Origin of the sequence: Mesorhizobium sp. B3-1-8 (genome assembly GCF_006439495.1) — a bacterium.
GTDB lineage: Bacteria > Pseudomonadota > Alphaproteobacteria > Rhizobiales > Rhizobiaceae > Mesorhizobium.
This window is the reverse complement of sequence record NZ_VFTK01000007.1, coordinates 1-114223: the sequence shown is the minus strand read 5'-3', so window position 1 is coordinate 114223 and position 114223 is coordinate 1. Positions and strand designations below refer to the sequence as shown.

Genomic DNA, 114223 nt, shown 5'->3' with positions numbered 1-114223 from the left:
TCTGGCACTGGACCAGCCTGGTCGTGCTGCTTTGCTATGCCGGCCTGGTCTCGATTCCCGATGCCTTCTACCAGGCGGCCAAGATCGACGGCGCATCGCGCTGGGCGGTGTTCCGCTACATCCAGCTGCCCAAGATGCAGCGTGTGCTGCTGATCGCCGTGCTGTTGCGCTTCATGGATAGCTTCATGATCTATACCGAGCCCTTCGTCGTCACCGGCGGCGGCCCCGGCAATTCGACCACTTTCCTGTCGATCGACCTCGTCAAGACTGCCCTCGGCCAGTTCGACCTCGGTCCGGCGGCGGCAATGTCGCTGGTCTACTTCCTGATCATCCTGTTGTTGTCGTGGGTGTTCTACACCGTGATGACCAATTACGACGCGGAGCGCTGAGATGGCGGGCGCCAACGAGACGACGCGCGTGAGCGAGACGGCGGTCACCGAGGTGGGCAGCGCGCTGTCGCAGGACGAGGTGGCGAGGCTGATGCGCCGCCGCGGCGAGGAATCGCGCTGGTGGTGGATCGTGCCGACGGTCTACATCATCGTTATCCTGCTGCCGATCTACTGGCTCATCAATATGAGCTTCAAGACCAACGCGGAGATCGTGTCGTCGCTGACGCTGTTCCCGCATAATCCGACACTGGCGAACTATCGCACCATCTTCACCGACCCGTCCTGGTATTCGGGCTACATCAACTCGATCACCTATGTGGTGATGAACATGGTGATATCGGTGGCGGTGGCGCTGCCGGCGGCCTACGCCTTCTCGCGCTACCGCTTCCTTGGCGACAAGCATTTGTTCTTCTGGCTTTTGACCAACCGTATGGCGCCGCCGGCGGTGTTCGCGCTGCCGTTCTTCCAGCTCTATTCGGCGTTCGGCCTGATCGACACCCATATCGCCGTGGCGCTGGCGCACTGCCTGTTCAACGTGCCGCTGGCGGTGTGGATCCTCGAAGGCTTCATGTCCGGCGTGCCGAAGGAGATCGACGAAACCGCCTATATCGACGGCTATTCCTTCCCGCGCTTTTTCGTGAAGATCTTCATGCCGCTGATCGCGAGCGGCATCGGCGTCGCCTGCTTCTTCTGCTTCATGTTCTCGTGGGTGGAGCTCCTGATCGCGCGCACGCTGACCACGACCGACGCCAAGCCCATCGCCGCCACCATGACCCGCACCGTCTCTGCCGCCGGCATGGATTGGGGCCTGCTCGCCGCCGCCGGCGTGCTGACGCTGATCCCCGGCGCTTTGGTCATCTGGTTCGTGCGAAACTATATCGCCAAGGGCTTTGCCCTGGGGAGGGTCTAAGCCATGAACCTCGACTTCTCCTGGATGGCGTGGACGTGGCCGACGGCCGCTTTCTTCATCGTCATCGCGCTGATGCTCTGCGGCATGGGCGTTTGGGAATATGTCTCGCCCGGCGGCAATCCGCGCGTCGGCGTGCTGCGCTTCGAGACGACGCGCGGCGATCGTTTGTTCCTGTCGCTGCTTGGCAGCGCCTTCATCCATCTCGCTTGGCTGGGTCTGGTAGGACCCAACCTGTGGTGGGCTCTCGCTCTCTCCGTGGTCTACGCCGTTGGCGTGTTCCGATACGTATAGAGGGGGAATAGCCGGAGCGGCCGCGTGCTGGCGGCCGCCCCGGAACGCACTCGAAACCTAAGACTGGAGGAGACACATGCGACGGCAATTTCTAACATCGACGACCGCCCTAGCCCTATTGCTCAGCGTGGGCAACGCCTACGCCGGTATGGACGAGGCAAAAGCCTTTCTCGACAAGGAGATAGGCGACCTTTCGACGCTTTCGCGCGCCGATCAGGAAAAGGAAATGCAATGGTTCATCGACGCAGCCAAGCCGTTCGCCGGCATGGACATCAAGGTCGTTTCGGAAACCATCGCCACGCACCAATACGAGTCACAGGTGCTGGCGCCGGCCTTCTCCGCCATCACCGGCATCAAGGTCACGCATGACGTCATCCAGGAAGGCGACGTCGTCGAAAAGATCCAGACCCAGATGCAGACGGGACAGAACCTCTATGACGGCTGGGTCAACGATTCCGACCTGATCGGCACGCACTGGCGCTACCAGCAGGTGCGCAACCTGACCGACTGGATGGCGAATGAAGGCAAGGACGTCACCAATCCGAACCTCGACCTGAAGGACTTCATCGGCACCTCGTTCACGACGGCGCCCGACAAGAAGCTCTATCAGCTCCCCGACCAGCAGTTCGCGAACCTCTACTGGTTCCGCTACGACTGGTTCAACGACGAGAAGAACAAGGCCGACTTCAAGGCCAAGTATGGCTACGACCTAGGCGTTCCCGTCAACTGGTCGGCTTATGAGGACATCGCCGAATTCTTCACCGGCCGCGAGATCGACGGCAAGAAGGTCTACGGCCACATGGACTACGGCAAGAAGGACCCGTCGCTCGGCTGGCGGTTCACCGACGCCTGGCTGTCCATGGCCGGCAATGGCGACAAGGGCATTCCGAACGGCCTGCCCGTCGACGAATGGGGCATCAAGGTCGACGAGAATTCGCGCCCTGTCGGCTCCTGCACGGCGCGTGGCGGCGACACCAACGGCCCAGCGGCGGTCTACTCGATCCAGAAATATCTCGACTGGCTGAAGGCCTACGCTCCGGCGGAAGCCCAGGGCATGACCTTCTCCGAATCCGGCCCGGTGCCGGCGCAGGGCGCGGTCGCGCAGCAGATCTTCTGGTACACCGCCTTCACCGCTTCGATGGTCGACGCCGGCGCCAAGGCGGTGCTGAACGACGACGGCACGCCGAAATGGCGCATGGCGCCGTCGCCGCACGGCGTCTACTGGAAGGACGGCATGAAGCTCGGCTATCAGGACGTGGGTTCCTGGACGCTGATGAAATCGACGCCCGACGATCGCGCCAAGGCCGCCTGGCTCTACGCGCAGTTCGTCACCTCGAAGACGGTCGACGTGAAGAAGAGCCATGTCGGCCTGACCTTCATCCGCGAGAGCACGATCCACGACAAGAGCTTCACCGAGCGCGCTCCGAAGCTCGGCGGCCTGATCGAGTTCTATCGTTCGCCGGCCCGCGTCCAGTGGTCGCCGACGGGTACCAACGTGCCTGACTATCCGAAGCTGGCCCAGCTCTGGTGGCAGGCGATCGGCGATGCCTCGTCCGGCGCCAAGTCGGCTCAGGAAGCGATGGACTCGCTCTGCGCCGAGCAGGAAAAGGTCATGAGCCGCATCGAGAAGTCGGGCGTCCAGGGCGATATCGGCCCGAAGATGGCCGAAGAGCATGACCTCGCCTATTGGAACGCCGACGCGGTCAAGAAAGGCAATCTCGCTCCTCAGTTGAAGATCGAGAACGAGAAGGAAAAGCCGATCACCATCAACTACGACGAACTGGTGAAGAGCTGGCAGCAGCAGTAACTGCATGACGCGGGCGTGCTTGCCCTTGTAGGAAGTGCGGGGGAGGCGGCTTTGCCGTCTCCCCTGTTGCATGAGAAGTGGGAGGATGCGGAATGAGCGGTTTTGTGCTGGCCATCGATCAGGGGACGACGTCGACCCGGGCCATCCTGTTCGACGACAAGATGAAGGTCGCCGGCGCCGGCCAGCAGGAATTCACGCAGCATTATCCGGCTTCCGGCTGGGTCGAACATGACCCGGAAGACATCTGGGCGAGTGTTCTCGCCACGGTGAAATCGGCGTTGAAGGCCGCCGGCCGCACGGCATCGGATGTCGCCGCGATCGGCATCACCAACCAGCGTGAGACCGTCGTCATCTGGGACAAGGGGACCGGCAAGCCGATCCATAATGCGATCGTCTGGCAGGACAGGCGCACCGCGCCGCTCTGTCAGAAGCTGAAGAAGCAGGGATTGGAGAAGACATTCACGAAGAAGACCGGCCTGCTGCTCGATCCCTATTTCTCCGGCACCAAGATCGCCTGGATGCTGGACAAGGTGAAGGGCGCCAGGAAGCGCGCCGAGAAGGGCGAACTGCTCGCCGGCACCATCGACAGTTTCCTGATCTGGCGGCTGACCGGCGGCCAGGTGCACGCCACCGATGCCACCAACGCCTCGCGCACTTTGGTCTACAACATCGAGAAGAATGTCTGGGACGACGAGCTGCTTTCGATCCTGAAGATCCCGGCCGCGATCCTGCCGCGGGTGAAGGATTGCGCCGACGATTTCGGCGTCACCGAGAAGAGCCTCTTTGGCGCCGAGATGCGAATTCTCGGCGTGGCCGGCGACCAGCATGCGGCGACGATCGGCCAGGCCTGCTTCGAACCCGGCATGATGAAATCCACCTACGGCACCGGCTGCTTCGCGCTGCTCAACACGGGCGCCGACCTGGTGCGCTCGAGGAACCGGCTTTTGACCACTATCGCCTATCGGCTCAACGGCAAGACAACCTACGCGCTGGAAGGCTCGATCTTCATCGCGGGCGCCGCCGTGCAGTGGCTGCGCGACGGCATCAAGGTGATCGGCAAGGCCGAGCAAAGCGGCGCCTTGGCGGCGGCCGCGGATCCGGCGCAACAAGTCTATCTAGTGCCGGCCTTCGTCGGCCTCGGCGCGCCGCATTGGGACGCGGACGCGCGCGGCGCTATCTTCGGCCTGACGCGCAACTCCGGCCCGGCCGAGTTCGCGCGCGCCGCACTTGAATCGGTCGCCTTCCAGACCCGCGACCTGCTCGACGCCATGCGCAAGGACTGGAAAGGCGCCTCGGCCAAGACGGTGCTTCGCGTCGACGGGGGCATGGTGGCGTCCGACTGGACCATGCAGCGGCTCGCCGACATTCTCGACGCGCCGGTCGACCGTCCGACGATCCTGGAGACGACGGCGCTTGGCGCCGCCTGGCTCGCCGGTTCGAAGGCCGGTGTATGGCCGAAGGCAAGGGAATTTGCTAAGAGCTGGGCGCTTGAACGGCGCTTCATGCCGCAGATGGATGCGGCCGCGCGCGGGGCGAAGCTGGCCGGATGGCGCGATGCGGTGCGCAGGACGTTGAGTGGGCAATAAGGAGCTGTCAGTCAGCGTGCAGGGTGAGGGGAATGGACCCAGACTGGTATGCTGCCTGGCGTGAGGAGGCTTTCGAACAACTTCGAGCGAAAAATAGGCGCTTGCAGGATGACTTCCGCCTTGGCAGTTGGTCTCGCTATAATTACGACCTGAAGGCTGGAAAGCTCCTTTTCTCAGAACAAGGCGTCGTCACGGTCGTCTCGGAGATCCAAATTGCTGGGTCAACGAGCGTTGAAGCTGGCAATTGGCTCTGGGCTTGGGCCAATTCGAATTGGCCCTCGGAATTCATAACTGACGCCCAGTCAGCCCGATCTTTCGGTAAGAAGCACGGCATCGGCGATTTAACTCGAGACTATGTGACGGGCGAAGATCTTGATGCACTCGGCTGGAAACTGACCTCAGCAGTGACTCGGATTTGCAACGCTTGCGGAGCCTATCGCTCTCCTCCAGATGACGGCGTAGGTCTTTATCTGATTCTCAAAAGCATTAGCTGGGCAAGCTGACCTGTGGGCGCGCTCAACTGTTGAAATCCGGCTGAACAACGACGAGAGAGCCCGTGCCTCTCGAGGCACGGGCTCAGTCAACGACCCTGGGTACTGACTGGAGGCCGTCAGTAGGGCGAAACGCACTGCTGACGCGGGCCGTTGTAGGGTTGGAAGGTGTTGTCCGAAGCGCGATACGAACGATAACGGTCGTAGCACCACTGTACGTGCGAGTTGCCGCGATAGACGCGGTTGTTCTCGCTGTTGACGATGGCGCCGGTGATCAGCGCGCCGGTGGCGAAAGCGGCAAGCGGGAACCAGTAGTCGCCATGACGGCGATAGCCGCGGCGATATTCACGATAGCCGCGATGGCCGTTCCAGTACATGCCGTCATTGCGCGAGAAACGCTGGCCGCCGCGCCAATGGCCGCCATGCCTCCATCGGAAATCGCGTTCTGCGACCGTCTGGACGTCGGACGAAGCCGGCGAAGCCTGCGGGACGAACACCTGGGCGGCGTTGGCCGGCACCGCCGCCGCGGCGGCGAACGAAACCGACAAGGTGGCGGCAAGCAAGCCCGATACGATCTTTTTCATGGGTCTTCTCCTGGGAAGGGTGGTTGACGTCCCTGTGCCGAAGGAACGGAAAATGACCTCAATGGTTCCCCTTTGAATCTCAAACCATTGTTATTTCAGGAGCTTCTGAGATAGCGAGGGAGATCGAAGCGGGCATCGCACTCGGCACCACGGATGCTTGATCGCCAGTCGCCAAAATTCGCCAGACCCGTTGATAACTCCGGCTGGCGGCCGTCTTTTTCCGGTTGACCGGCCGCGGCACTCTCCCTATGTTCCGCGCAATTTCGAGGGCGGCGTTTCGAGCCCGCGGGAGCGCGTAGCTCAGCCGGTAGAGCAACTGACTTTTAATCAGTAGGTCATGGGTTCGAATCCCATCGCGCTCACCAAAATTAATGATCCAAAACCGTCCGTGGTCCCGGCAATCGGAACAAAAACTCATGCGCGGCTGTTTCCCTCCCGAAGGGACCGCAATTCGGGATGCGGATGCAGTGGACGTAATGAACTTGGAACTGGCCAGGGCCAGGCAGCGCGTCAAGCGCGCAGAGATTTCGCTCAATCACGCAAAAGAACTGCTAGACGAGGAATGCGGCGTCGGGATCAATCTTGCCCTATGCGACCGCATAAGGTCGGAACAGCAGCGGGTCGCGGAGGCCAGAAAGCGGCTAACGAATATCGCTTCGATCGCCTCAGCCTGATGGGGTGACTTCCCCAAGACAAGGGTGATCCTGCCGCGTTACCTTGTCCCTGGATAAGGTCGTGGTTAAACTCGGCGCCTCCGAAGGAGGCTCCAGGATGACACTCGACCTTTCGGTAGACGCTGAGGCCCCCAAGGCGACGACACCGCCTGGCAAATATCTTTTTGGTCCGGTCGCCGACTTTCTCATGCTGGGCGGCAGCGCGTTTCTGATCCTGCCGGTGCTGTTCTTCGTGCCGCGCGCATATGAAGGCCCGCTGGCCGCGACGATGGTCGTCGTGGCCTATCTGGTGAACTATCCGCACTTCGCCCACTCCTACCAGATTTTCTACCGCAATTTCGGCCGCAAGGCGCGCGGCGACGGCTACGACAGGAGCCTGCAGCTTCGCTATATTTTCGCCGGCGTCATCGTTCCGGCGATCATGGCGCTGTTCTTTGCCTATGGCGCGGCGACGTCGAACACGCGGCTGCTGGGCTTCGCGGCCAACGCGATGTTCTTCTTCGTCGGCTGGCACTACGTCAAGCAAGGCTACGGCATGCTGATGGTCGACGCCGTCCTGAAACGCAAATTCTTCGATGACCGGGACAAGAAGGTGCTGCTCGTCAACAGCTACGCGGTGTGGATCCTGGCCTGGCTGCAGACGAATACGGCTGTGACGCAGGGGCAGTATTACGGCCTTCAATATTACACCTTCGCGGCGCCGTCATGGATCACCGACATTGCCGTGCTGGCGGCCGTCGGGTCGACGGCAGCCACGCTTTTGATGCTGGTCAACCGCTGGCGACGGAATGGCGGCGGACTGCCTTACAACGGCATCGTGGCCTATGTCGCGTCACTCTATCTCTGGATCCTGATCGCCAGGATCAACCCGCTCTGGTTGCTCGTGGTGCCGGCGCTTCACTCGCTGCAATATCTGGCCGTGGTGTGGCGCTATCAGACCAATGTCGAGCGTGACGTCTCGGACGCCGTGCGGGATCCGGAGCCGAAGATACTATCCGTGCTTGGGCCCCGCTACCGGTTGCGGGTGCTGGGGTTCATCATCGGCGGTGGCGCTCTCGGCTATCTCGGCTTCTGGCTGATCCCGTTCGTGCTGACCGCCCTGGTCCCCTACGACAGCCAGGTCCTCGGTTCCTCGCTGTTCTTCTTCATCGTGCTGATCTTCATCAACGTGCACCACTACTTCCTCGACAACGTGATGTGGCGCCGCGGCAATCCGGAAGTGTCTAAATACCTATTCCGGTAAAGTTGCGGCAGTCCGCGGATCACGCGATCAGCGACACATTTCCGCCGGCGTGGCGCTCGAGCCGTCCCGCCAGGTCGAGTTCAAGAAGCACCATCGCAATCTGCGCGGCGCTTAATCCCGTGTGGCGGATGATCTCGTCTATGCCTGTCGGCGTGGGCCCAAGCGCTTCCAGCACATCGGCGCGGTCGCTTTCGCCGGGCGGCGGCATGGCGGATATGTCGGGCGCCTCGGCAATTGGAGCGGTTCTTGGAGCCCGGGTGCCGGCAAGCGGCGCCAGCGCGCCGAGCACATCGGCGGCCTCGGTGACGAGCGTGACGCCGTCCTTGAGCAGAGCGTTGCAGCCGGCGGCGCGCGGATCGAGCGGCGAGCCCGGCACGGCGAAGACCAGCCGGCCCATTTCATTGGCGAGGCGGGCGCTGATCAGCGAGCCGGAGCGCTGTGCGGCCTCGACCACCACAAGTCCAAGCGCCATGCCGGCGACCAGGCGGTTGCGGCGCGGGAAATCCTGGGAGCGCGGCTGCCAGGCGAAGGGCATTTCCGAAACGATGGCGCCGCCACGATCGGCGATCTCATCGCACAGGCCGGCATTCTCGGACGGGTAGGGGACATCGAGCCCGCCGGCCAGCACGCCGATGGTGCCGGTCGAAACGCTGCCCTTGTGCGCGGCCGTGTCGATGCCGCGCGCCAGACCGGAAACGATGACGTAGCCTTCGCGGCCGAGATCGGCTGCCAGCATGCGCGCCATCTTGATGCCGGCCAGCGAGGCATTTCGGGCGCCGACAATCGCCACCGCCGGCAGGCGGAAGACCGCGCCTTCGCCCTTCACCGCCAGCAGCGGCGGCGGATTGTCGAGGGTCTTCAGCAAGGGCGGATAATCGGCCTCGCCAATGCCGACGAAGCGGGCGCCGGCGCGCCGGGCGGCGTCCAGCTCGGCTTCGGCCTCGGCGACGGAAGGGATGCGGACGATACGATTGGCGCCGCCGGAGATCATCAGTTCGGGCAGCATTTCAAGCGCGGCTTCGGCCGAGCCGAAGCGGTTGATCAACTCGCGAAACGAGGCCGGGCCGACATTGGGCGTGCGGATCAGGCGAAGCCAGGCAAGCCGCTGCCGGTCGCTGAGGCGCGGGCCGGCGGCCGGCGCGCTCATCCCTTCGCCCCGATCTTGCCTTCGGTGCCGGCCAGCAGCCTCGAGATGTTGGCATGATGCTTGACGATGACGATCAGGCTCATCACGGCGAACAGGCCGGCGATCTGCGGCGTGCTTATGAAATAGAGCGCGATCGGCACAATGACCGCCGCCGCCAGCGCCGCCAGCGAGGAATAGCGGAACAGGAAGGCCATTGCGAGCCAGACGACGGCGAAGACCAGCATGCCTTGCCAGGCAAGGCCGAGCAGCACGCCCAGATAGGTGGCGACGCCCTTGCCGCCCTTGAAGCCGAGCCAGACCGGGAAGAGATGTCCGAGGAAAGCGCCGAAGCCGGCCAACAGGCCGAAGTCCGGCGAAAAATGCCCGGCGACCAGCACCGCGGCCGTGCCTTTCAGCGCATCGAGCAGCAGCGTGGCGGCAGCGAGCCCTTTATTGCCCGTCCTCAGCACATTGGTCGCGCCGATATTGCCGGAGCCGATCTTGCGAACGTCGCCGAGCCCGGCCGCGCGGGTGATCAGGAGCCCGAACGGGATCGAGCCGAGCAGATAGCCGAAGACGAGCGCGACCGCGTAACCCATTGTTTCCCCCTTATTTCCTGTGCTCCGGCTGCTCGCTCTAGGATTGAGATACTGTGCGTTATGCAACCATGGTTTGCAAGAGCTAGCTCTGCTCAGGCATCAGTTGGTCATAATGGTAGAGTCGGGAGGGTTCGCCAAGCAACTCTGTGCAGGGGCAGGCCAGACAGGGCTCAAAGCGGTGGGTGGTCTATGCGGAAAACACCGTGCGTCCCGCAACCATCGTCTGCAAGACCTTGCCCTGCAGGCGCGCGCCTTCGAAACAGGTGTTCTTCGAGCGCGATCGCAGACCGCTTTCGCTGACGATCCACGGCTCGTCGACGTCGACAAGTACGAGATCGGCCGGCGCGCCCGGCTTCAGCGTGCCGCCCGGCAGGCCGAACAGTCTTGCCGGCGCCGTGGACAGCGTCTCGATCAGCCTCAGCAACGGCACGTCGGCATTGTGGTAGAGCCGAAGTGCTGCGCCAAGCAGCGTCTCCAGCCCGATAGCGCCGGCGGCGGCATCGGCAAAGGGCAGGCGCTTGGTGTCGACGTCCTGAGGGTCGTGCGAGGAGACGATGATGTCGATCGTGCCGTCCTTGATCGCCTCGATCATCGCCAGCCGGTCGTCCTCGGCGCGCAAGGGCGGGGTCAGCCGGAAGAAGGTGCGGTATTCGCCGACGTCATTCTCGTTGAGCGACAGGTTGTGGATGGCGACGCCGGCCGTGACATTGGCGCCGTCGGTCTTGGCCCTGTTCACCGCGCCGGCCGCCATCGCCGACGAGATCTTGGCGGCGTGGTAGGCGCCACCGGTCAACCGGGCCAGTGCCAGGTCGCGTTCAAGAGGAATGAGCTCGGCCTCGCGCGGGACGCCAGAGAGGCCAAGCCAGCTTGCGTAGAGCCCCTCGTTCATCACACCGGACGAGGCGAGGTCGGCATCCTGGGTTTCATGCGCGATCACACCGCCGAAATCGCGGGCGTAGGTGAGCGCGCGGCGCATCACCAGCGCATTGGCGATCGTGTGGCGGCCGTCGGTGTAGGCAACGGCGCCGGCTGCGCGCAGCAGGCCGAATTCGGTCATTTCGCGGCCTTCGAGGCCCTTGGTGATCGCGGCCGCCGGAAAGATGTTGACGCTTGCGGTGTCGCGTGCCGTGCGCAGCACGAATTCGACCAGCGCCACATTGTCGATCACCGGATCGGTGTCCGGCATCATGACGACGGAGGTGACGCCGCCCGCCGCCGCCGCCACGCTTGCCGAGGCGATGGTTTCGCGATGTTCGCCGCCTGGTTCGCCGATGAAGACGCGCGCGTCGACAAGGCCCGGAATGATCGTCTTGCCGGCGCAGTCGACGACGGCGGCGCCTTCCGGCACGCCCTGGTTCAATGCCGCCTTTCCGGCCGCGACGATTCTGCGGCCGTCGACGATGACGCTGCCGATCTCGTCGACGCCGCGCGACGGGTCGACAATGTGCGCCTTGCTGAAGACGGTCACGCTCATGCGCCGCGCCCCTCATGGTTGCGGCGCGGGTCGAGCAGAGCTTCCATGACCGCCATGCGTACGGCGACCCCCATCTCCACCTGTTCCTGGATGACGCTTTGCGGCCCATCGGCGATTTCGGAGGCGATTTCCACGCCACGATTCATCGGACCGGGATGCATGACCAGCGCATCGTCCTTGGCGGCCTTCAGCTTTTCGGCATCCAGGCCGAAATAGTGGAAATATTCGCGGATCGACGGCACGAACGCGCCTTCCATGCGCTCGCGCTGCAGGCGCAGCATCATGACGACGTCGGCATCCTTCAGGCCCTCGGCCATCGAGCGCGCGACGATCACGCCCATCCTGTCGATGCCGGACGGCAGCAATGTCGAGGGCGCGACGACGCGCACCTGCGCGCCAAGCGCGTTCAAAAGCATGATGTTGGAGCGGGCGACGCGCGAATGCAGGATGTCGCCGCAGATCGCCACGATCAGCTTCGACAGCGGCCCCTTGGCGCGGCGGATGGTCAGCGCATCGAGCAGCGCCTGCGTCGGGTGCTCGTGCGCGCCGTCGCCGGCATTGACCACCGAGCAGCCGACCTTCTGTGCCAGGAGCGCCGCCGCGCCGGCCGACTGGTGGCGGATGATGAGGATGTCCGGGCGCATGGCGTTGAGCGTCATTGCGGTATCGATCAGCGTCTCGCCCTTCTTCACCGAAGAGCTTGCCACCGACATGTTCATGACGTCGGCGCCAAGCCTTTTCCCGGCCAGTTCGAAGGACGACTGCGTGCGGGTCGACGCCTCATAGAACAGGTTGATCTGGGTTCGGCCGCGCAGCGTCGAGGTCTTCTTTTCCGATTGCCGCGAGATCGCCACGGCCTGGTCCGCCCGATCGAGCAGCAGCTCGATATCGGCGGGGGAAAGATCGCGGATGCCTAGAAGATGGCGGTGGGGAAAGAGCGGCAGGGACGAAGCGTCGGTCATCTCAAGGCGCTGCTATAGGGTGCGGTCCGGCCTGCCGCAAGCGCCAGCTTTGGATTGCGAGCGTTCTCCCCGGTATTTTCGTCGCGCGCCTTGCATGGCTTGGGCTATAAGGCCCAGTGGCTTCGGATTCGCGACCGCGGCCTAAAATGATAGGACCTCCCTACCAGACGAAGGATTGGGCTTGACCGACGAGGTGATCAACCAGCCGCCGCCGTTGACGGGCGGCAACGCATGGCGGGGCGATCCGTTGCTCATCCAGCTTGCCGAGCGTTTTTCCGACCCCGTGCGCAAGGATCTCGACGGGCTTGGCCGTTTCGTCATGACGCAGGAGGCGCAGGAGCTCGCCCGCCTCGCCAACACCGACACGCCGAAATTGCGGACGCATGACCGCCAGGGCCGCCGCCTCGACCTGGTCGAATACCATCCGGCCTATCACGCCTTGATGCGCCGCTCGGTCGCCGGTGGGCTGCATTCTTCCGTGTGGGAAAACGGCGATGCCGAGATCGGCCGTCGCCATCAGGTGAGGGCGGCGCGCTTTTATCTGACCGCCGAGCTCGAGACCGGGCATCTTTGTCCCATCACCATGACCAGCGCCTCGCTGGCGGCCTTGATGGCAAGTCCGAAGCTTTTCCGCGAATGGGCGCCGCGCGTAACGACGCGCAAATATGACCAGACACAGAAGCCTCCGGTGCAAAAGACCGGACTGACGCTCGGCATGGGCATGACCGAGAAGCAGGGCGGCACCGATGTGCGCGCCAACACCACCAGGGCGGAGCGCACGGGAAGCGGGTTCTACCGGTTGACCGGCCACAAATGGTTCATGTCGGCGCCGATGTCGGATGCCTTCCTGGTGCTCGGTCAGGCGCCAGAGGGACTGTCCTGCTTCCTCGTGCCGCGCATCCTGGGCGACGGCTCCGGCAACGGCTTCCGCTTCCAGCGTCTGAAGGACAAGCTCGGCAACCGCTCGAACGCCTCGTCGGAGGTGGAGTTCGTCAACGCGATCGGCGAGATGGTCGGCGACCCAGGCGCCGGCGTGAAGACGATCATGGACATGGTGACGCTGACCAGGCTCGACTGCGCTGTCGCTTCGTCGGCGCTGATGCGGGCGGGCCTCGCCGAGGCCGTCCATCACACGCGTCATCGCCAGGTGTTCGGCTCCAGCCTGATCGACCAGCCGCTGATGCAGCGGGTTCTGGCCGACATGGCGCTCGATGTCGCCGCGGCCACGGCGCTGTCGTTCCGGCTGGCGCGCTCTTTCGACGAGGCGGCAAGCGATCGCGGCGAGGCGGCCTTTGCCCGCGCCATGACGCCTGTCGTCAAATACTGGGTCTGCAAGATCGCGCCGCAGCTGCTTTACGAGGCGATGGAATGCCTTGGCGGCAACGGCTATGTCGAGGAAGCGCCGCTTGCCCGCTACTACCGGGAGGCGCCGGTCAACGCGATCTGGGAGGGCTCGGGCAATGTCATGGCGCTCGACGTGCTGCGCGTGCTTGGCCGCGCGCCCGGCCTGTTCGAGGAGGTGCTAACCGGCATCGACCGCGATCTCGGCACCGGCGGGCGCGGCACCATCGGCGTGCTGAAAGCCGCCATGCAGGTCGCCGCGACCGACCAGGGCTCGGCGCGGCTGCTCACCGAACAGCTGGCGCTTTCGGCCGCCGCGGCGGAGCTTCGCAGGTTGGGGGCAGGGCGGATCGCCGACGCCTTCGTCGAAACCCGGCTCGGCGGCCAGTGGCGCACCACCTACGGCATGCTCGATTCGCGCCACGACGCGCGCATGATCATCGACACGCTCTATCCGCCGGTGACCTGATCCTTTTCGGCATCATGCCCCCAAAGGCGGATTGCCGATCTGTGGATAGCTGTTAACCTTAACAAATGGTTTCCGTTGCGGCGAACCGTTGCAAAGCCCAATCTCCGCTTGCTGGAGTAGGGAACGGTTAACCATGACCCCCCGAGCTCCGCCAGCGGGAAGCGTATGCGGCACGTGTTGAGCTCAGTTCTGGCCTTGCATTGGGCGGTGGTTTTCGCCCTGCTTGCCTATATCTGCATAGACGGAAGCCGCGGCATAGCGGCGGCGCTTGGCGTGCTCGGCCTCTCAGTCCAGGGGAACCGGTTTCCGCAGTTTGAAAATGCCGCCGTGGTCGCGCCGCTTTCGGTCGCGCTTTTGACCGTCGCGGTGCTGTTCTGCTGGACCTTCGTCGAAACGCTGCTGAACGCGGCGGCAAGGCCGGACGCGGGCGAGAGCGTGGCGCGGATCGCCTTCATCTCGGCATCTTTCCTGCTTTCGCTGATCCTCATCGGCGGCGTGGCGCAAGGCGTCGACGGCCTGTTCATGATCGTCGCCATACAGATGACGGCGCTGCTTGCTTCCTACGTCGCCGTGCTGGCCGAACGGCGCTCCACCTTCGCCGCAATGAATTTGCCGGAGGGCGATGTTCGCGCCGCCTCGCGCATGGCGATGGGCGCCGCGCACAGCTCGCTCCTTTCCCGCATATCCGGCCGCCCGGAACGCAAGCCAGGAGGCAGCCGCTGATGCGCACGCTGTTCGCACTGTGGGCCGCTCCGATGGCCATCTTCTGGGGATGGTTCTTCCTGTCGCTCAACGACATGAATTTCGGCTATGTGATGCTGAGCCGCCAGCTGCATGATTTCGTCTTCGAGCTCTATGGCCAGATGCTGGGCATCGATCCGGCCATTATCCCCGGCATGGTGGCGCGGACCTGCATTTTCGACTTTTTCCTGCTGATGGGGCTTTGGGTCTTCCGCCGCCGGCGCAACATCGCCGAATGGATCAGACAGCGCCGGCAGGGCGATATCAGCTCCGGTCGGTTCGGCCGAGCGACTGAAGCCGGTCCAACGCTCCCTGCAGAATAAAGGCGGCGGCCGCCGAATCGATCTTGCCGGCGCGCTTCTTGCGCGAGAAATCCATCTCGATCAGTGTGCGTTCAGCAGCGACCGTCGACAGCCGCTCGTCCCACAGCACGAAGGGCAGGTCCGACAGCGGCGCCATGTTGCGGACGAAGGCGCGCGATTTCTGGGCCCGCGGTCCTTCCGAGCCGTCCATGTTGACCGGCAGGCCGAGCACGACGGCGCCGACATTGTCCTTCTCGAACTGAGCGAGCAACTGGGCGGCATCGAGCGAAAACTTCTTGCGCAGGATGACCGGGCGCGGATGGGCGAAGGACAGCACGCGATCGGAAACCGCCACGCCGATCGTCTTGTCGCCGAGATCGAGCCCGGCGAGCGTCCTGCCGCCGGCAAGCCGTTCCGGCAGTTCCTCGATTGAAATAATGCCCAACGGCTTTTTCCTGACATCCGGGCGTCACACATTCTTTTGACGGTGAGAAGCGCCGCGCTACTTTCAATTTGCCGGGAGCGTTCTATCTTCCGGCAACGGAAAAATCGAGGAAGCATTCATGAAACTGACCTGGTACGGACATTCGGCATTCCGCGTCGAGACCAAGGACGCCACCATTCTCATCGACCCCTATCTGGTCGGCAACCCGTCCTGGACGGACGGCTGGGAAGGGCCGGCTGAGGGCGTGACCCATGTGCTCCTGACCCACGGCCACAACGACCATGTCAGCGGCGCGGTCGAGGTGTTGAAGAAAAGCGGCGCCATGCTGGTCGCCAATTTCGAGATCTGCATGTATCTCGTCGGCCAGGGGGTCAGCGGCGACAAGATCAATCCGGGCAATCTCGGCGGCACGGTCGATTGCGGGCCGTTCACCACCACTTTCGTGCAGGCGTTGCATTCGTCCTCCTTCGGCGGTGAGGGCGGCACGAACACCTATCTCGGCAATCCGGGCGGGCTTGTCCTGCACTTTCCCGAGGACAAGACGCTCTACCACATGGGCGACACCGACATCTTCTCCGACATGGGGCTGATCAACGAGCTGCACGAGCCGAAGATCGGCATCGTGCCGATCGGTGACCGCTTTACCATGGGCGGTGCGGTGGCGGCGCTTGCCTGCCGCCGCTTCTTCGGCTTCGACACAGTCGTTCCCTGCCATTTCGGCACTTTCTCGATGATCGATCAGACCGCCGACAAGTTCGTCACCGGCATGGAAGGGTCGGGCGTCAAGGTAGCGTTGCCGGAAATAGGCAAGGCGGTCACGATCTAGGTTTCTCCGTCAGGAATCTGGAATAAAATCATAGCCTTGAGACAGACTCTTTGCGTTTCGATGCTGGTCGCGGCAACGCCGGCGCCGGCGGCTGACGATTTCATCGAGGGCGTCTACCTGCAATCCGAGGATCTCTGCGACAAGGCCAAGAACGAGACGCTGCAGACCGTGATCGACGCCGGCAACATCGTGCTGACGGCTAAGGGATTGCAAGGGGTCGAGTACTATTGCGAGTTCCTCCAGGTCAGCAAGGCACGCAGCGCGCCGAGCTGGGCCGTGACCGCGATCTGCCGGGAACCCGACCATGTGTTTCCGGACGTGCTTTCGGTCACCCCGGTAAACGCAAAACAGATCGACCTTGTCTCGGTCCGGCCGGTCGACGATGAGGGTGCGCGGTCCGGCAACGGCGGCAGCTACTATCATTGCGAAGGCGTGGCGCTGCCTCAGTAGCCGAGCGGGTGGCCGCGTGCCGACCGCTCCGGCATCATCCATGTTGCGCGCTGAGCGCGGCGCCGCTATAGCCCGCACTGGCTTTCCCGAGGCGAAAAGAACATGTCCGTTGATCTCCAGACCGTGAAGCGCGTCGCGCACCTTGCCCGTATCGCGGTGAGCGAGCAGGACGCCGAGCGCATGACCGGCGAATTGAACGCCATCCTCGGCTTCGTCGAGCAATTGAACGAGGTCGATGTCTCGGGCGTCGAGCCGATGACCTCGGTCACGCCGATGGAGATGAAGAAGCGCCAGGATGCCGTGACCGACGGCAACAAGGCCGCCGACATCGTCGCCAACGCGCCGGCGACGGAAGAGAACTTCTTCCTCGTTCCGAAGGTGGTGGAGTAGGCTGTGGCTGTCGAGATCGCCATCGAGACGCCTTTGCAGGACGACGTGCGTGCGCTGATCGCCGAACTCAACGCCGCGCTGCTCGAGCTGACGCCGCCCGAGCATTGCTATCATCTCACCGTCGAGCAGATGGCGGACATGGATACGACGGTGTTCATCGCCCGCGACCACGGCCTTGCCGTCGGCTGCGGCGCGCTCAAGCGCCATGACGATGCCACCGGCGAGGTCAAGCGCATGTATACGCGGCCTTCGCACCGCGGCCGCAAGATCGGCGCCGAGATCGTCGGACGTGTCGAGGCGCTTGCCCGGAAGGAAGGGCTGAAGCGTCTGGTTCTCGAAACCGGCGATCGGCACCCTGCCGCCTGGACCGTTTATGAGCGCGCCGGATTCTCGCGTTGCGGACCGGTGCTGGATTATCCCGACTCCGAATGGTCGGTGTTTTACGAAAAGAGCCTTGCCTGATGAGCGATCTCACACATCTCACCATTTCCGAGGCCCGCTCCAAGCTGCGCGGCAAGGAGATCACCGCGGCCGAGATCACCGAGGCCTATCTCGCGGCGATCGATCGCGCCAATCCCGTGCTCAACGCCTATGTGGCTGTCACCGCCGACAAGGCGCGCGACATGGCCAAGGCTTCCGATGCCAGGCTCGCCACGGGCGAGGGCGGCGCGCTGGAAGGCATTCCGCTCGGCATCAAGGACCTGTTCGCTACCCAAGGCATCCACACCCAGGCCTGCAGCCATGTGCTGGACGGCTTCAAGCCGCGCTACGAATCGACCGTGACCAGCAACCTGTGGGCCGACGGCGCGGTGATGCTCGGCAAGCTCAACATGGACGAGTTCGCCATGGGCTCGTCGAACGAGACCTCCTATTACGGCCCGGTGATCAATCCGTGGCGGCGTTCGCGCCTCGACACGGTCGTCATGCCGACGACGCATCAGGGCGACGGTGGCTTTGTTTCCGCCGGCGGCACGAAGACGGCGCGGACCTTGGACAATGCCCAGTTGGTGCCGGGCGGCTCGTCCGGCGGCTCGGCATCGTCCGTGGCCGCCTTCCTCTGCGCGGGCGCCACCGCCACCGACACCGGCGGCTCGATCCGCCAGCCAGCCGCCTTCACGGCCACGGTCGGCATCAAGCCGACTTACGGGCGCTGCTCGCGCTGGGGCGTCGTCGCCTTCGCTTCCTCGCTAGACCAGGCGGGGCCGATCGCGCGCGACGTGCGCGACGCCGCCATCCTGTTGAAGTCGATGGCTTCCGTCGATCCGAAGGACACGACCTCGGTCGACCGCCCGGTGCCGGACTATGAAGCGGCGATCGGCAAGCCGGTCAGGGGCATGAAGGTCGGCATTCCGAAGGAGTACCGCGTCGACGGCATGCCGGAAGACATCGAGGCGCTCTGGCAGAAGGGCATCGCCTGGCTGAAGGATGCCGGCGCCGAGATCGTCGATATCTCCCTGCCGCACACCAAATATGCCTTGCCCGCCTACTATATCGTGGCACCCGCCGAGGCGTCGTCGAACCTCGCCCGCTATGACGGCGTGCGCTACGGCCTGCGCGTGCCCGGCAAGGACATCATCGACATGTATGAGAAGACGCGTGCCGCCGGCTTCGGTCGCGAGGTCAAGCGTCGCATCATGATCGGCACCTATGTGCTGTCGGCCGGCTACTACGACGCCTACTATCTGCAAGCGCAAAAGGTGCGCACGCTGATCAAGCGCGACTTCGAGAACGTCTTTGCCGCCGGCGTCGACGTCATCCTGACGCCTGCGACACCGTCGGCCGCCTTCGGCGTCGCCGACGAGGACATGGCTTCCGATCCGGTCAAGATGTACCTCAACGACATCTTCACCGTGACCGTGAACATGGCGGGTCTTCCGGGCATTTCGGTGCCGGCCGGCCTCGACGGCAAGGGCCTGCCGCTCGGCCTGCAGCTGATCGGTCGCCCGTTCGACGAGGAAACGCTGTTCCAGACAGCGCATGTGATCGAAAAGGCCGCGGGCAGATTCCAGCCGGAGAAATGGTGGTAGGATGTCGGCCCCGTCTCGCATATCCATTGTCGAGACGGCGGGCGAACTGATCATCGGCAACCCGCCGCGGCGTTCGGCCATAAGGACAGGCTTTGTCCTGCTCTCTGTCGGGATTGTCGCCGTCACCGCGTATTGGGGGTTCTTCGACAGGTCGCCGGCGACGATCGCGATGGGCCTCGTTGGTCTTGTTTCATTCCTGGCTGTCGTCGGGTTGTTCGCCTATTTCCTCGGCAAGGAATTGCTGTGGCTGGCTTGCGCCGGGGAAGAGCTGCGCGTCACCAAAACCACCGTGCTCCGCGAAACCAGGGGCAGCCCGCTTCCCGATCGCGCCTCCCTGACCTTCAGTGGGCCGCTCTCGGTCGAAATCCTGAACCATCCCTATCCGACCGACGAGGCCGGCCTGAAGGAAGTTGTCCGTTTGACCGGCGCAACAGGTTCAATCTCCTTTGGCCGGGAACTGAGCCGGCCCGAAGCTGAAGCGGTGGCGGAAGCCGTTAGGCGATTTACCGCCATCAACCATTCCTATGCGCGGTAGTGCCAAGCGTGTTCTACTATCTTTCCAAGATTCTCTGGTTCTTCATCCAGCCGATCAATCTGGCCATCTTCCTGCTGCTCGCCGGCCTGCTTGCGGCGCTGTTCGGGCGCCGGCGGCTGGCTGCAACCGGCAGCGTGCTGGCTTTTCTGATCCTGATGCTTTCGGCCTGGACGTCGGTTGGCGCGATGATGTTGACCCCGCTCGAAGAACGCTTCCCCAAGCCGCCACTACCGGAAAAGGTCGATGGCATCGTCGTGCTTGGCGGCGGCTTCGAGGGCGCCATCAACCTGGCGCGCGGCGGCTATGAGCTGAACAGCAGCGGCGACCGCATGGTCGAGACCGCGATCCTGGCGAGGCACTTTCCCCAAGCGAAGGTCGTCGTGTCCGGCGGCAACGGTTCGCTTTTCCTCGACGGCGAGGGCGACGCCGACACGGCACCGCGGCTGCTCGGGGCGCTCGGCGTTTCGGCCGATCGCATGATCCTCGAGGACAAATCCCGCAACACTTACGAGAATGCTGTCTTCTCGCGGAATCTCGTCGAGCCGAAACCGGGCGAGACCTGGCTGCTGGTCACCTCGGCTTTCCACATGCCGCGCGCCAAGGCGCTGTTCGACAAGGCGGGTTTTGCCACCATTCCGTGGCCGGTCGATTATCGCACCTCGGGCAGGGAAGGCGTCGGCTTCTACCGCGACAATCCGGTCGACTCGGTGCAGGCGACCACCATTGCGGTGCGCGAGTGGATTGGGCTTTTCGCCTACAGGCTGTCCGGCAGGATCGATCAGTTCTTCCCCGGGCCGGGCGGCTGACCGAGCACCGCCTACCGCGCCGCGGAGAAGAACTGACGGCGCACCAGCACGGCAAACAGCACCAGCGTCGACACCACGAACACCACCGGATCGACGAACCAGCCGAGATAGCCGATCGAGAAGAAGACGGCGCGCAGGCCCGAGTTGAAGTGATGTCGCTGGCGGAGCAAACAAGGTCGGCAGCCGCCGCGCCGCAGCATGCAAAACAGCGGAAACATCCCGGGAATTCCTATATGTAGGTTTCAAGCGACCCTCAGGAGACAACGCCCCCGTGTTCCTTTCGGTTTTCGACCTGTTCAAGATCGGCATCGGCCCGTCGAGCTCGCACACGATGGGGCCGATGACGGCCGCGCGCCGGTTCCTCGACGAGATCCTGGCCGGTGACTGGCCTCGTCCCGCCGGCGTCAAGGTCGACCGCATCGGCGCCAGCCTGCATGGCTCGCTCGCCTATACCGGCATCGGCCACGGCTCGGATCGGGCCGTGGTCCTCGGCCTGGCAGGCCAGACGCCGCAGACGGTCGATCCGGACGAGGCGGATGGCATCGTCGCCCGCATCGGCGCGGAGAAGCGCATTTCGCCGCCCGGGCACCCGGCATACCGCTTCGATCCCGCCAAGGACCTCGTGCTCGACCGCAAGACGCCGCTGACCGGTCATGCCAACGGCATGGCTTTCTATGCCTATGACGCATTCGACCGGCTGCTGCTCAAGCGCATCTATTATTCGATCGGCGGCGGTTTCGTCGTTTCGGAGGAAGAGCTGCAACGCATGAAGGCAAAGGGCTCGGTGACGACCGAGGGCAAAAACGTGCCGTACCCCTTCAAGAATGCCGTCGAAATGCTGGCGATGGCGGCCAAGAGCGGGCTTTCGATCGCCGAGATGAAGCGTGCCAACGAGGAAAAGCATATGTCGCGCGAGGAGCTCGACGAAGGCCTCGACGCGATCTGGGGCGCAATGAAGGGCTGCATCGATCGCGGCTTGTCGCAGGACGGCATCATGCCGGGCGGGCTGAAGGTGCGCCGCCGCGCGCGGCAGCTGCACGACAAGCTGCAGGAACAGTGGCAGCAGAACCGGCCCAATCCCTTGCTCGCCAATGACTGGCTGTCGATTTATGCGATGGCGGTCAACGAGGAAAACGCCGCCGGCGGGCGCGTGGTGACCGCGCCGACCAATGGCGCCGCCGGCACGTTGCCGGCAGTGCTGCGCTACTGGCTCCATTTCCATCCTGAAGCCGACCAGCCGAGCATCCGCGACTTCCTGCTGACGGCCGCCGCCGTCGGCGGCATCATCAAGTCCAACGCCTCGATCTCGGGCGCCGAGGTCGGCTGCCAGGGCGAGGTGGGTTCGGCTTCGGCGATGGCCGCCGCCGGCCTGTGCGCCGTCATGGGCGGCACGCCGGAGCAGGTGGAGAACGCCGCCGAGATCGCGCTCGAGCATCATCTCGGCATGACGTGCGATCCCGTCGGCGGCCTGGTGCAGGTGCCCTGCATCGAACGCAACGCGCTGGGCGCGGTGAAGGCGGTGACGGCCGCTTCCTTGGCCATCAAGGGCGACGGCACGCATTTTGTGCCGCTCGATGCCGCGATCGAAACCATGCGCCAGACCGGCCTCGACATGAACGAGAAGTACAAGGAAACCAGCCTCGGCGGCTTGGCGGTCAACGTCGTCGAGTGCTGAGGTCTCATCGAGAGTCCAGGCTGGCCCTGTGGAGAAGTCGCTCAAGGCGTTGACGCGTCGACCCTTGCGGCTAAATCTTGGGACATGTCACTTAATCTCCTAAAACTGTGCGTCGGCTGCGACAGCGTCGAGGACCTCGAAGAGTGGATTGCGTTCCGCCTCGACGAGCGGCGCCGTGCTGGCGAGCCGGCCGAGCACTGGCACACCACCCGCATGGTGCCGACGCGCGGCGGGGAGATCACCGATGGCGGCTCGCTCTATTGGGTGATCAAGGGCAATGTGCAGTGCCGGCAGCTGATCACCGAGATCCGGCCCTTTACCGACCGCGAGGGCATCGGCCGCTGCCATCTTATGCTCGATCCGAATGTGGTGCGCACCGACTGGCAGCCGCGCCGCGCCTTCCAGGGCTGGCGCTATCTGAAGCCCGCCGATGCGCCGGCCGATCTTGGCAAGGGCAGGACGGCGCTCGCCGAAATGCCGCCCAAGCTGAGGCTCGAACTCGCCGAACTCGGTCTGCTCTAGCGCGGCTTTGTTTACCGCCCGCGGCGCTGGCCCTTCGGCTCGTCCGATGTGGGACTTGCAAGCGCCGGACCTTGGTCCCATCCTATTTCTTATGCTCGGTCATCCGTATGGCGGTGCTAATCGATGGGCGTGATCCTTGCTTTGGCAGCGGTGCTCGTGGTGCTTTTCGGCGCCGCGATGCTCTTTGTGCGCGCGGATGCGGCAAGGATGGCCGACGGTCTGAGATCGCTTGGGCCGGCCTTCCTGGGGCTGGTTGGCGCGCCCATGCTGATCTTCGGCCGCAGCCTTATCGGCGGACTGCTTTTGCTCGCGGCGCTGGCCTGGGTCGGATGGATACGCACAAGGCGGCCTCCGGCGCGGGCGGCCGCCTCCAAGCATTCGACAGTGCGCACCGCCGCGCTCGAAATGGACCTCGACCACGACAGCGGCAGGCTCGAGGGGCTTGTCTTGGCCGGGCGTTATGAAGGCAAGATGCTGGGGGCCATGGGACTGACGGACCTGCGCCAACTTCATGGCGAGCTCAGTCCCGATCCAGAGAGCCGCCAGCTCCTAGAGACGTATCTTGACGGCCGTTTTCCCGTCTGGCGCAAGGACGCGCAGCCTCACGGTGGCGAAGGGCTGGGTGTTGCGCCAGGTGCGGGCGCCATGACTAAGGAGGAGGCCTACAAGGTCCTTGGTCTTGAAGCGGGGGCTGCCGCGGCGGATATCCGCAAGGCGCACCGCCGCCTGATGCAGCGCTTGAACGCCGATGTCGGCGGCACGTCTGTCCTGGCGGCGCGGATCAATGAAGCCAAGGACGTCTTGCTCTCCAATCACGATTAGTCTCCTTCGACGCCGGTACCTTCCGGGAGATTCAACAGCCGCCTATTGCTCGACGGCGTAGCACGATATTTTCTTGCGCTTCAGGGCATCGCAGGCCTTCCAGGCGGCGCCCTTCGAGCCGAAGCCGCCGAAGCGGGCGCGGTAGTAGGTTGTGCCGTCCTTGTCGAATGCGACGGTGAAGCCCGATGCGTCGGCCAGAATCCTCGGCGCCTGCTTGGCGGTCTGATCGAGCAGCGCCTGGGCTCCCGTTTTCGTCGGCGAGGAGGCAACCTGAACCACCCAGCCGGACGGCACCGACGACGTCCTGACCGGATCGATCGCGGGCGCGACCGGCGCGGGTTCGGCATAGGCGGTGACGACCTGGGGCGAAGTCTCCTGGGATTCAGGGGCAGGTGCCATGGCGGCGACGGCAACCGTCTTCACCTTCTTGACCTTGATGACGGGCTTCGTCTGCTCGGCGACCTGCTGGGCGTCGTCGTCCTGGACGTCATCGTCGGCTGAGGCAACGACAGTGTCATCCGTTGCCGGCTTGGCGTCCGGAGTGGGCGCGTCATGCTTGGGCAAGAAGACCTTGGCCAAGGTCTTGATCGGATTGTCGCCGCCCTTGGCGATGAGATCGCCACCGCCGCGCGTCGAAGCGCGCGGCAGATAGGTGTTGATCAGCGCGGCCATCTGGTTGTCGCGGCTGCGCCCGGAAGCGCCGCCCATCACCACCGCGACGAGGCGGCGATCGCCATCGGCCACGGAGGAGACGAGGTTGTAACCCGAGGCGCGGGTGTAGCCGGTCTTGATGCCGTCGACGCCCTTGATGCGGCCAAGCAGGCGGTTGTGGCCGTTGATGCGCTGGCGGCCATACAGGAACGAGCGCTGCGAGAAATAGCCGTAATATTGCGGGTAGTGCTCACGCAGTGCGATGCCAAGCATGGCCATGTCGTGCGCCGTGGTGAACTGGCCGGGATCGGGCAAGCCGTTGGCGTTGCGGAAAACGGTGCCATTCATGCCGAGCTGGCGCGCCTTGGCCGTCATCATGCGGGCGAAATTGTCTTCGCTGCCGCCGAGCATTTCGCCGAGCGCGGTTGCCGAGTCATTTGCCGACTTCGTTACGATCGACAGAATAGCTGTTTCGACCGGAACCGAGCCGCCGGGCCGAACGCCGAGCTTGGTCGGTGCCTCGGCGGAGGCATGCGCGGAAAACGGAACCGGCGTGTTCTTGCTGATCCTGCCTTTCGCCAACGCCTCGAAGGTCAAATAGAGCGTCATCATCTTGGTGAGCGAAGCCGGATAGCGCCGGCCATTGGCATCGGCCGAATAAAGCACCTTGCCGGTCTTGGCGTCGACGACGATGGCCGCGGACCTTGCCGCAAGAGCCGAAGCGACATCGGCGGCGACAATCGTCACCGCGAGCGCGGCAACCATGATTGCCTTGAAGGAGAGAGAAGATTTGGAGACGAAGCCCGACAACGCCTGACGCACCGTTACTTACCCTGAATTTTCGTTGCCCCGGAGGCGGCAAAGGGAGGCCTGCCTCGCTTCCGGCCAAGCTATCGCGCCCAGCGTTACCAATCCGTTTATGGTAACCGCAGCGTTCACCATTTTTCGGCAAATCGAGCTTCTCTTTAATCGAATTTTACCGGCCGCCGGCGCTGGGCCCCTGCTTACCCAAGGGATTCTTGACTTTTGTGCATCGCACAATATATTGAGGTGCATTGCACAAGGGCGCCCGGGGCCAAAAAGGGCGTTTCAACCAAAGGGAAGCATGAAATGACCCAGACCTATGAGGACTTCACGAAATACGGCAAGGAATTTGCCGACACCGGGCTGAAGAGCTTTGCCTCGCTCAGCAAGGGCGCGCAGGCGATCGCCACCGAAGCCGGCGAATACACCAAGAAGAGCTTCGAAGCCGGCAGCGCCGCCTTCGAGAAGCTGTTCGCGGCCAAGTCGATCGAGAAGGCCGTCGAGATCCAGACCGATTACGCCAAGCAGAGCTATGAGAGCTTCGTGGCCGAGGCCAGCAAGATCGGCAATCTCTATGCCGAACTCGCCAAGGAAGCTTACAAGCCCTTCGAATCGGTGGTCGCCAAGGCGAAGTAATTTCGCCCAATCACACCCGACAAGGCCAGCCGGCCAGTCGGAAAGGCCCGGTCGCGGAAACGCGGCCGGGTTTTTTCATGCGCGAGCGCAACTCGATGCACATTAACCGCATTCACGATTGAGAAATTCGCAGAGGTTTGCCCACCTAGCCATATTGTCAGCTAAACAGAAGGGCTTAAAATCGTTCATCGAGAACCTACATGTTGAACTCGCATGAGGATTCGAAAAGGCTGGACTACGTGACGATCGGTTTGACTGCCACGGCAGGCGTGGTGCGAATGCAAGGTGACGGAGACCGCAACGATCCCGGTCGCGGCACCGCTGTCATCACGCGCACCAAAACCAAGACCAAGAAGCCCAGTCTCTACCGGGTCCTCATTCTGAACGACGACTACACGCCGATGGAGTTCGTCGTTCACGTCCTGGAGCGGTTTTTCCAAAAGGACCGCGAGGCCGCCACACGCATCATGCTTCATGTTCACAATCATGGAGTGGGCGAGTGCGGTGTCTACACATTCGAGGTGGCCGAGACCAAAGTGTCCCAGGTCATGGATTTCGCCCGACAGAATCAGCATCCGCTGCAATGCGTGATGGAGAAGAAGTGAGGTAACATGCCGGCTTTCTCCCAAGGCCTGGAAAAGGCGCTACATCAGGCGCTGACATTCGCCAACGAGCGGCATCATGAGTATGCGACGCTCGAACATTTGCTGCTCGCCCTGATCGACGACACCGAGGCGGCCGCCGTCATGCGTGCCTGCAACGTTGATCTCGACGAGCTCAAGCATACGGTTCTCACCTATATCGACACCGAGCTCGACAACCTCGTCACCGGTTACGACGAGGATTCGAAGCCGACGGCAGGTTTCCAGCGCGTCATCCAGCGCGCCGTGATCCATGTGCAGTCGTCCGGCCGCGAGGAAGTGTCCGGCGCCAACGTGCTCGTCGCCATCTTCGCCGAGCGCGAGAGCCACGCCGCCTATTTCCTGCAGGAACAGCAGATGACCCGCTACGACGCGGTCAATTACATCTCGCATGGCATCGCCAAGCGCCCGGGCGCTTCGGAGTCGCGCACGCCGCGCGGCGCCGAGGACGAGCAGGGCGGCCAGAATGGCGCCGAGCCGCAGGAAGAGGGCGGCAAGAAGAAGCAGCAGGACGCGCTGACGGCCTACTGCGTCAATCTCAACAACAAGGCGCGGGCCGGCAAGATCGACCCGCTGATCGGCCGTGACAGCGAGATCAACCGCACCATCCAGGTGCTGTGCCGCCGTTCCAAGAACAACCCGCTCTATGTCGGCGACCCCGGCGTCGGCAAGACGGCGATCGCCGAAGGCCTCGCCAAGCGCATCGTCGAAGGCGACGTGCCTGAAGTGCTGCAGGACGCCACCATTTTCGCGCTCGACATGGGCACGCTCTTGGCCGGCACCCGCTATCGCGGCGACTTCGAGGAGCGGCTGAAGCAGGTCGTCAAGGAGCTCGAGGATTATCCGGGCGCTGTGCTGTTCATCGACGAGATCCACACGGTGATCGGGGCGGGCGCCACTTCGGGCGGCGCCATGGATGCATCGAACCTTCTGAAGCCGGCGCTATCGTCCGGCGCCATCCGCTGCATCGGCTCGACCACCTACAAGGAGTTCCGCCAGTTCTTCGAGAAGGACCGCGCGCTGGTGCGGCGTTTCCAGAAGATCGACGTCAACGAGCCGACCATCGAGGACGCCATCGAGATCATGAAGGGCCTGAAGCCCTATTTCGAGGAGTTCCACAAGGTCCGCTACACGAGCGAAGCCATCAAGGCCTCGGTCGAGCTGTCGGCGCGCTACATCAACGACCGCAAGCTGCCGGACAAGGCGATCGACGTGATCGACGAGACCGGCGCCTCGCAGATGCTGGTGCCGGAAGCCAAGCGCAAGAAGACGATCGGCATCAGGGAGATCGAGGCGACGATCGCCACCATGGCGCGCATCCCGCCGAAGACCGTCTCGGCCGATGACGAGAAGGTGCTGCAGGGCCTCGATATCGAGCTGAAGCGCGTCGTCTACGGCCAGGATACGGCCATCACCGCGCTGACCTCGGCGATCAAGCTGGCGCGCGCCGGCCTGCGCGAACCGGAGAAGCCGATCGGCTCCTACCTGTTCTCAGGGCCAACCGGCGTCGGCAAGACGGAAGTGGCCAAGCAGCTTGCCGCCTCGCTTGGCGTCGAGCTGATCCGCTTCGACATGTCGGAATATATGGAACGCCACACCGTCTCGCGGCTGATCGGCGCGCCTCCCGGCTATGTCGGCTTCGACCAGGGCGGCTTGCTGACCGACGGCGTCGACCAGCATCCGCACTGCGTGCTGCTGCTCGACGAAGTCGAGAAGGCGCATCCGGACCTGTTCAACATCCTGCTGCAGGTGATGGACCACGGCAAGCTGACCGACCACAACGGCAAGCAGATCGACTTCCGCAATGTGATCCTGATCATGACCACCAATGCGGGCGCGTCGGATGCGCAGCGCGCGGCGATCGGCTTCGGCTCGACCAAGCGCGAAGGCGACGACGTCGAGGCGATCAACCGGCTGTTCACGCCGGAGTTCCGCAACCGTCTGGACGCTATCATCCCGTTCGGCTCGTTGCCGGTGCCGGTCATCCATCAGGTGGTGCAGAAGTTCGTCATGCAACTCGAGGCGCAGCTGTCCGAGCGTGGCGTTACGTTCGACCTGTCGCCGGACGCGATCGCCTGGCTGGCCGACAAGGGTTACGACGAGCGCATGGGCGCGCGTCCGCTCGGCCGCGTCATCCAGGAGCACATCAAGAAGCCCCTGGCCGACGAGGTGCTGTTCGGCAAGCTCAAGAAGGGCGGCACGGTGCGCGTCACCGTCGAGAAGAAGGAAACCGGCGAGTCCGGCCTGAAGCTCGAATCGCTCGCCGACGAGTCGCCGGTGCAGCCGAAGAAGGAAGAGCCGGAAGACGCGCCGAAGCCGAAAAAGGCGGTCGCCAAGAAGCCTGCGCCCAAGAAGGCGGTGGCGCAGAAGCCGGAGCCGAAAGGCAAGGACGGCAACAAGCGCAGCCTTGTGCCGCAACTGCCGCGCAAGGGCTGACAAGCCCTCGCTTGAAATACAGAAGGCCCCGGAAACGGGGCCTTTTTTCGTTGAACAGGAGCACCGCTTGGAAGCCGGACAGATCATCATCCTCAACGGCGCGCCGCGCTCGGGAAAATCGAGCATCGCCGCGGCGATCCAGGAGACATTCGAGGGTGTGTGGATCAATCTCGGCGTCGACGCCTGCGCCCAAGCCACGCCGCCGCGGCTGCGCCCGGGTATCGGCCTGCGTCCCGGCGGCGAACGCCCCGACATCGAGGCTTTCGTGCCGCTGCTTTACGCCGCGCTTTACGATTCGATCGCGGCCCACAGCCGGCTGGGGCTCAATGTCGTCGTCGATATCGGTCATCACGACGCCTATTCCAGATCGCTGAACATCCTTCCCCATTGTGCGCGACGCCTAGCCGGCCTGCCGGTGCTGCTCGTCGGCGTCCGCTGCCCGATCGACGAGGTGTTGCGAAGGCGCGCAGCAGGTGGGGAAGGTACGCCATACGTCATTGGAACGGACGACGATCCCATGCCGCTGCCCGTCCGCCGCTGGCAGGAAGAGGTGCACAAGCCCGGCCTCTACGACCTGGAAGTCGATACGTCGTTGCTCAGCCCACGGGCATGCGCGGGGTCGATCCGTGAGAGGCTCATCGCGGGACCGGCGCCAATGGCTTTCCACACATTGGCGAATTTGCCGACCACCTGAGCGCCGGTCCGTTCAGCTTCCCAGCGCTGCCCGGATCTTGCCGGCGTTCTCGGCCAACACCTCCGGCTTCTCCATCTGGCCCGAATGCGGCTTCAACGGTATGCCCTCGAAGCGCGGGACGACATGGACATGGAGATGATAGACGGTCTGCCCGGAGGCCGGCTCGTTGAACTGCATCAGAGTGACGCCGTCGGCGTTGAAGGCCTTTTTCACCGCGACCGCAACTTTCTGCGCCACGCCGAACAATGGGCCGAGCGTTGCCGGATCGGCGTCGAGCATGTTGCGCGACGGCGCCTTGGGCACCACCAGCGTGTGGCCCATGCCTTGCGGCATCACATCCATGAAGGCGACGACCGCGTCGTCCTCGTAGACGCGGTGCGAGGGAATCTCGCCGCGCAGGATTTTCGCGAAGATGTTGCCGGGATCATAGGCTTCGGCCATGGGGTGACACTCCCAATTGCATTCGCCGTCCGGTGTAGCGAAGCTGCCGATGGGCGGCAAGGCGCTCAGGCGAGATCGACCATGCCCGCTTCGACAAGAGCCCGGTGGAAGCGCTTCTTGCGCACGGACTCGCTTGCGAAATAGCGAGCGGCACAGTCAGCCAGAAGGGCCGTCCTGGTCGCGAATACCGGATCGAGCGGCAGACGCGCGGCGGACATGGTCAATGTCGACAGGAATGCCGCGTCGAGCATGGCGGGAGCGGCCAGATCGGCGGGCAAAGCGCTGTTGATCGCCTCGATCGCGTAGAAGGTCTTGTGCAAGGCTCTGTCGGAAGGCGGCAGGCCGGTGAGGGCGGCCGTGAATGACGGCTGGTGATCGCCATAACGCACGACGATGGCTGGCCGGCCATTCAGCGCGGTTTCGAGTTGTCCGCGAAACGCGGCATAGGCCTCGACGCTTTCTGCCAGCCGCACGGCGTATTCGCCGTAATTCTCATTGCCGGTCAGCGCGACGGCTTCACGGCGGATATCGGCCTGAAGCTCGGGCGGGAAGATGCGGCGACGGTGATCGCCGTGGTTCATCAGCGTCATTATCGAGAGGAAACAGGGCCTCTCGCTTCCCAAGCGGTCCGCAATCCGGTTCAGAGCATGGCTGTAAAGCTGTTCGTCATGGCGCTCGCGACGCCAGCGCTCCAGATCGAAGGGCGGCGGCAAGGTCGCGGCATAGGCGACCTCCTCGAACCCGATCGATTTATAGAAGCGATCGCAATTGACGAAGTTGGGACGATCGCAGCTCACATGCGACACATGGTACCCCATGCCTGAAAGCACCGAGGGCAATGAGTGGCGCACCCGCCCAGCCAGCAGATGAAAGACGAAGCGGCTGTCGTTGCCGAAGGAAAGCGAGGACAGGCCGGTCAGCACCGAGAATTCGGTCTGCAGCGTGCTGCCGCCGAAAACATCGACATGCAAAGCCCCAGACAGACCGTTTGCGGGCGAGAAGAATTGCTCGAAAGCACGGTTGATCGGCACGCCATGGTGCCTCGGATCAAATGTCGATTCATGCAGGACCATGAAGATGTGCGGCCGAGCCTCGCCGTTCTCCCGCTTAGCCGGCACAGGCGGCAGAAACGGCAGCGGATCGTGAGCGATGTCAACGAAGCCCGGCCGTTGCGAAGGTCCCGCGCCGAGCCACGACGCCACGAAGGCGGAGAGATGCGCGCGATCCCTGGTGAGCAGGTCGAAGCGGAAACGAGGCGCTCCGCCGCTCAACCGATAGACTGCCACGTAGATCAGCACGGCTACGGCGAAAATCGCGAGGCGCAGCGAGAGCGACGTCGCCTGTTCCACCAGAGTTATGTCGACAAGCATGGCGACCGCAGCGATCGCCGCTCCGGCGAAGAGGGCCGGGATCGCCATTCGGGCATTGTCGACAAAGACGCTGCGCCAACTGCTCGCGGCCAGATGATAGAGATCTCCGGCCAGAAGATTGAAGCCGAGATAGCGGTATTTCAGCTTCGAGGCGATGCCGATGATGGCCGTCAGCATGAGCGTCATCCAGAGCGCGACGATCGCGCCTGGAAAAAACAGGTGCAGGAAAGCAAAGAGAAGGAAGAAGGTGGAAAAGCCGAGAGGCCAGGTTCCCGGCTTGCCTTCGAGCCGGACGGTCAACGGCAGCGCGGCCGCAAGCCCCGCCACACCGAGCCATTGCCCGACGTCCCAAGATGCCCAAAACAGCATGCCAACCCCAAGGTGCTCGCGCACCAATGCCCCTGGCGATGACTTAGCGGATTCCACCAATCCGGTAAACAGCAGGCGTTGAGCCGGCTTCGTTGCTTGGCCAATATTATAGGCAGCTGTCGACGGCAGGCTCTGCTATTGCTTGAGAACCGACATTTGTCGTCTGATGCGGCAATCTAGGACGGAGCAATCATGAAGTGGATCGTCGCCGGTTGGCTGCTGTTCATCGTGTCGGCGCTGTTTTTCATCGCCGCGGCATGGCGCGCGGGCGATTTGCTGGCGCTTGCCGGCGCGGTGCTGTTCCTGGTCGCCTGCTTTTCGTTCCTGGTTCCGATCGCCGCCCGAAAGCCGCACTGACCGCTAGACCTTATTCTGCGAGGTCCTTGCGGAAGGGCGTGTGCTCTTCGAGATACTCGCCCATGCGCTCGACTTCGCGCCGCTCCCGCCTAAGATAGTCGGCGACGGCATTGCGCAGACCGGGATGCGAAATGTAGTGCGCCGAATGCATGGTCACGGGCCGGTAGCCGCGCGCCAGCTTGTGTTCGCCCTGCGCGCCGGCCTCCACTACCTTGAGCTTGCGCTCGATGGCGAAGTCGATTGCCTGATGATAGCAGACCTCGAAATGCAGGAAGGCGTGGTCCTCGATGCAGCCCCAGTTGCGCCCATAAAGCGCGTCGGAACCGATGAAGTTGATGGCGCCGGCAATGTAGCGGCCGTTGCGCTTGGCCATCACCAGAAGAATGTCATCGGCCATGCGCTCGCCGATCAGGGAGAAGAACTGCCGGTTGAGATAGGGCCGGCCCCATTTCCTGCCGCCGGTATCCGTGTAGAAGGCGAAGAAATCGTCCCAGGCGCTTTCGGTGATGTCCTTGCCGATCAACCAGTCGATCGAGATGCCGTCGGCAAGCGCCTCGCGACGCTCCTTCTTCATCGCCTTGCGCTTGCGCGAGGCAAGCGTGGCGAGGAAGTCATCATAGTTCGAAAAATCTTCGTTGAAGAAATGGAACTGCTGGTCGGTGCGATGCAGGAAGCCTGCCGCTTCCAGCGTCGCGACATCAGGCTCGTTGGCGAAGGTGACATGCGCGGAAGAGACGCCGAGCTTGTCGGTCACGAGTTTCAGGCCTTCCGCCAGTCCGGCTCTCACGGCACTTACATTCTCGCCTTTGCCGACCAGAAGGCGAGGGCCGGTGACCGGCGTGAACGGCACCGAGCATTGCAGTTTGGGATAGTAGCGGCCACCGGCGCGCTCGAAGGCGTCCGACCAGCCATGGTCGAAGACATATTCGCCCTGGCTGTGCGATTTGAGATAACAGGGGACGGCGCCGAGAAGCCTGCCTTGCGCGGTTTCCAGCCGCAGGTGATGGCCCTGCCAGCCGGTGCGCCGGACGGCGCATCCAGAATCTTCCAATGCGCTTAGAAAAGCGAATGAAACCAGCGGATTGTAGCCATTTTCTTTGTCGCCGCGCGTGGTTCCGGCAAAGCCGTCCCACTCCACGCAGGTGAAGGCGCCGATACCCGCCGCGACGCGGATCGCGTAATCCGCGTTCGCTGCCCGTCCATCGTCGTCGTCGCCCTGATCCATGGGGCTTATTTAAGCGTCCTCAGGGCTGCTACAAGTCACGTTTCGGGCATTCCCGAGAGCATGATGCCGAAAAGTGTCAAGCGGTTTTCGGACGACATCATGCTCTCTCTTTAGATTGATTAGAGGCGGATCGGATTTCAGGTCGTTTGACCTGAAATCATCCGGCTCTAGGCGACCTTGACCAGATCGGGTTCGAAACCCTCGAAGGTCATTTGATCGGCATATTTGAAGGTGAGGTCGACCGCCGGCTGGTCGTGCACGGTCCAGCTGATGACCGGCATTTTCAGCTTTTTGCGCACGAAGCTGACGAAGGGGTTGGGCAGGTCGCCAGCGGCGTAAGAGGTGAAGGCGAGGCCGTGCGCGAGCATGGCGAAATGCGCCTCGATCAACTGGTTGTCCCTGCCATAGGCGGTCAGCCCGCCGGGGATACCCGGCGCGTCCTTGGCGAAGTCGCGGATCAGCCAGTGATCGAACGACATGATCGCCACCTTGCCCTTGTAGCGCTTGAGCAGCTGACCGACGCTCGCCACCAGCCCGGCATCATGGCCAGGAACGCCTTTCAGCTCGACCACCAGCGACACGCGGCCGTCGATCAGGTCGAGCGCTTCCTTGAGCGTCGGCACGTGGTCCTTGGTGCCGCCGATCTTGAGCGTCGCCAGTTCGGCCGCGGTGCGCTGCCAGACGAAGCCGTCCTGGCCGGTCAGGCGTTTCAGATCGCCGTCATGGATGATGACCGGGACGCCATCCGACGAGATATGCACGTCGCATTCGATGGCATAGCCGCGCTCGGCCGCCGCGGCGAAGGCCGACAGCGTGTTTTCCCAGCGCGTCTTGTTCATGTCGTGGAAGCCGCGATGCGCGACAGGCTGCGCGATCAGCCAGGAAAGATCGGTCATCTTGAACCTCACTCGACTTCGAAGATCGCTTCGATCTCGACCGCGGCGTTGAGCGGCAGCGAGGCGGTGCCGACGGCGGAACGGGCGTGCTTGCCGCGCTCGCCGAGTACCGCGACCAGGAAGTCGGAGGCGCCGTTGGCGACAAGATGCTGTTCGACGAAATCCGGCGCGGAGGCGACGAAGACGGTGATCTTGACCAGGCGGCTAATTTTTTCGAGGTCGCCGAGTGCTGCCTTGGCCTGCGCCAGGATGTTGATGGCGCAGAATTTCGCGCCTTCCTTGCCGGCGGCCGTGTCGATGTCGCGGCCGAGCAACCCGCTTGCCTGCAACTTGCCGTCCTTCAGCGGCAGCTGGCCGGCGGTGAACAGCGTGTTGCCGGTGCGGCAATAGGGCACGTAGTTGGCGGCGGGCGCGGCGGCGGCCGGAAGGGTGACGCCAAGATCGCTTAGCCGCTTTTCGATTGTTTCGCTCATTGGTTTTCCCTATTGCTGGAAGACGCCGCGTTGGCGGGGCCGAAATTGCTATTTTTGCCTCGCTTCCGCCACGACTTTTTTTAAGCTGGACCATCTTTCCCTGCGGCCTGCCCCCCGGCTGCGACGATCGGAGTAACGCATGCGCGCAACGCGCCTTTTCCTCGCCGCCGCCTGTTTTTCGGCGGCGCTTCCGATGGCGCCGGCCTTTGCGGTGCCCGCGCTGCAGGCGCATCGCGCCGTCTACGATCTCACGCTCAGCAAGGCCTCCGACCGTTCAGGCATTACCGGCATCACCGGCCGCATGGTCTACGAGTTCAACGGCTCGGCCTGCGAAGGTTATACGGTCAAGTTCCGCTTCGTCACGCAGATCGTCACCAACGACAACACCAGGCTGACCGACCAGCAGACGACGACTTTCGAGGACGCCGAAGGCAAGACCTTTTCCTTCGTGACGAAATCCTTTGTCGACCAGAACCTCGACAAGGAAGTCAAGGGCACGGCGACCAGGGAAGCGAAGGGCCTGAAGGTCGATATCGACAAGCCGGAGAAGAGCAGCCTCGATCTCGCGGCGACGCAGTTTCCGACCCAGCATCTGGTCGAGCTGATCGGCAAGGCCGAGAAGGGCGAGAATTTCTACCAGACCAATCTGTTCGACGGTTCAGAGGATGCCAACAAGGTGATGACCACCACCGTCATCGTTGGCAAGAAGACGGACGCAGAAAAGACGGATCCGGAAGCGCCGGCGCTGGCCAAGCTCGCCTCCGACAAATACTGGCCGGTCGACATTGCCTATTTCGACGATACCGACAAAAGCGGCGAGGAGGTGCCGGAGTACCGGATCAGCTTCAAGCTGCACGAGAACGGCATCACTCGCGACCTCGTCATGGATTATGGCGACTTCTCGATGACCGGCAAGCTGGTGAACTTGTCGTTGTTCGACCAGACCAAGCCTTGCCCGGCGTCGAAATAGCAGCGCTTCGACAGTAGCCGCCCTAGCTTGCAGGCCTGGCTTGCGAACGCCATGTGTGAGGCTCACCAAATGCGGCGAGCCTGATGGCGGTCTATGTCGATGCGGCGATCTGGAAATGGGCCGGCCACCGCTGGTGCCATCTCCTTGCCGACGACACGGACGAGCTGCACCGCTTCGCCACCGAACTCGGCCTCAAGCTTTCCTCCTATCAAGGGCCGCCCAAGACGTCGGCGCCGCATTACGACATCACCGGCTTCGAGCGCGATCGCGCGGTTCGGCTTGGCGCCATCGAATGCAGCCGCGAGGAAATCGTCGCGATCTTTCGCCGCGTCAGGGTGCCGAACGGCAAGGTAAAACGCTGAGATTTGGGCGGATCGCCGCAGGTAAGGGCGTTTTCCCGGCTTGCGTTTATGAGACTTCCCCTCTATATGCGCGCTCATTCCACACACGGACTTTGGTGTCTGCCCGGGAGAAATCCGGCTGAAACCTCCGGTGGCATCAGGACATATGTCCGAAATGCCTGTGTCCGTGGAGGCCAACCGGAAAGGAACTAGAGAATGGCTCTGCCAGATTTCAGCATGCGCCAGCTTTTGGAAGCTGGTGTTCACTTCGGCCACCAGACCCACCGCTGGAACCCGAAGATGGCGCCTTACATCTATGGCGCCCGCAACAACATTCACATCATCGACCTGTCGCAGACGGTGCCGCTGCTGCACCAGGCTCTGAAGCAGGTGTCCGACACTGTCGCCAAGGGCGGCCGCGTGCTGTTCGTCGGCACCAAGCGCCAGGCGTCCGACATCGTTGCCGACGCCGCGCAGCGTTCGGCCCAGTACTATGTCAACTCGCGTTGGCTGGGCGGCATGCTCACCAACTGGAAGACGATCTCGAATTCGATCCAGCGCCTGCGCAAGCTCGACGAGACGCTCGCCGGCGAGGCCCAGGGCCTCACCAAGAAGGAGCGCCTGAACCTCGATCGCGAGCGCGAGAAGCTCAACAAGGCTCTCGGCGGCATCAAGGACATGGGCTCGACGCCGGACCTGATGTTCGTCATCGACACCAACAAGGAAGCGATCGCGATCCTCGAGGCCAAGCGCCTGGGCATCCCGGTCGTGGCCATCATCGATTCGAACTGCGACCCGGACAAGATCGACTTCCCGATCCCCGGCAATGATGACGCGGCCCGCGCCATCCAGTTCTATTGCGACCTGATCGCCAAGGCCGCCATCGACGGCATCGCCCGCCAGCAGGGCGCGCTCGGGGTCGACATCGGCGCTTCGGCCGAGGCTCCGGTCGAGCCCGCGCTCGACACTCCGGCTGCCGAAGCTCCGGAAGCTTGATAAGGAAGGCCGGGTCCCGGCCTTCATCTTTCCAATAAATTGGCGCGCTAAAGCGCTTTTGCCGAGCGCATCATCGAGTCCCGATGGTGCGTCGGCGCATTTGAAACAAAGAGGCGACAATGACGATTTCGGCTGCACAGGTCAAAGAACTCCGCGACTTGACCGGCGCGGGCATGATGGACTGCAAGGCGGCGTTGAACGAAACCAACGGCGACATGGAAGCGGCCGTCGACTGGCTGCGCAAGAAGGGTATCTCGAAGGCCGACAAGAAGGCCGGGCGCACCGCCGCCGAGGGCCTAATCGGCGTCGATGCCGGCGTGCGTGAGGCCGCGGTTGTCGAAGTCAATTCCGAGACCGATTTCGTCGCCCGCAACGAGCAGTTCCAGGAACTGGTCCGCAATGTCGCGAAGGTCGCGCTCGCCTATGGTGCGACCGAGGCGGTTGCTGCGGCCAAGTATCCGGGCTCCGACAAGACTGTCACCGAGACCGTCAAGGACGCGGTCGGCACCATCGGCGAGAACATCAATTTCCGCCGCTCGGCGAAGCTCACCGTGCCGCATGGCGCGGTGGCGACCTATGTGCACAACGCGGTTGCCGATGGGCTGGGCAAGCTCGGCGTGCTGGTCGCGATCGAGACCACCGGCAACGAGCATGCGGCCAACGCCTTCGCCCGCCAGGTGGCGATGCATGTCGCCGCCAGCAACCCGGTCGCGCTGAGCGCCGAGGAAGTCGACCCGGCGCTGGTCGAGCGCGAGAAGGCGATCTTCTCCGATCAGGCGCGCCAGTCGGGCAAGCCGGAAGCGATCATCGAGAAGATGGTCGAGGGCCGCTTGCGCAAGTTCTATGAAGAGGTTGTGCTTTTGAAGCAGGCCTTCGTGCTCAATCCCGACATCACCGTCGAGAAGGCGTTGAAGGATGCCGAGAAGGAGATCGGCGCTCCGGCGAAGATCACCGCCTATCTGCGTTACGCGCTGGGCGAAGGCATCGAGAAGGAAATGACCGATTTCGCGGCGGAAGTCGCGGCGGCGGTCAAGAAATAGCTCCGATCCGAGGGGAGCGCCCGGCGTTTCCCTTAAGGTGAAGAGCTCACGAGCTCAGGCAACTCGGCCGGGTGTCCGCATGGATGCTCGGCCGATTTCTTGTGCGGTGTCGATAAAGGCCCTGAGCTTCGGTGCCATCGATGCGCGACGCGGAAAGTAAAGGAAAAGACCGGGCTCCTCGATCGCCGTCCGCGGCAGCAACTGGACGAGACGGCCGGCCGCCAAGTCGGCGCGCACCAGCGGCTCGAAGACGTAGGCGAGCCCGAGGCCGGCCAGCGCCAGATCGATGGCGCCAAGCGAATCCGTGACGACGGCCGTGCCGCGCGTTTCGACGACGACATCCTTGCCGCTGTCGTTCAAATCCCAGCGGTAAAGCGCGCCCGATCGGACCAGCCGGTAGCCGACGCAGTTGTGATTGGCGAGATCGGCCACGTCGCGTGGACGGCCGTGCTTGCCGACATAGGCGGGAGAGGCGACGATCACGGCCTTGAACGGGGGCGTCATCCTGACGGTGACCATGTCCTGCGCGATCATCTCGCCCAACCGGATGCCGGCGTCGAAACCTTCGCCGACGATATCGATAAGTCCCTGGTCGGCAACGATCTCGACCGTCACGTCGGGATAGCGTTCGGCCATGGCCGCGACCACCGGCGTCACCGCCAGGGGGATCGCTATGTTGGAGGCGTTGATCCTGAGCAGGCCGGCCGGCCTTCCCTTCACGCCGCGGATGCGGTCCATCCGCTCGGCGATGTCCTGCAGGGCGGGGGCCGCCGTCTCCACCAGCGCCTTGCCTGCCTCGGTCAGCGAGACGCTGCGTGTCGTGCGCGCAAACAGCGGTTGGCCGATGCGCTCTTCCACCAGCCGCACCGCGTGGCTCACCGCCGAAGCGCTCATGCCGAGCTCGGCCGCGGCAAGCGCAAAGCCGCCGCGTCGCGCGACAGCGACGATGACCGGAAGATGGCTAAGCAGGTCGCGATCCATTCATGAACGATATCGCATGGTCCATGCGAACAATGCAATCTTATCGTTGCTGGCGCGCCGGTCCACATTGTCGCCAGATGTCGGCGGCGGGCTGATGCACAAGGGAGAAAAAAGATGAATGCGTTGAGGCACATCACTTTCGCGGCAGGCATGGCGCTGGCCCCGATCGACGCCGGCGGGGCAGAACCGTCCGACTGGCGGGCGCTCGCCGATGAGCGCGCCGTCATCCGCATTGCCGATGCCATCGACCGTGCCGTCGACGCGCAGGACTGGACGCTTGCCCGCAGCTACTTTGCGGATCGAGTGACCGCAGACTTCAGCACTCTGTCTGGACAGCCTGCGGCCAACATCGCCTCGGACGACCTGATCGGCGCCTGGGCGGGCAACCTCAAAGGCAGCAAGACCAGCCTGCATCTGCGCACCAACCATCAGGTGTCCTTCGACGCCGGTGCGGCGACGGTCCGCTCCAACGGTTATGCCTGGAACCGGATGGAAGGCAATGGCGACCCGCTCTGGGAAGTCTGGGGCACCTACGAGCACCACCTGACGCGTTCCGGCACCGGCTGGAAGGTCGACGGTTTCACGTTCCGGATGACGCATGAGCGCGGCAATCCTTGGGTCAAGGCGACCCCCGGCTCCTAACGCGCCGTCAATCGGACCCGAATTGGAGAGACGTCCATGACAATGACCTATTACACGCTCGGCAACAGCGGCCTGAGAGTGAGCCGGCTGGCGCTGGGCACGATGACCTTCGGCACCGAATTGGGCTGGGGCGCTGACAAGGATACTGCCCGCGCCATGTTCGACGCCTATGTCGAGGCGGGCGGCAATTTCTTCGATACGGCCGACCTCTATACAGGCGGCACCGCCGAGACCTGGCTCGGCGAGTTCGTCGCCGAGCGCGGCCTGCGCGACAAGGCCGTGATTGCCACCAAATTCACCATGAATTCGGATCCCGGCAATCCGAATGCAGGTGGCAATGGCCGCAAGAACATCTTGCGCGCCGTGGACGCCTCGCTGAAACGGCTCGGGACCGCGTATATCGACCTTTATCTCCTGCATGTGTGGGACAGGCTGACGCCGGCCGAGGAAGTCCTGCGCACGCTGGACGACCTGGTGCGTGCGGGCAAGGTGCGCCACATCGGCCTGTCAAACGTGCCGGGCTGGTATGCCGGTCGGGCGCAGGCCATCGCCGAACTGCGCGGCTATGAGCCGATCTGCGCCCTGCAGCTCGAATATTCGCTCGCGCAACGCGACATCGAACGCGAATTCGTGCCCTTCGCCATGCATCACGGCGCCGGCATCATGGAGCCCAATGGCGAGCGGGCTGCTCAGCGGCAAATACCGTCCGACACAAGCGGGCAATGCCGGACGGCTTGACGGTTTTCGCAACACCACCCATCCGAGTTTCCAGAAATTCAGCGAACGCAACTGGGCGATCGTGGCCGAACTCGAAACGGTGGCCGCCGAGCTCGGCCGCAGCATGGCTCAAGTCGCGCTCAACTGGGCGGCGACGCAGCCGGGCATCGCTTCCGTCATCCTCGGAGCGACGAAGCTTGCGCAGCTCGAGGATAATCTCGGCGCGCTCGACTTTTCGATTCCTGCAGAACTTCGCGCGCGGCTGGAAAAGGTCAGCGCCACGCCCGCGCCGTTCCCGCATTCCTATTTCGGCTCGGAAATCCAGGTCCGAGTGACCGGCGGGGCCGTGACTGGCGACAAGCCGGCCGGTTATTCGCCCGCGGTCATGATCGAAGGCGAGGCGGTCAGCATCTCAAGCAACTGAAGAGGCGGCAACTGATCAAAAGGCAGCAACTGACCGAAAAAGCCTGGGATTTTGCACGAGGGCGCGGCGTGACATCGCCGCGCCCTTCGTGTATCGGGTCAACCCGTCATGACAGCATCGCCGGATGAAGCGGGGGCGGTTTTGCCTCCAAAATTGCCGCGCCGAGATATTCGAGGATCCAGATGACGGTGAAGCCCCTCTATCGACGTGTCGTGCTGAAAGCTTCCGGCGAAGCGTTGATGGGCGAGCAGCATTTCGGCATCGACGTCTCCGTGGTCGACCGCATCGCCGCCGACATCGCCGAGGCGCGCGCGCTGGGCGTCGAAGTGGGCGTCGTCATTGGCGGCGGCAACATCTTCCGCGGCGTCGCCGTGGCCTCGAAGGGCGGCGACCGCGTCACCGGCGATCACATGGGCATGCTCGCCACCGTCATCAATTCGCTGGCGCTGCGCACCTCGCTCAACAAGATCGGCGTCGACGCCGTCGTGCTTTCGGCGATCGCCATGCCGGAACTTTGCGAGAGCTTTTCGCAGCGCCAGGCAACCGCCTATATGAACCAGGGCAAGGTCGTCATCTTCGCCGGCGGCACCGGCAATCCGTTCTTCACCACCGATTCGGCCGCGGCACTTCGCGCCGCCGAGATCGGCGCCGATGCGCTGTTCAAGGGCACCCAAGTCGACGGGGTCTATTCGGCTGACCCCAAGAAGGACCCGAACGCGGTCCGTTTCGACCGCATCAGCCACGCGGAGGTCATCAAACGCGGGCTTGCGATCATGGATACCGCCGCGATTGCACTTGCGCGTGAAAACAACATTCCGATAATCGTCTATTCGATCCACGAAAAAGGTGGTTTCGGCGATATTCTGAGGGGCGGCGGCCATTGCACGGTCGTCGCGGACAAATAACCGAGGCCGGGATCCGTCAGACGGAACCGCGGACGGGACGACGGCACAAGCAGTGAACCCGGCGAACGGGTCGAGGAGATGATCATGAGTGGCGAGTTCGAAGACCTGAAGCGACGCATGGACGGGGCGATCGCCGCCTTCAAGCACGACCTGGCCTCGCTGCGCACCGGCCGCGCGTCCAGCAACCTGCTCGATGCCGTCCAGGTCCAGGCCTACGGCACGACGATGCCGATCAACCAGGTGGCCAATGTGACGGTGCCGGAGCCGCGCATGATTTCGGTCTCGGTCTGGGACAAATCGATGGTCAGCGCCGTCGACCGCGCCATCCGCGAAGCCAATCTCGGCTTCAACCCGATCGTCGACGGCACCAATCTCAGGATTCCGCTGCCGGAGCTCAACGAGCAGCGCCGCAAGGAACTGGTCAAGATTTCGCATGGCTATGCCGAGAACGCCCGCGTCGCGGCGCGACATGTGCGGCGCGACGGCATGGATTTCCTCAAGAAGGCGGAGAAGGACGGCACCATCAGCGAGGACGATCAGCGCAAGCGCTCCGACCAGGTGCAGAAGCTGACGGACGAGACGATCAGCACCATCGATCACCTGCTTTCCGATAAGGAAGCTGAAATCATGCAGGTTTAGGGTCGGGTTTTCCGGCCCGAAAGCGAGACCATGGCAACGCCCGCGCATGTCGCCATCATCATGGACGGAAACGGACGCTGGGCCAAGGCGCGCGGCCTGCCGCGCCTTGCCGGGCACCGCGCCGGCGTCGAGGCCCTGCGCAAGACGGTTCGCGCCGCGCCTGGGCTCGGCATATCCTACCTGACCGTCTACGCCTTTTCCTCGGAGAACTGGTCGCGGCCGAAATCCGAGGTCAGCGACCTCATGGGGCTTTTGAAGCTGTTCATCCGCCGCGATCTCGCGGAACTGCACCAGAACGGCGTGCGGGTGAGGGTGATCGGCGACAAAGAGGGGCTGCAGCCCGATATCAGAGGGCTGTTGCAGGAGGCCGAATCGCTGACCGCCGACAACGAATCGCTGACGCTGGTGATCGCCTTCAACTATGGCGGCCGCGACGAGATCGTCCGCACGGCGCGCAGGCTGGCGGATGCCGTCGCGCGCGGCGACATGGCGAGCGACGCGATCACGGCGGAAAGTTTTGCCGCGTCGCTCGACACAAAGGGCATTCCCGATCCCGAGCTGGTGATCCGAACCAGCGGCGAGCTCAGGCTGTCGAACTTCCTTCTCTGGCAGGCTGCCTATAGCGAGCTCATCTTCCTGCCTTGCTATTGGCCGGACTTCAGCCGCGAGCACCTGGCCGACGCCTTGCGCGACTTTGCCGGCCGAGAACGACGCTTCGGCGGGCTTGCCGCCCGCGACGTCGCGCTTTAGGCGCCGCAACGCATGAGCAATCTCAAGCAGCGCGTCATCTCGGCAATCGTGATGGCGGTGCTGACGCTTGCGCTCACCTGGCTCGGCGGATTGCCGTTTCGGCTGTTCTGCGCGGGAATAGCGGCGCTGATCTTCTATGAATGGACGCGCATGGCGCGTCCCGCGAGCGGGGCGGCTCTCGGCTTCCTGCCGGAAGCGCTGATTCTGGTTTTCATCGGCGCGCTGATCGCCGGCGTGCCGGCTTTGTGGCTGCTCTTGCTTGTGGCGATCCTTGTGGCGGTCGCGGCCATTGCCGCCCGCGTGGGAGGGCCTGCGCCGTGGGAAGCCCCTGGACTGGCCTATGCGGCTCTTTCCGGCTTTTCGCTCGCCTATGTCCGTGACGACAATCATTCCGGACTGATTGCGATTCTCTTCCTGTTCGCCGTGGTCTGGGCGACCGACATTGCGGCCTATTTCGTCGGCCGCGCGGTCGGCGGCCCGAAGCTCGCGCCGTCGATCTCGCCCGGCAAGACGCAGAGCGGCGCGCTGGGCGGCGCGGCCGGCGGCGTTGTCGCCGGCTTGCTGCTGGCGGTTGCGGCCGGGGCCGGCAATCTCGTCCAGCTTGGCCTCGTCGCCCTGGCGCTTTCGATTGTTTCGCAGATCGGCGATCTGTTCGAATCATGGGTCAAGCGCCGGCACGGCGCCAAGGATTCCAGCAATCTCATTCCCGGCCATGGCGGCGTCATGGACAGGGTGGACGGGCTTGTCGCGGCCGCGTTCGCGCTGTACGTCTTGGGCTGGATCGCGGCGGGCGCCGAGCATCCGGCACTGGGGCTGTTTCCGAACTGAACGACGCAGCAGTAGGGCGAAAAATGGCGCGCGCCACGGATTCGCCCGGATTGATGCCACAGTCGCGGCGGAGTGTCGCGTGCGGGCGAATTTGAGGGCATGACTTGAACGACATCTTTCACGCGGTGTTCAGCACACAAGGCTTCGTCCTTGGCACGCTGGTGCCGTTCCTGTTCGTGCTGACCGTGGTCGTGTTCGTCCATGAGATGGGCCACTATCTGATCGGCCGCTGGTGCGGCATCGGCGTGAAGGCTTTTTCCATCGGCTTCGGCCCTGAGATCTTCGGTTTCTACGACCGCCGCGGCACGCGCTGGAAGCTCTGCGCCATTCCGCTTGGCGGCTACGTCAAATTCGTCGGCGACATGAACGCGACATCGAGCCAGCCGAGCACGGAAGAGCTCGAATCGCTGACGGAAGCCGAGCGCGAGGTCGCCTTCCACACGCAACCCATCTGGAAGCGCGCCGCAACCGTCGTTGCGGGGCCGCTGTTCAATTTCCTGCTGACGATCGCCGTGTTCGCGGTGCTGTTTTCGCTCTATGGCCGTCCGGTCCTGGAGCCGACAGTCGCCGAAGTCACCAAGGGCAGTCCAGCGGAAAAGGCTGGAATCCAGCCAGGCGACCGATTCGTCAAAGTCGACGGCAGCAAGGTGGAGACCTTCGCCGACGTGCAGCGGCTGGTTTCGGGCCGGGCGGGCGACGCCATCGCCTTCACCATGCTGCGCGACGGCAAGGAAATCGACGTTACGGCCACGCCGGAGCCCATGGAGCAGCAGGATGCGCTGGGCAACAAGATCAAGGTCGCGGTTATCGGCGTCGTCAACAACGCCGAGCTCGGCCAGCCGCGCCTGATCTCCTATACGCCGGCCGGCGCCGTGGTGGCGGCGGTGGAGGAAACCGGGCATGTGATCGAGCGCACCGGCCAGTTCCTGCAACGTTTTGCGCTTGGACGCGAGGACAAATGCCAGCTGGGCGGTCCGATCAAGATCGCGAAGATGTCGGGTCAGGCAGCCAAGCTCGGCTTCGAGTGGCTGGTGCAGCTTGTTGCATTTCTGTCAGTCGGGATAGGATTTCTCAATCTCCTGCCGATTCCCCCTCTCGACGGCGGCCACCTCTTGTTCTACGGCGTGGAGGCCATCATACGGCGGCCCGTTTCGGAGCGAATGATGGAGATGGCCTACCGGGCCGGGCTGTTCCTGGTGCTCGGCTTCATGGGCTTCGTGTTTTGGAACGATCTGTTTGGGTGCTGAAATCATGAAGAAATTTGGCTTCAGCCCCGGTCATATTGAGATGCCGTTTACCATGCGTGGGGATATGCGTGACGCGAAAGCCACGCGGTACGGTTAAGTAAATACAAATTAACCGGGAGCCTTGCGTGTAGGGAAAATCCGGTTAATACGGTAAGGGAAAATACCGCACGTCCGGTTTTCTCGCCGTGGGGACTACGAGAAAAAGGTACAAAAGCCCGATGAAGGCAGCATCCAAGTTTCTGAGCGCCGCTTCCGCGGCGGCTTTGTCCGCCGCTCTGGTCGTACCAGGCGCGCTCGCAGTGCAGTTCGCCGCCACGTCGGTGGCCGAGGCCGCGGTCATTTCGCGTGTCGAGGTCAGCGGCAACCAGCGGGTCGATGCGGAAACCATCCGCAATTACATTTCGATCAAGCCGGGCAAGCCTTTCTCCAGCTCCGATATCGACGACGCCGTCAAGGCGCTGTTCGGCACCGGTCTGTTCTCGGACGTTCAGATCAACCAGGTCGGTTCGAGCCTGGTCGTCAAGGTTTCGGAATACAAGGTCGTCAACCAGGTCCTGTTCCAGGGCAACAAGAAGCTGAAGGACAACGCGCTCCAGGCCGCCATCCAGCTGAAGCCGCGCGCGACCTTCTCGCAGCAGGCGCTCGATGCCGATGTCGAGTCGGTCAAAGCCGCCTACAAGCGCATCGGCCGCGACGACGCCGCGGTGACCACACAGATCATGGATCTCGGCGACAACCGCGTGAACGTGGTCTTCAACATCAACGAAGGCGGCCGCACCCAGATCGCGGCGATCAATTTCGTTGGCAATCACGCCTATTCCAGCCGCCGCCTGTCGGACGTCATCAACACCAAGCGCTCGTCGTGGCTCTCCTTCGTGCTGCGCGACGACGTCTATGACGAGGACAAGCTGCGCGCCGACCAGGAGCTGCTGCGCCGCTTCTACTACAATCACGGCTATGCCGACTTCCAGGTCGTCTCGGCCGTCGGCGAGCTCGACGATACCACCAACAAATACACGGTCACCATCACCGTGCAGGAAGGCGATCGCTATACGTTCGGCGACGTCAGCGTGGAAAGCACCATTCCCGAGGTCGACTCGAAGTCGCTGGAATCCGCGGTCGAGACCCACAAGGGCGACGTCTACAACGCCAAGGACGTCGAGGATTCGATCGTCGCCTTGACCGAGAAGGTCGCGGGCTCGGGCTATGCCTTCGCCCAGGTGACGCCGCGCGGTGACCGTAATTTCGAGAACCACACCATTTCGGTCGTCTACACCATCGACCAGGGCACCAAGGCCTATGTCGAGCGCATCGAAATCCGCGGCAACGACCGCACGCGCGACTATGTCATCCGGCGCGAATTCGATGTCAGCGAAGGCGACGCCTTCAACCAGGTTCTCATCCAGCGCGCGAAGAAGCGCTTGGAAAACCTTGATTACTTCCAGTCCGTGGACATTTCGACGGTTCCGGGCTCTGCCCCTGACCAGGTCGTGCTCGTGGTCACCGTGGTCGAGAAGTCGACCGGCGAGTTCTCGGTCGGCGCCGGCTATTCGACCGGCGGCGACACGCCCGGCCCGTCCATCGAAGGCTCGATCACCGAGCGCAACTTCCTCGGCCGCGGCCAGTACATCAAGCTGTCGGCCGGCGGCGGCAAGAATTCGCGCGACTTCGCCCTTTCCTTCACCGAACCCTACTTCCTCGGTCGGCGCATCGCGGCGGGCTTCGACATCTACAAGTCGACCCGCGAGTATGATCACTACGATACCGACACCACCGGCGCGACCGTTCGGTTCGGCCTGCCGATCACCGACAACATTTCGACGCAGCTGGCGTACAATATCTCGCAAGAGAAGTACTCGCTTGCGGACGATTGCACGACCAATGGGATCTATGACCCACTCAAGTGCACCATCTCCCAGGCGATTCGGGATGGTGTTGCGGAAAGCCCTTGGCTCAAATCGTCAGTCAGCCTCGGTCTGGTCTACAACACAATCGACGATATGAAGAACCCGCATGAGGGCCTTTATATCACCGGTACAACCGAGTTTGCCGGTTTGGGTGGCGACGCCAAGTGGGTCAAGCTTACGGGACGCGCAAGCGTCTACCAGACCTTGTCCGAGCAGCTTGATATCGTCGGCCTTGTTTCGGGCGGAGCAGGCTACATCGCGGGCTACGGCAGTGGCGATCTTCGCATCTTCGATCTCTTCCAGAGCAACGATCGCATGATCCGCGGCTTCGAGTATGGCGGCATCGGTCCGGTTGCCGGTGACGGCAGCGGCGACCATCTTGGCGGCACGACGTATTTCAATGCCTCCGCAGAAGCCCAGTTCCCGCTTCCAGTAATTCCGGAGAGCTTCGGTCTGCGTGGCGCCGTCTTTGCGGATGCGGCCACGCTTTATGGCAACAACCTTGTCGGCGTTAACACAGACTCGGCTGGCATGAAGCTGCGCGCCTCGGTCGGTGTCGGCCTGATGTGGGCCTCTCCGTTCGGCCCGATCCGCATCGACTACGCGATTCCGGTCAAGAAAGAGTCGACCGACAACGTGCAGGAATTCAACTTCGGTATCGCCACCCGCTTCTAATTTCGTGGTTGCGATGGTTCCGGGCCGGCTGACGGCCCGGAGTGGACCGATCCGACCCAGCTGGATATAGCTTCTGGAATGACCGATCCGGTGTTCTTCGCGCCTTCACGCCGGTATACGGCTGGCGAGGTCGCGAATCTGACCGGCGCCAACCTGCTCGATTCCGATCAGGCCGAAATTGCCATTGAGGCGCTGGCTCCGGCCAACGAGGGTGGCAATGGCGCGCTCGTCTTTGTCGACGGCAAGCGCAATTTCGCCCTGATGCAGTCGCTCAGGGCGGCCGCGGTGCTGTGTCCTGCCGATTTTGCCAGCAAGGCGCCGCCGGGCATCGCGGTGCTCATGCATCCGCGTCCGCAGCAAGCTTTCGCGATGGTCGGGCGCCTGTTGTTTCCGCAGGCCGCGACTCCGGGGCCAATGACCGGAGAAACCGGCATCTCGGCGCATGCGTTTATCGATCCATCCGCGCATGTCGAGGACGGAGCGATCGTGGAGGCTGGTGCCGTGATCGGCCCTGGCGTATCCATCGGCAGCGGCACGGTCGTCGCGCCCCACGCCGTTGTCGGCCGTTCCTGCCAGATCGGCCGCGACGGCTTCATCGGCCCCGGCGCCAGCATTCAATACGCGCTTGTCGGCAACCGCGTCATCATCCATGGCGGCGCCAGGATCGGCCAGGACGGTTTCGGCTTCGTCGGCGGCGCCAAAGGACCTGAACGCGTGCCGCAGATCGGCCGCGTCATCATCCAGGACGATGTCGAGATCGGCTCCAATTCGACCGTCGACCGCGGCGCCATGTCCGACACCATCATCGGCCAAGGCACCAAGATCGACAATCTGGTGCAGATCGCCCACAATGTTCGCATCGGTCGCAATTGCATTATAGCCGGGCTTTCGGGTATTTCCGGTTCCGTCGTCGTCGGCGACAACGTCACCATGGGCGGCGGTGTCGGCCTTGCCGATCATCTGACCATCGGACCAGGGGCCAAGCTTGCTGCGAGAAGTGGATTCATGAACAACGTGCCGGCAGGCGAGGTCTGGGGAGGTTACCCGGCGCAGCCCATGGCGGAAGCCATGCGCGAGATAGCGATGCTGCGCAGGATGGCCAGGACGCGCAAGCAAGGCGACGGAAATGGCTGATATGGTGGCAACGACACTCGACGCGGTCGACATCATGGGGCTTATGAAGCTCCTGCCGCATCGCTATCCATTCCTGCTGATCGATCGCATCGTCGACATAGACGGCGACGAGTCCGCTGTCGGCATCAAGAACGTGACCATCAACGAGCCGCATTTCCAGGGCCATTTCCCCCAGCAGCCGGTCATGCCCGGTGTGCTCATCATCGAGGCCATGGCCCAGACCGCGGGCGCGATCTGCATTCGCAGCCTCAACACCGAGAAGCCGTCGCTGGTTTATTTCATGACCATCGACAACGCGAAATTCCGCAAGCCGGTCGTTCCGGGCGATCAGCTCAGGATCCACGTCAAAAAGATCAAGAAACGCGGCAACCTGCTGAAATTCGCCTGCGAGGCGATGGTTGACGGCGCGAAAGCCGCCGAAGCCGAGGTTTCGGCCATGATGGTTACCGGCTGACGGTTCGAAATGCTCATGAAAGTCGAGACATCCATTCATCCTTCCTCGGTCGTCGAAGAAGGAGCCCGGCTCGGCGAAGGCGTCCGCATCGGACCGTTCTGCCATATCAGCGCCGATGCAATCATTGGCGATCGTGTGGAGCTGGTCAGCCATGTGTCGGTGATGGGCGCCACGACCATCGGGGCCGGGACGAAGGTCTATCCGATGGCGACGCTCGGCGCGCCGCCGCAGAACACCAAGCACAAGGGCGGGCGCACCACCCTGGTCATCGGAGCGAACTGCACCATTCGTGAAGGCGTCACAATGCATGTCGGCACCGACACCAGCCGTGGCGAGACAACTGTCGGCGACAACGGCAACTTCCTCGCCTACGCCCACATCGCCCATGATTGCGTCGTCGGCAAGAACGCCACCTTCGCCAATGGCGCGACGCTCGGCGGACATTGCGAGATTGGCGACAACGTCTATATCGGCGGCCTAAGCGCGGTTCACCAATTCGTGCGCGTCGGCGACAACGCCTTTCTCGGCGGCTGCTCGGCTTTTGTCGGCGATGTCATTCCCTACGCCATTGCCGTCGGCAACCGCGCCAGCCTGCGCGGCTTGAACATCATTGGTCTCAAACGCTCCGGTCTGCCGCGTTCCGAGATCTACCTGCTGCGCAAAGCTTATAGGACGATTTTCGATCGTTCCCGCACCGTCGGTGAGAATGTGGAACTCGCCAAGGCCGAGTTCGCCGGGTCGCCAACGGCCATGAAGATCATCGATTTCATCACCAGTCGCGACAAGCGACACTTTGCCGTCCCATCGCTCAAAGGTGGCGGCAACGATGACAGCGGCGATGACGAGGTCTGAGCGCGCCGCATCAGCGTTCCAACTCGCGCCGGGCTCGAAGGTCGGCATTATTGCCGGCGGCGGCAGCCTGCCCGTCGAAGTCGCCGATGGCCTGGTCAAGCACGGTTTTGTGCCCTTCATCGTCATCGCTGCCGGTGAGGTCGACCGCGAGGCAGACTTCGCGGCCTACGATCAGGAAAAACTCGCGCTGGAAGATATCGGGCTGCTGTTTCCGTTGCTGAAGCGCCGGGGCATCACGCACCTTGTCCTGGCCGGCGAGATCAAGCGCAGGCCGCGGCTGAGCAGGATAAAGCCGACATTGGGTCTGCTGGCGATAATTCCCTCCGTGGTCAGAGCGTTGCGACGCGGCGACGACGGCCTGCTGAAGGTGTTGACCCGAGGCCTGGAAAAGCGAGGCGTCAAGGTCGTCGGCGCGCACGAAGTCGTTCCGGAACTGACGGCTGGCGAAGGCTCATTGACGGTGACCGGGCCAAACCAGTCCGACTGGCGTGACATCGAAGCCGCCCGTAAGGCGGCCAAGGCCATCGGCGCACTCGATATCGGCCAGGCTGCGATTGCGATTGGAGGTCGAGCCGTCGCGCTGGAAGGCATTGAAGGCACCGCCGGCCTGCTCGACAGAACGCGGGAATTGCGCGGCCACGGCAGGCTGGCCGGCAAGGCGCGCGGAGTGCTGGTCAAATGCGCCAAGCCGGGCCAGGAATTGCGCGCCGACTTGCCCACTATCGGCCCGCAGACCATCGAGGCCGCGCATGCGGCAGGCCTTGCCGGCATAGCCGTCGAAGCCGGCCGTTCGCTTATCCTTGAAGGTCCGACCACGCTTGCTCGCGCCAATGCGCTTGGCCTGTTCATTGTCGGCCTGCCCGCGACGAAAATGGCCAATGGGGAGCCGGCTAATGGTCGCTGACAAGCCGCTCAAGATCGCGATCGTCGCCGGCGAGGAATCCGGCGATCTGCTTGGCGCCGACATCGTGCGGGCGCTCGAACGCACGACCGGACGCAAGGTTCAGCTCGTGGGCATTGGCGGCAGGCACTTGCAGCAGCTGGGACTGACTCCGCTCTTCGACGGCGGCGAGATCGCGCTGATGGGTTTTAGCGCGGTGCTGCGCGACCTGCCGCGGCTGATGCGCCGTATCGGCCAGACGGCGGCGACAATCGCGGCCGAGCGGCCCGATTGCCTGGTCACCATTGACAGTCCGGACTTTTCGCTGCGCGTCGCGAAGAAGGTCCGCGCAACGGCGCCGGCCATCCCGATCGTCCACTATGTCTGCCCGAGCGTATGGGCCTGGCGGCCGGGCAGGGCGGTGGCGATGAAGCCCTATGTCGATCACATCCTCTGCATCCTGCCCTTCGAGGTGAAGGCGCTCGCCCGCCTTGGCGGGCCGCCCGGCACCTATGTCGGACACCGGCTGACGCAGGATTCGGGCGTGCTTGGCGCCGCCAAGGCGCAGGCGATGCCGCGCGACCTGTCCGGCGATCGCGTCAAGACGCTGCTGGTGCTGCCCGGTTCGCGCCGCGGCGAGGTGAGGCGGCTGATCGAGCCGTTCGGCAAGACGATGTCGGTCCTGCGCCAGCGCGGCCATCGTCTGCGCTTGCTGTTGCCGACGGTGCCGCATGTCGCTGAGCCGGTGAAGGCCTCGGTCGCCAGCTGGGACGACAAGCCGGAAATCATCACCGAGCCGGAGCGCAAATGGCAGGCTTTCGGCAAGGCCGATGCGGCGTTGATCGCGTCTGGAACGGTTTCGCTGGAACTGGCGCTCGCAGGCGTTCCGATGGTTTCCTGCTACAAACTCGACCTGATCGCGCGCCAGATTCTGCAGCATATGGTGACGACGTGGTCGGCACTGCTGCCCAATTTGATATCCGACCGCGCGCTGGTGCCGGAATTCTACGATCAGTATGTCCGGCCGGAAAACCTAGCCCGGCAGCTGGAAGCCCTGTTTGCCGACACCGGCATGCGCGCCTGGCAAAAGGCGGGCTTTGCCGAGATCGCCCGCCGCATGGCGACCGAGCGGCCCTCGGGCGATATCGCAGCCGAGGTGGTGATGGGGTGCATCAGGAAGGCAGTAGGCAGTAGGTAGTAGGCAGTAGGCAGTAGGGGCTCTCTTTCTACTGCCTACTGCCTACTCACTATTCCCTATCTCTTAGCAATCGGCACGTAATCGCGTTCCGTGGCGCCGGTGTAGAGCTGGCGCGGGCGGCCGATCTTCTGGTGCGGATCCTCGATCATTTCCTTCCACTGCGCGATCCAGCCGACGGTGCGGGCAACGGCGAACAGCACGGTGAACATGGTGGTGGGGAAGCCCAACGCCTTTAGCGTTATGCCGGAGTAGAAGTCGACATTCGGGTAGAGCTTCTTTTCGATGAAGTAGGCGTCGGTCAGCGCGATCTTCTCCAGCTCCATGGCGATGTCGAGCAACGGATCGTCCTTGATACCGAGTTCGCCCAGCACCTCATGCGCCGTCTTCTGCATGATCTTGGCGCGCGGATCGTAATTCTTGTAGACGCGATGGCCAAAACCCATCAGCCGGAACGGATCGTTCTTGTCCTTGGCGCGGGCGATGAATTCCGGGATGTGGTCGACATGGCCGATCTCGCCCAGCATGTTGAGCGCTGCTTCGTTGGCCCCGCCATGCGCCGGACCCCACAGGCAGGCAATGCCGGCGGCGATGCAGGCGAACGGGTTGGCGCCCGAGGAGCCGGCGAGGCGGACGGTCGAGGTCGAGGCGTTCTGCTCGTGGTCGGCGTGCAGGATGAAGATGCGCTCCATGGCGCGCGCCAGCACCGGATTGATCTTGTATTCCTCGCACGGCACGGCAAAGCACATGTGCAGGAAATTGGCGGCGAAGTTCAGCTCGTTCTTCGGGTAAATGAACGGCTGGCCGATGTGGTATTTGTAGGCCATCGCCGCGATCGTCGGCATCTTGGCGATCAGGCGCATCGAGGCGACCATGCGCTGGTAAGGATCCGAGATGTCGGTGGAGTCGTGATAGAAGGCCGATAGCGCGCCGACCACGCCGCACATGACGGCCATCGGATGCGCATCGCGGCGGAAGCCGGTGAAGAAGCGCGACATCTGCTCGTGCACCATCGTGTGGCGCGTCACGCGATAGTCGAAGTCCTCCTTCTGTGCCTTGGTCGGGAGTTCACCGTAGAGCAGGAGGTAGCAGACCTCGAGGAAGTCGCCATGTTCGGCAAGCTGGTCGATCGGATAGCCGCGATGCAGCAGAATGCCGGCGTCGCCGTCGATGAAGGTGATCGCCGACTCGCAGCTTGCCGTGGAGGTGAAGCCGGGGTCGTAGGTGAAGACGCCGGTCGTGCTGTAGAGCGCGCCGATGTCGATCACGTCAGGCCCGGTCGACCCGCTTCGCACCTTGAATTCATGGGTCTTGCCGGCGAGTTCGAGCCTGGCGGTCGACTCATGCGCCTTGCCGCTCGGTTCCAGTTTTGTCGCAGCTTCGCTCATTGCAAACTCCTTTATGTTCCTCATGCCGGCAAGGCAATTCCTGCAAACGACACGTCGAAATCACCGGAATGCGCGAACTTGCCATCGCATTTTAGGAGGTGCGTGCCAGATTGGGCCAAGCCTAATGTTGCACTGCGAAACACACCTTTCAATGCCAATCTTCTTGGGCCAGTTCGCTGCTAATCGATTTGATCTCCAATCCTCGCCAGGCTTTCCTGGCGACCCAACACGGCAAGCACGTCGAACACGCCGGGCGAGGTGCTGCGGCCGGTCAGCGCGGCCCGAAGCGGCTGTGCCACGGCGCCGAGCTTGTGCCCACCGGCCTGCGCAAAGTCGCGGATCGAAGCCTCGGCCGAGGCGGCGCTCCAGTCGCCCTCGACGGCGGACAATGCGCCATGCGCGCCGCGCAGAATCGCGCGCGCATCCGCGTTGAGCAAGCCGGCCGCCTTCTCATCCAGCGGCAACGGCCGCTCGGCGAACAGAAACGCCGCTCCGTCGACCAGCTCGACCAGGGTTTTGGCCCGCTCCTTGAGACCGGGCATGGCGGCAAGCAGTTGCGCCTTGCGCCTGTCGTCGAGCTTTGCCGCGAACGTCGGGCCGCCTTCGAGATAGGGCAAGGTGGCGACGAAGATGTCGAACAGCGCCTGGTCATCCATCTTGCGCATATGGACGCCGTTCAACGCCTCGAGCTTGGCGAAGTCGAAGCGCGCCGCGCCCTTGTTGACGTCGCCGATGTCGAACCACGCGACCATGTCCTTGACCGACATCACCTCGTCGTCGCCATGGCTCCAGCCGAGCCTGGCCAGATAGTTCAGCAGAGCCTCGGGCAGATAACCCATGGCGCGATAGGCTTCGACGCCGAGCGCGCCGTGCCGCTTCGACAGCTTGGCGCCGTCGGCGCCGTGGATCAGCGGGATGTGCGACATCGACGGCACATCCCAGCCCATGGCATCGTAGATCACCGTCTGGCGCGCGGCATTGGTCAGGTGATCGTCGCCGCGGATGATGTGGGTGACGCCCATGTCGTGATCGTCGACGACGACGGCATGCATGTAGGTCGGGACGCCGTCGGAACGCAGGATGATGAAGTCGTCGAGATCCTTGTTCGGGAAGCGCACCTCGCCCTGCACGCGGTCGTTGACGATCGTCACGCCTTCGGTCGGCGCCTTGATGCGGATCGCACCCTTGACGCCTGCCGGCGCCTCGGAGGGGCCGCGGTCGCGCCACTGGCCGTTGTAGCGCGGCGGCAGACCCTTGGCGCGGGCCGCCTCGCGCATCGCCTCCAGCTCGGCCGGCGTCTCATAGGCGTAATAGGCCTTGCCCATGCGCACGAGCTCCTCGGCGACCTCGCGATGACGCGGCGCGCGCTCGAACTGCGAGACGGCCTCGCCGTCCCAGGAGAGGCCAAGCCAGGTCAGCCCGTCGAGAATGGCGGCGGTGGCAGCTTCGGTGGAGCGTTCGCGATCGGTATCCTCGATGCGCAGCAGCATCGTGCCGCCGGTGTGCCTGGCATAGAGCCAGTTGAACAGCGCCGTGCGCGCGCCGCCAATATGCAGGTAGCCTGTGGGCGAGGGGGCAAAACGGGTGACGACCTTGTCGGACATGGAACTCTCGAGGAAGCACTGAAAAAATGCATGTTTCGCGCGGACTTCCACGCGACCGGCGTTCATGTAGCATAGGCGGTCTGGGGCGCAAGGGGCAGACCCGATGGCTGGACGTGGCCGGGGCGCGGAGGAGGGCGGGGGAACGACAGCTGGCGTCAGCGAACGCCTGATGTTTGCCCATGCCGCGCCCGAAGAGGGAGCGCCGGTTTCGCTTCCGGAGCCGCGGGCACCTACCGAGCTTACGCCACCCGGTGACGGTGCAATACAGCCGGTCTCGCCAACGGCGAGCCTCAGCCGAATCCGCAAACAGCTTGGCCGCGCCTCGCTTCCCGCATTGCTCCGAAGCATCGGCACCGCTGCCGCCACCGAGCTTGACCGCGGCATCGGCTTCCTGCTGGTGCCGGTGTTTTTGGCCGCCGGCGTCATCTATTACTTCTCGCTGAGCGCTGAGCCGGATCTCTACAGGCCGCTTGCGGCAGTGGCCCTGATGGCGGTCTGCGCGGCGGTCTCACATTCCCGGCACAGAACGCACCTTGTCTTCATGGCGGCGTTTTTCTGCGCCTTGGGCTTTCTCGCGGCGAAGGTCGAGACCTGGCGGATGGCGACCCCGATGCTGGGTTCGGAAATCCAGACCCGGCTGACGGGTCGCCTCGTCACCGCCGAGGCGATGGCCAATGGCCGTGTCCGGCTCACCATAGATCTCATATCCACGGAGCATCCGAAGCTGCGCTACGCGCCGGACCGCGTCAGGTTGTCTGCCCGCAGGATCCCGTCCGGCATGACAGCCGGGTCGATGCTGACCGGCTATGCCAAGCTGCTGCCGCCGACAGGTCCGGTTCGGCCGGACAGCTACGACTTTTCCTTCGACAGCTATTTTGCCCGCATTGGCGGCAGCGGCTTTTTCCTGGGTGATCCAAAGCTGATTGCGCCGGTGGAGGCGCCGTTTGACGCGCGCATCGCATCGGCAGTGGAAAACGCGCGCGAAGGGATTGCAGACCACATCAGGAGCAGCATCGGCGGGTCCGAAGGCGAGATCGCAGCGGCGCTGATCGTCGGCGTTCGTGCCGGCATTCCGGAAGCCATCAACGAGTCGATGCGGCGAACCGGCATCTACCACATCATCTCGATCTCAGGCCTGCATATGGCGCTGGTCGCCGGCACGATCATGGTCCTTTTGCGCGGCGCCTTCGCGCTGTTTCCGGATTTCTCGTCGCGCCGGCCGGTGAAGAAATATGCCGCTGCAATCGCGCTGCTCTCGATCGCCGCCTACCTCGTGATCTCCGGCATCGTGGTGGCGGCCGAGCGGAGTTTCATCATGCTGGCCGTGATGCTCGCCGCCGTGCTCTTCGACCGCGCGGCGCTCACCATGCGCAACCTGGCGATCTCGGCCATCGCCGTCATCCTTGTCTCGCCGCACGAAGTGGTCGGCCCGAGCTTCCAGATGTCCTTCGCCGCCACCGCTGCGCTAGTCGGCGCCTATGCCGGTTTTGCCGACTATCGCGCCGGCAAAACGACCGCGCCGCCGGCAAAGCGTTCGTTCCTCGGCTTCCTATCGCGAAAACTGGCGATTGGAGTGGGTGGTGCCGCCGTGACGTCGCTTATCGCGGGCAGCGCGACATTGTTGTTTGCGATCTGGCACTTCCAGCGGGTGTCGCCGCTCAGCCTGCTGGCCAATCTGGCGGTCATGCCGATCGTCTCACTGGTCGTCATGCCGTTTGCCGTGTTGAGCGCCCTGGCCATGCCCTTCGGCTTCGACGGCCCATTCCTTTATGTGATGGGCAAGGGCCTGACGGCGATGATCGCCATTTCGGCGTGGATATCCGAGCGCTCACCGGTCGACGCCGTCGGGCTGATCTCGATCCAGTCGGTGCTGCTGGCGACGGTCGCGCTGGTCATCGCGACGATGGCCACCACCTGGCTGAGGCTCGCTGCCTTACCCTTCGCGCTCGCCGCGCTGCTGGCCATTCCGCATGTCCGTACTCCGGACGTGCTTATCTCGGAGGACGCGCATCTGGTGGCGATGCCGATCGGCGGCGGTGAGCTTGCCATCAACCGCGCGCGCTCCAACGACTTCACCACCGACAACTGGAAACGGGCGCTGAAAGCCGAGGAAATCGTACCGCCGGAGACGTTCGCTAAAGACGCCCTCGACATCGCCGATCCCGTCGACCTGCCGCCCGGCTCGCCCTTCTACTGCATCGGCGACCTCTGCATCGGCCGGCATCCTTCCGGTGCCATCGTCGCGCTCGCCGAGAACCGCGCCAGCGCCCGGCCTGCTTGCGGTTTCGCCGACCTCATCGTCATCGACGACGCCACGGCCTACAATCCATGCCGCGATCCGCGCGTGCTCGTCGTCACCAAGCGGCAGCTGGCACGCGACGGCAGCGCCGCCATCTTCTTTGATCCGCAATCGGCAACCGCGCGGCCAACCGTTCGCTACGCGGTCGAAGAACCGTACCGACCCTGGCACGAGCAGCGGAAATACGCGCGTGAGGCGAGGGGGCTGCCGCCCTATCAACGACCGGAAAAGCCGGCGGTCGCGCCGCAGCCTACAGAATAGATGGCACACAGTTCCGGCGAAGACCGCCGCGCGGTTCTGCTCAGTAACGGCGGATGAGTCCGACGAGCTTACCCTGAACCTTGACCCGGTCCGGTCCGAAGATACGGGTCTCGTACGCCGGGTTGGCGGCCTCGAGCGCGATCGAGGCACCCTTGCGACGAAACCGCTTCAGGGTCGCTTCCTCGTCGTCGACCAGCGCCACCACGATCTCGCCCGGACTTGCCGTATTGGCGTTGCGGATTATGACCGTATCGCCGTCGAAGATACCGGCCTCGATCATCGAGTCGCCCTTGACCTCCAGCGCATAATGCTCGCCGCCCATGATCATGTCCGGCGGCACCGAGATCGAATGCGTCTGGTGCTGGATGGCGTCTATCGGCACGCCGGCGGCGATGCGGCCCATCACCGGAATGGACACGGCCGAAACAGCGTCGTCGTCATTGCTGGGTGTCGGCGTGCGCGAGGGCGCCGCCGGCTTGACCTGGCGGCCAAGATTGCCCTGGCCGCCCTGGATGACGCTCGGCGAAAACTTTCTCGCGGCATTCAGGCCAGGCGCGATCGAGTCGGGCAGCCGCAGCACTTCAAGCGCGCGCGCTCGGTTCGGCAGCCGGCGAATGAAGCCGCGTTCTTCCAGCGCCGTGATCAGCCGATGGATGCCCGATTTGGAGGCGAGGTCGAGCGCTTCCTTCATCTCGTCGAAAGACGGCGGAATCCCGCTCTCCTTGAGGCGTTCATGGATGAACATCAGCAGTTCATGTTGTTTGCGCGTCAGCATGGCGGCCCCCTTGGGTTCTGAAACCGGAATCAGAAAAACAAACCCAGAACAAACACTATCTGTTCCAGTTGTGTTCCGCAACCGTTTAAAGTTTAGTGAATTTGTTGAGGCTTCGGAAACAATGTTGCATCCAAGGGATACCTGGCCGAGTCAGGTCAGCGGTATCATTGATTCCGCTCGATTATGCAGCCCTCCTTAAGCTGAAGCGCGGTCCAACGCCATCACAAAGGCGCGGGCGGGATCGCTTCGGCTCTTGCGCGAACGTGCCTCACCGTGAACGAAACGGACCCAAAATGCCAACTTCGGCAATGATTCCGATCCATGGTCTTCGCCGTCTATGGACCAGCTAACATAGCGCAGAAGGTTCTTGCCGTGGCACGGACGGTGGTGAGACAACCGCCCTTGGCCAATCGTGAGAGGCGCCATGCCGAAATGGAGGCGGCAGCATGATGGGGGGAATTCCTGATCTCGCCGAGATCGAGGCGATGGATGCAGCGGATCCGCTGCGCGCCCTGCGCGATCGCTTCGTCCTGCCGGAGGGGGTGATCTACCTCGACGGGAATTCGTTGGGAGCGGCCTCGCACGCCGCATTCGACGAGTTGCGCAGGGCAGCTGCCGAGGAGTGGGCGCATGACCTCATTCGTGCTTGGAACAAGGACGGATGGTTCGACATGCCGGTCGAGCTGGGCGACCGGCTCGGGCGCCTGATCGGCGCGGCGCCGGGCCAGACCGTGGTCTGCGACACCACGTCGATCAACATCTACAAAGTGCTGCACGCGGCGATGGCGATGCGGCCGGACCGAACCGTGATCGTTGCCGAGGGCGACAGTTTTCCGACCGATATCTATATGGCCGAAGGGGTGGCCTTGACCGGAAAGAACACTGTCCTGCACCTGGCTGGCGTGGACGCGCCGATCATCGAGGAACTGATCGACGAACGCGTGGCGGTGGTGTTGGTCAACCACGTCAATTACAAATCCGGCGAGTTGCGCGACATGGCGGCGCTTACGCGCATGGCGCATGACGCCGGTGCGCTGATCGTCTGGGATCTCTGCCACAGCGCGGGCGCCATGCCGGTAGAACTTGACAGGGCAAGCGCCGATTTCGCCGTCGGCTGCACCTATAAATATCTCAATGGCGGGCCAGGTTCTCCTGCCTTCATCTATGCGGCCGAGCGGCATCTTGCCGATGTGCGGCAGCCGCTCAGCGGGTGGTGGAGCCATGCACGGCCATTCGCCTTCGAGCAAGCCTATGCGCCAGGCACCGGCATCCGCCGATTTCTGTGCGGCACGCAGCCGGTCCTGTCGATGCGGACGCTGAAAGGCGCGCTCGACATCTGGAACGGCGTTGACCTGGCGACGGTGCGGAGGAAGAGCATTGCGCTGGCCGATCTGTTCATCGAACTCGTCGAAGCACGGTGCGGCGGTTACGATCTTACGCTGGAAAGCACCCGCGACGGCGCCAAACGCGGCAGCCAGATTTCCTTCATTCACCAGCATGGCTACCAGATCATGCGGGCCCTGATCGAACGCGGCGTGATCGGTGATTTTCGGGCGCCGTCGACCATGCGCTTCGGTTTTACCCCGCTCTATGTCGGCTACAGGGATGTCTGGAATGCCGTCGAAGTGCTCGAAGACATCTTGCGGACCGGCGTCTGGCGAGAAGCCCGCTTCGCGGTCAAGACAACCGTTACCTGACCGCGGCGATGCCAATTAAACTCCGCTCAACATCGACCTGATCGCGGAGGGGCCGTGTTCGAAAACCGTATTGCCGACTGGGACAACGCCTATGCCAACGGCGCGAACATCGCCGGCGGCGACCGCTGGCCCGCGGCTTGGGATCAACCGGCGCAAGCCTTTAGGGAAAAGCTGTTGGCGCAAGGCAGGGCGCGGTTCGATATCGTGTACGGCGAAGCGCCGCGCAACCGGTTCGATCTGTTTCTCCCACCTGCTGCGCCAAAGGGGCTCGTCGTGTTCATCCATGGCGGTTACTGGATGGAATCAGACAAGACCTCCTGGTCGCATCTGGCTGGAGGTGCGGTCGGCCACGGTTTTGCCGTCGCCATGCCTTCTTACACGCTTTGCCCGCAAACCAGGATCAGCGGCATCGTCAACGAGGTTGCGGCAGCGATCGAGAAGGCGGCAGCGATGATCGATGGTCCGCTGGTGCTGACCGGGCACTCGGCCGGCGGGCATCTCGCCAGCCGGATGATGACCGCGGACGCGCCGCTGTCGTCCGATGTGACGCGGCGCATACGCCAGGTCGTTTCGATTTCAGGCCTGCACGACCTTCGGCCGCTGATGTTCACCGCACTGAACGAGACCCTGAACATCGACGAGAAGGAAGCGTTGAGCGAAAGCCCGGCTTTGCTGCGGCCTCGGCGGGGAGCCCGCATCACCTGTTGGGTCGGCGGCGGCGAGCGTTCGGAATTCCTGCGCCAGAGTACATTGCTTGCCAACATCTGGACCGGGCTCGGCGCTGCCACCGGTTCAGTGGTCGAGCCGGACCGGCATCATTTCAACGTTGTCGATGGGCTCGGAGATCCGGATCATCCCCTCACTCGGGCACTGATCGCCGAATAGAGCAATTCGGCGGTGTGAACGGTTTCGGTCGAGAATTGCGTTAAAACGGCGGGATAGACCGGCTCAGCGCAGCATCAGCACGTTGCACTCGGCGCCGGCCTGCGCGGCGGGCGCGAAGGGCTGGCGCACGATCAGGCCGTTGGCGTCGGCAAGCATGCGCAGCATCGAGGAGTCCTGGATGCCGAAAGGCATCGCGACCAGGGTGCCGGCGTCCTCGCGCACAACGGCGCGCACGTAGTCCTGCCTTAGATCGTTGGCCTGCATCGCAGCGCCCAGCCGGGCCGTTCGCACGTCCTGCCGGTGATCGCGGCCGCCGAGCCTGGCAAGCAGCGGCTTCAGGAAGAGTTGCGAGCAGACGATGCTTGCCACCGGATTGCCGGGCAGGCCGATGCAACGGACATTGCCAAGCCGGCCAAACATCAGCGGTTTGCCGGGGCGCATGGCGATCTTCCAGAAGTCGAGCTTCATGCCTTCGCCGGTCAGCACGTCATGGATCAGGTCGTGGTCGCCGACCGAGGCGCCGCCGAGCGTGACGATGACGTCGGCGTTCGCCTCGACCGCTTTCCTGACCAGCGCGGCGATCGCCTCCTGGCGGTCGGCGGCGATGCCGAGATCGAGCGCGCGCGCGCCGACCGACTGGGCGGCGGCGACGACGCCATAGGCGTTGGACGAAATGATCTGGTCGGGGCCGAGCGCGCTGCCTGGCGGCAGCAATTCGTCGCCGGTGGCGATGATCGCAACCAGCGGCCGCCGCACGACGTTCAAGGCGGGGTGGTTGGCTGACGCCGCCAGCGAAAGGGCCGCCGCGTCGAGCGCGCGGCCGTTTTCGAGCAGCAGGTCGCCCTGGCCGAAGTCGAGCCCGCGGCGACGGACATTGCGTCCTTCGGCGGTCGGCTCCGTCACTTCGATCTGGCGGTTGCCAAGGTCGCGGACGTTTTCCTGGATGACGATGGTGTCGGCGCCTTCAGGCAGCGGCGCGCCGGTAAAGATGCGCACGGCCTGGCCTTTGCCGACGGTTCCGGAGAAACCGCGCCCGGCGGGCGCCATGCCTATGACCTCGAGTTCAGCCGGCGCTGAAGCGACATCGGCGGATCTTGCGGCATAGCCGTCCATGGCCGAGGCGTTGAACGGCGGCTGCGTGCGTAGCGCCACGACCGGCTCCGCCAGGACCCGGCCGGCCGCGTCAGCCAGCGGAATGCTTTCGCCGGGTAATGGCGCAGCACCGTCCAGCAGGCGTTCGAGCGCTTCGGCGACCGGGACCAAGGCCATCAGGCATCCACCTTGTAGTCGCCGGACTTGCCGCCTGTCTTCTCGACCAGCCGGATGCCGGAAACCACCATGCCGCGGTCCGCCGCCTTGGCCATGTCGTAGATGGTGAGGCAGGCGACCGACGCCGCGGTCAGCGCCTCCATCTCGACGCCGGTCTTGCCGGTGACGCGGGCAAGCGCGGTGACCCTGAGGCCAGGCAGCGTGCGGTCCGGCTCGATCTCGACGGCAACTTTTGTCAGAAGCAGCGGATGGCAGAGCGGGATCAGCTCATGCGTTTTCTTCGCGGCCATGATACCGGCGATGCGGGCTGTGCCCAGCACATCGCCCTTCTTGGCATCGCCTGCGAGAATCATCTCCAGCGTTTCCGGCCGCATCGAGACAAAACCTTCGGCGATCGCCGTGCGGATCGTCTCGGCCTTGTCGCCGACATCGACCATATTGGCTTCGCCCTTGGCGCCAAGATGGGTGAGGGCCATCTCAGATGGCCTCGGCCGCTGCCTTGCCTGTCAGCAGAAGCTCGGTCGCCGCGGCCACGTTCGCTTGCCGCATCAGGCTCTCGCCGACCAGGAAGGTGCTGATGCCGGTCTTCTGCATCCTGAGGCAGTCGCCGTGGGTGAAGATGCCGCTCTCGCTGACCAGCAGGTAGCCGCCCGGCACCATTCGCGCCAGCCGCTCGGAAGTCTCAAGGCTGGTCTCGAAGGTCCGCAGATTGCGGTTGTTGATACCGATCAGTCGCGACGACAATTTTAGCGCGCGCTCCGTTTCGGCCTCGTCATGCACCTCGATCAGCGCGTCCATCCCGAGTTCGAAGGCGATAGCTTCCAATTCACTCGCCAGAGCATCGTCGACGCTTGCCATGATGATCAGGATGGCGTCTGCGCCCCAGGCTCGTGCTTCGTAGACCTGGTAAGGGTCGAATAGGAAATCCTTACGCAATGCGGGCAGGGACACCGCCTTGCGCGCCTTGGTGAGAAATTCCGGCGCGCCTTGGAAGGATGGCGCGTCGGTCAGCACCGAAAGGCAGGTCGCGCCACCTTTCTGATAGGCCTTGGCCAAGGCTGGCGGGTCGAAATCGGCGCGGATCAGCCCCTTGGAGGGGCTGGCCTTCTTGATTTCGGCAATCAACGCGAAGCCGCCGCCCCGGCGCTTGGCCTCGAGCGCAGCAAGGAAGCCGCGCGGCGGCTCGGCGTCCCTGGCCTTCGCCTTGATCTCGGCGAGCGGCATGGCGAGCTTGGCTGCCGCGATCTCGTCGCGCTTGTAGGCTTCGATCTTGCGCAGGATGTCCGACAAGGCCTTATCCGTTCGAAATCTCGACGAGCTTGTCCAGCACGCCAAGCGCGCGACCGCTGTCGATCGCTTGCGCCGCCGCCGCGATGCCGTCGGCAAGCGTCGTCGCCTTGCCGGCCACGACCAGCCCGGCGCCGGCATTCATCAGCACCGTATCGCGATAGGCGCCGGCGGCGCCGCCCAGCATATCGCGCAGTTCCTTGGCGTTGTAGGCGGCGTCGCCGCCGCGCAGCTCTTCCTTGGTGTGCCGCTTCAGTCCGACGGTTTCCGGCGTCAGGGTGAAGCTGCGGATCTCGCCGCCGACAAGCTCCGCCACCTGGGTTTCACCCGTCGTGGTGATCTCGTCATAGCCGTCGCCATGGACGACCCAGGCATGGTCGGCGCCCAGCGCCTTCAACGTCTCGGCCACCGGCATGATCCACTCCGGCAGGAAGACGCCGACCATCTGGCGGCTGACGCCGGCGGGATTCGACAAAGGCCCGAGCAGGTTGAAGATGGTGCGCGTGCCGAGCTCGACGCGGGTCGGCCCGACATGCTTCATCGCCGGATGATGCGCCGGCGCGAACATGAAGCCGACGCCGGTCTCATGGATGCAGCGGCCGATCATCTCCGGCGGGATGTCTATTCTGACGCCCAGCGCCGTCAGCACGTCGGCGGAGCCGGTCAGCGAGGACAGGCCGCGATTGCCATGCTTGGCGACCGGCACCCCGGCGGCGGCAATGACGAAGGCCGAAGCGGTCGAGATGTTGACCGAATGCGAATTGTCGCCGCCGGTGCCGACGATGTCGATGGCGCCTTGCGGCGCCTCGACGCGCAGCATCTTGGCGCGCATCGTGGCGACCGCGCCGGAAATCTCGCCTACCGTCTCGCCGCGCACGCGCAGCGCCATCAGGAAGCCGCCGATCTGGCCGGGCGTCGCGTCGCCCGACATGATGATGTCGAACGCCTCGCGCGCTTCCTCGAAGGAAAGCGCGGTGCCCGTGGCGACCTTGGCTATGTGTGTCTTCAGAGCGCTCATCGTGTCTGTGCTTGCGAAACGGCGTTCGGATCGATGCGAACGTCATATTGCGACTGCAACTGCGCCACCAACTGGTCGAGCAGATCGTCGGACATGCCGGCGCCGAAGGATTTCTGCGCGTCGTCCGGCACCGCGCTGCCATCGGCGCCTGCCGGCTCGAAGACCTCGGCGACCTTGAACAGGATCTGGCCGTCGCCGGTGGGCGAGGCGATCAAACCGGTACCGCCTTCGCCGACGCCGAACATGGCCGCGGCGCCTTCCTTGCCGAAATCGGCATCGTCGGCTTCGCGCTTCAGGCCGCGCTTGGTCTGCTTGTCGAGCTTGAGCTCGCCGGCGATGACGTCGAGCGTGGTGCCTGCCTTGAGGCGTTTTTCCAGCTCCTGAGCCCTAGCGTCGAGCCGCTTGTCGGTCTCGGCCTCCGTCCAGTCGGCGACGACCTTCTTGCGGACTTCATCCAGCGTGCGGTCGCGCGCCGGTGTGATCGACTGCACTTCGTAGAAGACGAAACCGTTGTCGGCAGTCGTCAGGCCCTCGTTCTCGGTATTGGGCTCCGCCGCGAACACCGATTTGATCAGCTCGGCCGATTGCGGCAGGTCGTTGACGATCGTGCCGTCCGGCCGCTGGCCGGTACGGTCGATGGCGTCGATGGTGACGACCTTGAGCTTCAGCTTGTCGGCGGCCTGGGCAAGCGAGGCGCCCGAGGCGCGGGTGTCCTCGTAGCTGTCATGCACGTCGAGCAGGATGCGGTTCGCTTCGCCGAGCGCCAGGTCCTTGCGGATCTGGTCGGACACTTCCGAAAGCGGCTTCACCACCTGCGGCTTGATCTCGGTCACGCGCAAGAGCACGGGACCGAAGGCGCCCTGGATGACCTGGCTGACCTCGTTGGCATTGAGCGAGAAAGCCGCATCGGCCACCGCCTTGTCGGCGATCTTGTCCTTGGCCAGCGTGCCGAGCAGCGTGTCGGCCTGTGTCTTGCCTTCGGCGGTGACGAGCTTGTCGAAGGTAGCGCCAGCCTTCAGCGAATCCAAAGCGGCCTTGGCCGCATCCGGCGTCTTGAACACCAGCTGCTCGATGGTGCGCATCTCGGGCGTCGTGTAGCGCGCGATATTCTTGTTGTAGTCCTCGCTGACCTGCTGGTCGGTCACCGCGGACGGATCGGCTATGTCCTGCGGCTCCAACCTGACATAGGAGAATTTGCGATATTCCGGCGCGGCGTAGTTCTTCTTGTTGGCGTCGAAATAGGCGTTGAGGGCGCTGTCCGACGGCGCCTCGATCGGCTGCACGAGCGTCTTCGGCAGCACGAGATAGTCGATCGTGCGATCCTCGCCGCGATAGAGAGAGACCGCCTTCAGGAAGGTCTGCGGAACCTTGAGGCCGTCGGAGATCGCCTCGACGATCTGCTGGCGCACGGCCACCTGCGAGCGGTTCCTGAGGTAGTCCTCAGGCCGCATGCCAAGCTCGCGCAGCAGATACTCGAAGGTGCGGCGATCGAACTGGCCGCCGGGGCCTTTGAAAGCCGGATCCTCGCGCGTCAGTTCGGCAAGCCGATCCTTGGAGAGGCCGAGCCCCAGCTTGCGCGCCTGTTCGTCGAGCACGGCGCCCGAAACGAGCTGCGCCAGCACCTGGTTGTCGACACCGAGCAGCTTGGCCTGGTCGTGGGTGATGCGCTGGCCATATTGCTGCGACAGTAGGCTGAGCTGGCGGTCGTAAGCGAGGCGGTACTCGTTGATCGAGACCTCCGTGCCACCGGCCGTGATGACCGCGTGATGACCGCCCAGCACACCGCCCACCATGCGGGTGGTGATGCCCCAGGCGGCGAAACTGATCACCAGCAAGGACAGCAACGCCTTCGCGACCCAGGTGCCCGCCGCGCTTCTCAATATACCAAGCATGCATACTTCCGATTTTTGCGCATTTTCGCATGCGCCGAGTCTGAAACAAGCGCAATAGCGCCCTTCCGGTCCACTGTCGATTGCTTTGTGACCTGATTTTGGTAGTGAGGGCGCTGCTTAATGTCGCTCGGAGAACGCGCCCCATGACCCCTGGAATCCGCCCGCTTGTCGCCGGCAACTGGAAAATGAACGGCACCAGCGCCTCGCTCAACGAGCTGCGGTCGATCGGCAACGGGTTCATGAGCGGGCTCGACGCGGAGACGGAAGCGCTGGTGTGCGTGCCGGCGACGCTGCTCCAGCGCGCCGCCGAGATCCTGTCGCGGACGCCGGTGCGGGCCGGTGGAGAGGATTGCCATCCCAAGGAGAGCGGCGCCTTTACGGGCGAGATTTCGGCCGAGATGCTCAAGGATGCCGGCGCAAGCCACGTCATCGTCGGTCATTCCGAGCGCCGCGAGCTGTTCGGCGACGACGATGCAATAGTCCATGCCAAGGCGTCGGCGGCCTGGCGGGCAGGGCTGGTGGCCATCATCTGCATCGGCGAGACGCGCGCCGAGCGGGAGGCGGGCGCCACGCTTGATGTCCTGTCGCGGCAGCTTGACGGTTCCGTGCCGGCGAGCGCCACCGCCGCCAACACCATCATCGCCTACGAGCCGGTCTGGGCGATCGGCACCGGCCTGACGCCGACCGCCGCCGATGTCGCCGAGGCGCATGCGCATATCCGGGGCAAGCTGACGGCGCTGCTCGGCGATGCCGCGGCCAGGATGCGCATTCTTTATGGCGGCTCGGTCAAGCCTTCCAACGCGGTGGAACTGCTCGGCGTCGAGAATGTCGATGGCGCGCTGGTCGGCGGCGCCAGCCTGAAGGCGGCCGACTTCCTGGCTATCGCGGAAGCATACATGAACATGGCTTAGGCTCATGCAGCATAAATCGTTGTAATGGCCTCATTGCTTCCCATATTCCCGGCCACGGGCTTGGAAATGCCGCCAAAGCATTGTAAGGAGCCGCCTCCAAATCATCGGTCGTATGCGCGGTCGCGCAAGGCCTCGCCAGGATAAATTATGGAAACCGTACTGATCGTCGTCCACCTCATGGTCGTGCTTGCCCTTGTCGGCGTGGTGCTGCTGCAGCGCTCCGAAGGCGGCGGCCTGGGCATCGGCGGCGGTTCCGGTTTCATGACCGCGCGGGGCGCCGCCAACGCGCTGACCCGCGCCACCGCGATCCTGGCGGCGGCCTTCTTCGTGACGTCGCTGGCACTGTCGATCATTGCCCGCTACGGCGAAAAGCCGATCGACATCCTCGACCGTCCGGCAACGTCAACCTCGGGCAACGGCGTGCTCAACCAGCTGCCGGGATCGAATGGACCGGTGGGCAGCTCGCAACCCGCGGCCCCGGCCGGCGGCTCTGCTCCCGCGGCTCCGGCTGGCGGTGCGACGACCACCACGCCGCTTGCCAATGGCACCACCGCGCCGGCTCCGGCCACGCCTGCTCCGGCGCCCGCGAATCCGACCACCGCGCCGGCGGCCAACGGCGTCACCTTGCCGGTCACCCCTCAGGTTCCGAACCAGTAGCCGGACAAGCTCCGGGCCGCGATCTGTTGTTCTTTGAACACAGTCGCGGCAAATGCGCGCCCGATCACGAAGATTCAATCGGGCGTGGCGCCTGCCTCAGCTTGAGGCGATGACGGCTAATCGATTATAGATTGCGCGCGGCACTTTTCGGCGTCCTTGGGGGGCGCCGGGCGACGCCGTGGGCAACTTGCATTTGAACGATCGGATCTTCGCCATGCAGCTTCGCAGCTTCATCATTTTGGGAGTCTGTGCCGTCCTCGGCATGGGTTCCGCGGCCATCGCCGGACCGGCAAACATGGTCTCTTCACCGTCGGTAGAGAAGACCGACGCAATTCCTGTCGCCGCCAAGAGCGACGCATCGCAGTTGAAGCTTCTCAAGAAGAAGAAAAATCCGACCTCTGACGATCTCGCGCAGATCGGCAAGCTCGAGGCCAAGATCGCCGCCGACAAGCAGGCGGCAAAGGATAAGGCGCTCGAGGCTCGCAAGATGGCAATGCGCAAGGCCGCCAAGGCCAAGGCTGACGCGGCGCGCCAGGAATGGCTTGCCAAGAAGGGTACGGCCGCGCCGGCTGAAGTCGCCGACGCCAAGCCGGCCAAGAAGACCACCAGGATCATCTCGCTGCTGGAGCCGGTCGCGCCGATCATCCCGGCCAAGGCCGAGGAGCCTATCCCGGCTGAGGCCATGAACATCGCCGCCACCGGCAACAACGGTGAACTGCGCAGTGAGCAGCCCGGCCAGAAACAGGCGAGCAGCGGCGGTCTGTTCGACGGCCTCTTCGGCGGCGGCGTACAATCGACTTCGATCAGCTACCTGCCCGAGACCCGCGCGCTCGATTCGGCGCTGGCCAAGAAGGACGCCAAGCGACCCTTCAAGGTGAAGCCGGAATTCGTGCCGCAGGACGTTGCGTTCTCGGGTTATGAGCCGGGCACCATCGTCATCGATACCACTGCTCGTCGCCTTTACCTCGTCGAGAGCTTTTCGACGGCGCGGCGCTATGCCATCGCGGTCGGTCGCGAAGGCCTGCAGTTCAAGGGCACCGTGGCTGTCGGCGACAAGCAGGAATGGCCGCGCTGGATCCCAACGCTCGACATGCAGAAGCGCGAGCCGAAGCATTACGGCCAGTACAAGGACGGCATGAACGGCGGCGGCCAGAATCCGCTCGGCGCGCGCGCCATCTATCTCTATGACGGCAAGAAGGACACGCATCTGCGCATCCATGGCACGATTGCTCCCCAGTCGATCGGAACCAGCGCCTCGAACGGCTGCTTCCGCATGATCAACGAGCACGTGATGGACCTCTACAGCCGGGTCAGGATCGGCACCAAGGTCGTTATCATCTAGCGATCTCCATCAAACTGCCCAAAGGGCCGGCGACGCCGGCCCTTTTGTTTTGAATCTTTGCCTTGAAGCATGTCGTTCCCCCAAACCGTTCCATGCTTTTGGGCGACATGCTTCGGGAAAGGCTCTTTGCGAGCACCCGCGCCATTAGGGAAAAAGCCTTCGCGGCGGTTTTTTCTCTGGCGGAATCAATCAGGCCGCGTTAAGCGATGACTCCCATGGCGCGATATGTATTCATCACAGGCGGCGTGGTTTCCTCACTCGGAAAAGGCATCGCCGCAGCAGCTCTTGGGGCTCTTCTGCAGGCGCGAGGCTATCGCGCGCGGATCAAAAAACTCGATCCCTACCTCAATGTCGACCCCGGGACGATGTCGCCGTACCAGCATGGCGAAGTGTTCGTGACCGACGACGGCGCCGAGACCGACCTCGATCTCGGCCATTACGAGCGCTTCACCGGGCGCTCGGCGAACCAGCAGGACAACATCACCACCGGCCGCATCTACAAGAACATAATCGAGCGCGAGCGGCGCGGCGATTATCTCGGCGCGACTGTCCAGGTCATCCCGCACGTCACCGACGAGATCAAGCATTTCGTGCTGGACGGCAATGACGACTACGACTTCGTGCTGTGCGAGATCGGCGGCACGGTCGGCGATATCGAGGCGATGCCGTTCCTGGAAGCGATTCGCCAGCTCGGCAACGACCTGCCGCGCAACAATGCGGTCTATGTGCATCTGACGCTGATGCCCTACATCCCGACCGCCGGCGAATTGAAGACCAAGCCGACGCAGCATTCGGTCAAGGAACTGCGCGGCATCGGTATCGCGCCGGACATCCTTCTGGTGCGCGCCGACCGGCCGATCCCGAAGGAAGAGCGTCGGAAACTTTCGCTGTTCTGCAACGTGCGCGAAAGCGCCGTCATCCAGGCGCTGGACGTGCCGCATATCTACGACGTGCCTCTGGCCTATCACCAGGAAGGCCTCGATTCGGAAGTGCTGGCGGCCTTCGGAATCGACCCGGCGCCGAAGCCGCGCATGGAGCCGTGGCAAAAGCTTTCCAACCACATCCACAATCCGGAAGGCGAGGTGACGATCGCCATCGTCGGCAAATATACCGGCCTCAAGGACGCCTACAAATCGCTGATCGAGGCGCTGTCGCATGGCGGCCTCGCCAATCGCGTCAAGGTCAAGCTCGACTGGATCGAAAGCGAGATCTTCGAGAAGGAAGATCCTGCGCCATGGCTGGAGAAGGTGCACGGCATCCTTGTTCCCGGCGGCTTCGGCGAGCGCGGTTCGGAAGGCAAGATCCTGGCGGCAAAGTTCGCGCGCGAACGCAAGGTGCCTTACTTCGGCATCTGCTTCGGCATGCAGATGGCTTGCATCGAGGCGGCCCGCTCGCTGGCGGGTGTCGGCCATGCATCGTCGACCGAGTTCGGCCCGACCGACGAGCCCGTCGTCGGCCTTATGACCGAGTGGCTGAAGGGCAATATGCTTGAGAAGCGCAGGGTCACAGGCGATCTCGGCGGCACGATGCGGCTTGGCGCTTATCAGGCCGAACTCGCCAAGGGCTCGAAAATAGCGGATATCTACGGCGACACGCAGATTTCCGAGCGCCACCGGCACCGCTACGAGGTCAACATCGACTACAAGCAGCGGCTCGAGGATTGCGGCTTGGTGTTTGCGGGCATGTCGCCCGACGGCGTGCTGCCGGAGACGGTCGAATATCCTGACCATCCCTGGTTCATCGGCGTGCAGTATCACCCCGAGCTGAAGAGCCGCCCGCTCGACCCGCATCCGCTGTTCGCGAGCTTCATCTCGGCCGCGGTGGATCAGTCGCGCCTGGTCTGAGCGATCGGCTGGCGAGCCGTGCCATGCAGACTTACGTCGCGCTGCTCTACAGCATCATCCTCGGCGAGGGACGGCGGGTCCTCATGTCGGACCTCAAGGCGATGGCCGAAAGGATCGGCCTGAAGAAGGTCCGAACGCTGGTGGCGACGGGCAATCTGGTCTTCGAGGCGCGGAAGGCCAAAATTTCGGATCTCGAGCATCGGCTGGAAAAGGCCGTCGAAGAGACTTTCGGCCGCCATGTCGATATTATCGTGCGCGGCGCGGAGGATTGGTTGAAGCTCGCGGCCGGCAATCCATTCCCGGACGATTCCGCGGACGCCGCCGACCAGGTGGCGGTGCGCGTCATGCGCAGGCCGGCGCCCGTCGAGGCCGCCGCAGCGCTCCAGGCCTACGCTGCCGAGGACGAGAAGGTGCTTTTGGTCGACGGCGATATCTGGGTGGTCTTTTCCCGCGAAAGACCGAGCTCGCGCCTGCTCGCGGCAGCAAGCCACAAGCGCATGGGCATCGGCACGTCGCGCAACTGGAACACGGTGCGGCGCTTGGCGGAGATGGTAGGCAGTAGGCAGTAGGCAGTAGGCAGTAGGCAGTAGGGTGGCGTCTTCTATTGCCTAAGCCCTACTACCTACTGCCTTGTTAGGCCTTCGCCACCTTCGCCCCTGCGCCGAGCGCCATGGTGCGCAGCACGTAATAGACGGCGCCCGCGATCGCCACGCCGAAGAACCAGCCATAGACGCCCCACCAGGACGGCAGCCAGTTGGTGAAGTTGGGCAGGATCGAGGAGAAGATGGCGCCGATGCCGGCGGCGATGAAGGCGTTGACATGCCAGCCGCTCTGGAAACGGAACTCGCCGTCCTCGCGATAGAGCGCCTCGACGTCGACCTCGCTTTTGCGGATCAGGTAGTAGTCGACCATCATCACGCCGAAGATCGGTCCCATCGTCGCGCCGATGATGTTGACGAAGGAAGCGGCGCTGCCTTCCCATGGCGCGAAGGGATAGAGCACCAGGGCGATCAGCGCCGCGATGTAGCCGCCCTTCTTGAAGTCGATCTGGCGCGGGAAGACGTTGGAGAAGTCGAACGCCGGCGAGACGAAATTCGCCACGACGTTGATGCCCAGCGTCGCCACCGCGAAGGTCAACGCGGCGAGAGCGGCCAGGAACCAGCTGTCGAACTTGGCCGAGATCTGGTCGGGATGGAGCAGCACCTCATGGTAGACGTCATAAGCGGCGATCGTCGTGACGCCGGCCACCAGCGAGAACAGGATGAGATTGACCGGCAGGCCCCAGATGTTGCCCTTGCGCAGCGCCGCCTTGTCCGGCGCATAGCGGGCGAAATCGCAGAAGTTGAGGTAGAGCGCCGAGAAATAGGTCACCCAGATCGCCGCCACCGCGAACAGCGCGGTCCAGGAACCGGGCTCGCCCGGAACGCCCGCGTCCTTGGTCTTGTCCAGCAGCACATCCATCGGGATGTCGCTGGTGAAGGCGAAAGTGCCCGACTTGATGCAAAGATAGATAGCCAGGATCAGCATCATGATCCACACGGCCGGGCCGGCCCAGTCCTGGAAGCGGCGGACGGTTTCCATGCCCTTCTGGATGATCAGCAACTGCAGCGCCCAGATGATGACGAAGCAGATCACCTCCAGGGTCGAATGTCCCAGAAAGTGCGAGCTCTTGTTGAACTCGTCGAACCATTGCAGGCGCGTCAGCAGCGCCACGATGGCGCCCGAAGCCGCGGCTGTCTGGGCGCCGTACCAGAAGCAGGCGACGATCGCGCGCACGAGAGCCGGGACGTTGGCGCCCCAGATGCCGAAGGAGGCGCGGGCAAGCACGGGGTAGGGCACGCCGGTCTTCACGCCGGCATAGCCGACCATGTTCATCAGCGCGTAGATGATCAGCGAGCCGATGCCGATGGCGATGATGAAGTTGACGAAGCCGCCGCAGAACAGAAACAGGCTGGCCGCCAGGTAGTAGCCCCAGAGGCTGTGGACGTCCGAGGTCCAGACGTTGAAGATCGAAAACGGTCCCCAGTTCCTGACCGTTGCCGGAGCCAGATCCTCGTTGTAGAGGTCAGGCGATGCGCCTTGAATGGTCATTTGCAAGTGTTCCCCTTGTTGCAAAACGCGCCGTCACGCGTTTGACTGTAGAGGTTAAGCCTGACGCTGGGGAACCGGCAAGCAACCCATTTGCCGGCTTTCGCCTTAAAGATATTCAATGAGAATCGCCGTTATCCGACGGCTTCGGACTTGAACCGAGCTGAGTCGCCAAGCGGTTTTCGCGCAGGCTGGCCGGTTCCGAATTTTTTCCGACAGCAACCAAATTTGTTTGGAACCGATCCATAAGACGTGCGTTTAATGAAGTTCGGCTGCTCTGCGGTCGACCGGGAGGAAAACTATGGATCGCTTGCATTTCTTTACCCCAGTGCGAATTGCGCGTGGGCAGGGATACCCTGTGGAGGAAGTCGATAGCGTCTCCGAGGCGATGGTGTTCCTGCGGAAGTGGCCAACGGGCAGACGCGGCCCGGTTTATCAATGCGCCCTGAATTGCTGCGCGGCGGCTGTGTCGGGCAAGATGTCGGCCGAGGAAGCGCGCAAAGCCTTTGTCGGCTTTGCCCGCATCACGCGGCTGCTAGACGACGACATGGCGCTGCCGCTGGGTGGTGCGTCGATGGACAATGTCTACGCCTTGAGGCGGTAGGCTAAGCCGGTATTTGGCAAATAGAGAACGCCGCGCCTACCCGGCGCGGGGAGTTTGTCGTTTTGCATCGGTCTCGACATGGCCGAGATGTCTTCCCCATTGTCCGTTCCGCGCAGTTCTGTGGCACCCGGTAGGAAATCGTCGCGAAATCGCTTATGTGAGCGCGATGCCTCGTTGATCGAGGATCAGAGAATCCGCCGGACGTGATGGAAAAGAGCAGCGATTACAAAAAGGTGCGGCTTGCCATAGCCCCAATGATGGATGGGACAGATGGATAAGTAATATCAGATAGTTGCTGGATGCCGTGTGCAAAAATCGCACACGAAAGTTCTGCTTCTCTTCTTTTTTCGTTCCCACGACGGAGCCGCTGATAGCCCTGTTTGGACGCTCTTTTGCCGACGATATTGACCGCTCCATTGCGGACGTTCGCCGCGATATCCGTGACCCTTATTGTCCGATGCAGCGTCCAATTTGCCTGGGGTTCCTGGAAGCTTTTCGAACTTTCTGGGTCGCCCCTCAGCCCGAATTGCGGTTGCTTATGGACAAAGTGGGACACTAGATTCGGTTTTTGGATAGTTTGGGTGGCACCGACTTTCTGCCACGCGTGCCTTCCTGATAGCGCGCGTCAGCACGAACCCCAAGTGTTCTTAACGACAGCTTTGCGCGTGATTTCAGACGCTCAGCTGAGGTTTCGTGTTACCCGAATGCGGACATGGGATTAACCGCTGCGCATTTCACTTTGAGTCTGGGCCGGCAGTATCAAAAAATAAAAACGCTCAAGAGGGTCCCACCGGTGATGGCATCAAAAAGGTGAGCCTTAATCTGAGGTGACCATAGCCACAGGTCTGCATGGTTCGCTAGCGGCACCATTTCTCAACAGCGATGGCGATCGCCTTTGTGCAGTCGATGAGGTCGCGCACCGCGACGCGTTCATTTGGCTGATGCGCCTGCGCGGGATCGCCGGGACCGAAGTTGATGGTCGGCGTGTTACCGAGGCCAGTGGGCAGGCCAATATCGCTGTGTGCGCCAAAGCCGCTGAGCGCAGGCGACAGATTGGCGACCTTCACAGCCTGCTGGAAGACACCGACGAACGGACTGTCCGAAGGGATTTCGGCGCAGTCGGCGTCGAGGATCCATTCAACGCGGGCAGGGTGCAGGCGCAGGTAAGGGTCCGCCTGGCAGACATTGGCGATATGCTCTTCGATCTCGCGCTTGACATTCCCGCCCAGCCTGTACTCGTCATGCTCGCTCGGCAGGTACTGAGCGTCGATGATGATCTCGCCGCGGCCGGCCATCGAAGACGGGTGTTCGCCGGCATTGATCTGGGTGACGATGATCTGGTTGGGCAGGTCCATCAGTGGATGGTTCTTCTTCGGATCGAACATCCAGCGCCGGTTGAGGATGTCGATGCCGTCGAGGATCTGCCGGCAAAGCTGCACGGCATCGACCGGGCCGCTCGAATACCAGGCATTCGGCGTTAGCTCCGCATGGCCACCTATGCCGTCGATGATGATCTTGCCCCACAGAATGCCGTGACAGAGCGGCGCGATCCTGTTTGCCGTCGGTTCGGTCATGATGCCGGCATCGGCGCAAAAGCCGCGATCGACCATGGCGAGCGACCCCATGCCGCCGATTTCTTCATCGACGACAGTGGTGAAGACGATGTCGCCGGAAAGGCTGACATTCAGCTCCTTCAGGATCTCGACCGCCATCAGCATGCAGGCGACGCCGCCCTTCATGTCAACCGTGCCGCGGCCATGCAGGAAGCCGTCCTTCAACACAGGCTGGAACGGGTCGGTCGTCCAGTGTCCGGCCGCACCAGGCGGCACGACGTCGATATGGCCGGTGAGCATGATGGAGCGCCCACCGCCTGTGCCCTTCAGCACGCCGCCGAGATTGGGCCGGCCATCGAAGGTCCTGCCCTTGTTGGCGCCGGCGCGTCCCTTGTATTTTTCGTACAGTGCGGGGCCATCCGGATCCCAAAGGTCGGTCGTAAAGCCGAGCGCCTCGATGCGCTTTTTTAGATAGAGCTGGCAATCCCGTTCGCCCAGGCCGGCCTCCTTCGGATTGGACTTCACGATAGAGGGGAAGGCGACGAGATTGCTCAGCGTCTCGACGATGCGATCGGCCGCTGCCTCGACACGCGCGGCGATGGTCTCTTCCATGGAAGGCATTATGATCTCCAACGTTGGGAAAGCCGGTCGGCCAGAAGGACGAACACCAGAAGGGCGCCGACAATTCCCACCTGCCAGACCGTGTTGATGTTCAATTGCAGAAGGCTGGTCTTGAGCGTGACCAGCAGCAGGACGGCCGCGAAAACGCCGCCGACGCCGCCACGCCCGCCGGTGATGGCGATGCCGCCGAGCATGGCGGCGGTCAGCGATTCGAGCTCCAGGTTCTGACCGATATTGGGTCTGCCGCTGCCGAGCCAGGCGAGTGAAACAAGACCGGCGGCGCCAGCCAGCGCGCCGCTCAGCACATAGAGGATGAAGCGCACGCGCTCGACGGGAATGCCGACCAGCCTGGCCGAGCGTTCATTGAAGCCCATCGCGTGGATCCAGCGCCCCCAGGCCGTAGCCATCAGCACAAGGCCGGCCAGCGCGAAGCATGGAATGGCAAGGGTGAGGAAGGGCACGGGAATACCCGCGACCACACCGCGCCCCCACAGGAGCAGCCAGGCGGGCACGCCAGACTGGGCCGCGCCGCCGGTAACGGCAAGCGCCACGCCGGAATACACGAAGAATGTTCCGAGCGTGGCGATGAAGGGCAATAGCGCCAAGCTGTTCACCAGCAATCCGTTGAGGGCGCCGAGCAGCGCACCGGCCAGGATGCAGACGACTGGCAGCAAGACCGGCGGCAACCCCAGTTTGAGCGACAGCATGGCGAGGATGGCGGACAGCGAAACCGCGCCGCCGACGGACAGGTCTATGCCGGTTCCGCCAGCCAGGATGACCAGACCCTGCCCGAGGCCGACCAGGGCCAGGATGGTCGAGAACTGGAGGACGTTGGTAACCGTACCGAGATTGAAAACCGATGGCTTGAGCGCCAGCAGGCCAACGATGACGATCAGCCAGAGCGCGCACAGAAGCGCGAGGGTAAGGGCCGGGCCCTGCAGGTTCCGGAGCGTTTTCATGTGCGGGCTCGCTGCAACCGGGCCATAGGAAGGCGGTTGGACACAGCTTCGAAGCCAAGCACGCCAATGATGAGAGCGCCGGTGACGACGGGCTGCCAGAGCGAGGGAACGCTGATCAGGAGTAGGCCGTTCTGGAGAATTCTGAGCAACAACACGCCAAGCACGGTGCCGATGAGGCTGCACCGTCCGCCCAGTATGCTCGTGCCGCCGAGAATAACCGCGGCAATGGCATCCAGCGCCGATGTGCTGCCGATCGACATTTCCACGTTGCGGTAGGTCGCGACATAGAAAGCGGCGGCGATGCCGGCCAAGACACCGCTGATGACAAAGGTCACGAAGCGGACCTTGATCACCGGAATTCCTGAAAGCCGCGCCTTTTCCTCCGAATTGCCGATCGCCAGCAGGTGCAACCCATAGGGCGTTCGCCGCAGCGCCAGCCAGACCACGAGATAGGCAACGGCGATGACCAGTGCAGGGACGGGGATCCCGAGCGCGGTGGCACCCAGCAGATCGGTAAGGCTCGAGGGCAGACCGGAAAGCCATTGCCCGCCAAGTAGGGCGAACACGGCGGTACGATAGACGCCAAGCAGGCCAAGCGTGCCGACGATCGCCGGAACGCGGCCGAGGACGACAACGGCGGCCGTCACGCATCCCAGCAACGCGCCGACCGCGGGCCCGGCAATGAGCGCCAGGAATGGGGTGCCTTCCGCGCCGAGGATGCGGCCGATGGCGATGGCCGCGAGACCCATGACAATGCCGATGGACACATCGATGCCGCCCATGGCGAGCAGCAAGGTCATGCCGAGGCCGATCAGCAGAAGCTCAACGGCGTTGCGCAAGACAGTGACTGCGTTGCCCGAGGTCGCGTAGTGCGGCGATGCGATAGAGAAGATGACGATCGCCAGCAAACAGGCGACAAGCAGAGACCACTCCCGCCCGTTCATGGAGAAGACACCGATTCCAGCTGCCGCATCGCGTTCACGTCAGGGCTCAGAAGTTAAATTTGTCGACATTGTCCTTGGTGAAGATAGCCGGCGGCCCGAGCAGCAGGATGCCTTTCGTCGCGTCATAGGTGGCGGGCTTCTCCAAACCGGCAATCTTGTTTTCGGCCTCGAAACTCTTGCCGTCGATCAGCTGCTTGCCGGCCCAGACCGTCAGATAGCCGAGCTGTTCGGGGTCCCACAGCACGGTGAAGCCGAAAGCGCCGCTCTTCAGATACGAGCGGGCGGTGTTCGGGCTGCAATAACCCGTGCCAACGACGGAGCCGATCTTGCCGGCGGTTTCAATGGCCTGGGCAACGCCTGGGCAGGTCGAGGACGCAACGGCGATGATGGCCTTAATATCGGGGTTGGCAGCCATGAGATCGCCCGAGATCTGCGCGGCGCGCTCGGCCGTGCCGCCGGCATATTGCGGCGCGAGCAGCTTCAGCTTCGGATATTTGGCTGTGGCTTCCTTCTGCATGAAGCCGATCCAGGCGTTGAGGTTGGATGCCGTTGCTTCGCCAGAGACGATGCCGATGGTGGCGTCCTCTCCGACGCGCTTGACGAGTTCGTCGATGATCGTGGTGCCAAGCCCCTCGTCGGTCGCTTGCGCCACATAGACCGCGCGGCCGCTGTCGGGCGCGTCACTGTCGGAGGTGAACAGTTTGATGCCCTTGGCCTTGGCGCTCTCGACCACCGGCGCGATGCTCGAGGCATCGAGCACGCTGACCGAGATCGCTTCGACGCCTTGGTCGATCATATTCTGCACGATCTGCAGTTGGTCCACCGGATTGGTGTCGACCGGGCCGGAGTAGACGAAATCGACGCCAAGATCCTTGGCGGCGCGATTGCCGCCGGCTTCCATGGCGTTGAAATAGGGAATGCCGATCAGCTGCGGCACGAAGGCAACCCTTTTTTTGTCCGCCGCATGCGCTCCCGTGACAACGGCGAGTGACAGCACGGAGATAGCAAGCGCCTTTTTGAATGGTGAAAGCATTGTGTTGATCCTCTCTGGAATGACGTGCGTGTCAGTTTGTTTTTTCGAGCGCCCGCACGTCGGGATGGGCGCCTGTTATGAGTGAAACGACTTCCTCGTGATTGGTCTCAGTGGCCAGCCGTTCGGCCACCTTGCGGCCGCGCCGGAACACCACGATCCGGTCGGCAACCTCGAAGACTTCGGAAATGTTGTGGCTGATGAGGACGACGGCGCAGCCGCGCGCGGCAAGCCGCCGTGTCAGCGCCAGCACCTTGCGGGTCTCTGCGACAGCAAGGGCAGCCGTCGGTTCATCCATAATGACCAGCCTGGCGTTGAGATTAAGCGCCCTGCAGATGGCAACGGCCTGGCGCTGACCGCCCGAAAGGCTGCCGACAGGGGCTTCAGGGTCGGTGATATGGGCGTCGAGTTCCTGCAGAAGGCCGTCGACGCGCTCGCGCATTTCCTTGCGTCTCAGAAAGGGAACGCCCAAAATGGAGCGTTTCAATTCTCGACCCAGAAACACGTTTTCGGCGATCGACAGGTTCTCCGAAAGCGCCAGCTCCTGGAAGATCGTTGCGATGCCGGACGCAGCCGCATCCTTGGGCGAAGAGAACGCGACGGCGGTGCCCTCGATGAGAAGTTCGCCGTCGCTTGGCGGATGGGCGCCCGCCAGAATCTTGATGAAGGTCGACTTGCCTGCGCCATTGTCGCCGAGCAGCGCAAGCACTTCGCCGGAGCGGATCTCCAGGTCGACATTGGCAAGCGCCGTCAACGCGCCGAAGCGCTTGGCGATGTTCCTAGCAACCAGAAAGGGGGCTGTCATGACTATTCCTCCCGCTGCTGCGGTTTGGCTAGACGGCCTTGCTGACCCAGCGCAGCACGTTGGTCCAAAGACGTGCGTAGCCAGGCCATTCGACGAAGCTGTTCGGCAGCCAGTGCGGGCCGATGTCGGACGTCCAGACCAGCGTGCGGCCCTCGCCATGACGCCCGGTGACCAGCAGCGGGTGGCCGCCCTGGTCCTGCGGAAGCTGGGCGAGAACTTCGACATCCCTGCGGTCACGAGCGATAACTTCGTTGGCGCCGAGCAGGATCGGCCACTCGCCCTCGATGCCGGCAAAGATCGGGTGATCCCTGGGGCCGGTGATCGCGGGGCGGAAGCCCTCCGGGATTTCGAGCCGGTCGTCATTGGGAAGGCAGGTCACCGGCAGTGCATCTTCAACAGCGGTGCGATGCCAGCGGGCCTTGCCGTCGATGCCCTGGAAGCTGAAATAGCCGCCGATCATGACCAGGCCGCCGCCGGCCTGCGTCCAGTCGCGCAGCAGCTTGAGACGGTTCGGCACGGTCTTGCCGTGCAGCCAGACATCGGGGTGAAGCAGCAGCGAATTCGCGCCGATGTCGGAGAGCACGATCGCCTTGTACTGCAAAAGTCCTTCCATGGTGAAAGGCAGCTTTTCGACGGCCTCGTGCGCCGGCATGTATTCAAGATCGAATTCACTGTCCTTCAGGGTGTTGACCAAAGGCGTCGCGCCGAGATGGAAGGTAACGCTTCCGAACTGGTCGAAGCCCTTGTAGTGGGTGGCCGAACTCATCCAACTTTCGCCGACCAGAAGGACTTTCGTTTTCGCCATGACCATGTTCTCCCGATGATGCCTTGTTGGTCGCCTGCCGGATGCTTTGGACCCGGTAACGTATTGATCTAGCTTGCCATCACGTCATTTGCCGAAGCGGTTGCCTTCAATGTCGCGAAGTCGGCGATGTAGCCCTGCGCACCCTCGACGGTTGTCGTCAGGCTCGCGCCGATCGCTGCGTAGCGGGCCGCTGTTTCCAGCGATGCGCCATGCAGCCACAGACTGAGGAAGATGCCTGCGAAGCTGTCGCCTGCACCGGTCGCATCCACCCGGTTGACGGGTAGTGCCGGCACTTCGATTTGCGGTCCGCCGGTTGCCGGAAAGACGACCGCGCCGAATTCGCCCAGGGTAAGCACGACCGTTCCCCGCGGCTTGATGCGTGACAGCATCTGCCGCACTTCGTCGATCATGGTCGCCATGCGGGTGCCAAAACCGTAGATCTCGCGGATCATCACATCGTTGATAAAGGTCAGGTCGATCTGCTTGACCATCCGAGCAAAGACTTCCGGCGTGCGCGCGCTTCCGGGCAGGCCGGCCGAATGCAGGCTCACTTTCCAGCCGGCCTGATGAAAACGGGCGACGGAGGCCGTCATCGTCTCATAGTGGAAGCCTTCGATATGCAGGCAGGCCGGGCGCTGCTCGGGCTGGATGTCGAGGTTGGCCGTCAGGTCAACCTCGCCTAGTTCGAACGGTTCGCTGATGATGGTGCGGCTGCCGTTGCGCTCGATGATGACGATCGCCTGGGAGAGACGGTCGTTGGGCGTGCTGCGGATGGGCAGGGCATGAACCCCCAGCTTGGAAAGCTCGCCCAGCGCCCAGTCGCTCTCCGCGTCCTGGCCAACCGCCGTCGCAAGCTCCACGTCAAGCGCGTAGGGCATGCCGACGCCAGCGGCGGCAACCGCGAGATTGGCCGCAGGACCACCCAACGCCTTTTCGATATGGGTCGCCGTCACCCGATCGTCGCGATGCGGCAGCACGTCGACGCGGCACAGGAAGTCGACGCTTACCCGGCCCGCGACCAGAAGCCGGGGTAAATGGTCGAGGCTTTTCAGCCGCTGCGGCACGCGGCCGGGTAGAGAGCGTGCAAACGAACTTGGCCGGTACATCAAGGCGGCGACCGCCTTTTCGATACGATCTCGTGTGCCTTCCTTGAGGGCTGCGGTCCCGTTGATGAAGTTCGAAACCGTGCCGATGGAAACGCCGGCGGTTCGTGCAACATCTGCTATGGTGGGGCGCTTGCGTTGCAACAATATGGCTCCTATTGAAGCGTTTCAAACGCTAGCAACGGAATCGCGCCATCTCAACGAAATCATTTTCCAAAGAGTTGTGGACTGCCATCGCATATTGGAATGCTGATCCGAAAATATGCGAATCCCAAGGGCGCCATTCCAATATTGAAGGATTTTCAATTCAGGGGAAGCGAGCATGCTGTTCAGAACGGTTCAAGAAGAGCGAACGCATTCTCTCAATGATTGGGCTTCCGGACCATCCATTTGTTACCGCCGCCCCACGGCGCACACCAGGAAGCGTGTTTGTGGCCTCGCCAAGAGGGAAAAAGCCGTTCACATTCCGGCGATCAAGCCTGCGTCCAGCTTGCCTTCGTGTGCCGTTCCCGCTTGGCCAATTACGAGACTAACAAACGGTTTGAACGTCCGCCATCCGATTGGCGAGCCCCAGAAGCCGTCAATCCATTTCGGCCGCTCGAGAGACAACTTAGCGCGCCTTTTGGAGTGCGCCCCTGGGGGTGGACAATCGGCTTGATGAATTAACCAGGCTTGCCGGGTTTCCGAAAGTGGAGCCGATGGCAAAACATCGCACTCACAGTATGGAATTCAAACGGCAGGTCGCGCAGGAGTTTCTCTCGGGCGAGACTCTCTACAGTCTGGCAAAGCGCCACGACGTGTCACGCACCTTGCTGCGGATTTGGGTAAAACCGGCGACGGTGTCGAGGCTGGTTGGGTTGACAGAGAAAAAGGCAGCCAGCGGCACCATCACCAGCGGAAATAGATATCGCCATCGCCACCAACTGCTCCGCCTTTTCCGAAGGCGTTTGCGCCAGCGGTCAGCTTGATCAGCCCCATATTAAGTTTGTCCACCCGCGCCGCCTTTTAGAATGGCCGCCAGCAACGCAAACCTAGCGCCTCTGCGAGAGAGCATCTTTGTTTCGAGGTCGCCTGAATTCTTTACCTCGACCATATAATCCGCCTCGCTGCATCGGACGGTCCAGTAGCCGGCGTCTTCCGATTCTCCCATGAAGATCATCTTGCTTGCGCCTGTGCAGCTACACGCGTTCGATATAATCGATTGAAACGCGGTTGGTCGATTTGGCTCCGGGATACTCTCAACAAGGTCAGACGCTCGCCCGCGAACGCAGCCCCTGGCAGAAGTGAAAATATAGCCTCAAAAACGGCTTTAAGCGCTCTGCCGGTCAGCATTGGCTCTCGCATGGAATCCCGTCCTTGTCGCGATCGAGCTTGCCGCCCCAAGAACAGTTGGCAAGGTACCAGTTCGCTTCGTCGCAGGAACTGATCTGAGAACACGTTCGCCGCGGCTGGCAGGAGTAGGTCGATGACGATTCCGCCTGAGTGTTCAGAATGCCGAAGCGCTGCTTTGCGGCTGATCGTTCAGCCTGCTTAGCGCGCCAGGTCCATGGTTCGTCGAAAAAGCCTTTCCACAATCCGAGCTTGGCCGCTTTCGCCGCTGCCTGCTGGTGGGCATAGGCGCCATAGCTGTATTTAGGCCAGTCGAGCGCGAGACCGTTCTTTACTAGCCAACCAGCGACGTCCGTGCCATCCGCTCTGGCACAGTTCCCTACAAACCGGCCGTATTGATCCCAGGTCACAAACGCGCACGTTGTAGGCTTCGATCTGGCCAAGAACTTCTGCAGGCTCGATGTGATCTGCCATCCGCACGAGTAGTTGAAGTGCTTCGCGTCTTCACACTGCTGTGCATATTCCGGAGCGTCTATGCCGTTGAGACGGACGTGCGTGCCCCCAATCTCGATCGTATCACCGTCGATCGCAGTGGCGGGGCCTGCAAGCGTCGCGATCTTGGGTTCCGGCTGCGGTTCGGATTTGACGATTGAAGGCTGCGATGACGGATACGCGTCAGGTGTCGGGATACTCGTTGGAGTTGATTTGACAAGTGGAGTTTCATTTGCGGTCACGGTCTGGTCGCTTGGACTCATCGGCCTCTGCCGATCGGAAGGCCAATGCCACGCGACTAGGCCCAACAAAGCGAGCCACGCCAATCCCTTGACCTGCCTTCCGGCCACGACGACGCAGCCCCCTAAGACGCTGCCGGATTGATGCCGGCGGCAGTCAAGCGAGCGCCGAGCTGCGACCGTGTGGCACAAGCCGCCTTATCCCCCGCTACGCACTTCTTGTTGGCGTCTGACCAGTCCAGCAGAGCCGTATTGATCCAGCTGCCGGGCGCGCGCGCGATCCCATAGGGTGTCGGCGTGGCTCCAGCAGCAACGGCCGCTGCTGCCGCCGGCGCTTCTTGCCCATGCGGCGCTCGTTTCCAGCCGTTGATGATAAGGCAGTTCCTCATGAACTGGTCTTCAGCGATAGCGTTGCCTAGGGCGTTGCCTATGCCCGCGCCAGCGACAAACGCCGGCGACCCAATCGCAATATAGCCTTGGTCGGCTGACCGCTTCTGCAATTCGCATTGAGCATGGGCAACGTCGAAACTCGGCCCAAACCCTATCTGAACGTAGTCTGCTTGATTGCTAGTCTGACAGCCGCACAGCGCGGCACTGGCACAAAGTGCCAAAAACGCCTTTACTCTCATTCCCCCAGCCCTCCCACGGCTTAGAGTTAAGCATCTCTTAAAGGGAATATTTGTGCAAGAGGAAGTGCTATTCAGAGTAAACGCGATTGGGACTGATCGACACTGTGCAGCGACCGGGCGAGCGATTTACCCCGCCTTTAAAGTTAAGTGCTTGTCTTTATTATATGCCGTTACCATCGCTGGGCTGGCAGTGGTTGGGGGGAAACCCGTTGACCAAATAGTGGATTTGAAGTGGTAGCGGGAGACCGCTACATAGCGACACCCACTATTGAGGAGGCGCTTTTTTCCTATCGTCGCTTGCGGCCTGAATGCCAGTCACCCAGGAGTCATCAAATGACATAAAGGACATTATGTCATATATCGACAGGGTAGATGGCTACGATTGTCCTCCCCATCGATAGGGACTTCGAATTGGTGCTGGCCGATCGACCTATGGGTTCCGCTCGGTCCACGTGGCGACAAGAAAGGTCGCCATGGCACCCGCTAGGTTCACGGCGAGGGCGGCGTGCCGTCCGGTCGGCCGGGCCGGATTAGGTCCTTGGCCATGGGCGTCGCTCAATTTGTTCCGGATGGCGCCCAGGCCTTCGACCACCGTCTGACAACCGCCCAGAATGCGCCTGAAGATGTCTTCCGTGTGCTGGTCGGGTGCGAGTTTCAAGCACTCCGCGGCCGTCCGGTACAGTTTCGGCAGTTCGTCCTTTTCGCTGTAGGATTGCCCGGCATTGTCGATCACGTGCTTGCAGACCTCCTCGAGCAGGGTTCGCGCAATCGTGATCGCCCCGGCCGGATCGCTGTCTCGCCTGCTCAAGGCCTTCTGCCAGAGGGCATGGACGTTGTCCTCATCGAACGAGGCCAGCGTCGTCGATACGATCGTGTCAGCCGGCAAGGTTGGCGTGGCGCTTCTCACGACCCGTTCGAGATTCTCGGTCGGGTATTCCTCAAGGACGCCGCGCAAGATCCATCAAGGCCTCCCGCGACAACGCCACAAGCCGCTTGCTCACGTATCGTTGCTTGCTCGAGAACGCTTCTTCGCGCGTGCCGGCTGCAAGCCCGAAACCCTCGCACACGTCAGCCAAGATGTTAGCGCTGACCGGATAGAAGGCTTCGACGATGGCCGTGCGCAGGCCGGGGGTAAGGGGCTTTTCCATTGCCGCAATCTGAGGTCGGGGACCTTCGAGCGCAAGAGGCATTTCGATCATAGAGCCGAAATATCTTTACTTTTTGCATGTTTTGTGCAATATCATGGCTTAAACAGAGAGTACCCAGTATGTTATTGGAATTTCGAGTTACCAATTACCGGTCGTTCCGCGATGAGACCATCCTTCGGATGACCGCCAGCAGCGACGCTTCCATGGAAGGAACGCACACGCGTCGCACTGGCCTGGAAAAGGCCAAGCGGGCGCTGACCTCGGCCGCAATCTACGGCGCTAATGCCAGTGGCAAGACCAATGTCATCCGCGCCCTGCAGTTCATGGCGCTGATGGTGATGACCTCCAATCAGATTCAACCTGAGCAGGAAAGCAATCTGGCGCCCTTTTCCATGCGCGAGGGAGCTCAGTCTTACCCGTCGATCTTCGAAGCAACCTTCGTCATCGAAGGCAAACGCTATCAATATGGCTTTGAGTTGACGCGACGCGTGGTGAATGCCGAGTGGCTACTTGTCTACGAAACCTCAAAGCCGCAGGAATGGTTTTCGCGCACACGCGATGAGAAGACCGGAAAATACAAGTACCGCTACAGCGACTATTTTGTCGGTACGAAGAAGGTCTGGGAAGGCGCGACGCGGAAGGAAGTGCTGTTCCTGACTACGGCGGTGAACCTTAACAACGAGCAGTTGCGACCGCTCTACCAAGCATTCTCCGAAGACGTGGTCGTCCTGCCCAACGGGGGCAGCATTGGCGTCGACTTCACGGCCAATTTTGTATCCGACAGTAAGAACGAGCAGCGCGTGGTGTCGCTGATCGCTGCCGCCGACACGGGCATATCCAGCCTGTCTTTGGATAGGCAGACACGCAAACAATTTCAGATCAATTTGCAGACGGGCACCCATGAAACGGCCGATGTCGATATCGATATGCCGCGGTTTGGCCACAAGGCAGGCGGCGTGGTCTACCCGCTTGAATTCATCGACGAATCCTCTGGCACGCAGATCATTTTCAGCTTGGCCGGCCCTTTGCTTGATATCTTGCAGCACGGCCGTCTGTTGGTCGTCGATGAACTTGATCGGAGCCTTCATCCGCTTCTGGTCCAGAAAATCGTCGGCATGTTCAACGACCCTAAAACCAACCCGCACGGCGCCCAGTTGATCTTCACCACGCATGACGTCTCGCTTCTGGACGGCGGGCATCTGCGGCGCGATCAGATCTGGTTCACGGAAAAGGACTCGGAGCAGGTTTCGCATCTGTATCCGCTGATCGACTTCTCCCCGCGTAAAACGGAAGCGCTCGAGCGGGGTTACCTCGGCGGCCGGTACGGCGGCGTTCCGATCTTGCAGCCGTTGAAAAGCTGACCGCGATGGCTCGCCGACATAGCCGCTCGGAAGACTCGTTGCGTCGAAAAAACGGACGCAAGAAAGGTGCGCCGCGCATCCTCATCGTTTGCGAAGGCGAAAAGACCGAAACCAACTACTTCACGGCCATCAGGCAGGAGCGCCGCCTTAGCTCCGCGCGCGTCAGGATCTTGCCATCCGATTTTGGCACCGATCCGCTCAATGTCGTGAACTACGCCGTCGATCAATTCTTGAAGGAGGGCAAGACATTCGATCAGGTCTATGCCGTGTTCGACCGCGACGACCACCACAACTTCCACAATGCCCTGAATCGGGCGGCCGCCCTGGACAAGGCTTACAGAAACGACGCCGGGGTTCTGGTGCCGTTCATGGCCGTCCCGTCCGTCCCCAATTTCGAGTTGTGGATCCTGCTCCATTTTCGTGACGTCCTGGCGTCGATCCACCGGACAGAAGTCTATGCCGAGCTGCGCAAGCCAGGCGTCTATCCTGCCTACGCAAAAAACATCGCCACCGCCTACGAAGATACAAAGGCTCGTATTGCTGACGCTACGACGCGTGCCGTACTTCTTCGCGGTCTATTCGCGCCGCCCAATGGAAGTGACCCGTATACCGACGTCGATGTTCTTGCCGGTACGATCCTGGCAATCCCGTCGGCCTGGGCCTGAGCTGGCTGTGGGCCCGAAGAGCTCGTGTGTTTAATTTCCTAGCGTTGGAAACTTCAAACGCCATATCAGGGGTGGGCGGGAGCGCGAGGGTCGGGTCCAGGGGGCCTCGCCTGGCCTCGGCCGGTTCGATCTCTCGAACCACCGCCGCACTATCATGGCGTCGCCAGCCGCGCCAACAGCGCGCGATACGCCGCTTTCTCATCAACCTCGAAAACCTGCGGACGTTGTTCGAGGGCTTTGGCCAGTTCAAGAGTGGCGACATCAAATAGGCTTACGAGCAGGGTGTCGCCAATCGAGCGAATCTCCGCCAAGTCTTCGAAAAGCCCCGAGGACTCGCCATGGGCAAGCTTGTTTCGTCCCTCTCGATAGACCCGATGCACCGCTGTCGCGACGGCCTCGTTGAACGCCGGCTCTGCCTTGGGGTTCAAGGCTGCCTGCGCAAACGCGACCATGACCTTGGCAACGCCGCCGGCCCCTGACAGGCCATCGGCCGCGCAACCATAATTGACCACCGCCATAAAATCGGATGCCTCCCGACGAGCTTCACCCATCCAGTAGAGTGCATTGGCCCATCTTTCGACGAGATGAGGCGCCGGCCCGGTCTGCCGGCTCTCAAGATAAATGCCGAGCAGTTTGCCTGCAGCATCAAAAAATGGCCGCTCTGCTGCCATTTTCGCCGAAAGAGCGCCTGGCGCAGAGCCAAGGCCGGCCATTTCCGCACCCCAACCATGCACGAACGCGCCATCTTTGGTGGTGGCGAGCCGATCCTCGGCGAAAAGGTGCTGTCGGCCGGCCTTGGTAAAACGCCTAGCTTGGTCAAGCTGGAAACGCAGGCCCACCACGTCGATAGCGAGGCCCACGATGATCGACGCCTTGTGGTGGGACTGATTGACTTCGTGGCCAACCATGGCGACTGTCGCGATCCACTCAAATCCGCCTAGCCACCGAGCAATGACCGATGCAGTGAAAAGTTCGCGTTCGGCCGGGCGCGCCGATGACTGGCTTCGCAGCTCGCCGATACGCAGCTCGCCGCTCTCAACCTTCCGGACGTAGGTGAGCACGAGAGGGTCGGTGACATACCGCTCGATCCAGGCGGCCCGCGGTCGGAACTCAACAGGCCCAACCGAGAACGCAGCGACTTCCTGGCTCGAGTGGAAAAGCTGACATGGTATGTGCCGATCAAGGTCAACCAAGGCATCCTTTACGAGGCGGTCGAGATTGATTTCATAGTCAGCCGCCAACAGTTGGTAAAAGCGGCCGTCGATCTCGGTAATCGTTCCGTTTTCCACATGTCGCGGGCTCTGCAAGATCGTGTCGCCGATTGCCGTGAAGGACCTCTTGTCAAACTCGGCGCGTTTAAACGTCTGGCGATAGCCGGCGTTGTTTTCCCAAGTCTGACGAGTGAGCTTGTGAGCAGCGTCAACTCCCACTTGGGTAACACGAAATCGTCCCTCGGCGGAGTTTCGGATTTCAAGTGGCACAAACGGCGACTCGTTCAGACGATCCCACTGATCGTAAGGCATGGACGCAGTGGCAATGATATCTTCCAAGATGGTGGCGAGAAAATCCGTTGGCGTCGTTTCAGGGGGCTTTTTCCCTTTATCGAGCAGGTTGCTGCGCGCCATTTTCCTCACCTTTTGTGCGACGTTGGGGATAATCCGATAATCTTAGCCATCGTCAATCGATGTCTTACTCAGAAATCGTAAGTGCATTCCGATGGCCAATCGGGTGGATGGAACTGTGTCAAGGCCTAAATATCTGACTTGAAATAACAATATTGAGTTCCATAACTAAACTTCTGCCGTTCTAGGGCTGTCGATCGGGTCGTCTTTTCGACCTTTCCGCGTTGAGCCTGCAGCTGATTTTGCCAGCTGATGGAAAAATTGGCGGTCTGGATCCGCAGTGTTGTGACTTTGATCAGAGCCCGTATCTGGGCGTTCGACGCGGAAGACCGCTACATAGCGAGATCCACTATCGCCGAAGCACTCTTCTGCTATCGGTGACGGTCAGCAAGAGCTTAAACGTCGCCGAAGATCGTCGGAGTTAGGATCGCTTGGCGCATTGTCTCGATTGGCTAACTCCCCTGACAGCGTGCCCGAGTTTTGACGCACCGCCAGCCATCATTCACTAAGCCTTAGGCTTTCGTTTGGCAGGCGCCTTTCGAGTCGGGGCAGGTTGCGCTTTGCGTCCGAGCCCCGCGGCCTTCGCGAGCGTCGATCTTTGGGCCGCGTAGTTCGGCGCAACCATCGGATAATCTGGCTTCAATCCCCACTTTTCGCGGTATTCGTTTGGAGTGAGCCGGTAGTGTACCGCGAGATGACGTTTCAGCGATTTGAATTTCTTCCCGTCCTCCAGGCAGATGATGTAGTCAGGCGTCACCGATCTTTTTGGATTGATGGCGGGTTCGTCTTTAGGCGGCTCGGCCATTTTCGGCTGACCGAGGCCTGTCAGCGACGAATGGATCGACGCGATGAGATCTGGCAACCCAGCAACGGGCAGCGGATTTTGGCTGACATAAGCAGCGACAATGTCTGCCGTCAGCCCAACCAGATCGGCCGTCATGGCTTCGTTTTGATCACTCAAGTGTTCGCTCCTGGCATGGGGTCAAATCCGCTTCGCCCATTAGCCGTATATCGCAATTTTGAGCGATGGCGAGATAAATACCATTGCGGAAGCTGTGAGATTGGGGGCTGGCGAGTGGCCGACGCCAGAGACATCTAATCCGGTTGGGGTTCCTGGAAGCTTTTCGAACTTTCTGTCTCGCGCCACCAGCGGAATTGCGGGCACTTGTGAAGGAGGTCGGGATGCATGAATCCGCTGTGGGACAAGTTTGATCGATGCACTCGCGCGTCGGAATTGCCTGCTCGCTTGCCGCTTTGTCTCTCGGCGTTCCCCACCTCATGGTCCGCTGAAATCTACACCGATTGCCGGGCTTAGATTTAGGAGCGGCCACTGAACTGGCCGGGTTGCAGTCACTGCAGGCAATTCTCTACTGCAAGTGCTCCGCCGACAAATGCTGCCCCGCAGGCAGGTAGGGCGGCTTCAGTGCAGGCGGCCGCCGCGCACCCAATCCCGAGATAGAGCAAGGAGCATGAAACGACTCCCCACGATTGCCTGGTCGCTTGCGCTAGAGATTCGCAAGAGTCGCCAAGGCGACCCCAGCGCTGAATGATGGCACTGTCAACCGCGCTGAACTTCGGAGGACCGTTCGAGTAGGTTCGATCTTGCCCTTCGACAAGGCTGAAGGTGGTGCCGTTCAGCATGCCTTCGACGTGGACACGGCCTTCGCCATCACGGCTGACCTGACCATCCAATGCAATGGTCACCCCACCTTCCCTAATTGTGGTTGTGAATTTTCCTTTGCCATAAAGCCGGGTCTCGGCTTCGCCACCTTTTTCGTCCTTGGCCGTGTAGGCGGTCAGCCGGGCAATTTGCTTTTCTGCGTCGACTTGCGCCTCGTACCAACGTATTCCCGCTTCACGTTTATTCTCTGCTGGCGGCGAAATAATTAGGCGTGCAATTGTATTTCTCATGGGTTAGCTCCTTTTTCGAAAGAGTAACAATGAAGCCACTGGCAATCGGTGTAGCAAACACTTAGGATTATACTCTAAAGTCGTGAGGACTGCAATGGTTATGAAGCGATGAAAGTGCAGTAGGTTTATTGTCCACCTTCATTGCCGCCGCAATTACTTACTGACCCGCTTTCTTGAACAGGAAGTCCAGACCGACGTTTTGCGCCGTGATCACTGATCCGGAAGGGGTGATCGCGATGTCCCGTCCTGCGGGAAGCTGGTTGAAATTTTGGCCGAAGCCATAATCATATGAGAACCGCAGTGCCAGGCTGGCCAAGGTCCACTTGAGATTGGTAACGACACCGTCTTGCCAGCTCACCGTCCTGCCGACCAAATCGAGTGCGCTGAACGATGTGATATCCGAGCCGGTCCGGACCGGGTTCTCGCAGCGGACCGCTTTGATGAAAACGCGTCGCTTGTAGTCGGCTTGCAGCTCAATGTGCTGCTTGATGTCACCGCGCTTCGGCATCGTGACGATGACATCCTGGATGCCTGCGGATGTGGACAGGAACTTCAGTTCCAATGTGTTCGTCTGGTCCGGGTTCAGAAAAACGAACGCGGTGTTGTCTTCCACCAAAGCCTGCGCCTTTTGCTCCTGCTCGGCTTGTGTGGGCAGCCATTCCGGCGCGTTGCTGATGACGAAATCTATATCCTCGTTCGCGAGGTCGTCTGACGTCGATTTACTAACGCTGCGCGAATTTCGCAGATATTGCACAATGTCTTCTTGAAGCCTTTCGGAATAGGCTTTGAGTACCGGTTGATCCATTGGATACTCAACCGAAAAGAACAGTTCGAGCGGCTCCAGCGGGTAGCTCTGCCGCGCAATCAGACGCGGAATCTGCTCCAGCCGGCTGGCGGTCTCCTCGTTGCGCAGGCGTGTTGCCTCCGCTGATGTGCGTGAATCGATCATTTGCGCGACCTGAGCGGAGCCCGACAGTATGACACCCGTGATCGCCGAGCCGACGACAATGCGCCCTCTGCGCGTAAGTTTGCCGGACTCGATCGATTTGGTGCCGTCGAGATAGGCACCAGCAATCGCCGCGCTGGCCGCTAGGAAAGCGCCAAGGAATTTGATGAGCTCGGCAACGATGAACATCAGCCCGCCTCGCTTTGGATGCCGACTTTCGCCTCTGTCTCTATTCGCGCGGCAGCGCCTGGATTTGACGCATTCCCTGGGAAGCCATCACCTTGTCGGCGCTTCGCGGAACACATCGCGGGCCAGTGAAATAGCCGGCCCTCACGCATATGTCGGGCGTGTCGCCGTCCAATGCGCCGTCATCACAGGCCTGGCACATGCGCTCGATGGCGGTGCGCACCTGCAAGGAATAGTCAAGCGCGGCAACCGCGGGCGGATTGGCGGGCTGAAACACCTCGCCCGGCTTGATGTTCTTGAACCAGAGGTCGACATGCGCCGCAACCACGGCGGCGTCATCGAGATCGACCGGGTTTCTGCCCGGTCTGGCGATCCCCGCAGCCGCAAGCGGCAGTCGCGCTGCGGCATGGCATGACAGGCAGGACGAGTTCAGGTTGTCGGCCGGACCGTTAGCACGCCCCTGGAAGCCAAGGAACGGCCGCTCGTTCCACCCGGACAGCTTCGTTTTGGTGGCCGGGTTGACCCAGCTCTCTTTGATGTCGTCGCTCACGACACCTTCGTCATTGCCCCAAAGCAATACCGCCGGGACAAGGTTGTCGAATAGTCCGTCGCCCTTGAGAGGGCCCATCCAGACGAAGGTGCCGAACACCCATCCGGTCTTGGTGGCGTTGCTGTCGCGGACTCCTATGTCGAGCTGCAGCATATTGACCTCGCGTGTCTTGCGAGCGCTGGTGTCAGCGGGAAAGCCAACGCCTTCGGGGTCGATATGGGCCTTGTAGACAGGCCCGCCGTTCAGATAATCGACCTGGCCGGTGAACCTGCCTAGGTTGGCGTCGGTGAAAAGGAATTTTATGGCGACGGTCCCCCCGGGAAACAGCAGTTTTTCAGGCACGACGGGAGAGCAGGGGTCGGCAAAGACCTGGTGGAGCGTAACGGCGCCGGGTTCATTGTAGAAGTTGACCGCCCACACCTGCGAACCGGATTGCGAGGTCTGCGATAGCTGGTGCGTGCGAGGAGCAAGCTCCTTGGTCAGCCCCATTAGGGGCTCGCGGCCAAACTTGTCGTAATCCATCCATTCGGACATCCACCAAGGCTCGCTACCGATCCCCGCCAAGCTAGCGTCCTTGTAGCGGAAGTACGGTCGGACCCTTTCGAGGACCGCCTCCATGTAGCGCGCGGGTTCGCTCGCAAAGGAGATCGTGCTCCAGGCCGGCACGCCGGCCGAAGACGAAGAGGGGTAGTCGGTGCGCCATTCAGCGATCGGCGAAATGCCAGCGTCATACATGGTGCTTTGAGAAAACGTCTTGCAGCGGGCGTCGGCCTCGCTCGACCACAGCGAAATAAGCCCGACCATGAGGGAGATTATGACGGCGACGCGCATTTCAGTGATGCTCCAAAAACCCTGCCATGCCTCTGCGCAGCCGACCTTCGACGTTGTCTATCAGCGGGATGCGCCGCATCGTGTTCACCGGATAGCTGCCGTCCAAAAGCAGCTTCATTTCAAAAGACGGCTCTATTTGCCTCAGCTCCTGCAAGGCGTCGCGCAACGCCTGACCGTCATTGCCGGATGCTTTCAGCGCGACCAGATAGCGGCGCGGTGGCGCAAAGTTCGGGGACAATTCGGCCGCAGCGCGCGCATGACGCGTCGCTAATCTGTAGTCGCCAAGGCCAGCCGCCGCGATGCAGCCGTAGAACTGCAGGAAGTGAGCCGCGCGCGTTCCGGTGCTCAGATCAATGGACCGGCGCGCTGAAGCGTAGCCGTTGCGGTAGTCCGAGATCGCCGTCTGGAGATTGGCGAGCGCCGCCCACGCCAAGGCGTTCAGAGGATTGGCCTGGATGGAGCGTTTCGCAAGCTGCAAGGCCTGCCGGGTGTCGCCGCCAAACAGATATTCGGTATGGGCGCTCACGCACTGCGTCATCGAGTCTTCCGGAAACGCCTCGAGGGCTCTGGCGGCGAGCACCGGGATTGGCTCCTGGGAAGGTAGAAATTCGCAGGTCATGTATTGGAAATGGCTGATCTGGCGGATGAGGGCGCGCCAGGCCAACGGACCGCCGCTCGGGGCCATTTCGAACGCGACCGCGCACTGGCGATCGGCAAGCGCAAGGTTCTCCCTGGCGAGGGTCATGGTGAGGATGCGCGCGCTGTTGAAAAGTCTGAGAGCCATCTCGTGACCATCTGCCGAACCGTTGCCCCGCGTCAGCGCATCGACCGTGGCATCCACGGCACGCGAGGCAATTGAATAAAATGCCGAAGGTGCATCGGCCTCATGGGCGCTCAAGTTCAGCTGGGCACTCTCGGCCCAAAATACACAGCCGCTGCCTGCATCGCTGATCGTCACCGAGAGCGAGGCTCGTGGATTGCCGTCTCGAACCCCGACCTGCATAACGACCACTTGCGCGGCGCCATCGAAGCTTGTGCTTCCGGTGACAGTGTCAGCCTCGTAGAACGATACTGGCTCGACCTGTGCCGCGATGGCTTTCGACGCCAGCGCGCAGAATCGGCTGGCGAGTTGTCTCAAGGGACCGCGCTCCTCGCAGTCGACGTCAAACGCAAGGACCTTGCGACGTGCCAGTTCCAGCGTCGGTTTCGAAGCAGAATGATCGATGCCGCCTGCGGACGGAATTGCGATCGCAAGGCGCCGTCCTCGGATCCAATCCTGGAAATGCAAATCCGAGATATGCAGATCCTCGAACAACTCCTTCTGGGCAAGATCCGGACCCGTTGACGCCGGCCGTTCGAACGAGATTCGAAAAAACGAGGCGTCTAGTGATACGGATTGCCTGTCGCTTTGCAATATTGAGCAATGCTGCCCGAGCTGTCTCCGGATATCGCTGAGAGCCTGGCGAAGGCTCGCAGCCGCTTGATCGCAGCCGCGATCGCTCCAAAGTTTGTCCTGCAGCCAGACTCTGCTTCGCGAAAATCCAGGCGAAAAAGCCAACAACGCGATGAGTCCGCGGGCCTTTTGCGATCGCGGACTGTGGTCAATACCTGCTGCATCCAGGAGTCTAAATCGCCCGACCGCGCGCAGCGTAAGCATGCCCGACCCCCACGCAATATTGAACTGTACTTTGTAAGCCTCAACACACCAATGGCGTCACGGACAATGTTCAGAAAAAGGTAGCAACAGCGTACCCGGTTGGGAAGCGTTTGCGAAGCTGGTGCTTCAAAATATTTGTGATCGCTAATGAGTGAGCGCGAGGGAAAGGTTGCAGATGCGCCGCCGCCTGCTTTCGAGCGCTTGATTGGTCACCATTCGACTTTGGAGGTTAGCTCTTCCAGCGGCTCAACCGGCATCGCTTTCACGATTTATTCACGCGCAATCATTTCAGCGGCGAGTTATCGTTGCTGAACGGCCTGGCTCCGCACAAACAGCGGATTAGTACAAGGTAGGAGGAAGTCATGCAGTCGCGTGTCTATTCTGTCGACGATGTCCGGGTCGAAGGCTTGATTGTGATTCCAGAAAATCCTCCAGCCATCGCGGTATCGGCAAGAGGGACTGTCCCTACGACGGGATGGACCGGGCCGGACCTTGCGCCGTGGATTTATATCATGCCGCCCAAGGATGGGTTTTTGGACCTAGATTTCGTTGCGACCCAGCCAATGGGGATAGTTGCGCAGCTGGTCTGCCCAATCAGCGTGACCAAGGCCTTTGCGGTTCCGGCTTGGGTCGTGGGTGTTCGCGTCCATAGTTCGACGAACACAATGGAGGCAAAGATCGACGGCGGAAGGAAATGGAGCGAGGCTGAGATTGCCGGCGAGGGTTTTCCGTTGCCCTGGCCGTTTCCGTGGTGGGCGCCACGCAGCAAGAGCGAGTAATTGAGGATCGCGGGTCGCGGCATCGCAGTCTCGGTCGAATGCAGGAGGGGAAACCATGGGTCGCCCAAATTCGATATCGATCAAAGATCTGAACAAGGTCGTTCCAAAGGCGGTAGCGTCTGCGGTCAAGAAGTCGAGCCTCAAAGGCTTCACTGCGGCGCCGACGTTCCTGCCGGGCCATGGCATCATCGGCTTCGTAGTGAGGGAGCTGGACAAGCAGCAGTTGGATGCATCGCAAGCCCACTCGCTGTCGAACGAGATCGCTACCACGATCGGTCAAGGCGCAGTCCCCGCAACTTTGTTGCTGGGACCCGACATCGTCGTTGGCTTCTTCCCGGTCGATCCTATCTGACGAGCGCCGTCATGCCAGGTAATCCTGCATCGGCAACCAGATGCCCGAGCGCACAGCCTGAAATGAGCGATGCGCTCGTGCTAGGGGTGGTCCTTCCGGTTGAGACTGGGGACAGGGTTGCCTACCTGAACGACATGCTGCCCGTCAGCGACGAAGTCCTCGCATCGGCTGCACCAGCGCCGCCGACGCAGGTCTTTCGGTTTTCGGCCATCTGCGAAGAACGCAAATGCATCCATTTCGATGGGGCCGAGTGCAGCCTGGCATCTCGCATTGCGCGGCAGCTTCCGGCCGTTGTCGAAAAGCTTCCCGCATGCGTCATACGCCGCACCTGCAGGTGGTTCGCGCAAGAGGGCAGGGCAGCGTGCTTGAGATGCCCCCAGATTGTCACATCCGGATCCGCCGGCGAGCCCCTGCTAGCGTCTATCGCCAAGCCTGAGAGACCCGCTGGCCGCCCGGTCCAACTGCCAACCGACCAGCTGTGAAAAGCCTCTGGCATCAGCTGAAATAGCGGCGGCTTGGCGCCCGGAGGCGTCCAAATCGCCCGAAAGGGAACGTGATGGTCAGGTCGCTCGCCGCGCTGGGACGTGCCAAGGAAATAGCCCCTGCCGAGGGGCAATCGGAACAGCAGCCTGTCGCTGGTGTAGCCGCGAACCCTTGCGCGGCATCTTTTCGGGAAGAAACGCGGCGGCTGTTCGTCGATGTCGTTCAAAGGCATTTCATAGCTTCGGGGATACGACCCGCGCCAAGGCCGGTGTTCAGGAAGGTTCACGGCGTCGCGAAGGCAACCTTGCGCATCGACCAAGACATTCCCGAAAGGTTCAGGCAAGGGCTGTTCTCCTACCGCGAGTTCGCGGCCTGGGTAAGGTTCTCGAGCGACACCTCTCCCGATACAGCGGACGCGTCTCGAGCGACGATCGGGATAGGCATCAAACTCTTTGGTTTGAAAAGCGAGACGCTCGATGCCGACGATCCGCTCGCCGGGACAGCCGACCTCCTGATGCAGAACCATGACCGGTTCTTTGTCGATACAGGGCAGGACTTTTGCGAGTTCTCGCATGCGGCGGTAAACCGAAATTTTGATGTCTATCTCGCAGCGCATCCGGAAACGAAGGTCGTTCTCGACGAGATGGCCAAACCGGAAAGCAGTGTCTTGAGCGCGACCTACTGGAGCGTCCTTCCTTACGCCTGCGGACCGGAAGCCGTCGTGAAGTATCGGCTCCGGCCGATGTTGGCTTCCAGCCAAGCCGAGCCGGGAGCGGATCCAAATTTTCTCAAGGTGGATCTGGCCAAGCGCCTGTCATCGAGCGAGGCCGCCTTCGAATTCGCCATCCAGCCCTTCTCGACGGACATGGAGACACCGGTCGACGCCGCCATGCGGCGCTGGCCGACACCTTTTGTGCCGATTGGTTCGCTTGTCTTCGATCGGCAGGACGTCAATCGGGCAGGGCAGGAACTTTATGGAGATAACCTGTCCATCAATCCCTGGCGCACGCCGCTCGACAATCGTCCGTTGGGATCAATCGCAGATGCCCGGCGGATCACCTACCGGTCGTCAGCTTATGTGCGGCGCACCGCGAACGGAGTTGCCGCGGTCGAACCGGGAAGGCCACGCTAGACAATCTGAACCACGTGTTCATTGCGCGCGAAGCTATCAGGGGGCAGACCATATGGTGTTCATTGACATTCCCACCCCACGCCGGCGTTGGAAGGCGTCGGCCGGTCTGCAGGCCGGCGGAGCAGGACTGGACGTCCTGGGCATCGAAGTCACGCAGGCAATTCAGAATATGGCGCATACCGTGCGGCTGATCGCCGGAAAGGCGACGACGATCCGGGTGTATGTCCAGCCCCGTGGACTGACCTCCAACTTGCGCGTGCGGGGTGAAATCGCGATCTCGACAACACTTGGCGCTCCCGGTTCCTATGTGGCTTCGGCCAACGAGATATCACTTCGAGCAACGCAGCATCCGACGTTGACCGAACAGCGCCGCGACACCGCGCTGTCGCTGAACTTCGTCTTTCCCTCGCCCCCGGTCGGTCCGATGAGCGTGCGACTAAAGCGGATCCAACCGACCTCTGGGGGCAACGATTTTCCAATCATGCCAGGAGGAGAGCAGAACGTCGAGTTCGCCTCCGCACCGATGCTGCGGGTGCGAGTGCTCGGATATCCGCGCGAAGCCTGGAACGACTTCATGACCTATTGCGACCGGCAGTGGGTCTCCAAATATACCTATGATGGGCTCTTTGACAGGCTTGTTGCCGAAGATGGCCTTTTTGCTCCGCAGGTCGCCTGACCGTACCGAGGGGATCCGAAATGGCACGAAAGATGGAATATGGCGACTGGGCTCAGATCGTCGGAACCTACGATATAAAGGCACGCCGCGGGGCTATCCTGTCCATGCTGCCGACCAAGGTTGCCTTCGCCTCCAAGGACGGAGGGGAAGATCGTGTGCGCCTGAAGGGCATCGACGACAACCAACAGGTGCTCTTCGATCTGGCTGTCAATCCAATGACGGCGTCCTGTGGCACGCCTGGAAGCGACGTGATGTTTGAAGAATTCGTCCCCGTCACGCCGTCCCTTCGACAGGTCAAGTTGTTCGTCGATGGCGTCGAGGCATCGCAGTACGCGCCCGGAAGCCCGGAACCGAAAGGCCAGGTCGAACTTGCCCGGCCGACATCCGGGCGGGAGCATCACATTCCCCTGGCCGGCGATACTCCCGCCGAACCCAACGTTTCCTACATGCTCCAGGTTCGTCCGGAAGGCGACAGCCGCTGGCATACTATGGCGGTGGGGCTTGAACGGCCGAATGCCGCCAACGTCGACGTCAACCAGTTTGCCGGCGCCACGGCGATAGATGTGCGCGTACTGCGCAGCAATGGTCTCGAAACGGTCGAGATCTTCCATGAGCGGCGCGAATTCTGATCGCGGGCAAAGTTTGCCGCGCCATCTTCTCGATAGCCGGATGCCCGAAAATTCACCTGGCTGGCGATACGTCCAGCACCCGCAAGTGCGGGCGTCCGTAGCGACCACGGAATGCGAACGCGAGGTAAATAGGGGGAGCGATGGATACGACACTTATTGAGGCGATCAAGGTCTACCCGCCGTTGGGCATCGCCAGAGTGGGCAACGCCACCGGACAGGACGATTTCGTGGCCGGACCCGAAGTGATCGGCGGGCCTGCGACCATGCCCGACGGCACGCCAGCCCGGTTCTTGGAACACTTCCGTGCGGCGGATGGCAGCATCAAGCGCCAGGCTGCCCGCTTTCGCGTCTACGCTCACCTGAAGGATGGATCGGTCAAGGAAATCACCGCTGACGATGCCAAGATCGAATGGTCGGTCGCCGTCGCCAATATCAAGGCAGGCTGGTACGAATTCAACCAGGCCATGGATCTGCCGGACGACATGAGCAAGCCGGCGATGCGACGCAATCGGCCGGATCAGATTTCGATCCCCGGGGGCAGGCGCGCACTGGACATCGTCCCGACGCCGCTTACCATCGAAGGCCGAAATGCTTCGGCTATCTCCTTTAGCGACGGGCAGTTCTGGAACAGAATCGTCTACCTGGGCGAATTGAGGACCGACGCTTTGGGGCGCCTGCTCTTCTTGGGCGGCAGAGGGACCTCGGCTGCATTCAAAGGCAGCGTCACTCCACTTACATTTGCCAACAATGTCGGCTGGCACGACGACATTTCGGATGGACCGGTTCGTGCGACCGTAAGCTTCCCGGGACAAGAACCGATTGAGGCCGAGGCCGGCTACGTCGTCGTCACCCCGCCGAATTTCGCCCCAGGCACTACCGGTCTCGTCACCATGGACGATACGGTCAGGGAAGTCTTTCAGGACCAGGCCTGGATTGCTGCCCCGACCACAACGCGGTTCACGACCGACATCTGGCCGATCTTCGATCGGCTGACTGGTCTGCAGTGGGTCGATCATGGCCTCTTCGTCATTCATGGCGAAGGTTCGCCGCTCGATGCCCGCAACCAGAAGGTAATCGACAGACTGAAGGACGTCTCCGACGCGAATGCCGCTTGGCGCAAGGGCGTTTTTGCGCTCTTTCGGCGCCCCAGATCTGATGGCCCCTTCATCGAGGCGCAGATTCCGCAAATCTACGGTGACGCCGTCGATACGCTCTTCGATCTGCCCAATCGACCCGCCCCTCAGGCCCTTATGTCGGTGACACCTACGCAATATGAACATCTACGTCGCTGGGCGGATGGGAGCTTTACCGACGATTGGACGGGCGTCCCAACACCACCTGCTTTTGACAGCCTCTCAGCCGCTGATCAGGTCGAGCATCTCAAACGCGCTTCACTGCATGACTGCCTTGGCGGTCCCTTCCATCCAGGCATCGAAATCACATGGATAATGCGGATCCCGCTACTGTGGAAGGAAGCCTATAGGCTCAAGGTGCTGCCGGGCATGAAGCCCGCCAGGCAGGACTATGGCGACATTCTCAATCCCGAGGTATGCACCGGATCTGGCGGACCATTCGATGGCGCGGCGGCAGGGGCGCTGACCAGATTCATGGGCGTGCCGTGGCAGACCGATGGAGTGTCCTGCAATTCCAGCGCCGACTATTTTCCCTCTACGTTCCTGTCAATGCCAACGTTTTGGGGTGCACGAGTACCCGACCAGGTGCTTGCGCAAGCCAGTTATGAGCGTGCTTCAGCGCTCGATCCAAAAACCGCGAGCCTGCAGATCCACAAACACTTTGCACTTCGTTCAGACTGGCTTCGCGACATTCGCGCGCTCGACTACTACGGTCGGATTGCTCTTTCGATCAAGAAATGGGCGGAGCTTGGAATGGTTCTGCCCTCGAGGAACCCGCCGAAACACCTGCCCGCGGACACCCGCTTCGAGCAGGGACGCAGCAATGAACCTGCGGGTAGCGACCTGAAATACGCGCTTGTGGTTGCCGTGGAGAGCCTCGACAAACAGGCGGTCGCCGCGGGCGCGGCTCTCGTGCACGAGACGGCAGTGCCCAAAGCGCGTGTTCCGGGGCGGCCCGGTTTCCGCCAGGGCGAGGTATGAACTCTTGGTGCGCAGGATGCGCGTAGATATTGCCGTTGTGGGCGCCGGCCCCGCCGGCGCTACAGCGGCACGGCTGCTTGCATGTCTCGGCAGGCAGGTGTTCCTAGTCGATCCGCGTCAGCCCAAGCGGGACCGGCTGGAAATTGTTTCGCCAACCGCGACCGGCATTGTCCAAGCCCTCCAACTGGAAGAAGCGCTGGCCGACCCGTCCATAGCGCGACCATGCGCCGGCATTCGACGCAGGTGGTCGTCGAACGAGCAGGAGATCGACGACTTCTTGTGCCGACCGGGAAGCCAAGGGTTCATCATCGATCGCGCCGGTTTTGATGCGCATCTTCATGGGCTCGCCCTGGCCGCTGGCGCTACCGCCCTTAATGGCCGCGCGGTCGACGTCTGCCGAAACCAAAACGGTTTTGAAATCAAGATCAGGAGCGCCGGCGTGACGACCAATCTGTTGGCGTCACTCCTGGTGGACGCCACAGGCCGATCGGCCGCGCTGGCATGCCGCATGGGTGGCGAGCGTATGGTCAAAGAACGTCTCGTTGCCGAGCGTACGCTGCTGGATAAGTCGGGCGAGCCATCGCAGGAGACGGCTTGGCTCGATGTCGAGGCGTGCAAGGGCTCGTGGACCTATGCGACCTTGGGACCCGACGGTCGCCGCGAGAGCTGGTCCGTTTACCGGGACAAGCGCCGGCGCATGGCTCGAGGCGAGAGGCTCAACGCGTCGGCGGCCTGCCTCAAGCGTGCCGCAGGCAATGACTGGATTGCGGTCGGCGATGCTGCCGCCTCCTTCGATCCGATCGCTTCCCAGGGATTGGTCAACGCGCTTTCCTCGGCATTGGTAGCAGTCGGCGCGATCGCGGCCGAAGGCGGCATCATGCCGGACGTGGCAACTGACTATAGTACTGCCATGATGGCGACCTTTGCATACTCTGAGCTGGGCAGGGCAGAAGTCTATCGCGCCCTACACTATTGAAGGCGCGTGGTTTCGGCAGGCCACCATTCAAGCGGGGGAAGGCGGCGTGGGGCCGTTCTCCGGCCGGAGCAATTGCTGATCGCTGATCCGCTCCTAGGCGAGAGCGGATGAGCGCCACTTTGCTCTTTGCCGTGCGACGCGAGGACTTACCCACCGTTACGGGTTGTGCCCTCTCTTCTTCGGCCCGTCGAAAATGGACAAGTGAGCCGGAATGCCCTCGGTCGTAACCAAGCAACCTTTGGAACGTATCGAGCTCCGGCTTGTCGAAGACCAAGGGCGCACTAGTCGTCATTGCCACGACCCATGAGCTCTACGACCACGCCGCAGTCGCGCGCGGTGATATCGAGGATCCGGCTTTCTTTCCTATCCTGTTTGAGACGCCCCGCAAATGCGATTGGCACGACGAGGTAATTTGGGGGCACGTCAATCCCGGCCTTGTCCGAGGCTACCCGACGTTGACGCCCTTCGCCAGCTTGCTCAGGAAGCCAAGAACCGCCCAGGCGACCGCGATGGGGATGCATGAATCCGCTTTGAGATGAGTTTGACCGATGCACTCAAGCATCGGAATTTCATTCAGAGAGTCGTTTGCCAAGGTTGCGGGGTTCGGGTCGGCGGCCCGTTTCGTTGCCCCTGTTTGAGTCCATTTGGATGGATCGACCATGTGCGCCGCGTGAAACGCGCGACTTAGCGCGCCTTTAAAGGTAACTGCTTGTTTTTATTGTTGACCGTTACCGGTGCGGCCCTTGACTTGTGATTTCTATCGGGGTGCAGGCGCCTGAATAGGGCGACGGTGGCTCTCGCCTAGCCGTTTAGCGGCACAGCCGTTGTAACCCGTGTGACGTCCGGCGCGGTGCAAGGCCGCGAACAACTAGAGGCCGGGCGCGGCCCACCTCATTGTGAGGGCAAGAGGCTCTGGATGTTGTTCCCGATCGCAAGGCCGATTTCCGATGCAAGATGTGAGTAGGCGGCTAGCGTGCCGGGCTGGGAAGCTTTCTTTTTCTTCTTTTCTGCAGGGGCGCCTGGTCCAAACGTGAGAAGCAAATCATGAGTGCGCGTTCTTCCCATACTCCCCAACGGGGAACCCCCAGTATTTGAGGAGAACCGCACCAGCTTCCAACTTGGGTTTACATTGCCGGTGGAAATCACGACGAATTTTACCTCATACGACAATACGTCCTGCTTGGTGGTTGATGGAGTCGACGGGTAGTAGTTTTCGACTGCTAAAGCGTTTGTAAGCCATTCACTCACTCCAAGGTTGCTCGTCAGGAGAAGTGAACTTCCACTCTTGGGATCGCAGGATGTACCGCTTTTGTCGAATGGCACTTTTAGATCGCCGACGTTGTAGTAGAAGCTAAATTTGTCGATCCTTGTCGCCTGTGAGGAAAGTGTTCCACCAAGCCCCAAGGTGAAAGTTCCCCCCTTGGAGAGCGTTCTCGGAAAGGAAAGACCGGGATTGGCCGCACCAGTCTCATCGACCGTCAGATTTATGCTAACTTGAACTCCCCAATCATTGGGAAGAGCGTCAATATCATTGCCGTTCCGATTAACCTTCACCTTTTCTGAATCGATGACGGCCTGCTTCACATCGCAATATACACGGTCCTTGATGTTCAGCTCCATCTGACTGCCATCTTTGCCCTCCCAAAACTCCTGCATCTGAGGGACGTGGGTGCCGCACCCGCCGAGCAAAAAAGCGGGAAGTACCACTACTGACAGTCCTCGCGTATAGCAACGCATAGGCCCCCCTCGTGCGCAATGGCGCAATGCCTTACCTGTGTGCCTACTTCGAATTGATTTGGGGCTGCGAGAGCATGGTTTTGAGTTGGTCCGGTGTTAAGCCGTCGATGCTTAAGCTAAGTGCCCCCGGCAGTATTTCCGTACTCGAGCAGGACTTTAGACAAGGACCGTCCTTCTCTACGTAAATTGCTGCACAATTCATCGGACAGTTAGCCACGCACTCTGGATGTGATGGTGCCATACACGTCTTGGCATATGTCAGGTGGGTTCCCAAGACGGTCGCGGAAAGCAAAGCGAGCGCCTGTATGACTCTCAGCAATTTCATGACATCCCCCTACCAGCATGGTGAACCACATGCGTTATACGTAGCGACGTGAAGTCGCCAGCGAGGCATTGTTCTTGTTATTCTAAAACAACTACTTCTAACGAGCAATAGCAATGCTATGGTCCTGTGAGACGGTCGCTCTCCCGAAGCTCAAGTTTATCGTCCTTGGTACAAACTCAAAGCCTGGCGAACCGCCGGCGCCATCCAGCTAACCAAACAACCCCTAATTGAGCGCTGCCTTCCTTCAGGCACGGTAGGGCGGCGTCGATGGTAAATCGACGCGTGCCCCGTAAGGGCGACTGGGCGCTGTTCATTGATCCCAGTAACATGAGAGCACGTGCGCGCCTCACCATGCTATGTTGATCCAGAAGATGCTCGTGGCCACACCATCGGCAGCGAAGTCTACGGTCGTCCATGGAACGTGAGGTGACCTCGGGCTACAACAAACCGAAGAGTTCCGCAGCGATCTCCTTCACGCTCAGAAGCGAAGTGTTTAGCGCTACCTTATCGGCGAGCACGGGGCTGTAGGCTGCCACTTCGTCCTTCGAAACCTTATGCCAAATCGGTAGAATTCGAGTCTGTCCACCTACTTCGAGTGCCGTGAGGCCGTCGAGTTCTCGCGCAGGCCACTCCTTGCTGAAAAAGGCGCTAGAAAGGACAACAATGCCATAGCGGGAGTTGCGAAGGCCGGCATCTATGTTTCGGCGCAAACTGTCTCCGATCTTTAGCGTAGCCTGATCGTAAAATACCTCCGCACTCAATGCCGTCAGCTCATTTGCTAAAGCAGTTACAAAGTCTGCTTTGTCTTCACTGGCATGAGAAATAAAGAAATCAAACGGGCGGTCAGCGCTTAGCGCTGGAGGAGAGGCTTCTGCCATCCGACGGATCTCTCGGCCAATTTGCTTGGTTTTGGTCTCCTGTTCGCGTAACAATCGCTTTTGTTCGTCGGCCACTTTCTTTCGAGAGCGCTCGTCTTCTGTAGCCTGTTTCCTAATGTAATCGTTAAGTTCCTTCGTCTTCGAAGCAACCTTTCCCGATATCTCAGCCCGCTTTTTGCCTTGCGTAGCAAGATCGGATGAAGCCCGTTCGATCTCTTTGAGTTTTGAGCTTATGGTCATTGTCGAGCTCGTTCGACCGATAGCGTCCCTGGCGCTGTTCACTTTTTTCAGCAAAGCAGACTCCTTCGACAACAAGGCAGCGTCGTCCTTTTGCAGACGGGCTATGTCACTCTGAAGGCGACTGATATTGGAATGATATGATGGCATTTCCCCTCCCGATTAGCGTTGAAGAAGGATCGGCGGCCCTCGTTCGGCCCGCAGACGGCCTTTCCCTTGCCGTAACCAGACTTCTCCACGTTCCTTGCTCAAAGCTTTTTGGCCGCTTCGGCATTTTGCTGATCAAGGATCCGAGCGAACTTCTCGTCGAGTGGTTTGAGAGTGTGCTTGAGATCGAAAACGGTGTTTCGCGATCCAAAATGCTTCAGGGTGATTTGGCTGGATGGACTGGTCCACACGTAAACGTCGCTGTCGAATTTTCCGCCAGCTTGATTTTGCCAAATCTCGACAGTGTGCTGCGGCTCTCCGTAGGCCTTGACCATTACAGGAACCAGCGCCCCTACCATGTCGGCAGGCCCGGAGGTCTGAATCCAAAACAGCCTGGGCGTCAAGCTATCGTCCGGGAGGAAATAAAACTCCGTTGAAACCATCGTGTCGGCCAACCCTAGGCCGGCATCGAAGACCATCGAGGTTTGGGAGTCTGTGAAAAAGAAGGCGCACTTGATCATCCCAGACTTCTGGAAAACGTCGCTGAATAGCTGCGCCGTTTCGTAGCCACTGTCCTTGGATTTTGCTTCATCTGAACAAACAGAAAACGCACCCGCATCCTTGTCTTTGTCGGCAAACGGTGTCTGTTTGAACTCTTGTAAGCTCATACCAAGTTTGAAGTCGCGACGAGAGAAGGCGCCCGGCCAAGGGTTAGGGGGCACCTGCTGCTCTGGAGGGCTCGGCTTTACGATTAAGACCATCGACCTAAGCGCCTCCAGGCTCAAATCCGAAAAGTAGGTGTAACTTCGCTCAGTCCATTCGAACCACATCTTTTTCAGATCGTCGACATGCTGCTTACGGTTTTTCACAACGTCCACGTTAAAATCGTGGAGGCTGTTCGCTTGGAGCCAATCTGTCTCCCAATCGAACGGTCTCGGATCTATTTCCTTATCTACGAATATCGCGACACGCTTGAATTCGATTAGCTCTTCAAGAGCCGATAGTCTCGACTCGTTCGCTCATCCATTTTTCCAGAATCGAATGATCTTCGCCCATTCCCTTTCGACATAGCTTCGAAAGCTGATGTCGTCTGGCGGCAGTGGCCGTTGTTCAACTGAATCTGGCATTGGTTCCGCGGTTCAGTCCACCATAATATGGTTGGAAATTAGCTGATCTATGACATGGCTGACTTGCGTCGGTAGGAAGGCGAACAGTGCCATAACGATCGCTCCCGCGCCCCAAAGAAACGCATTCCGATAAGGACTATTCTCGAAAAATCTGTCGAACGCCGCATGCATCCCATATCTGATGTCTTCGATGATCATTGTCATCATTGCGGCATAACCCAGCACCATTAAGCCCGCGAGGTAACACGACCCGGTCTTGAGATAGGCGTATTGGAGCGCCGCCACCAGGATAATGCTCTCAATGGCTCCAAAAACCGCTTCGTGGAAGGTTTTTGCGCGCTCTCGCCATTCGCTATAAAAGGCAAGCGGCTGATCCGGCTCCCGAAACCGATTGAACAACTGTCTGATCATGTTCTTTGCCCCTCCGCTGCCCTTTATGATTGCGGGTGCGTTCGCCGCCTTTGCAAGGTGGGCGGCGTCTTCTGCATCATGCGCTTCCCTCCACGGTACCGTCTTCATCTAGCTCGTGCGGTACAGGCAGATAGGCGTTGGCGGCAAGCCAACCCCCGACAATGTTTTCCAACAGATCGGGTTTGGCCGTTCTCATCTCGGCTGCCAAGCTGGTCAACGCTTCGTCAGTGCGTGCATCAAGGCTGATCCCGCCGACGTTTCGAAGCACAAGCGCGGCCCTTCGGAGCAGCCTTGCAGATCGGCGCGTGAAGCGTCCGCGATGTGGTCGGCGGCGCTTTCGAGTTCCCGCACGAATTGATGACGGGACATCGCAACTTGCTCCCTAAACGAATTTCCCGCCTTCGCCGCGGTGCTCGAAACAGAACCAGTGCGGCGCCTGCTTCGGCTTGGCGAAGCCCCAGCCGGCATCCTTGTTGCAGCCGTCGTGCTCGCAAAAATGCTGTCGGACGCCTGGCGGCGTGGGGTGCTCGGGCTTGGGCAATCTGATTTCGTCGCTCATGAGGAACAGTGAACGAAATGAGAACAAAGAGTCAAGCGCCTCTTGGCCGGATGGAATATGTTCCTCATTTCGTTGTATGCCGGAAGAACCCGAAGAATGGCCGCGAGGCGCCTCCTGCGTTGCGTGACGACAGGTTTCTTGGCAGCAAGCGGATGTCCGCCACATGCCCTGCATGCATCAAGATTCAGGCGGCGGGCTGAAATGTGTCGATGGACGAGACAGCGGTGTGCGTTGTCGACGATCATGGCGCGGTGCACCTTGAGACGACGGCGGTTACGGATCCCGATGCGCTTTTTGCAGTGCTGAAGCCGTTTCTGCCGCGCCCGCGCCGCGTCGGCCACGAGGCAGGATCACTGGCTTCATCCCGAGCTCAAGAAACTCGGCCTGCCGGCCGTCTGCCTAGAGACGCAGCACGTGCGCGCCGCTATGTCGGCGCAGGCAACAAGAGACCGACAAGGCCGATGCGCTCGGCATCGCCCATATCATGCGAACCGGCTGGTTCCGACAGGCCCATATCAAGTCGGAAAGCTGTTACCGGACGAAGCTTCTGCTGACGCACCGGCGCAACCTGAAGGCCAAGTTCATCGACCTGGAGAACGCCATCCGGCACTCGCTGAAGTCGTTCGGCATCCGCCTGAGCAAGGTCGGGCGAGGGGCTTTCGAGCAGGCGGTGCGCACCGCGGTGCCGGAAGATCCACTGTCGTCCGAGTTGATGGACGCCATGCTGTCGGGGCGCGCAGCGCTGTGGAGGCAGTATTGCCGGCTGCACGATCTCGTCGTCAAAATGGTGGCACGCAGCGAACTGTGCCGACGCTTCATGGCCATTCCCGGCGTCGGCCCCATCACAGCACTTTCGTTCATGACGGCGATCGATGATCCGTCGCGCTTCCGCCGCTCACGCGACGTCGCGGCCTACTTCGGGCTGACCTCGCGGCGCTGGCAGTCGGGCACCTCGATCGACGTTCAGGGTCCCATATCGAAAGCCGGCGATACTGATGTACGACGCTCGCTTTACGAGGCGGCGTCGGGGCCGATGACGCGCTTCAAAGGCTCCGACAAGGTCAAGAGCTGGGGCCAGGCGATCGCCAAACGCTCCTGCCACCGCAAGGCCTGTGTCGCCGTGGCGCGCAAGCTGGCGGTGATCATGCACGCCATGTGGAGCGACGGAACGTTCTATGTCGGCGATTCCGCGGCAAACCGAAGCGATGGTGCCCGGCGCGCTCATATCAAGGATCGCCGGCTGCTGGGAGCGCATCGATGAACGGTGCAACGGAAGTTGAAGCGCATGGCGCCGGCATGCTGACGGGCGCCACCTGACACAAGGGATCCGCTCCGGCGGATGAGGACCGATGCAGGCCAGGAACGACGGAACGCACGTTGTCTTGCCTGCGGCCGCGCCGATCGCGAGACGGCCGGACCGCGTCGGATTGCCTGTGACGATGCTCGGTCAGTCCGATGGAAAAGTGCGCCACGACGGTTCCAGTGCTGCAAATAAGCAGCGCAACTATCCCATCGCAGAGCGCGGAAGACTGCACGGCGCATCGGAACTCGACGCCAGAATACGGAATCGTGGTATAGAACATAGAATAGTGTATTATCGCAGTCTGGAAGAGGAACGGCGACGGCAAGAAAATCTCGCAAAGTACGGCCGATTAAGACTGCAAGATAAAAGGCCGCACATTGCCGCGCTGTCGGTAGGTTGTTTTTCTTGGTCTTTTGGCTGCCTTTCGCACTTTGCAGTCTAGGCTCGCAATGTGTGCCAGATCCCCAAGAGTCTGGACGTCAACTACTTTTCCCACATTGTTGGGCGCCGCGATGGTTGATGCGCCCGAGTTTCGCTTTCGGCTGGGCGGTATTCGCGCGACCCCGTGCTCAAGCTGCTCGGCCCATCGCCGCCGAGTGAATCGTTGCTGCGGGGAGTGGGGGCACCCCACGCACGGACGTGTTGGAAGGAGCGGCGGCCGCGACCGAAGGATGTTCTGGACGGCGTGCAACCGGGAGAACGAGAGTAACCGCATTTTGAGCCGTAAGTTGAATCCGGCTCAGCTGCGCCACAGCGCCTTGGACTGGCCACAACGCGCCGAGTTGCTGTCGACGTCTTAGCTACTGAAAGCGGAGCAAAGTCCATCTCGTGTCTGGCCGCTGATCCTGGATGCGGCCGGTCGAGGCAGCTTAGCGTTCATGCATCGCTGTTTCAGCTGTCTCCACCAGCGGCGAAAAGAGGTACTCGAGGATCCGCCTGCTGCCGGTGTTGATCTCGACAGTCACGCTCATGCCGGGGGCTAAATCGACGGCCACCCCATCGACCTTGATGGATGATGCGTCGAGCTGCACCTCGATGGGAAAAACAAGATTCCCTGCGCCGTCAGAGATACTCACACCGGATGTGCCGGTTGTAACACGTGACGGGTCCGCGAGCTTCTGCCGGGCTTCATCGGCCGAAATGGCATCCTTCCCAACCGCGATGACTTTGGCCGGGATCGTTCCATATCGCGTGAACGGAAAGGCGGTGATTTTCACGTCGGCTTGTTGCCCGATGCGCACGAAGCCAACATCCTCGTTCGGCAGATAGGCTTCGACATCGATCGTGCTTGCCGCGGGGACGATCCGCATCAACTCCTGACCGGTGGTGACCACCTGGCCAACCGTGGTCACCGAGGAAGCCTGAACGATGCCATCGATCGGGCTCCGCAACGTCATGTGATCTAGCTGGGATTGAGCCTGACGCACCTTGTGCGCCAGATCATCGGCTTGCTTTTCGGCGTCAGCCAGCTTTTGCATATAATCGGCCTGGAATGCGTCACGCGCCTTCACCTCCTCAGCGCGCAGCACGTCTATGTTAGCCATGTCGTCTGCCCGCTCGCTCAATTCGGTTGTCAGCGTCACCTGTTGCGTTTTCAGATTCTGGAGCGCGTCAAGCCACTGGGCTTTCGACGCGGCCTGCTTGCTGACAAGCGTCTCCTGCATGGATGAGAGGTCCCGCAGCGTCTGATTGAGGCTCTCTTGGGCGGATATGGTTTCGGTAATGGAACGTGCATGACTGGCCTTTTGAGCTATCTGGCTCTCGATTGAAGCCAACTCGGACTGCAACCGCTCCAGGTCCTTTTGCAGAATCCCCTGTTCCCGCGCGCGGATGACATCAGGGATAGTTTCATCCCAGGAGAGTACAGGGACAGAGATGGCGGTCGTCCCGTCCTTGTGTGCGCCGACCAGGTCCACTGCACCCTTGCGGCGCTCAACTTCGGCCTTCAGAGCGGCAAGTTGCTGGACTAGCGCTTCGAGCTGCGACCTCGCCTCGGTCGCATCCAGCTCGACAATGACCTGACCGGCAGCCACGCGCTCGCCGTTGCGAGCCAAAATCTGGGTGACATTACCGGTCTGCAAAGGCTGGACAACCTTAACCTTGCCTGTCGGCTCGATCTTGCCTTGCGCGGTGGCGATGATGTCGAGGCGCCCGACATAGGTCCAAGTGAGAGTTGTAGCGACAAGCGCGCAGACGATCAGGATCAGCGCCATTCGAACGGGAGAAGGCGGCGTCTCCAATATTTCCAGAGCTGGCGCCAGGAACTCCTGATCGGAGCGCTTTGGTCGTTTCGGGCGCAACGGCAGGCGGGGCGGAGGTGCGTTCGCATTCATCTCAGGCACCTGCCTGATCATTCTGCAAAGCCCACAGCCGTGCATAGAGACCGTCGGGCTTTGCTAGCAACTCGGTGTGACTGCCAATTTCGACGATTCGTCCCTCCGCCATGCCGACAATGCGGTTGCAGGGCCGGACGGCAGCCAGGCGATGGGCAATGATGATCACCGTTCGCCGGTGAACGATCTGACGCATATTCTGCTGGATGACCCGCTCGCTCTCATAGTCGAGGGCCGAAGTAGCTTCGTCAAAGATCAGGATCGGAGGGTCGGTGGCCAACGCCCGCGCAATGGCAATTCGCTGGCGCTGACCGCCGGAAAGGTTGGCGCCACGTTCCGCAATGAGGGTGTCGTAACCTTGAGGAAGCTTGGCAATGAACTCGTCAGCGCCAGCGAGTTTCGCGATCGCGATGACTTTGGCTCGAGGCAACGCCGGATTGGCGAATGCAATATTTTCGTGGATGGTCCGGTTGAAAAGAAGATTCTCCTGCAGCACCACACCGATCTGGCTGCGGAGCCACGCGGGGTCGAGCTGAGAAAGATCCATCCCGTCGAGCAGCACCTGTCCCTCGTCAGGCACGTAGAGGCGCTGGATCAGCTTCGTCAAAGTTGATTTTCCAGACCCCGACGGGCCAACGATGCCGACTACCTCACCCGGCTGGATCGAGAGTGATATGGATTTCAGCACTTCCGGTGACCCAGGGCGGTAGCGGAAGGTAATATTCTTGAGGTCAATTGCGCCCTTCGGCGCCGGCAGCACCAGACTGGTCAGCGGAATGCGCTCCGTCGGCGTATTCAAAATGTCGCCGAGACGGTCGACCGAGATCTGCACCTGCTGGAAGTCCTGCCAGATTTGAGACAATCTCAGGACTGGCTGCACCACCTGTCCCGCAATCATATTGAAAGCAATCAACCCGCCCACGGACAGGTCGCCTTCAATCACAGCTCTGGCTCCAAACAGAAGGAGCAAGGCAGTTGAAGCCTTACTCACATATTGAATGGCGTTCTGGCCGCCTGCGCTAAGCATGGTCGCGTCAAACGCGGTGCGAACGTATGCCGCGAGACGTTCGGCCCACTGCTCCTGCATTACCGGTTCCACGGCACCGGCCTTGACCGTATGGATGCCGACGATCGCCTCGACCAGGAACTGCTGGCTGACCGCGCCGCGGTTGAATTTCTCCTTGATCATCTCACGCAAGGATGGTCGCACCAGGAAGGCGATCAGCACGTACAGTGGAATTGAGCCCACGACGATCAGCGTCAGCTTCCAGGAATAGGCAAACAGCACGGCGATGAAGATCACCGCGAAAACGAGATCGATGGCGGAAAACAGTCCCTGTCCGGTCAGAAAGCTTCGGATTGTCTCCAGTTCGCGGACGCGGGCAACGGTCTGCCCCGCGGAGCGGGTTTCGAAATAGCCCAGCGGTAATCTCAGCAGGTGGTGAAAGAGCTTCTGCCCCAGCTCAACGTCGATGCGATTGGTGGTGTGTGAGAGGGCGTAGCTACGCAGGTACTGCAGGCCGACGTCGAAAAGCCCGATGACGGCCATGCCAATCACGATGATGTAGAGCGTCGAGTACCCCTTGTGCGTGAGTACCTTGTCAACGACGACCTGGAAGAACAACGGTGTTACCAAGGCAAAGATCTGCACAAACAGAGAAGCCAGCAGCACATGACCCAATGGCTTGCGATAGCGCCAGATGGAAGGCAGGAACCAACCGAGGCCGAAGGTACGCGGGTCGGAGCCTTGTCCGCCAATGCGCCGGCCAACGAGCACGACTTCCGAGCCGATCGCATCGAGCAGGTTCTCGATCGTGAGCTCCTGGTCAATCCGAGTGATCGGATCGACGAGCCGGAATTTGCCGCTCGGGTTCTTGCCTCCGAAAACCCGGAACGCGCCGTCGCCCACTCGAACAATGGCGGGCACAGGAATCGTTTCAAGTCGTTTGGCATTGATCCGGCTGATGACGCGGGCCTTGAGCCCAATCATCTTGGCCGCGCGCACGAGATCTTTTTCGCTGGCTGAACGCCCGGATAGAGCCAGTTGCTTTTCCAGATGCGCAGGATCGGCGGCTATGCGAAAGAAGGCTGCAATGCCGCACAGCGCCCGGAGTCCGGAGTCAAGGCGCTCCGCCGGTGCATCGGCCTCCTTGGTTTCGGCGCCATCCATAGCCGCTTAGATGCCCAAGACGGGAGAGAAGGACCAATCTGTACCCTCGACGGGCATAACCGCTGAGCAGCCGCTGCTAGATCCCCTCCTGCTCCTAACGGCTAATTGAGCTGCGGACAGACTGCCGAGCGGGCGTGTCATTGATGAAGCAAGGAGCATATTACGCAAACTGAAACTGGCTCTGCTGCAGACTGGCAAGGGATACATTCTTGAGCAGAATTGAGTCATTTGGGTCAGCCGCTATGAGGACGTCGCTGCCGGATTGGGTTGATGCCGCCAAAAGGTGTGACCAGTCTGCAAACACAGTGTGATCTATCGAGATCAGATCGGCATTTGTTCCCGATGCCGTATAGCCGTTGATGGTATCGTTTCCAAAATTTGGCTGGAATACGAAGGTATCGACAGCACTTCCGCCGTTTAAAATGTCGTCTCCGGCACCGCCGATAAAAGTGTCGTTGCCGCCATTGCCGTTAAGCGTATCGTTGCCAGCAAATCCATACAGTGAGTTGTTGCCGCTCGTGCCATTGAGGGTGTCGTTGCCGGCGCCGCCGACAATCGGCAGGCCGCCGGTCAGGCTGATCGAGGTGCCGT

At 61.9% G+C, this 114223-nt stretch carries 106 protein-coding genes, 1 tRNA gene and 4 pseudogenes (1 of these 111 cut by a window edge); 64 read left to right on the top strand and 47 right to left on the bottom strand.

Going from position 1 to position 114223, the window contains the following annotated elements:
- From FJ424_RS08860 to FJ424_RS08835, 6 genes are all read left to right on the top strand, one after another.
- Positions 1 to 389, top strand: partial view of a sugar ABC transporter permease gene (locus tag FJ424_RS08860; protein WP_140653038.1) — the end only. It extends 478 nt beyond the left edge of the window; the window shows 389 of its 867 coding nt (coding positions 479-867); the start codon falls outside the window, past its left edge; it ends in the stop codon at positions 387 to 389.
- 1 nt (position 390) lies between these two features.
- A complete protein-coding gene (locus tag FJ424_RS08855; RefSeq protein WP_140642818.1) occupies positions 391 to 1299 on the top strand; it encodes a carbohydrate ABC transporter permease in 909 nt (302 codons plus the stop codon).
- Between the two features lie 3 nt (positions 1300 to 1302).
- The gene (locus tag FJ424_RS08850; protein WP_140653040.1) at positions 1303 to 1590 is read left to right on the top strand and encodes a DUF2160 domain-containing protein; all 288 of its coding nucleotides are present in this window, start codon (positions 1303 to 1305) and stop codon (positions 1588 to 1590) included.
- Between the two features lie 76 nt (positions 1591 to 1666).
- Complete coding sequence (locus tag FJ424_RS08845) at positions 1667 to 3397, top strand: ABC transporter substrate-binding protein (RefSeq protein WP_140653042.1); 1731 nt, start codon at positions 1667 to 1669, stop codon at positions 3395 to 3397.
- 92 nt (positions 3398 to 3489) lie between these two features.
- Entirely contained in the window at positions 3490 to 4983 is a 1494-nt protein-coding gene (gene glpK, locus FJ424_RS08840; protein ID WP_140653044.1) for a glycerol kinase GlpK, read from the top strand.
- Positions 4984 to 5015: 32 nt separating this feature from the next.
- Positions 5016 to 5486 carry a DUF6882 domain-containing protein gene (locus tag FJ424_RS08835; protein ID WP_140642807.1) on the top strand — a complete coding sequence of 157 codons (471 nt, stop codon included), beginning with the start codon at positions 5016 to 5018 and terminating at the stop codon, positions 5484 to 5486.
- 107 nt (positions 5487 to 5593) lie between these two features.
- On the opposite strand, the gene FJ424_RS08830 is transcribed toward FJ424_RS08835, so the two are convergent.
- Complete coding sequence (locus tag FJ424_RS08830; protein WP_140642801.1) at positions 5594 to 6058, bottom strand: BA14K family protein; 465 nt, start codon at positions 6056 to 6058, stop codon at positions 5594 to 5596.
- Between the two features lie 289 nt (positions 6059 to 6347).
- Between FJ424_RS08830 and FJ424_RS08825 the strand changes: the two genes are divergently transcribed.
- Both FJ424_RS08825 and FJ424_RS08815 read left to right on the top strand, forming a co-directional pair.
- Positions 6348 to 6423, top strand: a tRNA-Lys gene (locus FJ424_RS08825).
- A gap of 406 nt (positions 6424 to 6829) precedes the next feature.
- Positions 6830 to 7975, top strand: coding sequence for a hypothetical protein (locus tag FJ424_RS08815; RefSeq protein WP_140653046.1), 1146 nt, complete (start codon positions 6830 to 6832; stop codon positions 7973 to 7975).
- Positions 7976 to 7994: 19 nt separating this feature from the next.
- Here the strand turns inward: FJ424_RS08815 and dprA are convergent, their stop codons facing one another.
- The 4 genes from dprA to FJ424_RS08795 form a co-directional block, all read right to left on the bottom strand.
- Positions 7995 to 9122 carry a DNA-processing protein DprA gene (dprA, locus tag FJ424_RS08810; protein WP_140653048.1) on the bottom strand — a complete coding sequence of 376 codons (1128 nt, stop codon included), beginning with the start codon at positions 9120 to 9122 and terminating at the stop codon, positions 7995 to 7997.
- The gene (plsY, locus tag FJ424_RS08805; protein WP_140653050.1) at positions 9119 to 9700 is read right to left on the bottom strand and encodes a glycerol-3-phosphate 1-O-acyltransferase PlsY; all 582 of its coding nucleotides are present in this window, start codon (positions 9698 to 9700) and stop codon (positions 9119 to 9121) included. Before plsY ends, dprA begins: the two co-directional genes overlap by 4 nt.
- A gap of 187 nt (positions 9701 to 9887) precedes the next feature.
- On the bottom strand, positions 9888 to 11174 hold the full coding sequence (locus tag FJ424_RS08800) for a dihydroorotase (protein ID WP_140653052.1): 1287 nt from the start codon (positions 11172 to 11174) through the stop codon (positions 9888 to 9890).
- Positions 11171 to 12136 (bottom strand): aspartate carbamoyltransferase catalytic subunit, encoded by a 966-nt coding sequence (locus tag FJ424_RS08795; protein ID WP_140642779.1) that lies wholly within the window; start codon positions 12134 to 12136, stop codon positions 11171 to 11173. Before FJ424_RS08795 ends, FJ424_RS08800 begins: the two co-directional genes overlap by 4 nt.
- 181 nt (positions 12137 to 12317) lie before the next feature.
- Between FJ424_RS08795 and FJ424_RS08790 the strand changes: the two genes are divergently transcribed.
- The 3 genes from FJ424_RS08790 to FJ424_RS08780 all read left to right on the top strand — a co-directional run bounded on the left by FJ424_RS08790 (position 12318) and on the right by FJ424_RS08780 (position 15010).
- Positions 12318 to 13946, top strand: coding sequence for a DNA alkylation response protein (locus FJ424_RS08790; RefSeq protein WP_140653054.1), 1629 nt, complete (start codon positions 12318 to 12320; stop codon positions 13944 to 13946).
- A gap of 165 nt (positions 13947 to 14111) precedes the next feature.
- On the top strand, positions 14112 to 14669 hold the full coding sequence (locus FJ424_RS08785) for a hypothetical protein (RefSeq protein WP_140653056.1): 558 nt from the start codon (positions 14112 to 14114) through the stop codon (positions 14667 to 14669).
- Complete coding sequence (locus FJ424_RS08780) at positions 14669 to 15010, top strand: DUF6105 family protein (protein WP_140653058.1); 342 nt, start codon at positions 14669 to 14671, stop codon at positions 15008 to 15010. Before FJ424_RS08785 ends, FJ424_RS08780 begins: the two co-directional genes overlap by 1 nt.
- On the opposite strand, the gene ruvX is transcribed toward FJ424_RS08780, so the two are convergent.
- On the bottom strand, positions 14952 to 15434 hold the full coding sequence (gene ruvX, locus FJ424_RS08775; RefSeq protein WP_140653060.1) for a Holliday junction resolvase RuvX: 483 nt from the start codon (positions 15432 to 15434) through the stop codon (positions 14952 to 14954). The two genes, FJ424_RS08780 and ruvX, sit on opposite strands and share 59 nt — an antisense overlap.
- A 118-nt stretch (positions 15435 to 15552) precedes the next feature.
- On the opposite strand from ruvX, the gene FJ424_RS08770 reads away from it, so the two are divergent.
- From FJ424_RS08770 to FJ424_RS08740, 7 genes are all read left to right on the top strand, one after another.
- On the top strand, positions 15553 to 16260 hold the full coding sequence (locus FJ424_RS08770; RefSeq protein WP_140653062.1) for a metal-dependent hydrolase: 708 nt from the start codon (positions 15553 to 15555) through the stop codon (positions 16258 to 16260).
- A gap of 60 nt (positions 16261 to 16320) precedes the next feature.
- Positions 16321 to 16710 carry a hypothetical protein gene (locus FJ424_RS08765; RefSeq protein WP_181182023.1) on the top strand — a complete coding sequence of 130 codons (390 nt, stop codon included), beginning with the start codon at positions 16321 to 16323 and terminating at the stop codon, positions 16708 to 16710.
- 102 nt (positions 16711 to 16812) lie between these two features.
- On the top strand, positions 16813 to 17100 hold the full coding sequence (gatC, locus tag FJ424_RS08760) for an Asp-tRNA(Asn)/Glu-tRNA(Gln) amidotransferase subunit GatC (protein WP_140642765.1): 288 nt from the start codon (positions 16813 to 16815) through the stop codon (positions 17098 to 17100).
- A 3-nt stretch (positions 17101 to 17103) separates the two neighbouring features.
- A complete protein-coding gene (locus FJ424_RS08755) occupies positions 17104 to 17562 on the top strand; it encodes a GNAT family N-acetyltransferase (RefSeq protein ID WP_140653066.1) in 459 nt (152 codons plus the stop codon).
- Complete coding sequence (locus tag FJ424_RS08750) at positions 17562 to 19127, top strand: amidase family protein (protein WP_140653068.1); 1566 nt, start codon at positions 17562 to 17564, stop codon at positions 19125 to 19127. The genes FJ424_RS08755 and FJ424_RS08750 overlap by 1 nt, the downstream gene beginning before the upstream one ends.
- 1 nt (position 19128) lies before the next feature.
- Positions 19129 to 19662 (top strand): hypothetical protein, encoded by a 534-nt coding sequence (locus FJ424_RS08745; protein WP_140653070.1) that lies wholly within the window; start codon positions 19129 to 19131, stop codon positions 19660 to 19662.
- 8 nt (positions 19663 to 19670) lie between these two features.
- On the top strand, positions 19671 to 20468 hold the full coding sequence (locus FJ424_RS08740) for a YdcF family protein (protein WP_140653072.1): 798 nt from the start codon (positions 19671 to 19673) through the stop codon (positions 20466 to 20468).
- 11 nt (positions 20469 to 20479) lie between these two features.
- Here the strand turns inward: FJ424_RS08740 and FJ424_RS08735 are convergent.
- Positions 20480 to 20620: pseudogene (locus FJ424_RS08735) on the bottom strand (DUF599 family protein); the annotation flags it as partial.
- 119 nt (positions 20621 to 20739) lie between these two features.
- On the opposite strand from FJ424_RS08735, the gene FJ424_RS08730 reads away from it, so the two are divergent.
- From FJ424_RS08730 to FJ424_RS08720, 3 genes are all read left to right on the top strand, one after another.
- The gene (locus tag FJ424_RS08730) at positions 20740 to 22143 is read left to right on the top strand and encodes an L-serine ammonia-lyase (RefSeq protein ID WP_140653074.1); all 1404 of its coding nucleotides are present in this window, start codon (positions 20740 to 20742) and stop codon (positions 22141 to 22143) included.
- Between the two features lie 84 nt (positions 22144 to 22227).
- Positions 22228 to 22665: a DUF1489 family protein gene (locus FJ424_RS08725; protein ID WP_140653076.1), complete on the top strand. Its 438-nt coding sequence runs from the start codon at positions 22228 to 22230 to the stop codon at positions 22663 to 22665.
- Between the two features lie 123 nt (positions 22666 to 22788).
- Complete coding sequence (locus FJ424_RS08720; protein ID WP_140642748.1) at positions 22789 to 23487, top strand: molecular chaperone DnaJ; 699 nt, start codon at positions 22789 to 22791, stop codon at positions 23485 to 23487.
- Positions 23488 to 23529: 42 nt separating this feature from the next.
- Here FJ424_RS08720 and FJ424_RS08715 read toward each other — a convergent pair whose 3' ends face one another.
- A complete protein-coding gene (locus FJ424_RS08715; protein ID WP_140653078.1) occupies positions 23530 to 24960 on the bottom strand; it encodes a D-alanyl-D-alanine carboxypeptidase in 1431 nt (476 codons plus the stop codon).
- Positions 24961 to 25248: 288 nt separating this feature from the next.
- On the opposite strand from FJ424_RS08715, the gene FJ424_RS08710 reads away from it, so the two are divergent.
- The 4 genes from FJ424_RS08710 to FJ424_RS08695 all read left to right on the top strand — a co-directional run bounded on the left by FJ424_RS08710 (position 25249) and on the right by FJ424_RS08695 (position 29349).
- The gene (locus FJ424_RS08710; protein WP_140642744.1) at positions 25249 to 25578 is read left to right on the top strand and encodes a phasin family protein; all 330 of its coding nucleotides are present in this window, start codon (positions 25249 to 25251) and stop codon (positions 25576 to 25578) included.
- A gap of 278 nt (positions 25579 to 25856) precedes the next feature.
- Entirely contained in the window at positions 25857 to 26183 is a 327-nt protein-coding gene (gene clpS / locus FJ424_RS08705; RefSeq protein ID WP_041000825.1) for an ATP-dependent Clp protease adapter ClpS, read from the top strand.
- 6 nt (positions 26184 to 26189) lie between these two features.
- Positions 26190 to 28655 (top strand): ATP-dependent Clp protease ATP-binding subunit ClpA, encoded by a 2466-nt coding sequence (gene clpA / locus FJ424_RS08700; protein ID WP_140653080.1) that lies wholly within the window; start codon positions 26190 to 26192, stop codon positions 28653 to 28655.
- A gap of 67 nt (positions 28656 to 28722) precedes the next feature.
- Complete coding sequence (locus FJ424_RS08695; RefSeq protein ID WP_140653081.1) at positions 28723 to 29349, top strand: chloramphenicol phosphotransferase; 627 nt, start codon at positions 28723 to 28725, stop codon at positions 29347 to 29349.
- 12 nt (positions 29350 to 29361) lie between these two features.
- Here the strand turns inward: FJ424_RS08695 and FJ424_RS08690 are convergent, their stop codons facing one another.
- Positions 29362 to 29790 (bottom strand): HIT family protein, encoded by a 429-nt coding sequence (locus FJ424_RS08690; RefSeq protein ID WP_140653083.1) that lies wholly within the window; start codon positions 29788 to 29790, stop codon positions 29362 to 29364.
- 65 nt (positions 29791 to 29855) lie between these two features.
- The gene (locus tag FJ424_RS08685; protein ID WP_140653084.1) at positions 29856 to 31529 is read right to left on the bottom strand and encodes a sulfatase-like hydrolase/transferase; all 1674 of its coding nucleotides are present in this window, start codon (positions 31527 to 31529) and stop codon (positions 29856 to 29858) included.
- Between the two features lie 192 nt (positions 31530 to 31721).
- On the opposite strand from FJ424_RS08685, the gene FJ424_RS08680 reads away from it, so the two are divergent.
- Positions 31722 to 31886 carry a cytochrome oxidase subunit III gene (locus tag FJ424_RS08680; RefSeq protein ID WP_140642732.1) on the top strand — a complete coding sequence of 55 codons (165 nt, stop codon included), beginning with the start codon at positions 31722 to 31724 and terminating at the stop codon, positions 31884 to 31886.
- Positions 31887 to 31896: 10 nt separating this feature from the next.
- Here the strand turns inward: FJ424_RS08680 and FJ424_RS08675 are convergent, their stop codons facing one another.
- The 3 genes from FJ424_RS08675 to FJ424_RS08665 all read right to left on the bottom strand — a co-directional run bounded on the left by FJ424_RS08675 (position 31897) and on the right by FJ424_RS08665 (position 34480).
- Positions 31897 to 33111, bottom strand: a complete 1215-nt coding sequence (locus FJ424_RS08675) for a GNAT family N-acetyltransferase (protein ID WP_140653086.1) — start codon at positions 33109 to 33111, stop codon at positions 31897 to 31899.
- A 167-nt stretch (positions 33112 to 33278) separates the two neighbouring features.
- Positions 33279 to 34007, bottom strand: a complete 729-nt coding sequence (locus tag FJ424_RS08670; RefSeq protein WP_140653088.1) for a glycerophosphodiester phosphodiesterase — start codon at positions 34005 to 34007, stop codon at positions 33279 to 33281.
- A gap of 8 nt (positions 34008 to 34015) precedes the next feature.
- Positions 34016 to 34480 carry a RidA family protein gene (locus FJ424_RS08665; protein WP_140653090.1) on the bottom strand — a complete coding sequence of 155 codons (465 nt, stop codon included), beginning with the start codon at positions 34478 to 34480 and terminating at the stop codon, positions 34016 to 34018.
- A 139-nt stretch (positions 34481 to 34619) separates the two neighbouring features.
- On the opposite strand from FJ424_RS08665, the gene FJ424_RS08660 reads away from it, so the two are divergent.
- From FJ424_RS08660 to tsf, 4 genes are all read left to right on the top strand, one after another.
- Entirely contained in the window at positions 34620 to 35450 is an 831-nt protein-coding gene (locus tag FJ424_RS08660) for a cell envelope integrity EipB family protein (RefSeq protein ID WP_140642714.1), read from the top strand.
- An 83-nt stretch (positions 35451 to 35533) separates the two neighbouring features.
- Entirely contained in the window at positions 35534 to 35812 is a 279-nt protein-coding gene (locus tag FJ424_RS08655) for a DUF4031 domain-containing protein (RefSeq protein ID WP_040987257.1), read from the top strand.
- Between the two features lie 195 nt (positions 35813 to 36007).
- Entirely contained in the window at positions 36008 to 36787 is a 780-nt protein-coding gene (gene rpsB / locus FJ424_RS08650; protein ID WP_140653092.1) for a 30S ribosomal protein S2, read from the top strand.
- Between the two features lie 119 nt (positions 36788 to 36906).
- Positions 36907 to 37827, top strand: a complete 921-nt coding sequence (gene tsf, locus FJ424_RS08645; RefSeq protein WP_140653094.1) for a translation elongation factor Ts — start codon at positions 36907 to 36909, stop codon at positions 37825 to 37827.
- Positions 37828 to 37881: 54 nt separating this feature from the next.
- Here the strand turns inward: tsf and FJ424_RS08640 are convergent, their stop codons facing one another.
- Positions 37882 to 38808, bottom strand: coding sequence for a LysR family transcriptional regulator (locus tag FJ424_RS08640; RefSeq protein ID WP_140653096.1), 927 nt, complete (start codon positions 38806 to 38808; stop codon positions 37882 to 37884).
- Between the two features lie 114 nt (positions 38809 to 38922).
- On the opposite strand from FJ424_RS08640, the gene FJ424_RS08635 reads away from it, so the two are divergent.
- From FJ424_RS08635 to lpxB, 13 genes and pseudogenes are all read left to right on the top strand, one after another.
- Entirely contained in the window at positions 38923 to 39450 is a 528-nt protein-coding gene (locus FJ424_RS08635; protein ID WP_140642698.1) for a nuclear transport factor 2 family protein, read from the top strand.
- Positions 39451 to 39486: 36 nt separating this feature from the next.
- A pseudogene (locus tag FJ424_RS08630) lies at positions 39487 to 40591 on the top strand (aldo/keto reductase).
- A 182-nt stretch (positions 40592 to 40773) separates the two neighbouring features.
- Positions 40774 to 41496 (top strand): UMP kinase, encoded by a 723-nt coding sequence (pyrH, locus tag FJ424_RS08625; protein WP_095765617.1) that lies wholly within the window; start codon positions 40774 to 40776, stop codon positions 41494 to 41496.
- Between the two features lie 84 nt (positions 41497 to 41580).
- The gene (gene frr, locus FJ424_RS08620) at positions 41581 to 42135 is read left to right on the top strand and encodes a ribosome recycling factor (protein ID WP_140642694.1); all 555 of its coding nucleotides are present in this window, start codon (positions 41581 to 41583) and stop codon (positions 42133 to 42135) included.
- A 30-nt stretch (positions 42136 to 42165) separates the two neighbouring features.
- The gene (locus FJ424_RS08615; protein ID WP_140653097.1) at positions 42166 to 42885 is read left to right on the top strand and encodes an isoprenyl transferase; all 720 of its coding nucleotides are present in this window, start codon (positions 42166 to 42168) and stop codon (positions 42883 to 42885) included.
- A gap of 12 nt (positions 42886 to 42897) precedes the next feature.
- A complete protein-coding gene (locus FJ424_RS08610; protein WP_140653099.1) occupies positions 42898 to 43713 on the top strand; it encodes a phosphatidate cytidylyltransferase in 816 nt (271 codons plus the stop codon).
- Positions 43714 to 43817: 104 nt separating this feature from the next.
- The gene (gene rseP, locus FJ424_RS08605) at positions 43818 to 44960 is read left to right on the top strand and encodes an RIP metalloprotease RseP (protein ID WP_140653100.1); all 1143 of its coding nucleotides are present in this window, start codon (positions 43818 to 43820) and stop codon (positions 44958 to 44960) included.
- Positions 44961 to 45178: 218 nt separating this feature from the next.
- Complete coding sequence (bamA, locus tag FJ424_RS08600) at positions 45179 to 47542, top strand: outer membrane protein assembly factor BamA (RefSeq protein ID WP_140642684.1); 2364 nt, start codon at positions 45179 to 45181, stop codon at positions 47540 to 47542.
- 78 nt (positions 47543 to 47620) lie between these two features.
- On the top strand, positions 47621 to 48676 hold the full coding sequence (gene lpxD / locus FJ424_RS08595) for a UDP-3-O-(3-hydroxymyristoyl)glucosamine N-acyltransferase (RefSeq protein ID WP_140653102.1): 1056 nt from the start codon (positions 47621 to 47623) through the stop codon (positions 48674 to 48676).
- Positions 48669 to 49130, top strand: coding sequence for a 3-hydroxyacyl-ACP dehydratase FabZ (gene fabZ, locus FJ424_RS08590; protein ID WP_140642679.1), 462 nt, complete (start codon positions 48669 to 48671; stop codon positions 49128 to 49130). Before lpxD ends, fabZ begins: the two co-directional genes overlap by 8 nt.
- A 15-nt stretch (positions 49131 to 49145) precedes the next feature.
- A complete protein-coding gene (gene lpxA / locus FJ424_RS08585) occupies positions 49146 to 49982 on the top strand; it encodes an acyl-ACP--UDP-N-acetylglucosamine O-acyltransferase (RefSeq protein WP_140653104.1) in 837 nt (278 codons plus the stop codon).
- Positions 49969 to 50886, top strand: coding sequence for a UDP-2,3-diacylglucosamine diphosphatase LpxI (gene lpxI, locus FJ424_RS08580; protein WP_140653106.1), 918 nt, complete (start codon positions 49969 to 49971; stop codon positions 50884 to 50886). The genes lpxA and lpxI overlap by 14 nt, the downstream gene beginning before the upstream one ends.
- Positions 50876 to 52060, top strand: coding sequence for a lipid-A-disaccharide synthase (gene lpxB, locus FJ424_RS08575; RefSeq protein WP_140653108.1), 1185 nt, complete (start codon positions 50876 to 50878; stop codon positions 52058 to 52060). The genes lpxI and lpxB overlap by 11 nt, the downstream gene beginning before the upstream one ends.
- A 56-nt stretch (positions 52061 to 52116) precedes the next feature.
- On the opposite strand, the gene gltA is transcribed toward lpxB, so the two are convergent.
- Positions 52117 to 53445: a citrate synthase gene (gene gltA, locus FJ424_RS08570; protein WP_140653109.1), complete on the bottom strand. Its 1329-nt coding sequence runs from the start codon at positions 53443 to 53445 to the stop codon at positions 52117 to 52119.
- A 179-nt stretch (positions 53446 to 53624) separates the two neighbouring features.
- Positions 53625 to 55049 (bottom strand): glutamate--tRNA ligase, encoded by a 1425-nt coding sequence (gltX, locus tag FJ424_RS08565; protein WP_140653111.1) that lies wholly within the window; start codon positions 55047 to 55049, stop codon positions 53625 to 53627.
- A gap of 103 nt (positions 55050 to 55152) precedes the next feature.
- Here gltX and FJ424_RS08560 point away from each other — a divergent pair, with 103 nt between their 5' ends.
- Positions 55153 to 57609, top strand: coding sequence for a ComEC/Rec2 family competence protein (locus FJ424_RS08560; protein WP_140653112.1), 2457 nt, complete (start codon positions 55153 to 55155; stop codon positions 57607 to 57609).
- 40 nt (positions 57610 to 57649) lie between these two features.
- Here the strand turns inward: FJ424_RS08560 and lexA are convergent, their stop codons facing one another.
- The gene (gene lexA, locus FJ424_RS08555; protein ID WP_140642666.1) at positions 57650 to 58384 is read right to left on the bottom strand and encodes a transcriptional repressor LexA; all 735 of its coding nucleotides are present in this window, start codon (positions 58382 to 58384) and stop codon (positions 57650 to 57652) included.
- 449 nt (positions 58385 to 58833) lie between these two features.
- On the opposite strand from lexA, the gene kynU reads away from it, so the two are divergent.
- A complete protein-coding gene (gene kynU / locus FJ424_RS08550) occupies positions 58834 to 60081 on the top strand; it encodes a kynureninase (RefSeq protein WP_140653172.1) in 1248 nt (415 codons plus the stop codon).
- Between the two features lie 54 nt (positions 60082 to 60135).
- On the top strand, positions 60136 to 60966 hold the full coding sequence (locus FJ424_RS08545; RefSeq protein WP_140653114.1) for an alpha/beta hydrolase: 831 nt from the start codon (positions 60136 to 60138) through the stop codon (positions 60964 to 60966).
- A gap of 63 nt (positions 60967 to 61029) precedes the next feature.
- Here the strand turns inward: FJ424_RS08545 and glp are convergent, their stop codons facing one another.
- Genes glp through FJ424_RS08520 form a run of 5 tightly spaced genes read right to left on the bottom strand, consistent with a single transcriptional unit; the run spans position 61030 to position 66432 of the window.
- Entirely contained in the window at positions 61030 to 62235 is a 1206-nt protein-coding gene (glp, locus tag FJ424_RS08540) for a gephyrin-like molybdotransferase Glp (protein WP_140653115.1), read from the bottom strand.
- Complete coding sequence (gene moaC / locus FJ424_RS08535; RefSeq protein ID WP_140653117.1) at positions 62235 to 62711, bottom strand: cyclic pyranopterin monophosphate synthase MoaC; 477 nt, start codon at positions 62709 to 62711, stop codon at positions 62235 to 62237. Before moaC ends, glp begins: the two co-directional genes overlap by 1 nt.
- A 1-nt stretch (position 62712) precedes the next feature.
- Positions 62713 to 63525, bottom strand: a complete 813-nt coding sequence (gene trpC / locus FJ424_RS08530; protein WP_140653119.1) for an indole-3-glycerol phosphate synthase TrpC — start codon at positions 63523 to 63525, stop codon at positions 62713 to 62715.
- Positions 63526 to 63529: 4 nt separating this feature from the next.
- A complete protein-coding gene (gene trpD, locus FJ424_RS08525; RefSeq protein ID WP_140653121.1) occupies positions 63530 to 64540 on the bottom strand; it encodes an anthranilate phosphoribosyltransferase in 1011 nt (336 codons plus the stop codon).
- A complete protein-coding gene (locus FJ424_RS08520; RefSeq protein WP_140653123.1) occupies positions 64537 to 66432 on the bottom strand; it encodes a peptidyl-prolyl cis-trans isomerase in 1896 nt (631 codons plus the stop codon). The genes trpD and FJ424_RS08520 overlap by 4 nt, the downstream gene beginning before the upstream one ends.
- Before the next feature lie 143 nt (positions 66433 to 66575).
- Here FJ424_RS08520 and tpiA point away from each other — a divergent pair, with 143 nt between their 5' ends.
- The 5 genes from tpiA (at position 66576) to FJ424_RS08495 (ending at position 71755) form a co-directional block, all read left to right on the top strand.
- The gene (gene tpiA / locus FJ424_RS08515) at positions 66576 to 67343 is read left to right on the top strand and encodes a triose-phosphate isomerase (protein ID WP_140653125.1); all 768 of its coding nucleotides are present in this window, start codon (positions 66576 to 66578) and stop codon (positions 67341 to 67343) included.
- Between the two features lie 147 nt (positions 67344 to 67490).
- Positions 67491 to 68000 carry a preprotein translocase subunit SecG gene (gene secG, locus FJ424_RS08510; protein ID WP_140653127.1) on the top strand — a complete coding sequence of 170 codons (510 nt, stop codon included), beginning with the start codon at positions 67491 to 67493 and terminating at the stop codon, positions 67998 to 68000.
- 214 nt (positions 68001 to 68214) lie between these two features.
- Positions 68215 to 69342 carry a L,D-transpeptidase gene (locus tag FJ424_RS08505; protein ID WP_140653129.1) on the top strand — a complete coding sequence of 376 codons (1128 nt, stop codon included), beginning with the start codon at positions 68215 to 68217 and terminating at the stop codon, positions 69340 to 69342.
- A gap of 206 nt (positions 69343 to 69548) precedes the next feature.
- Positions 69549 to 71186: a CTP synthase gene (locus tag FJ424_RS08500; RefSeq protein WP_140653131.1), complete on the top strand. Its 1638-nt coding sequence runs from the start codon at positions 69549 to 69551 to the stop codon at positions 71184 to 71186.
- A gap of 23 nt (positions 71187 to 71209) precedes the next feature.
- Complete coding sequence (locus tag FJ424_RS08495; RefSeq protein WP_140653133.1) at positions 71210 to 71755, top strand: DUF1697 domain-containing protein; 546 nt, start codon at positions 71210 to 71212, stop codon at positions 71753 to 71755.
- 64 nt (positions 71756 to 71819) lie between these two features.
- On the opposite strand, the gene FJ424_RS08490 is transcribed toward FJ424_RS08495, so the two are convergent.
- Positions 71820 to 73277, bottom strand: coding sequence for an NCS1 family nucleobase:cation symporter-1 (locus FJ424_RS08490; protein WP_140653134.1), 1458 nt, complete (start codon positions 73275 to 73277; stop codon positions 71820 to 71822).
- 298 nt (positions 73278 to 73575) lie between these two features.
- On the opposite strand from FJ424_RS08490, the gene FJ424_RS08485 reads away from it, so the two are divergent.
- Positions 73576 to 73878: a DUF982 domain-containing protein gene (locus FJ424_RS08485; protein WP_073986813.1), complete on the top strand. Its 303-nt coding sequence runs from the start codon at positions 73576 to 73578 to the stop codon at positions 73876 to 73878.
- Between the two features lie 857 nt (positions 73879 to 74735).
- On the opposite strand, the gene FJ424_RS08480 is transcribed toward FJ424_RS08485, so the two are convergent.
- From FJ424_RS08480 to FJ424_RS08450, 7 genes are all read right to left on the bottom strand, one after another.
- The gene (locus FJ424_RS08480) at positions 74736 to 76052 is read right to left on the bottom strand and encodes an ArgE/DapE family deacylase (RefSeq protein ID WP_140653136.1); all 1317 of its coding nucleotides are present in this window, start codon (positions 76050 to 76052) and stop codon (positions 74736 to 74738) included.
- Positions 76052 to 77011 carry an ABC transporter permease gene (locus tag FJ424_RS08475; protein WP_140653138.1) on the bottom strand — a complete coding sequence of 320 codons (960 nt, stop codon included), beginning with the start codon at positions 77009 to 77011 and terminating at the stop codon, positions 76052 to 76054. The genes FJ424_RS08480 and FJ424_RS08475 overlap by 1 nt, the downstream gene beginning before the upstream one ends.
- Entirely contained in the window at positions 77008 to 77955 is a 948-nt protein-coding gene (locus FJ424_RS08470; RefSeq protein ID WP_140653140.1) for an ABC transporter permease, read from the bottom strand. Before FJ424_RS08470 ends, FJ424_RS08475 begins: the two co-directional genes overlap by 4 nt.
- Before the next feature lie 46 nt (positions 77956 to 78001).
- On the bottom strand, positions 78002 to 78988 hold the full coding sequence (locus tag FJ424_RS08465; RefSeq protein ID WP_140653142.1) for an autoinducer 2 ABC transporter substrate-binding protein: 987 nt from the start codon (positions 78986 to 78988) through the stop codon (positions 78002 to 78004).
- 31 nt (positions 78989 to 79019) lie between these two features.
- Positions 79020 to 79790 carry an ATP-binding cassette domain-containing protein gene (locus tag FJ424_RS08460; protein WP_140653144.1) on the bottom strand — a complete coding sequence of 257 codons (771 nt, stop codon included), beginning with the start codon at positions 79788 to 79790 and terminating at the stop codon, positions 79020 to 79022.
- Between the two features lie 28 nt (positions 79791 to 79818).
- Positions 79819 to 80595: a glutamine amidotransferase gene (locus tag FJ424_RS08455; protein ID WP_140653146.1), complete on the bottom strand. Its 777-nt coding sequence runs from the start codon at positions 80593 to 80595 to the stop codon at positions 79819 to 79821.
- 68 nt (positions 80596 to 80663) lie between these two features.
- Entirely contained in the window at positions 80664 to 81842 is a 1179-nt protein-coding gene (locus tag FJ424_RS08450; RefSeq protein ID WP_246677189.1) for a PfkB family carbohydrate kinase, read from the bottom strand.
- A gap of 554 nt (positions 81843 to 82396) precedes the next feature.
- On the opposite strand from FJ424_RS08450, the gene FJ424_RS08445 reads away from it, so the two are divergent.
- Positions 82397 to 82666, top strand: coding sequence for a transposase (locus FJ424_RS08445; protein ID WP_140653174.1), 270 nt, complete (start codon positions 82397 to 82399; stop codon positions 82664 to 82666).
- 357 nt (positions 82667 to 83023) lie between these two features.
- Here the strand turns inward: FJ424_RS08445 and FJ424_RS08440 are convergent, their stop codons facing one another.
- The 3 genes from FJ424_RS08440 to FJ424_RS08430 all read right to left on the bottom strand — a co-directional run bounded on the left by FJ424_RS08440 (position 83024) and on the right by FJ424_RS08430 (position 85586).
- Positions 83024 to 83782, bottom strand: coding sequence for a thermonuclease family protein (locus tag FJ424_RS08440; RefSeq protein WP_140653150.1), 759 nt, complete (start codon positions 83780 to 83782; stop codon positions 83024 to 83026).
- 1035 nt (positions 83783 to 84817) lie between these two features.
- A complete protein-coding gene (locus FJ424_RS08435; RefSeq protein WP_246677188.1) occupies positions 84818 to 85342 on the bottom strand; it encodes an abortive infection family protein in 525 nt (174 codons plus the stop codon).
- A complete protein-coding gene (locus FJ424_RS08430) occupies positions 85326 to 85586 on the bottom strand; it encodes a hypothetical protein (RefSeq protein ID WP_140653154.1) in 261 nt (86 codons plus the stop codon). The genes FJ424_RS08435 and FJ424_RS08430 overlap by 17 nt, the downstream gene beginning before the upstream one ends.
- Positions 85587 to 85714: 128 nt before the next feature.
- On the opposite strand from FJ424_RS08430, the gene FJ424_RS08425 reads away from it, so the two are divergent.
- Positions 85715 to 86896, top strand: a complete 1182-nt coding sequence (locus FJ424_RS08425) for an ATP-binding protein (protein ID WP_246677187.1) — start codon at positions 85715 to 85717, stop codon at positions 86894 to 86896.
- Between the two features lie 38 nt (positions 86897 to 86934).
- A complete protein-coding gene (locus FJ424_RS08420) occupies positions 86935 to 87561 on the top strand; it encodes an RloB family protein (protein WP_210239400.1) in 627 nt (208 codons plus the stop codon).
- A 152-nt stretch (positions 87562 to 87713) separates the two neighbouring features.
- Here FJ424_RS08420 and FJ424_RS08415 read toward each other — a convergent pair whose 3' ends face one another.
- The 6 genes from FJ424_RS08415 to FJ424_RS08390 all read right to left on the bottom strand — a co-directional run bounded on the left by FJ424_RS08415 (position 87714) and on the right by FJ424_RS08390 (position 95264).
- Complete coding sequence (locus FJ424_RS08415; protein ID WP_246677186.1) at positions 87714 to 89186, bottom strand: hypothetical protein; 1473 nt, start codon at positions 89184 to 89186, stop codon at positions 87714 to 87716.
- 502 nt (positions 89187 to 89688) lie between these two features.
- Positions 89689 to 90144, bottom strand: coding sequence for a MucR family transcriptional regulator (locus tag FJ424_RS08410; RefSeq protein WP_140659664.1), 456 nt, complete (start codon positions 90142 to 90144; stop codon positions 89689 to 89691).
- Positions 90145 to 90533: 389 nt separating this feature from the next.
- Positions 90534 to 91094 (bottom strand): hypothetical protein, encoded by a 561-nt coding sequence (locus FJ424_RS08405; RefSeq protein ID WP_140659665.1) that lies wholly within the window; start codon positions 91092 to 91094, stop codon positions 90534 to 90536.
- A 157-nt stretch (positions 91095 to 91251) separates the two neighbouring features.
- Complete coding sequence (locus tag FJ424_RS08400; RefSeq protein ID WP_140659666.1) at positions 91252 to 92229, bottom strand: hypothetical protein; 978 nt, start codon at positions 92227 to 92229, stop codon at positions 91252 to 91254.
- A 40-nt stretch (positions 92230 to 92269) separates the two neighbouring features.
- Positions 92270 to 93607 (bottom strand): hypothetical protein, encoded by a 1338-nt coding sequence (locus tag FJ424_RS08395; RefSeq protein WP_140659667.1) that lies wholly within the window; start codon positions 93605 to 93607, stop codon positions 92270 to 92272.
- Between the two features lies 1 nt (position 93608).
- Positions 93609 to 95264 (bottom strand): hypothetical protein, encoded by a 1656-nt coding sequence (locus FJ424_RS08390; RefSeq protein WP_140659668.1) that lies wholly within the window; start codon positions 95262 to 95264, stop codon positions 93609 to 93611.
- A gap of 362 nt (positions 95265 to 95626) precedes the next feature.
- Here FJ424_RS08390 and FJ424_RS08385 point away from each other — a divergent pair, with 362 nt between their 5' ends.
- The 8 genes from FJ424_RS08385 (at position 95627) to FJ424_RS33525 (ending at position 102944) form a co-directional block, all read left to right on the top strand.
- Positions 95627 to 96043: a hypothetical protein gene (locus FJ424_RS08385; protein WP_140659669.1), complete on the top strand. Its 417-nt coding sequence runs from the start codon at positions 95627 to 95629 to the stop codon at positions 96041 to 96043.
- Positions 96044 to 96098: 55 nt separating this feature from the next.
- Positions 96099 to 96395, top strand: coding sequence for a hypothetical protein (locus FJ424_RS08380; RefSeq protein WP_140659670.1), 297 nt, complete (start codon positions 96099 to 96101; stop codon positions 96393 to 96395).
- Positions 96396 to 96951: 556 nt separating this feature from the next.
- Positions 96952 to 98010, top strand: coding sequence for a hypothetical protein (locus FJ424_RS08370; RefSeq protein ID WP_246677185.1), 1059 nt, complete (start codon positions 96952 to 96954; stop codon positions 98008 to 98010).
- 52 nt (positions 98011 to 98062) lie between these two features.
- Entirely contained in the window at positions 98063 to 98686 is a 624-nt protein-coding gene (locus tag FJ424_RS08365) for a hypothetical protein (RefSeq protein WP_181182247.1), read from the top strand.
- 20 nt (positions 98687 to 98706) lie between these two features.
- A complete protein-coding gene (locus FJ424_RS08360) occupies positions 98707 to 99315 on the top strand; it encodes a hypothetical protein (protein WP_140659671.1) in 609 nt (202 codons plus the stop codon).
- 140 nt (positions 99316 to 99455) lie between these two features.
- Positions 99456 to 101429, top strand: a complete 1974-nt coding sequence (locus FJ424_RS08355; RefSeq protein ID WP_140659672.1) for a LodA/GoxA family CTQ-dependent oxidase — start codon at positions 99456 to 99458, stop codon at positions 101427 to 101429.
- A gap of 16 nt (positions 101430 to 101445) precedes the next feature.
- Positions 101446 to 102405 carry an FAD-dependent monooxygenase gene (locus tag FJ424_RS08350; protein ID WP_140659683.1) on the top strand — a complete coding sequence of 320 codons (960 nt, stop codon included), beginning with the start codon at positions 101446 to 101448 and terminating at the stop codon, positions 102403 to 102405.
- Between the two features lie 260 nt (positions 102406 to 102665).
- A complete protein-coding gene (locus FJ424_RS33525; protein WP_140659673.1) occupies positions 102666 to 102944 on the top strand; it encodes a hypothetical protein in 279 nt (92 codons plus the stop codon).
- A gap of 352 nt (positions 102945 to 103296) precedes the next feature.
- On the opposite strand, the gene FJ424_RS08340 is transcribed toward FJ424_RS33525, so the two are convergent.
- The 5 genes from FJ424_RS08340 to FJ424_RS33520 form a co-directional block, all read right to left on the bottom strand.
- A complete protein-coding gene (locus tag FJ424_RS08340) occupies positions 103297 to 104025 on the bottom strand; it encodes a hypothetical protein (RefSeq protein ID WP_140659674.1) in 729 nt (242 codons plus the stop codon).
- An 879-nt stretch (positions 104026 to 104904) separates the two neighbouring features.
- Positions 104905 to 105732, bottom strand: a complete 828-nt coding sequence (locus FJ424_RS08335; protein WP_140659675.1) for a toll/interleukin-1 receptor domain-containing protein — start codon at positions 105730 to 105732, stop codon at positions 104905 to 104907.
- Positions 105733 to 105830: 98 nt separating this feature from the next.
- Complete coding sequence (locus tag FJ424_RS08330; protein ID WP_140659676.1) at positions 105831 to 106607, bottom strand: hypothetical protein; 777 nt, start codon at positions 106605 to 106607, stop codon at positions 105831 to 105833.
- A gap of 261 nt (positions 106608 to 106868) precedes the next feature.
- The gene (locus FJ424_RS08325) at positions 106869 to 107375 is read right to left on the bottom strand and encodes a hypothetical protein (protein WP_140659677.1); all 507 of its coding nucleotides are present in this window, start codon (positions 107373 to 107375) and stop codon (positions 106869 to 106871) included.
- A 274-nt stretch (positions 107376 to 107649) separates the two neighbouring features.
- Positions 107650 to 107826: a hypothetical protein gene (locus tag FJ424_RS33520; protein WP_181182248.1), complete on the bottom strand. Its 177-nt coding sequence runs from the start codon at positions 107824 to 107826 to the stop codon at positions 107650 to 107652.
- A gap of 209 nt (positions 107827 to 108035) precedes the next feature.
- Between FJ424_RS33520 and FJ424_RS08315 the strand changes: the two are divergent.
- A pseudogene (locus FJ424_RS08315) lies at positions 108036 to 109087 on the top strand (IS110 family transposase).
- 911 nt (positions 109088 to 109998) lie between these two features.
- On the opposite strand, the gene FJ424_RS08310 reads toward FJ424_RS08315, so the two are convergent.
- The 3 genes and pseudogenes from FJ424_RS08310 to FJ424_RS08300 form a co-directional block, all read right to left on the bottom strand.
- Positions 109999 to 111462, bottom strand: a complete 1464-nt coding sequence (locus FJ424_RS08310; RefSeq protein ID WP_181182249.1) for an HlyD family type I secretion periplasmic adaptor subunit — start codon at positions 111460 to 111462, stop codon at positions 109999 to 110001.
- A 1-nt stretch (position 111463) separates the two neighbouring features.
- On the bottom strand, positions 111464 to 113632 hold the full coding sequence (locus FJ424_RS08305) for a type I secretion system permease/ATPase (protein ID WP_140659679.1): 2169 nt from the start codon (positions 113630 to 113632) through the stop codon (positions 111464 to 111466).
- Between the two features lie 160 nt (positions 113633 to 113792).
- Positions 113793 to 114223 (bottom strand): annotated as a pseudogene (locus FJ424_RS08300) (hypothetical protein); the annotation flags it as partial.

Excerpts from the sequence above, each read along its gene's own strand:
- FJ424_RS08370 (WP_246677185.1), top strand. The coding sequence starts at position 96,952 with ATGGTCAGGTCGCTCGCCGCGCTGGGACGTGCCAAGGAAATAGCCCCT.
- dprA (WP_140653048.1), bottom strand. The coding sequence starts at position 9,122 with ATGAGCGCGCCGGCCGCCGGCCCGCGCCTCAGCGACCGGCAGCGGCTT.
- FJ424_RS08425 (WP_246677187.1), top strand. The coding sequence starts at position 85,715 with ATGACCGCCAGCAGCGACGCTTCCATGGAAGGAACGCACACGCGTCGC.
- FJ424_RS08560 (WP_140653112.1), top strand. The coding sequence starts at position 55,153 with ATGGCTGGACGTGGCCGGGGCGCGGAGGAGGGCGGGGGAACGACAGCT.
- FJ424_RS08475 (WP_140653138.1), bottom strand. The coding sequence starts at position 77,011 with ATGAAAACGCTCCGGAACCTGCAGGGCCCGGCCCTTACCCTCGCGCTT.
- FJ424_RS08685 (WP_140653084.1), bottom strand. The coding sequence starts at position 31,529 with ATGCTGTTTTGGGCATCTTGGGACGTCGGGCAATGGCTCGGTGTGGCG.
- FJ424_RS08520 (WP_140653123.1), bottom strand. The coding sequence starts at position 66,432 with ATGCTTGGTATATTGAGAAGCGCGGCGGGCACCTGGGTCGCGAAGGCG.
- gltA (WP_140653109.1), bottom strand. The coding sequence starts at position 53,445 with ATGAGCGAAGCTGCGACAAAACTGGAACCGAGCGGCAAGGCGCATGAG.
- FJ424_RS08325 (WP_140659677.1), bottom strand. The coding sequence starts at position 107,375 with ATGAAGACGGTACCGTGGAGGGAAGCGCATGATGCAGAAGACGCCGCC.
- kynU (WP_140653172.1), top strand. The coding sequence starts at position 58,834 with ATGGGGGGAATTCCTGATCTCGCCGAGATCGAGGCGATGGATGCAGCG.
- FJ424_RS08815 (WP_140653046.1), top strand. The coding sequence starts at position 6,830 with ATGACACTCGACCTTTCGGTAGACGCTGAGGCCCCCAAGGCGACGACA.
- FJ424_RS08770 (WP_140653062.1), top strand. The coding sequence starts at position 15,553 with ATGAAACTGACCTGGTACGGACATTCGGCATTCCGCGTCGAGACCAAG.
- trpD (WP_140653121.1), bottom strand. The coding sequence starts at position 64,540 with ATGAGCGCTCTGAAGACACACATAGCCAAGGTCGCCACGGGCACCGCG.
- FJ424_RS08380 (WP_140659670.1), top strand. The coding sequence starts at position 96,099 with ATGGGTCGCCCAAATTCGATATCGATCAAAGATCTGAACAAGGTCGTT.
- FJ424_RS08455 (WP_140653146.1), bottom strand. The coding sequence starts at position 80,595 with ATGGCGAAAACGAAAGTCCTTCTGGTCGGCGAAAGTTGGATGAGTTCG.
- clpS (WP_041000825.1), top strand. The coding sequence starts at position 25,857 with ATGCAAGGTGACGGAGACCGCAACGATCCCGGTCGCGGCACCGCTGTC.
- FJ424_RS08500 (WP_140653131.1), top strand. The coding sequence starts at position 69,549 with ATGACTCCCATGGCGCGATATGTATTCATCACAGGCGGCGTGGTTTCC.
- FJ424_RS08460 (WP_140653144.1), bottom strand. The coding sequence starts at position 79,790 with ATGACAGCCCCCTTTCTGGTTGCTAGGAACATCGCCAAGCGCTTCGGC.
- FJ424_RS08725 (WP_140653076.1), top strand. The coding sequence starts at position 22,228 with ATGTCACTTAATCTCCTAAAACTGTGCGTCGGCTGCGACAGCGTCGAG.
- FJ424_RS08750 (WP_140653068.1), top strand. The coding sequence starts at position 17,562 with ATGAGCGATCTCACACATCTCACCATTTCCGAGGCCCGCTCCAAGCTG.
- plsY (WP_140653050.1), bottom strand. The coding sequence starts at position 9,700 with ATGGGTTACGCGGTCGCGCTCGTCTTCGGCTATCTGCTCGGCTCGATC.
- FJ424_RS08310 (WP_181182249.1), bottom strand. The coding sequence starts at position 111,462 with ATGAATGCGAACGCACCTCCGCCCCGCCTGCCGTTGCGCCCGAAACGA.
- gltX (WP_140653111.1), bottom strand. The coding sequence starts at position 55,049 with ATGTCCGACAAGGTCGTCACCCGTTTTGCCCCCTCGCCCACAGGCTAC.
- FJ424_RS08395 (WP_140659667.1), bottom strand. The coding sequence starts at position 93,607 with ATGCGCGTCGCCGTCATAATCTCCCTCATGGTCGGGCTTATTTCGCTG.
- fabZ (WP_140642679.1), top strand. The coding sequence starts at position 48,669 with ATGGCTGATATGGTGGCAACGACACTCGACGCGGTCGACATCATGGGG.
- FJ424_RS08340 (WP_140659674.1), bottom strand. The coding sequence starts at position 104,025 with ATGGAGCTGAACATCAAGGACCGTGTATATTGCGATGTGAAGCAGGCC.
- tpiA (WP_140653125.1), top strand. The coding sequence starts at position 66,576 with ATGACCCCTGGAATCCGCCCGCTTGTCGCCGGCAACTGGAAAATGAAC.
- glp (WP_140653115.1), bottom strand. The coding sequence starts at position 62,235 with ATGGCCTTGGTCCCGGTCGCCGAAGCGCTCGAACGCCTGCTGGACGGT.
- FJ424_RS08855 (WP_140642818.1), top strand. The coding sequence starts at position 391 with ATGGCGGGCGCCAACGAGACGACGCGCGTGAGCGAGACGGCGGTCACC.
- FJ424_RS08335 (WP_140659675.1), bottom strand. The coding sequence starts at position 105,732 with ATGCCATCATATCATTCCAATATCAGTCGCCTTCAGAGTGACATAGCC.
- FJ424_RS08480 (WP_140653136.1), bottom strand. The coding sequence starts at position 76,052 with ATGCCTTCCATGGAAGAGACCATCGCCGCGCGTGTCGAGGCAGCGGCC.
- FJ424_RS08670 (WP_140653088.1), bottom strand. The coding sequence starts at position 34,007 with ATGACCGATCTTTCCTGGCTGATCGCGCAGCCTGTCGCGCATCGCGGC.
- FJ424_RS08305 (WP_140659679.1), bottom strand. The coding sequence starts at position 113,632 with ATGGATGGCGCCGAAACCAAGGAGGCCGATGCACCGGCGGAGCGCCTT.
- FJ424_RS08615 (WP_140653097.1), top strand. The coding sequence starts at position 42,166 with ATGGCAACGCCCGCGCATGTCGCCATCATCATGGACGGAAACGGACGC.
- FJ424_RS08385 (WP_140659669.1), top strand. The coding sequence starts at position 95,627 with ATGCAGTCGCGTGTCTATTCTGTCGACGATGTCCGGGTCGAAGGCTTG.
- frr (WP_140642694.1), top strand. The coding sequence starts at position 41,581 with ATGAGTGGCGAGTTCGAAGACCTGAAGCGACGCATGGACGGGGCGATC.
- FJ424_RS08465 (WP_140653142.1), bottom strand. The coding sequence starts at position 78,988 with ATGCTTTCACCATTCAAAAAGGCGCTTGCTATCTCCGTGCTGTCACTC.
- lpxD (WP_140653102.1), top strand. The coding sequence starts at position 47,621 with ATGACCGATCCGGTGTTCTTCGCGCCTTCACGCCGGTATACGGCTGGC.
- lpxI (WP_140653106.1), top strand. The coding sequence starts at position 49,969 with ATGACGAGGTCTGAGCGCGCCGCATCAGCGTTCCAACTCGCGCCGGGC.
- FJ424_RS08830 (WP_140642801.1), bottom strand. The coding sequence starts at position 6,058 with ATGAAAAAGATCGTATCGGGCTTGCTTGCCGCCACCTTGTCGGTTTCG.
- FJ424_RS08690 (WP_140653083.1), bottom strand. The coding sequence starts at position 29,790 with ATGGCCGAAGCCTATGATCCCGGCAACATCTTCGCGAAAATCCTGCGC.
- FJ424_RS08640 (WP_140653096.1), bottom strand. The coding sequence starts at position 38,808 with ATGGATCGCGACCTGCTTAGCCATCTTCCGGTCATCGTCGCTGTCGCG.
- FJ424_RS08660 (WP_140642714.1), top strand. The coding sequence starts at position 34,620 with ATGCGCGCAACGCGCCTTTTCCTCGCCGCCGCCTGTTTTTCGGCGGCG.
- glpK (WP_140653044.1), top strand. The coding sequence starts at position 3,490 with ATGAGCGGTTTTGTGCTGGCCATCGATCAGGGGACGACGTCGACCCGG.
- FJ424_RS08800 (WP_140653052.1), bottom strand. The coding sequence starts at position 11,174 with ATGAGCGTGACCGTCTTCAGCAAGGCGCACATTGTCGACCCGTCGCGC.
- FJ424_RS08710 (WP_140642744.1), top strand. The coding sequence starts at position 25,249 with ATGACCCAGACCTATGAGGACTTCACGAAATACGGCAAGGAATTTGCC.
- moaC (WP_140653117.1), bottom strand. The coding sequence starts at position 62,711 with ATGGCCCTCACCCATCTTGGCGCCAAGGGCGAAGCCAATATGGTCGAT.
- FJ424_RS08785 (WP_140653056.1), top strand. The coding sequence starts at position 14,112 with ATGCGGCACGTGTTGAGCTCAGTTCTGGCCTTGCATTGGGCGGTGGTT.
- FJ424_RS08655 (WP_040987257.1), top strand. The coding sequence starts at position 35,534 with ATGGCGGTCTATGTCGATGCGGCGATCTGGAAATGGGCCGGCCACCGC.
- FJ424_RS08835 (WP_140642807.1), top strand. The coding sequence starts at position 5,016 with ATGGACCCAGACTGGTATGCTGCCTGGCGTGAGGAGGCTTTCGAACAA.
- FJ424_RS08390 (WP_140659668.1), bottom strand. The coding sequence starts at position 95,264 with ATGCTTACGCTGCGCGCGGTCGGGCGATTTAGACTCCTGGATGCAGCA.
- lexA (WP_140642666.1), bottom strand. The coding sequence starts at position 58,384 with ATGCTGACGCGCAAACAACATGAACTGCTGATGTTCATCCATGAACGC.
- FJ424_RS08490 (WP_140653134.1), bottom strand. The coding sequence starts at position 73,277 with ATGACCATTCAAGGCGCATCGCCTGACCTCTACAACGAGGATCTGGCT.
- bamA (WP_140642684.1), top strand. The coding sequence starts at position 45,179 with ATGAAGGCAGCATCCAAGTTTCTGAGCGCCGCTTCCGCGGCGGCTTTG.
- FJ424_RS08355 (WP_140659672.1), top strand. The coding sequence starts at position 99,456 with ATGGATACGACACTTATTGAGGCGATCAAGGTCTACCCGCCGTTGGGC.
- pyrH (WP_095765617.1), top strand. The coding sequence starts at position 40,774 with ATGACGGTGAAGCCCCTCTATCGACGTGTCGTGCTGAAAGCTTCCGGC.
- FJ424_RS08360 (WP_140659671.1), top strand. The coding sequence starts at position 98,707 with ATGGCACGAAAGATGGAATATGGCGACTGGGCTCAGATCGTCGGAACC.
- FJ424_RS08430 (WP_140653154.1), bottom strand. The coding sequence starts at position 85,586 with ATGATCGAAATGCCTCTTGCGCTCGAAGGTCCCCGACCTCAGATTGCG.
- FJ424_RS08675 (WP_140653086.1), bottom strand. The coding sequence starts at position 33,111 with ATGGATCAGGGCGACGACGACGATGGACGGGCAGCGAACGCGGATTAC.
- FJ424_RS08780 (WP_140653058.1), top strand. The coding sequence starts at position 14,669 with ATGCGCACGCTGTTCGCACTGTGGGCCGCTCCGATGGCCATCTTCTGG.
- FJ424_RS08400 (WP_140659666.1), bottom strand. The coding sequence starts at position 92,229 with ATGTTCATCGTTGCCGAGCTCATCAAATTCCTTGGCGCTTTCCTAGCG.
- FJ424_RS08440 (WP_140653150.1), bottom strand. The coding sequence starts at position 83,782 with ATGAGTCCAAGCGACCAGACCGTGACCGCAAATGAAACTCCACTTGTC.
- FJ424_RS08765 (WP_181182023.1), top strand. The coding sequence starts at position 16,321 with ATGCTGGTCGCGGCAACGCCGGCGCCGGCGGCTGACGATTTCATCGAG.
- lpxB (WP_140653108.1), top strand. The coding sequence starts at position 50,876 with ATGGTCGCTGACAAGCCGCTCAAGATCGCGATCGTCGCCGGCGAGGAA.
- FJ424_RS08495 (WP_140653133.1), top strand. The coding sequence starts at position 71,210 with ATGCAGACTTACGTCGCGCTGCTCTACAGCATCATCCTCGGCGAGGGA.
- FJ424_RS08680 (WP_140642732.1), top strand. The coding sequence starts at position 31,722 with ATGAAGTGGATCGTCGCCGGTTGGCTGCTGTTCATCGTGTCGGCGCTG.
- FJ424_RS08720 (WP_140642748.1), top strand. The coding sequence starts at position 22,789 with ATGGGCGTGATCCTTGCTTTGGCAGCGGTGCTCGTGGTGCTTTTCGGC.
- clpA (WP_140653080.1), top strand. The coding sequence starts at position 26,190 with ATGCCGGCTTTCTCCCAAGGCCTGGAAAAGGCGCTACATCAGGCGCTG.
- FJ424_RS08470 (WP_140653140.1), bottom strand. The coding sequence starts at position 77,955 with ATGAACGGGCGGGAGTGGTCTCTGCTTGTCGCCTGTTTGCTGGCGATC.
- FJ424_RS08635 (WP_140642698.1), top strand. The coding sequence starts at position 38,923 with ATGAATGCGTTGAGGCACATCACTTTCGCGGCAGGCATGGCGCTGGCC.
- FJ424_RS08665 (WP_140653090.1), bottom strand. The coding sequence starts at position 34,480 with ATGAGCGAAACAATCGAAAAGCGGCTAAGCGATCTTGGCGTCACCCTT.
- FJ424_RS08415 (WP_246677186.1), bottom strand. The coding sequence starts at position 89,186 with ATGGCGCGCAGCAACCTGCTCGATAAAGGGAAAAAGCCCCCTGAAACG.
- FJ424_RS08485 (WP_073986813.1), top strand. The coding sequence starts at position 73,576 with ATGGATCGCTTGCATTTCTTTACCCCAGTGCGAATTGCGCGTGGGCAG.
- FJ424_RS08745 (WP_140653070.1), top strand. The coding sequence starts at position 19,129 with ATGTCGGCCCCGTCTCGCATATCCATTGTCGAGACGGCGGGCGAACTG.
- lpxA (WP_140653104.1), top strand. The coding sequence starts at position 49,146 with ATGAAAGTCGAGACATCCATTCATCCTTCCTCGGTCGTCGAAGAAGGA.
- tsf (WP_140653094.1), top strand. The coding sequence starts at position 36,907 with ATGACGATTTCGGCTGCACAGGTCAAAGAACTCCGCGACTTGACCGGC.
- FJ424_RS08365 (WP_181182247.1), top strand. The coding sequence starts at position 98,063 with ATGGTGTTCATTGACATTCCCACCCCACGCCGGCGTTGGAAGGCGTCG.
- FJ424_RS08845 (WP_140653042.1), top strand. The coding sequence starts at position 1,667 with ATGCGACGGCAATTTCTAACATCGACGACCGCCCTAGCCCTATTGCTC.
- FJ424_RS08350 (WP_140659683.1), top strand. The coding sequence starts at position 101,446 with ATGCGCGTAGATATTGCCGTTGTGGGCGCCGGCCCCGCCGGCGCTACA.
- FJ424_RS08610 (WP_140653099.1), top strand. The coding sequence starts at position 42,898 with ATGAGCAATCTCAAGCAGCGCGTCATCTCGGCAATCGTGATGGCGGTG.
- FJ424_RS08445 (WP_140653174.1), top strand. The coding sequence starts at position 82,397 with ATGGCAAAACATCGCACTCACAGTATGGAATTCAAACGGCAGGTCGCG.
- FJ424_RS33520 (WP_181182248.1), bottom strand. The coding sequence starts at position 107,826 with ATGAGCGACGAAATCAGATTGCCCAAGCCCGAGCACCCCACGCCGCCA.
- gatC (WP_140642765.1), top strand. The coding sequence starts at position 16,813 with ATGTCCGTTGATCTCCAGACCGTGAAGCGCGTCGCGCACCTTGCCCGT.
- secG (WP_140653127.1), top strand. The coding sequence starts at position 67,491 with ATGGAAACCGTACTGATCGTCGTCCACCTCATGGTCGTGCTTGCCCTT.
- rpsB (WP_140653092.1), top strand. The coding sequence starts at position 36,008 with ATGGCTCTGCCAGATTTCAGCATGCGCCAGCTTTTGGAAGCTGGTGTT.
- FJ424_RS08795 (WP_140642779.1), bottom strand. The coding sequence starts at position 12,136 with ATGACCGACGCTTCGTCCCTGCCGCTCTTTCCCCACCGCCATCTTCTA.
- FJ424_RS08405 (WP_140659665.1), bottom strand. The coding sequence starts at position 91,094 with ATGAGAAATACAATTGCACGCCTAATTATTTCGCCGCCAGCAGAGAAT.
- FJ424_RS08850 (WP_140653040.1), top strand. The coding sequence starts at position 1,303 with ATGAACCTCGACTTCTCCTGGATGGCGTGGACGTGGCCGACGGCCGCT.
- FJ424_RS08505 (WP_140653129.1), top strand. The coding sequence starts at position 68,215 with ATGCAGCTTCGCAGCTTCATCATTTTGGGAGTCTGTGCCGTCCTCGGC.